General features: G+C 50.3%; 112 protein-coding genes, 9 tRNA genes, 1 rRNA gene and 1 other RNA gene (1 of these 123 only partly in view). 20 read left to right on the top strand and 103 right to left on the bottom strand.

Annotation, left to right across the window (positions count from 1 at the left end; genetic code table 11):
- The 3 genes in view from AC3G2T_RS13920 to AC3G2T_RS13910 are tightly spaced (at most 37 nt apart) and all read right to left on the bottom strand, a layout consistent with a single transcriptional unit that may run on beyond the window.
- On the bottom strand, positions 1–1,246 hold the 5' portion of the coding sequence (locus AC3G2T_RS13920; protein ID WP_488435827.1) for an efflux RND transporter periplasmic adaptor subunit. The gene continues 29 nt to the left of window position 1, outside the view; only the first 1,246 of its 1,275 coding nucleotides appear in the window; its start codon is at positions 1,244–1,246; its stop codon lies beyond the left edge, outside the window.
- A 37-nt stretch (positions 1,247–1,283) separates the two neighbouring features.
- Positions 1,284–1,943: a CpsD/CapB family tyrosine-protein kinase gene (locus AC3G2T_RS13915; RefSeq protein WP_488435826.1), complete on the bottom strand. Its 660-nt coding sequence runs from the start codon at positions 1,941–1,943 to the stop codon at positions 1,284–1,286.
- A gap of 1 nt (position 1,944) precedes the next feature.
- Positions 1,945–2,691, bottom strand: coding sequence for a YveK family protein (locus AC3G2T_RS13910; RefSeq protein WP_488435825.1), 747 nt, complete (start codon positions 2,689–2,691; stop codon positions 1,945–1,947).
- Positions 2,692–3,237: 546 nt separating this feature from the next.
- On the opposite strand from AC3G2T_RS13910, the gene AC3G2T_RS13905 reads away from it, so the two are divergent.
- Together AC3G2T_RS13905 and AC3G2T_RS13900 are read left to right on the top strand one after the other, a co-directional pair.
- Positions 3,238–3,567, top strand: a complete 330-nt coding sequence (locus AC3G2T_RS13905) for a TM2 domain-containing protein (RefSeq protein WP_474682689.1) — start codon at positions 3,238–3,240, stop codon at positions 3,565–3,567.
- Positions 3,568–3,572: 5 nt separating this feature from the next.
- Complete coding sequence (locus AC3G2T_RS13900; RefSeq protein WP_474682690.1) at positions 3,573–3,980, top strand: NINE protein; 408 nt, start codon at positions 3,573–3,575, stop codon at positions 3,978–3,980.
- A gap of 552 nt (positions 3,981–4,532) precedes the next feature.
- On the opposite strand, the gene AC3G2T_RS13895 is transcribed toward AC3G2T_RS13900, so the two are convergent.
- The 8 genes from AC3G2T_RS13895 to AC3G2T_RS13860 all read right to left on the bottom strand — a co-directional run bounded on the left by AC3G2T_RS13895 (position 4,533) and on the right by AC3G2T_RS13860 (position 14,031).
- Positions 4,533–6,323: an Ig-like domain repeat protein gene (locus AC3G2T_RS13895; RefSeq protein WP_488435824.1), complete on the bottom strand. Its 1,791-nt coding sequence runs from the start codon at positions 6,321–6,323 to the stop codon at positions 4,533–4,535.
- 103 nt (positions 6,324–6,426) lie between these two features.
- Entirely contained in the window at positions 6,427–7,527 is a 1,101-nt protein-coding gene (locus AC3G2T_RS13890) for a GIY-YIG nuclease family protein (RefSeq protein WP_474682693.1), read from the bottom strand.
- Between the two features lie 31 nt (positions 7,528–7,558).
- A complete protein-coding gene (locus AC3G2T_RS13885) occupies positions 7,559–9,061 on the bottom strand; it encodes a PH domain-containing protein (RefSeq protein ID WP_488435823.1) in 1,503 nt (500 codons plus the stop codon).
- Complete coding sequence (locus tag AC3G2T_RS13880; protein ID WP_474682695.1) at positions 9,048–9,527, bottom strand: PH domain-containing protein; 480 nt, start codon at positions 9,525–9,527, stop codon at positions 9,048–9,050. Before AC3G2T_RS13880 ends, AC3G2T_RS13885 begins: the two co-directional genes overlap by 14 nt.
- Before the next feature lie 147 nt (positions 9,528–9,674).
- The gene (locus AC3G2T_RS13875) at positions 9,675–10,532 is read right to left on the bottom strand and encodes a protein-glutamine gamma-glutamyltransferase (protein WP_474682696.1); all 858 of its coding nucleotides are present in this window, start codon (positions 10,530–10,532) and stop codon (positions 9,675–9,677) included.
- A gap of 180 nt (positions 10,533–10,712) precedes the next feature.
- Positions 10,713–11,039 (bottom strand): DMT family transporter, encoded by a 327-nt coding sequence (locus tag AC3G2T_RS13870; RefSeq protein ID WP_488435822.1) that lies wholly within the window; start codon positions 11,037–11,039, stop codon positions 10,713–10,715.
- 177 nt (positions 11,040–11,216) lie between these two features.
- The gene (locus tag AC3G2T_RS13865; RefSeq protein WP_488435821.1) at positions 11,217–12,824 is read right to left on the bottom strand and encodes a stalk domain-containing protein; all 1,608 of its coding nucleotides are present in this window, start codon (positions 12,822–12,824) and stop codon (positions 11,217–11,219) included.
- Positions 12,825–13,278: 454 nt separating this feature from the next.
- Entirely contained in the window at positions 13,279–14,031 is a 753-nt protein-coding gene (locus AC3G2T_RS13860) for a GTP pyrophosphokinase (protein WP_474682811.1), read from the bottom strand.
- Between the two features lie 264 nt (positions 14,032–14,295).
- Here AC3G2T_RS13860 and AC3G2T_RS13855 point away from each other — a divergent pair, with 264 nt between their 5' ends.
- On the top strand, positions 14,296–15,111 hold the full coding sequence (locus AC3G2T_RS13855; RefSeq protein ID WP_488435820.1) for a hypothetical protein: 816 nt from the start codon (positions 14,296–14,298) through the stop codon (positions 15,109–15,111).
- A 48-nt stretch (positions 15,112–15,159) separates the two neighbouring features.
- On the opposite strand, the gene AC3G2T_RS13850 is transcribed toward AC3G2T_RS13855, so the two are convergent.
- The 3 genes from AC3G2T_RS13850 to AC3G2T_RS13840 form a co-directional block, all read right to left on the bottom strand.
- A complete protein-coding gene (locus tag AC3G2T_RS13850) occupies positions 15,160–16,419 on the bottom strand; it encodes an MFS transporter (protein WP_474682700.1) in 1,260 nt (419 codons plus the stop codon).
- Positions 16,420–16,584: 165 nt separating this feature from the next.
- Positions 16,585–17,223, bottom strand: a complete 639-nt coding sequence (locus tag AC3G2T_RS13845) for a bifunctional 2-keto-4-hydroxyglutarate aldolase/2-keto-3-deoxy-6-phosphogluconate aldolase (RefSeq protein WP_474682701.1) — start codon at positions 17,221–17,223, stop codon at positions 16,585–16,587.
- 29 nt (positions 17,224–17,252) lie between these two features.
- Positions 17,253–18,047 (bottom strand): IclR family transcriptional regulator, encoded by a 795-nt coding sequence (locus tag AC3G2T_RS13840; RefSeq protein WP_474682702.1) that lies wholly within the window; start codon positions 18,045–18,047, stop codon positions 17,253–17,255.
- A gap of 318 nt (positions 18,048–18,365) precedes the next feature.
- Between AC3G2T_RS13840 and AC3G2T_RS13835 the strand changes: the two genes are divergently transcribed.
- Positions 18,366–18,935 (top strand): P-loop nucleotide/nucleoside kinase family protein, encoded by a 570-nt coding sequence (locus AC3G2T_RS13835; protein ID WP_488435819.1) that lies wholly within the window; start codon positions 18,366–18,368, stop codon positions 18,933–18,935.
- Between the two features lie 327 nt (positions 18,936–19,262).
- Here the strand turns inward: AC3G2T_RS13835 and AC3G2T_RS13830 are convergent, their stop codons facing one another.
- The 15 genes from AC3G2T_RS13830 to AC3G2T_RS13760 form a co-directional block, all read right to left on the bottom strand.
- Positions 19,263–19,571 (bottom strand): helix-turn-helix domain-containing protein, encoded by a 309-nt coding sequence (locus AC3G2T_RS13830; protein ID WP_474682704.1) that lies wholly within the window; start codon positions 19,569–19,571, stop codon positions 19,263–19,265.
- Positions 19,572–19,576: 5 nt separating this feature from the next.
- Positions 19,577–19,984, bottom strand: a complete 408-nt coding sequence (locus AC3G2T_RS13825) for a type II toxin-antitoxin system RelE/ParE family toxin (protein WP_474682705.1) — start codon at positions 19,982–19,984, stop codon at positions 19,577–19,579.
- Between the two features lie 183 nt (positions 19,985–20,167).
- The gene (locus AC3G2T_RS13820; RefSeq protein ID WP_488435818.1) at positions 20,168–20,527 is read right to left on the bottom strand and encodes a TfoX/Sxy family protein; all 360 of its coding nucleotides are present in this window, start codon (positions 20,525–20,527) and stop codon (positions 20,168–20,170) included.
- A gap of 59 nt (positions 20,528–20,586) precedes the next feature.
- Positions 20,587–21,009 (bottom strand): DUF6526 family protein, encoded by a 423-nt coding sequence (locus AC3G2T_RS13815; RefSeq protein ID WP_474682707.1) that lies wholly within the window; start codon positions 21,007–21,009, stop codon positions 20,587–20,589.
- Positions 21,010–21,038: 29 nt separating this feature from the next.
- Positions 21,039–21,497 (bottom strand): SRPBCC family protein, encoded by a 459-nt coding sequence (locus AC3G2T_RS13810; protein ID WP_488435817.1) that lies wholly within the window; start codon positions 21,495–21,497, stop codon positions 21,039–21,041.
- Between the two features lie 13 nt (positions 21,498–21,510).
- Positions 21,511–21,927 carry an ArsR/SmtB family transcription factor gene (locus tag AC3G2T_RS13805; protein ID WP_488435816.1) on the bottom strand — a complete coding sequence of 139 codons (417 nt, stop codon included), beginning with the start codon at positions 21,925–21,927 and terminating at the stop codon, positions 21,511–21,513.
- Between the two features lie 64 nt (positions 21,928–21,991).
- Entirely contained in the window at positions 21,992–23,365 is a 1,374-nt protein-coding gene (locus AC3G2T_RS13800) for an MATE family efflux transporter (protein ID WP_488435815.1), read from the bottom strand.
- Between the two features lie 11 nt (positions 23,366–23,376).
- Positions 23,377–24,423 carry a LacI family DNA-binding transcriptional regulator gene (locus AC3G2T_RS13795; protein ID WP_488435814.1) on the bottom strand — a complete coding sequence of 349 codons (1,047 nt, stop codon included), beginning with the start codon at positions 24,421–24,423 and terminating at the stop codon, positions 23,377–23,379.
- 30 nt (positions 24,424–24,453) lie between these two features.
- Complete coding sequence (locus tag AC3G2T_RS13790; protein ID WP_488435813.1) at positions 24,454–25,176, bottom strand: glycerophosphodiester phosphodiesterase; 723 nt, start codon at positions 25,174–25,176, stop codon at positions 24,454–24,456.
- Positions 25,177–25,252: 76 nt separating this feature from the next.
- Positions 25,253–26,239 carry a CehA/McbA family metallohydrolase gene (locus AC3G2T_RS13785; RefSeq protein WP_488435812.1) on the bottom strand — a complete coding sequence of 329 codons (987 nt, stop codon included), beginning with the start codon at positions 26,237–26,239 and terminating at the stop codon, positions 25,253–25,255.
- Complete coding sequence (locus tag AC3G2T_RS13780; protein WP_488435811.1) at positions 26,236–26,703, bottom strand: hypothetical protein; 468 nt, start codon at positions 26,701–26,703, stop codon at positions 26,236–26,238. Before AC3G2T_RS13780 ends, AC3G2T_RS13785 begins: the two co-directional genes overlap by 4 nt.
- A gap of 30 nt (positions 26,704–26,733) precedes the next feature.
- A complete protein-coding gene (locus AC3G2T_RS13775) occupies positions 26,734–27,627 on the bottom strand; it encodes an ABC transporter permease (protein WP_488435810.1) in 894 nt (297 codons plus the stop codon).
- On the bottom strand, positions 27,624–28,844 hold the full coding sequence (locus tag AC3G2T_RS13770) for an extracellular solute-binding protein (RefSeq protein ID WP_488435809.1): 1,221 nt from the start codon (positions 28,842–28,844) through the stop codon (positions 27,624–27,626). The genes AC3G2T_RS13775 and AC3G2T_RS13770 overlap by 4 nt, the downstream gene beginning before the upstream one ends.
- Before the next feature lie 33 nt (positions 28,845–28,877).
- The gene (locus AC3G2T_RS13765) at positions 28,878–29,918 is read right to left on the bottom strand and encodes an ABC transporter ATP-binding protein (protein ID WP_488435808.1); all 1,041 of its coding nucleotides are present in this window, start codon (positions 29,916–29,918) and stop codon (positions 28,878–28,880) included.
- Between the two features lie 14 nt (positions 29,919–29,932).
- A complete protein-coding gene (locus AC3G2T_RS13760; RefSeq protein ID WP_474682718.1) occupies positions 29,933–30,757 on the bottom strand; it encodes an ABC transporter permease in 825 nt (274 codons plus the stop codon).
- Positions 30,758–31,065: 308 nt separating this feature from the next.
- Between AC3G2T_RS13760 and AC3G2T_RS13755 the strand changes: the two genes are divergently transcribed.
- The gene (locus AC3G2T_RS13755) at positions 31,066–31,851 is read left to right on the top strand and encodes a Fic family protein (RefSeq protein ID WP_488435807.1); all 786 of its coding nucleotides are present in this window, start codon (positions 31,066–31,068) and stop codon (positions 31,849–31,851) included.
- A 267-nt stretch (positions 31,852–32,118) separates the two neighbouring features.
- Here AC3G2T_RS13755 and AC3G2T_RS13750 read toward each other — a convergent pair whose 3' ends face one another.
- The 8 genes from AC3G2T_RS13750 to AC3G2T_RS13715 all read right to left on the bottom strand — a co-directional run bounded on the left by AC3G2T_RS13750 (position 32,119) and on the right by AC3G2T_RS13715 (position 40,263).
- The gene (locus tag AC3G2T_RS13750; protein ID WP_474682720.1) at positions 32,119–33,135 is read right to left on the bottom strand and encodes a substrate-binding domain-containing protein; all 1,017 of its coding nucleotides are present in this window, start codon (positions 33,133–33,135) and stop codon (positions 32,119–32,121) included.
- Positions 33,136–33,206: 71 nt separating this feature from the next.
- Positions 33,207–34,844, bottom strand: a complete 1,638-nt coding sequence (locus AC3G2T_RS13745) for a hypothetical protein (RefSeq protein WP_488435806.1) — start codon at positions 34,842–34,844, stop codon at positions 33,207–33,209.
- Between the two features lie 43 nt (positions 34,845–34,887).
- A complete protein-coding gene (gene hxlB / locus AC3G2T_RS13740; protein WP_488435805.1) occupies positions 34,888–35,442 on the bottom strand; it encodes a 6-phospho-3-hexuloisomerase in 555 nt (184 codons plus the stop codon).
- Complete coding sequence (gene hxlA, locus AC3G2T_RS13735) at positions 35,439–36,074, bottom strand: 3-hexulose-6-phosphate synthase (RefSeq protein WP_488435804.1); 636 nt, start codon at positions 36,072–36,074, stop codon at positions 35,439–35,441. Before hxlA ends, hxlB begins: the two co-directional genes overlap by 4 nt.
- 12 nt (positions 36,075–36,086) lie before the next feature.
- Positions 36,087–37,046: a sugar kinase gene (locus AC3G2T_RS13730; protein WP_474682724.1), complete on the bottom strand. Its 960-nt coding sequence runs from the start codon at positions 37,044–37,046 to the stop codon at positions 36,087–36,089.
- A 50-nt stretch (positions 37,047–37,096) separates the two neighbouring features.
- Positions 37,097–37,939, bottom strand: a complete 843-nt coding sequence (locus AC3G2T_RS13725; protein WP_488435803.1) for a carbohydrate ABC transporter permease — start codon at positions 37,937–37,939, stop codon at positions 37,097–37,099.
- Positions 37,939–38,823: a carbohydrate ABC transporter permease gene (locus tag AC3G2T_RS13720; RefSeq protein ID WP_488435802.1), complete on the bottom strand. Its 885-nt coding sequence runs from the start codon at positions 38,821–38,823 to the stop codon at positions 37,939–37,941. Before AC3G2T_RS13720 ends, AC3G2T_RS13725 begins: the two co-directional genes overlap by 1 nt.
- A 117-nt stretch (positions 38,824–38,940) precedes the next feature.
- A complete protein-coding gene (locus AC3G2T_RS13715; RefSeq protein WP_474682727.1) occupies positions 38,941–40,263 on the bottom strand; it encodes an ABC transporter substrate-binding protein in 1,323 nt (440 codons plus the stop codon).
- A gap of 337 nt (positions 40,264–40,600) precedes the next feature.
- Between AC3G2T_RS13715 and AC3G2T_RS13710 the strand changes: the two genes are divergently transcribed.
- The gene (locus AC3G2T_RS13710) at positions 40,601–41,365 is read left to right on the top strand and encodes an SDR family oxidoreductase (protein WP_488435801.1); all 765 of its coding nucleotides are present in this window, start codon (positions 40,601–40,603) and stop codon (positions 41,363–41,365) included.
- 71 nt (positions 41,366–41,436) lie between these two features.
- Here AC3G2T_RS13710 and AC3G2T_RS13705 read toward each other — a convergent pair whose 3' ends face one another.
- From AC3G2T_RS13705 to AC3G2T_RS13685, 5 genes are all read right to left on the bottom strand, one after another.
- The gene (locus tag AC3G2T_RS13705; protein WP_488435800.1) at positions 41,437–42,525 is read right to left on the bottom strand and encodes a low temperature requirement protein A; all 1,089 of its coding nucleotides are present in this window, start codon (positions 42,523–42,525) and stop codon (positions 41,437–41,439) included.
- Positions 42,526–42,597: 72 nt separating this feature from the next.
- Positions 42,598–43,209: a flavin reductase family protein gene (locus tag AC3G2T_RS13700; RefSeq protein WP_474682730.1), complete on the bottom strand. Its 612-nt coding sequence runs from the start codon at positions 43,207–43,209 to the stop codon at positions 42,598–42,600.
- Positions 43,210–43,250: 41 nt separating this feature from the next.
- Positions 43,251–44,201 (bottom strand): ring-cleaving dioxygenase, encoded by a 951-nt coding sequence (locus AC3G2T_RS13695; RefSeq protein ID WP_488435799.1) that lies wholly within the window; start codon positions 44,199–44,201, stop codon positions 43,251–43,253.
- Positions 44,202–44,283: 82 nt separating this feature from the next.
- Positions 44,284–44,511 (bottom strand): DUF896 domain-containing protein, encoded by a 228-nt coding sequence (locus AC3G2T_RS13690; protein ID WP_474682732.1) that lies wholly within the window; start codon positions 44,509–44,511, stop codon positions 44,284–44,286.
- Between the two features lie 154 nt (positions 44,512–44,665).
- Positions 44,666–45,130 (bottom strand): MarR family winged helix-turn-helix transcriptional regulator, encoded by a 465-nt coding sequence (locus AC3G2T_RS13685; RefSeq protein WP_474682733.1) that lies wholly within the window; start codon positions 45,128–45,130, stop codon positions 44,666–44,668.
- A 131-nt stretch (positions 45,131–45,261) separates the two neighbouring features.
- Between AC3G2T_RS13685 and AC3G2T_RS13680 the strand changes: the two genes are divergently transcribed.
- On the top strand, positions 45,262–46,128 hold the full coding sequence (locus tag AC3G2T_RS13680; RefSeq protein WP_474682734.1) for an SDR family NAD(P)-dependent oxidoreductase: 867 nt from the start codon (positions 45,262–45,264) through the stop codon (positions 46,126–46,128).
- Here AC3G2T_RS13680 and AC3G2T_RS13675 read toward each other — a convergent pair.
- From AC3G2T_RS13675 to AC3G2T_RS13625, 11 genes are all read right to left on the bottom strand, one after another.
- A complete protein-coding gene (locus tag AC3G2T_RS13675) occupies positions 46,119–48,029 on the bottom strand; it encodes an APC family permease (RefSeq protein ID WP_474682735.1) in 1,911 nt (636 codons plus the stop codon). The genes AC3G2T_RS13680 and AC3G2T_RS13675 overlap by 10 nt on opposite strands.
- A gap of 252 nt (positions 48,030–48,281) precedes the next feature.
- The gene (locus AC3G2T_RS13670; protein ID WP_488435798.1) at positions 48,282–48,734 is read right to left on the bottom strand and encodes a fibronectin type III domain-containing protein; all 453 of its coding nucleotides are present in this window, start codon (positions 48,732–48,734) and stop codon (positions 48,282–48,284) included.
- Positions 48,735–49,220: 486 nt separating this feature from the next.
- Positions 49,221–49,613 (bottom strand): type II toxin-antitoxin system death-on-curing family toxin, encoded by a 393-nt coding sequence (locus AC3G2T_RS13665; protein WP_474682737.1) that lies wholly within the window; start codon positions 49,611–49,613, stop codon positions 49,221–49,223.
- Position 49,614: 1 nt separating this feature from the next.
- On the bottom strand, positions 49,615–49,890 hold the full coding sequence (locus AC3G2T_RS13660; RefSeq protein WP_488435947.1) for an AbrB/MazE/SpoVT family DNA-binding domain-containing protein: 276 nt from the start codon (positions 49,888–49,890) through the stop codon (positions 49,615–49,617).
- 214 nt (positions 49,891–50,104) lie between these two features.
- The gene (locus AC3G2T_RS13655; protein WP_488435797.1) at positions 50,105–50,434 is read right to left on the bottom strand and encodes a hypothetical protein; all 330 of its coding nucleotides are present in this window, start codon (positions 50,432–50,434) and stop codon (positions 50,105–50,107) included.
- Positions 50,431–50,688 (bottom strand): hypothetical protein, encoded by a 258-nt coding sequence (locus tag AC3G2T_RS13650; RefSeq protein ID WP_474682740.1) that lies wholly within the window; start codon positions 50,686–50,688, stop codon positions 50,431–50,433. Before AC3G2T_RS13650 ends, AC3G2T_RS13655 begins: the two co-directional genes overlap by 4 nt.
- Positions 50,689–50,986: 298 nt before the next feature.
- Positions 50,987–51,721 (bottom strand): RNA polymerase sigma-I factor, encoded by a 735-nt coding sequence (gene sigI / locus AC3G2T_RS13645; RefSeq protein WP_488435796.1) that lies wholly within the window; start codon positions 51,719–51,721, stop codon positions 50,987–50,989.
- Between the two features lie 33 nt (positions 51,722–51,754).
- Positions 51,755–55,810 (bottom strand): glycosyl hydrolase, encoded by a 4,056-nt coding sequence (locus AC3G2T_RS13640; RefSeq protein WP_488435795.1) that lies wholly within the window; start codon positions 55,808–55,810, stop codon positions 51,755–51,757.
- A gap of 62 nt (positions 55,811–55,872) precedes the next feature.
- On the bottom strand, positions 55,873–59,172 hold the full coding sequence (locus tag AC3G2T_RS13635; RefSeq protein ID WP_488435794.1) for a glycoside hydrolase family 48 protein: 3,300 nt from the start codon (positions 59,170–59,172) through the stop codon (positions 55,873–55,875).
- A gap of 535 nt (positions 59,173–59,707) precedes the next feature.
- Positions 59,708–60,574: an AraC family transcriptional regulator gene (locus tag AC3G2T_RS13630; protein ID WP_488435793.1), complete on the bottom strand. Its 867-nt coding sequence runs from the start codon at positions 60,572–60,574 to the stop codon at positions 59,708–59,710.
- A 121-nt stretch (positions 60,575–60,695) separates the two neighbouring features.
- Entirely contained in the window at positions 60,696–61,466 is a 771-nt protein-coding gene (locus tag AC3G2T_RS13625; RefSeq protein ID WP_488435792.1) for an RQC-minor-1 family DNA-binding protein, read from the bottom strand.
- 263 nt (positions 61,467–61,729) lie between these two features.
- Here AC3G2T_RS13625 and AC3G2T_RS13620 point away from each other — a divergent pair, with 263 nt between their 5' ends.
- Positions 61,730–62,383, top strand: coding sequence for a hypothetical protein (locus tag AC3G2T_RS13620; RefSeq protein ID WP_488435791.1), 654 nt, complete (start codon positions 61,730–61,732; stop codon positions 62,381–62,383).
- A 147-nt stretch (positions 62,384–62,530) separates the two neighbouring features.
- Positions 62,531–62,926: a VOC family protein gene (locus AC3G2T_RS13615; protein WP_488435790.1), complete on the top strand. Its 396-nt coding sequence runs from the start codon at positions 62,531–62,533 to the stop codon at positions 62,924–62,926.
- Between the two features lie 66 nt (positions 62,927–62,992).
- Here the strand turns inward: AC3G2T_RS13615 and AC3G2T_RS13610 are convergent, their stop codons facing one another.
- Positions 62,993–63,718 carry a MerR family transcriptional regulator gene (locus tag AC3G2T_RS13610; protein ID WP_474682759.1) on the bottom strand — a complete coding sequence of 242 codons (726 nt, stop codon included), beginning with the start codon at positions 63,716–63,718 and terminating at the stop codon, positions 62,993–62,995.
- A 154-nt stretch (positions 63,719–63,872) separates the two neighbouring features.
- Here AC3G2T_RS13610 and AC3G2T_RS13605 point away from each other — a divergent pair, with 154 nt between their 5' ends.
- Positions 63,873–64,361: a DUF6022 family protein gene (locus tag AC3G2T_RS13605; protein ID WP_474682760.1), complete on the top strand. Its 489-nt coding sequence runs from the start codon at positions 63,873–63,875 to the stop codon at positions 64,359–64,361.
- Positions 64,362–64,551: 190 nt separating this feature from the next.
- Here AC3G2T_RS13605 and AC3G2T_RS13600 read toward each other — a convergent pair whose 3' ends face one another.
- Both AC3G2T_RS13600 and AC3G2T_RS13595 read right to left on the bottom strand, forming a co-directional pair.
- Complete coding sequence (locus tag AC3G2T_RS13600; RefSeq protein WP_474682761.1) at positions 64,552–64,686, bottom strand: hypothetical protein; 135 nt, start codon at positions 64,684–64,686, stop codon at positions 64,552–64,554.
- Between the two features lie 101 nt (positions 64,687–64,787).
- Positions 64,788–65,642, bottom strand: coding sequence for a helix-turn-helix domain-containing protein (locus AC3G2T_RS13595; RefSeq protein ID WP_488435789.1), 855 nt, complete (start codon positions 65,640–65,642; stop codon positions 64,788–64,790).
- A 105-nt stretch (positions 65,643–65,747) separates the two neighbouring features.
- Between AC3G2T_RS13595 and gap (AC3G2T_RS13590) the strand changes: the two genes are divergently transcribed.
- Complete coding sequence (gap, locus tag AC3G2T_RS13590) at positions 65,748–66,749, top strand: type I glyceraldehyde-3-phosphate dehydrogenase (RefSeq protein ID WP_488435788.1); 1,002 nt, start codon at positions 65,748–65,750, stop codon at positions 66,747–66,749.
- 360 nt (positions 66,750–67,109) lie between these two features.
- Here the strand turns inward: gap (AC3G2T_RS13590) and AC3G2T_RS13585 are convergent, their stop codons facing one another.
- Positions 67,110–67,706 carry a TetR/AcrR family transcriptional regulator gene (locus AC3G2T_RS13585; protein WP_088832127.1) on the bottom strand — a complete coding sequence of 199 codons (597 nt, stop codon included), beginning with the start codon at positions 67,704–67,706 and terminating at the stop codon, positions 67,110–67,112.
- A gap of 262 nt (positions 67,707–67,968) precedes the next feature.
- Between AC3G2T_RS13585 and AC3G2T_RS13580 the strand changes: the two genes are divergently transcribed.
- Positions 67,969–68,373 (top strand): VOC family protein, encoded by a 405-nt coding sequence (locus AC3G2T_RS13580; RefSeq protein ID WP_474682765.1) that lies wholly within the window; start codon positions 67,969–67,971, stop codon positions 68,371–68,373.
- 172 nt (positions 68,374–68,545) lie between these two features.
- Here AC3G2T_RS13580 and AC3G2T_RS13575 read toward each other — a convergent pair whose 3' ends face one another.
- The 13 genes from AC3G2T_RS13575 to AC3G2T_RS13515 form a co-directional block, all read right to left on the bottom strand.
- Positions 68,546–68,764 (bottom strand): helix-turn-helix domain-containing protein, encoded by a 219-nt coding sequence (locus AC3G2T_RS13575; RefSeq protein WP_474682766.1) that lies wholly within the window; start codon positions 68,762–68,764, stop codon positions 68,546–68,548.
- Between the two features lie 295 nt (positions 68,765–69,059).
- Positions 69,060–69,424, bottom strand: a transfer-messenger RNA (tmRNA) gene (gene ssrA, locus AC3G2T_RS13570).
- Between the two features lie 159 nt (positions 69,425–69,583).
- Positions 69,584–70,066 (bottom strand): SsrA-binding protein SmpB, encoded by a 483-nt coding sequence (gene smpB, locus AC3G2T_RS13565; protein ID WP_474682767.1) that lies wholly within the window; start codon positions 70,064–70,066, stop codon positions 69,584–69,586.
- A 106-nt stretch (positions 70,067–70,172) separates the two neighbouring features.
- Positions 70,173–72,698, bottom strand: coding sequence for a ribonuclease R (rnr, locus tag AC3G2T_RS13560; RefSeq protein WP_488435787.1), 2,526 nt, complete (start codon positions 72,696–72,698; stop codon positions 70,173–70,175).
- Between the two features lie 24 nt (positions 72,699–72,722).
- Positions 72,723–73,511: an alpha/beta hydrolase gene (locus AC3G2T_RS13555; protein ID WP_474682769.1), complete on the bottom strand. Its 789-nt coding sequence runs from the start codon at positions 73,509–73,511 to the stop codon at positions 72,723–72,725.
- Positions 73,512–73,605: 94 nt separating this feature from the next.
- Positions 73,606–73,842: a preprotein translocase subunit SecG gene (gene secG, locus AC3G2T_RS13550; RefSeq protein ID WP_474682770.1), complete on the bottom strand. Its 237-nt coding sequence runs from the start codon at positions 73,840–73,842 to the stop codon at positions 73,606–73,608.
- Between the two features lie 84 nt (positions 73,843–73,926).
- The gene (locus AC3G2T_RS13545; RefSeq protein ID WP_474682771.1) at positions 73,927–74,634 is read right to left on the bottom strand and encodes a M50 family metallopeptidase; all 708 of its coding nucleotides are present in this window, start codon (positions 74,632–74,634) and stop codon (positions 73,927–73,929) included.
- A gap of 45 nt (positions 74,635–74,679) precedes the next feature.
- Positions 74,680–75,972, bottom strand: coding sequence for a phosphopyruvate hydratase (eno, locus tag AC3G2T_RS13540; protein WP_488435786.1), 1,293 nt, complete (start codon positions 75,970–75,972; stop codon positions 74,680–74,682).
- Positions 75,973–76,007: 35 nt separating this feature from the next.
- Complete coding sequence (gene gpmI / locus AC3G2T_RS13535) at positions 76,008–77,546, bottom strand: 2,3-bisphosphoglycerate-independent phosphoglycerate mutase (protein ID WP_488435785.1); 1,539 nt, start codon at positions 77,544–77,546, stop codon at positions 76,008–76,010.
- A gap of 1 nt (position 77,547) precedes the next feature.
- Positions 77,548–78,300, bottom strand: a complete 753-nt coding sequence (gene tpiA, locus AC3G2T_RS13530; RefSeq protein WP_474682774.1) for a triose-phosphate isomerase — start codon at positions 78,298–78,300, stop codon at positions 77,548–77,550.
- Positions 78,301–78,314: 14 nt separating this feature from the next.
- Positions 78,315–79,496 (bottom strand): phosphoglycerate kinase, encoded by a 1,182-nt coding sequence (locus AC3G2T_RS13525; RefSeq protein WP_474682775.1) that lies wholly within the window; start codon positions 79,494–79,496, stop codon positions 78,315–78,317.
- Positions 79,497–79,592: 96 nt separating this feature from the next.
- Positions 79,593–80,597, bottom strand: coding sequence for a type I glyceraldehyde-3-phosphate dehydrogenase (gap, locus tag AC3G2T_RS13520; RefSeq protein WP_488435784.1), 1,005 nt, complete (start codon positions 80,595–80,597; stop codon positions 79,593–79,595).
- A 56-nt stretch (positions 80,598–80,653) separates the two neighbouring features.
- The gene (locus AC3G2T_RS13515) at positions 80,654–81,691 is read right to left on the bottom strand and encodes a sugar-binding transcriptional regulator (RefSeq protein WP_488435783.1); all 1,038 of its coding nucleotides are present in this window, start codon (positions 81,689–81,691) and stop codon (positions 80,654–80,656) included.
- Positions 81,692–81,993: 302 nt separating this feature from the next.
- Here AC3G2T_RS13515 and AC3G2T_RS13510 point away from each other — a divergent pair.
- A tRNA-Arg gene (locus tag AC3G2T_RS13510) sits at positions 81,994–82,068 on the top strand.
- A 224-nt stretch (positions 82,069–82,292) separates the two neighbouring features.
- Positions 82,293–82,874 carry an ATP-dependent Clp endopeptidase proteolytic subunit ClpP gene (clpP, locus tag AC3G2T_RS13505; RefSeq protein ID WP_235119401.1) on the top strand — a complete coding sequence of 194 codons (582 nt, stop codon included), beginning with the start codon at positions 82,293–82,295 and terminating at the stop codon, positions 82,872–82,874.
- A gap of 75 nt (positions 82,875–82,949) precedes the next feature.
- Here clpP and AC3G2T_RS13500 read toward each other — a convergent pair whose 3' ends face one another.
- The gene (locus AC3G2T_RS13500) at positions 82,950–84,710 is read right to left on the bottom strand and encodes a copper amine oxidase N-terminal domain-containing protein (protein WP_488435782.1); all 1,761 of its coding nucleotides are present in this window, start codon (positions 84,708–84,710) and stop codon (positions 82,950–82,952) included.
- A gap of 246 nt (positions 84,711–84,956) precedes the next feature.
- Here AC3G2T_RS13500 and AC3G2T_RS13495 point away from each other — a divergent pair, with 246 nt between their 5' ends.
- Positions 84,957–85,295, top strand: a complete 339-nt coding sequence (locus tag AC3G2T_RS13495; RefSeq protein ID WP_488435781.1) for a hypothetical protein — start codon at positions 84,957–84,959, stop codon at positions 85,293–85,295.
- A gap of 46 nt (positions 85,296–85,341) precedes the next feature.
- Here the strand turns inward: AC3G2T_RS13495 and AC3G2T_RS13490 are convergent, their stop codons facing one another.
- From AC3G2T_RS13490 to AC3G2T_RS13380, 23 genes are all read right to left on the bottom strand, one after another.
- Positions 85,342–85,611, bottom strand: coding sequence for an HPr family phosphocarrier protein (locus AC3G2T_RS13490; RefSeq protein WP_028555561.1), 270 nt, complete (start codon positions 85,609–85,611; stop codon positions 85,342–85,344).
- A 146-nt stretch (positions 85,612–85,757) separates the two neighbouring features.
- The gene (gene whiA / locus AC3G2T_RS13485; RefSeq protein ID WP_474682779.1) at positions 85,758–86,687 is read right to left on the bottom strand and encodes a DNA-binding protein WhiA; all 930 of its coding nucleotides are present in this window, start codon (positions 86,685–86,687) and stop codon (positions 85,758–85,760) included.
- A gap of 5 nt (positions 86,688–86,692) precedes the next feature.
- On the bottom strand, positions 86,693–87,676 hold the full coding sequence (locus tag AC3G2T_RS13480) for a gluconeogenesis factor YvcK family protein (RefSeq protein ID WP_474682780.1): 984 nt from the start codon (positions 87,674–87,676) through the stop codon (positions 86,693–86,695).
- Between the two features lie 31 nt (positions 87,677–87,707).
- Positions 87,708–88,595 carry an RNase adapter RapZ gene (rapZ, locus tag AC3G2T_RS13475; RefSeq protein ID WP_474682781.1) on the bottom strand — a complete coding sequence of 296 codons (888 nt, stop codon included), beginning with the start codon at positions 88,593–88,595 and terminating at the stop codon, positions 87,708–87,710.
- Positions 88,596–88,825: 230 nt separating this feature from the next.
- Complete coding sequence (locus tag AC3G2T_RS13470; protein ID WP_474682782.1) at positions 88,826–89,773, bottom strand: ROK family glucokinase; 948 nt, start codon at positions 89,771–89,773, stop codon at positions 88,826–88,828.
- Positions 89,774–89,945: 172 nt separating this feature from the next.
- A complete protein-coding gene (trxB, locus tag AC3G2T_RS13465; protein ID WP_488435780.1) occupies positions 89,946–90,893 on the bottom strand; it encodes a thioredoxin-disulfide reductase in 948 nt (315 codons plus the stop codon).
- Between the two features lie 109 nt (positions 90,894–91,002).
- On the bottom strand, positions 91,003–92,739 hold the full coding sequence (locus tag AC3G2T_RS13460; protein WP_488435779.1) for a tetratricopeptide repeat protein: 1,737 nt from the start codon (positions 92,737–92,739) through the stop codon (positions 91,003–91,005).
- A gap of 269 nt (positions 92,740–93,008) precedes the next feature.
- On the bottom strand, positions 93,009–93,959 hold the full coding sequence (locus AC3G2T_RS13455) for a ribose-phosphate diphosphokinase (RefSeq protein WP_474682785.1): 951 nt from the start codon (positions 93,957–93,959) through the stop codon (positions 93,009–93,011).
- Between the two features lie 77 nt (positions 93,960–94,036).
- A complete protein-coding gene (gene hisJ / locus AC3G2T_RS13450) occupies positions 94,037–94,843 on the bottom strand; it encodes a histidinol-phosphatase HisJ (RefSeq protein ID WP_488435778.1) in 807 nt (268 codons plus the stop codon).
- 27 nt (positions 94,844–94,870) lie between these two features.
- The gene (gene hisIE, locus AC3G2T_RS13445) at positions 94,871–95,530 is read right to left on the bottom strand and encodes a bifunctional phosphoribosyl-AMP cyclohydrolase/phosphoribosyl-ATP diphosphatase HisIE (RefSeq protein WP_474682787.1); all 660 of its coding nucleotides are present in this window, start codon (positions 95,528–95,530) and stop codon (positions 94,871–94,873) included.
- A complete protein-coding gene (gene hisF / locus AC3G2T_RS13440) occupies positions 95,527–96,285 on the bottom strand; it encodes an imidazole glycerol phosphate synthase subunit HisF (RefSeq protein WP_488435777.1) in 759 nt (252 codons plus the stop codon). Before hisF ends, hisIE begins: the two co-directional genes overlap by 4 nt.
- A 34-nt stretch (positions 96,286–96,319) precedes the next feature.
- Positions 96,320–97,054: a 1-(5-phosphoribosyl)-5-[(5-phosphoribosylamino)methylideneamino]imidazole-4-carboxamide isomerase gene (hisA, locus tag AC3G2T_RS13435; RefSeq protein WP_488435776.1), complete on the bottom strand. Its 735-nt coding sequence runs from the start codon at positions 97,052–97,054 to the stop codon at positions 96,320–96,322.
- Positions 97,055–97,071: 17 nt separating this feature from the next.
- On the bottom strand, positions 97,072–97,674 hold the full coding sequence (hisH, locus tag AC3G2T_RS13430) for an imidazole glycerol phosphate synthase subunit HisH (protein ID WP_488435775.1): 603 nt from the start codon (positions 97,672–97,674) through the stop codon (positions 97,072–97,074).
- A 1-nt stretch (position 97,675) separates the two neighbouring features.
- Positions 97,676–98,281: an imidazoleglycerol-phosphate dehydratase HisB gene (hisB, locus tag AC3G2T_RS13425; protein WP_474682791.1), complete on the bottom strand. Its 606-nt coding sequence runs from the start codon at positions 98,279–98,281 to the stop codon at positions 97,676–97,678.
- Between the two features lie 2 nt (positions 98,282–98,283).
- Positions 98,284–99,570 carry a histidinol dehydrogenase gene (gene hisD / locus AC3G2T_RS13420; RefSeq protein WP_474682792.1) on the bottom strand — a complete coding sequence of 429 codons (1,287 nt, stop codon included), beginning with the start codon at positions 99,568–99,570 and terminating at the stop codon, positions 98,284–98,286.
- 173 nt (positions 99,571–99,743) lie between these two features.
- Positions 99,744–100,382 carry an ATP phosphoribosyltransferase gene (gene hisG / locus AC3G2T_RS13415; protein ID WP_474682793.1) on the bottom strand — a complete coding sequence of 213 codons (639 nt, stop codon included), beginning with the start codon at positions 100,380–100,382 and terminating at the stop codon, positions 99,744–99,746.
- A gap of 71 nt (positions 100,383–100,453) precedes the next feature.
- Complete coding sequence (locus tag AC3G2T_RS13410) at positions 100,454–101,656, bottom strand: ATP phosphoribosyltransferase regulatory subunit (protein WP_488435774.1); 1,203 nt, start codon at positions 101,654–101,656, stop codon at positions 100,454–100,456.
- 804 nt (positions 101,657–102,460) lie between these two features.
- The gene (locus tag AC3G2T_RS13405; protein WP_474682795.1) at positions 102,461–102,955 is read right to left on the bottom strand and encodes an acyltransferase; all 495 of its coding nucleotides are present in this window, start codon (positions 102,953–102,955) and stop codon (positions 102,461–102,463) included.
- Complete coding sequence (gene ppaX / locus AC3G2T_RS13400; RefSeq protein WP_488435773.1) at positions 102,952–103,611, bottom strand: pyrophosphatase PpaX; 660 nt, start codon at positions 103,609–103,611, stop codon at positions 102,952–102,954. Before ppaX ends, AC3G2T_RS13405 begins: the two co-directional genes overlap by 4 nt.
- Positions 103,589–104,566 (bottom strand): prolipoprotein diacylglyceryl transferase, encoded by a 978-nt coding sequence (gene lgt, locus AC3G2T_RS13395; RefSeq protein ID WP_488435772.1) that lies wholly within the window; start codon positions 104,564–104,566, stop codon positions 103,589–103,591. The genes ppaX and lgt overlap by 23 nt, the downstream gene beginning before the upstream one ends.
- Before the next feature lie 57 nt (positions 104,567–104,623).
- A complete protein-coding gene (hprK, locus tag AC3G2T_RS13390; RefSeq protein ID WP_474682798.1) occupies positions 104,624–105,565 on the bottom strand; it encodes an HPr(Ser) kinase/phosphatase in 942 nt (313 codons plus the stop codon).
- A gap of 186 nt (positions 105,566–105,751) precedes the next feature.
- Positions 105,752–106,873 carry an ABC transporter ATP-binding protein gene (locus AC3G2T_RS13385; protein WP_474682799.1) on the bottom strand — a complete coding sequence of 374 codons (1,122 nt, stop codon included), beginning with the start codon at positions 106,871–106,873 and terminating at the stop codon, positions 105,752–105,754.
- 90 nt (positions 106,874–106,963) lie between these two features.
- A complete protein-coding gene (locus AC3G2T_RS13380) occupies positions 106,964–108,079 on the bottom strand; it encodes a PucR family transcriptional regulator (protein WP_474682800.1) in 1,116 nt (371 codons plus the stop codon).
- Between the two features lie 150 nt (positions 108,080–108,229).
- Between AC3G2T_RS13380 and AC3G2T_RS13375 the strand changes: the two genes are divergently transcribed.
- The 5 genes from AC3G2T_RS13375 to AC3G2T_RS13355 all read left to right on the top strand — a co-directional run bounded on the left by AC3G2T_RS13375 (position 108,230) and on the right by AC3G2T_RS13355 (position 112,453).
- Positions 108,230–109,471 carry a nickel-dependent lactate racemase family protein gene (locus AC3G2T_RS13375; RefSeq protein WP_474682813.1) on the top strand — a complete coding sequence of 414 codons (1,242 nt, stop codon included), beginning with the start codon at positions 108,230–108,232 and terminating at the stop codon, positions 109,469–109,471.
- A gap of 34 nt (positions 109,472–109,505) precedes the next feature.
- A complete protein-coding gene (locus AC3G2T_RS13370; protein ID WP_474682801.1) occupies positions 109,506–109,898 on the top strand; it encodes a hypothetical protein in 393 nt (130 codons plus the stop codon).
- 6 nt (positions 109,899–109,904) lie between these two features.
- A complete protein-coding gene (locus tag AC3G2T_RS13365) occupies positions 109,905–110,501 on the top strand; it encodes a gluconate 2-dehydrogenase subunit 3 family protein (RefSeq protein ID WP_474682802.1) in 597 nt (198 codons plus the stop codon).
- Entirely contained in the window at positions 110,498–112,069 is a 1,572-nt protein-coding gene (locus tag AC3G2T_RS13360; RefSeq protein WP_474682803.1) for a GMC family oxidoreductase, read from the top strand. The genes AC3G2T_RS13365 and AC3G2T_RS13360 overlap by 4 nt, the downstream gene beginning before the upstream one ends.
- Positions 112,070–112,150: 81 nt before the next feature.
- Positions 112,151–112,453, top strand: coding sequence for an MTH1187 family thiamine-binding protein (locus AC3G2T_RS13355; RefSeq protein ID WP_474682804.1), 303 nt, complete (start codon positions 112,151–112,153; stop codon positions 112,451–112,453).
- 725 nt (positions 112,454–113,178) lie between these two features.
- On the opposite strand, the gene AC3G2T_RS13350 is transcribed toward AC3G2T_RS13355, so the two are convergent.
- The 9 genes from AC3G2T_RS13350 to AC3G2T_RS13310 all read right to left on the bottom strand — a co-directional run.
- Positions 113,179–113,251, bottom strand: a tRNA-Lys gene (locus AC3G2T_RS13350).
- A gap of 12 nt (positions 113,252–113,263) precedes the next feature.
- Positions 113,264–113,349: transfer RNA gene (locus AC3G2T_RS13345), tRNA-Tyr, on the bottom strand.
- A gap of 49 nt (positions 113,350–113,398) precedes the next feature.
- A tRNA-Phe gene (locus tag AC3G2T_RS13340) sits at positions 113,399–113,471 on the bottom strand.
- A gap of 49 nt (positions 113,472–113,520) precedes the next feature.
- Positions 113,521–113,597 (bottom strand) — tRNA-Asp (locus AC3G2T_RS13335).
- 73 nt (positions 113,598–113,670) lie between these two features.
- A tRNA-Thr gene (locus tag AC3G2T_RS13330) sits at positions 113,671–113,746 on the bottom strand.
- A gap of 9 nt (positions 113,747–113,755) precedes the next feature.
- Positions 113,756–113,831: transfer RNA gene (locus AC3G2T_RS13325), tRNA-Val, on the bottom strand.
- A gap of 14 nt (positions 113,832–113,845) precedes the next feature.
- Positions 113,846–113,922: transfer RNA gene (locus tag AC3G2T_RS13320), tRNA-Met, on the bottom strand.
- 24 nt (positions 113,923–113,946) lie between these two features.
- Positions 113,947–114,038, bottom strand: a tRNA-Ser gene (locus AC3G2T_RS13315).
- A 77-nt stretch (positions 114,039–114,115) separates the two neighbouring features.
- Positions 114,116–114,279, bottom strand: a 23S ribosomal RNA gene (locus tag AC3G2T_RS13310); the annotation flags it as partial.

Genomic DNA, 114,279 nt, shown 5'->3' with positions numbered 1-114,279 from the left:
CCAACGACTGTTGACCGGATGTAACGACTTCCTCGCCTTCTTTTACGCCCGACAGCACTTCCTGGTAGGGTTCGCTTATACGGCCGAGCTGTACCTTCCGTTTTTCGACGGTATCGCCATTGAGCACAAAAACGTAACTGTCGTCACCGTCTTTTACAACACTGTATGTCGGCACAGTCGTTGCAACCAGTTCATCGGCGCTGGTTAATTGAACTTGCACCTTCATTCCCGGTTTCAAATTCATATCCGGATTGGGAACTTGCAGGATAAGCTCGTAACCCTTGGTCTGCGGATCGATGATATCGGCGAAATAGCTGATTTGACCTTTTACATAGGTCTTCGTCTCGGCGCGATAATAGTTTAGCTCCTTTTTTCCGCGGACAAGCTTAGCCTCTTCTTCAGGCAGATGCGCTTTTATCATGATCGGATCGAGCTTCTGGATTTGACCCAGTTGGACTCCCTGCTGTACGGCAAATCCCGGCTGTATCGGCTGCTCTCCGGTCAATAGGCCGCTGATCGGCGCTTTGATTTGAAGTGCCGCCGACGCTTGATCGGCTTGCGCCTGAGTAAGCTCAGCATCGCGAAGCTCCTTGTCCATCTCCGAGAGAGGGTCCTCCGCACTCAGCGTGCTTCGTTTATGTTTGAGCTCCTCTAAATCCAGCGTAACGCTCTTCCAATCTTTTTCCGCTTGCTCCAGTTGGGCTCTTGTCGTCATTCGATCGTCGTAGTCATTTCTCGCTTTATTGTATTTTTTTGTCGCTTCGTCAACCTTCTCTTCCATTTTGCGAATCGAAAAATCCATCTCGCTCTGACTGTTTGCCAAGTCTTTGGCCGCTTTCGCTTTCGCTTTAGCCATAGCATTCCGGACATTTTGCACGGCAAGCGCAGCCTTTTGGCTTTGCAGTTCGATTTCCTGCGAATGGAGGGTCAGGATGACCTCGCCTTCCTGCACGAATTCTCCGCGGTTCTTCATCACTTCCTGAATGGTCCCGGAAGCCTCGGCCAGAAGATTGAATTGAACGGAAGCCTGAACTTCGGCCGTACGTTCCAGCGGGTCGGCAATTTTTTGCTTGGACGACTTTTCCACTTTTACTTGTTTAAGCCCGGGCGTGGCTTCGCCGCCGTATGATTCGGGGTTAGCGTTCGAATTCAGGCATCCTGCAAGGAACAAGAAGCTCAGAACCACAATACCGGCAGTTCTTATCCCTCGCAGAGCGGACCCCCGCTTCCCTCTATGTTGATCCATAATCGTTAGTCCTCTCTCTCGCTTTATCTCCAAACGGCTATGCTTCCTTGCCGCTCGTTCTGTTCATTACAATACCGAGCAAATTGGCATTCACCTGGTTAAGCTCTTCCTTTACTTTCAAACCGATTTCCCGCTTAAGCTTGCCCTGATCGACGACAAGGAGCACGCCGTCACATTTGGCCGCCATAATCTTCGCATCGGTGAGCCTGAGCACATGCGGGGCGTCAACAAGCACGATGTCAAAGCGATCCTTCATCTCGGCCAACAGCACATTCATTCTTTCCGATGACAACAATTCCGAGGGATTCTGCGATGCGCTGCCTGACGGCAGGGCGAACAGGTTGTCGATGTCCGACGTGCGGATCGTCTCGGCCGCCGCACTTTCCCCAGCGAGGACATTTGCCAATCCTGCGCCCTGATCACTTTGAAGCGCAAGCGCCTCGCGGATTGCCGGATTTCTCAAGTTCGCATCGACCAGCAGCACTTGCTTGCCTGCCTTGGCGAATGCGACTGCCAAGTTGAGCGCCGTCGTAGTTTTGCCCTCCCCCCGGTTAGCCGAAGTTATCACAATCGTCTTAACCTCGCGTTCATTCGAGAGCGCTTCGATATTCAGACGTAAGTTCCGGTACGTTTCGGAAATAAACGAGTCGGGATTCGACAGCATCATGATATTGGGCCTGGCGGCTGTTTGCGGCATACTAGGCATCCCCCGTTTTTTGTATAGACATGCTTCTTCCCGGCTTCGACAGCTTCGAATTCTTTTCCTTGATTTTGGGGATCATCGCAAGCGTCGGAGCTTCAAAGATAGCCCGCACATCCTTGGCCGTCCTCACGGAATCATCCAAAGTATCCAGAAAAAGAATGAGCCCGATGGCGGCAACGAACGATGCGGCAGCGGCCAATATGATGTTTCTGCTCGATTTTTGATTAACGGGTCTCGGATATTCGGCCTCTTTCGCTTTATTCAAAATCGCGATATTATCAATCTTCATAATCTTGGGCACTTCCGTCTGGAACACTTCAGTAACATAGTTGGCAATTCTTACGGCCCGCTCATGCGAGGAATCGGTAGCTACAATAGCCATTAATTGCGTGTCGTTTACGGCGGTCACGTTGATTTTCGAAATGATTTGTTCGGGGGTCATGTTCAAATCCGGGTGCCGCTGCACAACCTTCTCCATAATCGACGGAGTTTTAATAATTTCTTTATAGGTATTGATCAGCATGATGTTCACCCCAATAGCCCCGAAGTCGATCTGCTCTTTACCGATTTGATCGTCCCGGATCGTATTGTTGATAATAAGCTTGGTGGATGCTTGATACATCGGCTGATAATTGTAATTGCTGTAAAGCGCCATCCCGGTGGTGCATATAAATACGAATAAAACAATAATCCATAAACGTTTCTTAATCATGTTGTAGTAAACCTTCAAATCTATTTCCATTCGTATCCTCCAATTTCATATTTTTCAAAATAAACTTTTAAAAACAAAGGGGCCCTTACCAGATCGCACGGAACTGGAATGACCCAAAACATTTCCGCCGGCAAAGTGATGCCGGGAAGTTCATTTTGAAAAACAGGCTCGCATAAAAATAGGTCTAAATACCCATATATTTAGATGAACTATTTCCACTGTTCGTTTATTTCCGCGAATTTCAAGTTAACCGGCTTATATTTAAATGGCAGGTAGTTCCATTATGACATGAGACTATTGAACCAGTCCAGATAATATTTCTTTTTTGTGCCATAAAAAACCATCGTTTATCGTAAAAAAGCGCCGAAAATCAAGCAGAGACGACATCCGCACTAAATTTTACTCATATGAATACCATAATTAACAATTCGGCATGTGTCGGTGCGCGGATGTGTGGTCGACCGACCGCCGTCATGCAGCGCAGCACCGCTCAAATAAATATGTATAGATTCCATGGCGAAATTTTGATATCATCGCTTTGATTGTAATTTTGTATATTTTGGGAGGTTTTGTCGAATGAATCATACGATAGCAAGAAAAAGCCAGTTGGACACGAGGGAATTGCTGCTGCTGGACTCGGAGTTGAAAAACCGCGGGAAAAACATGGTCGTCGCCTACGTACTCTGGTATTTTTTGGGCATGTTTGGAGGGCACCGTTTTTATATGGGGAAGACAGGCTCGGCGATAGCGCAGTTGATTCTTACACTTACGGTTATCGGCACGATCATTACTACAATCTGGTGGATTGTCGACGCATTCCTGCTCCACACTTGGGTTAAAGAGCACAACCAGGTCATTGAAGATCAACTGCTCGATCAATTCCTATCTCAAAAACATGTGTTTTAATTCCTATGAACATTAGCAAACATGAACTGACCACCAATGAGCTGCTCATTTTGAATTCCGCACTGCGGGACGCGGAAAAATCGCTGGCGATCGGATATTTGATGCTAATAGGCGGCCATCTCGGCGTCCACCGCTTCTATTTAAAACGCATCGGAACTGCAATTGTTCAACTTGTTTTGTTTGTCATTTCCGTGGTGAGCTATTTTCTTTTCTCTCTATTTCTCGGCTTTGAGCACACGCCGCTGTTCGTCGTCTTTTTGATTGTTTTGTGTATCGCTGGAGGTACTTTATTTGTATGGGTGATTGTCGATCTGTTCCTTTTGCCGGGAATGGTTAGGGAGTGGAACGCTCGTGCGGAGCAAGAGATCGTCCATGAAATTTATAAACACCGCCAACGTCAACAGCATTTATGAGATAAACCTCTATCCAGGTCTTTTCGAAGATGTGAGGGCCTCTCGGCACTCAGAATATCGAGAAATTCGGCCCACGGGGAGATAGCGCAGTTGCTTGCCGCCGCGAATGTCCCCCTGCGTTAGAGAAGATAACCATAAACCGTCCGCCTGCACAAAGAAAACCTGCAAAAATACATGAATTTGCGTCCTTCATCGCTGACCGCGAACAATTCCTGCAAAAGTGCAGGTTTTTCGCCAAACACATAGACTCATGCCCACTTTCAGCGAAAATTCCTGCACTTTTGCAGGTTTTTCACGAAAATAGGCCGCTTTCTCGAAAAAAACTGCACTTTTGCAGGTTTTTTCATTATCACGCTGCCTTCTGCCCATTTTGTTCTGTTCCGCAACCTCACAAGGAGAGGTGCGCGCCCAGAAAAAGCGACTGGGACTCACTGTTTCCCACAGCACTAACCGCGTATCGAGACTTTTTCAACAGTCTGAACGCTTCTCAGCGCTGTAAATGTTCAAAAAGCTCAGGACACCGCACGGTATCTTGAGCTTTTTGCTTTGCATCTATCCCTTTGGGGTTACGTATAGCGGCGGAATTTGCGAAAGGATGCGCCGCACGTCCGCCTCGTCAAACACCCCGTCCCCATTTATGTCAAACTGGGACGCAATTTGCCGCACGACGTCGGACATGTTCGCGCTGCGCTCGGGATGCCTGTAGACCGTCAGCGTATAAACGGAAGAGGTCTGACGGTCTCCGGACGTGACCTTTATATGAACGACGTTCATTCCTTCCCGAAGCGGAATGGGCGAGCTCGCCTGATTGGCGGATGCAGGCTGACCGTTGATTTCGAGCGCAGCGGCGCTGCTTTCTATGACCGGAATGAGCGTGATGCCGGCTGTGTCGTGACTGACGACCGCCGTGTAGTTCATAACGCTCCCGTCAAACGGCCGGCTAAGCTCCGCTCCGAGCACGCCGAGTCCGCTCATACGGGCCTCGCTCCAGGACACAACCGGAACCGTCAGCGCACTGGAGACGCTGCCTTCAAAAACAGAAGATCCCGTATAGGAGGCCTTGATCGTATGATTCCCCACGGACAACGAGGTTAGCGTAAACACCGCGCTTCCTTCCGCGTCCAGATGCTCCGTCCGCACGATCTGATCGTTGTCGCTGATCTCCACAACGCCATCAGGCACATACGCGCTGCCGGCCGCCCCTTTTACATATACGGCAAGCGTCACCGAATCCATCGCAGGAGGCGCGCCCGACGTTTCGATAGTTGTCGTTGTCGGCTGCTTCGAGACGTTCTGATTCAGCACGAGCGAAACGCTTTCCAGGTAGTTGGCATCCCCCGAATAAACCGCATGAATCGCATGCGCCCCCGGCTGCAGGGAAGAGGTCGTGTAAGTAGCCGCCGCAACCGTATTGGCCTGATTCGCGGATATTGCCCCTGCGCCTATCGGCTTATCGTCATCGTAAAAAATAACTCCGCCCGACGGCACCGCCCCCGCCGTCGGAGCGAATTGGGCGGTAAACGTAACCGGCTGTCCGAATACCGTCGATGCCGAACTGCTGGCTACGGTCAAGCTGCTGCCGATTTTGTTCACGTTGATATCAAGCCCGCCGGACATACCGTCCGCATGGACATTATCATTAGGCACATATACGGCCTTAAATGTATGCCGGCCGGGAGTCAGATTGGACACGATAATATCCGCGTTGCTGTTGGCCGCCTTAAGTTCGCCCCATTCGATCGTGACGCTCGCGCTGCTCTGTCCTATAAAAGTTGCCGTTTGCGCGTTAGGGTTCACGGCGATTTGGTACAAATACCGCGCTCCGGCCTTCTCCAACTGGTTGACGAATTGACCTTTGCCGTCATATTGGACAATTCCAAACGAAGTTCTGTTGTCATTGTAGCTCAGCGCCCAGAAGGTGTAGTCTCCCCATTCCAGGACCGGGCATGAGGAAGCACTATCGAGGGCATCCGGTTTAGCCAGACAAACGGCGCGAAGCCCGAGCTCGGGCGGAGTTTGCGGAGGATATCCCGTTCTGGAAGATACGGACGGACTCCCCGGGGTTAAAACCGCTTCATTAACAACCCGTTCGTTATCCAGCAAAAGAACGCTTCCCCCCGGAGCAATCGTCGATCCCGTAGAATCGGTGACGGTCACATGAAAAGAAACGGTGTCGCCGTAATTCGCAGTCGCCTTATCGGCCCGCAACGAAACGGCAACAGGCTGCGTGCCGTTCGCATAACCAAGCCCCGGAAACCCCGCAATGCCAAGAAACACGATCAAAAAGACCGGCAAACCCAACCGGCTTCCTCTTAACAAGGAAAGCAATAATCTGCTGCGCATATGAAATCCCTTCCTGTAGCCTTAATAGTCCGCTTTCCTTAATTATACTACAAATTCGTATAATTCCCCGGCAAAAAATACAGGTAACCGAAAACATTCATGTTCAAGTGCCCCGGTTCAACCGGTATTCAAAATTGCTTTTGCACAGCTGAAGCAGATCGTATTTCACGCCCCGTTTGGGCACCGTGATGGCAGGGGCCTTCGCCCCTCTCCGGCGCAGAAAAGCGCGCACTTTCCGGATATCGCCGATCGTGTTGACGATGATTTCGTCGGGCCGCTCCCCCGCATACCGCGCAGCGAGAAAGCGGTCGCAGACCATTCCCCCGCCGGCCGCATCAAGCTCAAACATTTGAAAGTGCCGCAGCATGCCCTCTTGAACTTTGGCTACCATGGCTCTGTTTTCCCCGAAGTAGACGACATCCTGGTCGACGGCGGCATCCCTGTCTACGATTTGCTTGTCGGGCACTTGCTCCAGATTGCGGATATGGCCGAGCATGTTCTGTGCTTTTTCAAATTCGAGCCGCTCCGCATACGCATGCATTTTGGCCGACATCGCTTCTATTAAAGCTTGTCCTTCATTAGCCAGCATGGCCGCCGCCTGGCGGGCCCGGTCCCTGTAATCCTCTTCGCCGATCCGGCCTTCGCAAACGCCGCTGCATTTGCCGATATGATAGAGCAGGCATACTTGCTTCGGCATAGTCAGACATGAGCGCAGCCCGTAATGATCCGTCACGAACTCAAGCAGCGCCTCCAGAAACCGCCTGCTGCGGAACGGCCCGAGCCGATGCCCCGGCGCCAGCTCCTGCTCTCCGTTCTGATAAGCCGGCGCTTCCGGAGCGGCGCCGCGTTGATTCCGGTAAAACACTTCGAGCCTCGGCACCCGCTCCCCTGTCAGCTGCAGATAAGCGTAGCCGCTCTTGTCTTTTTTCAGGGCCCGATTGTACGGCGGCTTGTGAAGCTTGATCAGATTGTTTTCGAGCAGCAGGCTTTCCGTCTCGTTATTCACCAGCACGACATCGATTTGAGCGATTTCGCGTACCAATTGAACGATTTTTTTGCGCGTGTGCGTTTGTTGAAAATAGGAGCGCAGGCGGCTGCGCAAGTTTTTCGCTTTGCCGATGTAAATAATGTGCCCCGCGCCGTTCAGCATCAAATAGCAGCCCGGGCTTTCGGGATATTCGCAAGCTTTGAATTCAAAAGACACGCAGGCTCCCCCTCCCGCACAGATCTTCAGCTTATTTGCGCTGCGGGCGATACCAGTCCATAACGGCGCAGCACTGCGATTCGCGCATTCCCCGCAGATGAAAGTGAACGCCCAGCGAACGCGAAGCTACGCTAATGCCGAGCGTCGCCAAGCCTCTGCGGCGCTGCAGCGGATTGCTCACGCTCCGGCACGACTGGATTCTGCCGCGCGGCACGATGACGGTGATAAGCGCAAGCCGGCGAAACCGCAAAATCAGCAGGTCGTTCGCAAGCAGCCAGCCCGCATCTTTCAACTGTTGGCGGCCAAGCACGGCCGCGGCCAGGCAGAGCGGTGCGCCCAGCCAGCCCCATGGCGTAAACGTGACCGCCACCGCCGTCGCTATCCCGAGGAACAGCGTCCATGGCACAACGTAGCCTATCCACGCTCTGCTCGGCAAGGTTTCGACCGGCGCAGGCCGCACGTGGAACCCGGGGGCCATCTGCTCCAGGAAGCCGCCGATTTCACTGCGCCGCAGCAGCGGAAACAGCAGGCTGGTTTCCCCTTTGTCGCTGCCGTATCCGGCGCTTTCGACATGTACGGCGGCAAAACCGAACGGCTGCCACAGCAGATCCTCCACGATGCGGATAGCTTGTATGCGGGCAAGCGGCAGCGTAACCTGCCTGCGCTCCAGCAGCCCCCGCGAGATCACCAATTCGTCCCCGGAACGAACGACGGTGAAATTCGCGAATTTAACAGCCGTGATGCCGACGCCCAGCAGCCAGGCAAGCGCAACCACGATCACAATGATGACGGGCACGGCGGCCGATTCGAAGATTTTGCCCGTATTCCGGTATACATGCAGGTTCGGAAAAATTTCATCCAATTTGGACATCAGTGCAAAAATGAACGAAATCGACAAGCCCATGCTGCCCGAACTCATGCCCGCCACCAGCAAGCGGCCGAAAGAGATAGAGAAAGCGGGCCTCCGCTGCTGCGGCGTTCCTTCTTCCATGGGTTCCATCGCCCGATTCGCCGCCTGCTCTTCGGCGCCAAGCGCTTCCCCGGCTTCCGCATACGGCTCGCCCTGGTTGTGGCCGCGCAGCTGTTTTTGCAGCAGCAGCGCCTCGTCCCTCGTTACCGCTGTAAAAACCGCCTCCGGTTTGCCGCCTCCCGCCGTCTGCACCTGCATACGGGCAAGCCCGAGCAGCCGGTGCAGCGGCCCTTCGGTCAAATCGATCGTTTGAATGCGCTCCAGCGGAATGAACTGCCTTTTCACTACGAAGATGCCGTGCTCCACTTTCAGCATGCCTTCGGCAACTTCGTAGCGGTAACGCAGCCACGACAAGATGCCACAGCCGATCGCGCCGGCGATAATCGTCGCGCTTGCCGCCATTCTCCACCCCCCTGCTCCCGAATGGCCGCCGCCGTTGAAAACAGCCGTCGCCAAAAAGATCAACAACGGGAGCAGCATATCCTTGATCAGCTTGAGCGAAGAGAGCACGGCGGCAAGCGGGTGCAGCCTCTTGCCGTTCTGAATGGGCTTAGACATCATCATTCGCCACCCTCGCCAGCACGGCAATCCGGCTGCGCACCCGATCGGCGGTTTCTTCGGCCAGAGCCGGGATGTGATGCTTGCCTGCCGCCGTCGAGAACGATACGCTCGACAGCCCGTATCGGCGCAGCAGCGGTCCCTGGTGCGTATCGACATGCTGGATGCGGACCATCGGAACAACCGTTCTTTTCACGAATACAATGCCCTGCAGCAGTTCGATTTCTTCGTCGCGGATTTCGTAGCGCCACCGTCTCCACCTGATCGCCGGAACGACCAGCACACTAACGGCTGCTTCCAATACAGCCAGAACCCATGCGAGTACCGGAATCCATAGAGGCCAGCCGAATCGATGAGCGGCGAACGCGATCCCCACCGCAACGGCTATGAAAAACAGGCTGGAAAGCGCTTCGCTCCACCGCCAAACGGCGATCGCGCGCTTGTCTATCCTGTGACTTGGTTGCGAGTGCAATATTAACAGCCCTCCTTAAGCTAACCATGAACTAGAGTTTCGAAATGTTCCCTTCCCCTAGCATAACTCATCTTCATGCAGCCCGCTATCTAATACTAAATAACGCATAAAAGGACACCCCCCTTCGGTGTCCTCGCCGGCCGCGGTTCATAGGATGTAACCCCCCACAGCCTCCAAACCCGGCAGCTCCCTGTACAGGTAAACACTCGTGCCTATCTTCGCAAACACCGGCACTTCCAGTCGATCCGGTCTTACCGTCGGCTCCAGTCTCGCCGGCAGCTCCCGCAAATGCTCGAAATCCGGGTGCGCCACCAGCTCCGACAGGAATGCCGGTATGGTGCTTCCCGATCTCCTTTTCGTGTTCAAAGCCGCTATCATTTGCTCCCCGTTTTTAATGCCTATGCCATGCCCGTAATACAGATTTCTATCGAGCAAAATGACGTTCTCCCCCTGCCACTGCGGCTTTTTGGGATCGTGATCGGGGTTTTTAAAATATTGAATATCCCCGGGCAAAGCTTCGCTGACGTGATTTTTGCCAATTAACCGCATATCGTTGTCCAGATTCCAGTCATACAAAAGTAAATCCCGGAAATGCCGGTTAAACGCATCCTTGCCGATCATATCAAGCGTAGCCTTGTACAGAACTACTGTCATTGCCGTAGCGCATTCAAATGCATAACGGCTGCCGTTTTGAAAAATGTCCAATATCCCTTCGGACGGCGAAACGCCTTCTCTCAGCCGCAATCCTCCGTTTGGCATCCGCAACCACAATTTGTCGTTACCGTGGGAATCCTTGAATGTAGCGAACGATATGCGGCTGGCGTTTAAGGCTTTGGCTGCATCCACAATCCTGCTTCTCATCTTCAACTCGAACTCCAAAGCTTCGGGAGTCTGGAACCGGTACTCTACCGGGCTGTGTTTCATGTGCTGCAGCATTTCTCTTTCCATCCCCGAAAGCATGAGTCTGTCTACTTGCGCCGGATCACCGTTTGAAATGAAGATCACGATCATTTCCTCCATTTTTCAGAGTATAGGTTATTGTACGTGTATGCGCTCAAATGGTGCGGTCCAAAAAAATCGGTTGAATATAAACGGGCATAACGGGCAAAAAGCAGCCGCCACAGGAGGAAAGGAATCCTGCGACACCCGCTTTTTTCAAATCAAATCTTTGCTCCGGGGAAACGATCAATGCGCTCCGCCTTTAAGGTTAAGTATGACTACGCCGGCGATGATAAGCGCGATACCCAGAACCGTTGTTGCGCTCACCGTTTCTTTCCAGATCATAACGCCTATAACCGCCGTGATGGCCGTCCCTACCCCCGACCAAATCGCATAGGCAACGCCCAAAGGAATTTGCTGCAAGGAAAGCGACAGCGAGTAAAAAGCTACGCCGAAACAAATCACCGTGCCGATGCTCGGGAACAATTTCGAAAAGCCCTCCGAAGCTTTAAGCAAAGATGTGCCGAAAAGCTCGCTCACGATCGCAATGGTCAAAAACAAATAGGCTTTCAAGATCATCCCTCCCTTTCAACCATATTCGATATAGTTTGTTCAAAATGATCACCCCGTAATGGCGTGCGAAAAAGCGTTAAAAAAAGAATGCCTCTTAGCGAGACACTCTTTTTGGCAATTCCTGCTCCCGTATTTAGCGGCAAATTGATTCCTCGCCGGACCGGCCGGCGAAAGCATTTATTTCAAACTCTTCAATTGTGCGACGATGGTCGAATGCTGATTGTTCTCTTGCTCCAGCTCGGTTGTGTAGCTGGTTCGCAGCGTCGTCAATTGATTTTTCAAAACTTCGATACGCTGCTGGGCCGTTCCCTTGGCATTGATTTGCCCGACCAGCGTCTGAACGTCGGTGAGCTGCTTGTTCAGCTCGGCCTTGGCCGCTGTCGCCGCCTGGGAAGTGTCCCCGGCCAAGGAGTTTATTCGACTGGTGAGATTCGTTTGCTGGGTAGTCGCTTCCTGCAGCGCTTTGTTATAGTCCGCTTGGCTGGCGTAAACGCCCGGATTGTCCTTACGGATTTGGGCGATTTGATCGTCCAACTGCTTCTTGTTTTGATCGTAGCGGTCTTTGATCGCAGCCAGCGCCTTGTTGTGGCGGTCGTTTTCAACGCCTAATGCATTCGACTGCGGAGTGGTATTCGTATTCGGCAGCGTGCTGGTTCCATCCCCCATATCCACCTTGCGCACCAACACATCGTTGACATATTCGCTTACAGATAAAAGCTTGCCCTTCTTATCGTAATGATAAATGATTCCGTTCATCAGATTGTTTTTAAAATCCCCAACGACCTTCTCGCCTTTCGAAGTCGTGTACGTCCCTTTTCCTTCGCGGTTGCCGTTTACGAAATCCCCTTGGAAAACGTCGCCGTTTTTATAGGCGATTTTGCCGGTGCCGCTCGGTTTGTCGCCGTCGAAAGCCCCTGTATATTTATCGCCGTTGTCGTAATATAACGTTCCGCTGCTCCTCTCGTCGTCCACGAAAGTGCCGTCGAAAATCAGCTTGCCCCCGGAGGAGTACTGCTTCCCCGCCCCGTTGTTCACGCCGTTTTTCAAAATCCCGTCAAATTCGAGCTTACCGTCGGCGTAGTAGCTTTTATAACGCCCGTCGCTCGGATTCCCGCTCGCTAGCGTTCCGTCGAACACCAGCTTGCCGCTTGCGTTCACGATTTTCCCCTTGCCTTCCGGGACGCCGTTCTGCATTTGGCCTGTGTATTTGTTGCCGTTAGGGTACGCGTAGTCCCCTCTGTCCGGTTTCGTACCTCCTGTGGTGCTGCCGCCAGACTGCGTTCCTCCTGCACTGCCGCCTGTCTGCGTGCCCCCTCCGGTAGTCCCTCCCGAATTGGCGGGCTGCTGGCTGGCGGCCGGACTTTTCAAGTAGATCGATGAGGTGTTCCCATCCCACGTCACTTCTTTGCCGCTTGCCTCGCCGACGAGCCGGAGCGGCACCAGCGTATTGCCGTCCACCAGGCGCGGCGCAAGCTCAAGCTTGTTCGGGCGATTGTTGATATAAGCGTCATCGCTGTCAATCGTCAGTTCGATTTGCAAGTCGTCCTTCGTGCCCGTTACGGTTTGCGTAGCCTCGTCCCACTGAACGGAAAGCCCCAGCTTTTCGAAAATAGGCCGGAACTGGACCAAAGTCGTCCCGTTCTCAAGAATCGGCTGCACCGCAAATTGTACAGGTTTGCCATCTATGTAGACACGTATCTGCTTGTCAGCCGCAGCTGCAAAGTCCGGTACTGCAAGAGCCGTCCACAATAAACAGGCGGGCAGTAAGGTATACCATTTTTTCATGCGCGTTCCTCCTCAGGCTTCCTCTTCACCACTATTTTACAATATTCTACATAAACTGTCGAAACTTAAAACTTTACAAACCGACTTTCCGCCTAATAAAGAGGAAAAAGCCCCCCGTTAACGAGCCGCTGGAACTGGCATTGCGTGCTAAAAGCCTGCAAAAGTGCATCTTTTGGTCCGTCGATACGCTTGCAACGAAATATTCCTGCAAATCTGCAGGTTTTTCAGCGAATGCGCAGGGCTCAGGCCGTCTTGACCGGGAATTCCTGCACAATTGCAGGCTTTTCCCCTAAACGAGCCGTTTCCATCCGAAAAGCCTGCACATTCGCAGGCTTTGCAGGTTTCGCACGCTTTGCAAGCGCCAGGCCGCTTAACGAACTGCCGCGCGCAAGCACGTAAAAAGAGCGCCGAATCGGCGCCCTCGCGTGAAGCAATATAGGGACGCGGACGTTCCCTATTCATTTTTGTCGCCCAAAAGCCCCAGCAGCGCCTGCGGCAAAGCAAACTGCTGATTGTTAATGATAATTCGATTCAGCTGGTCTACGGATATTTCCGATTGCTCTTCCTTGATCATTTCGATCTCTTTATGGATGCGTTCCATTTGCCGGTCCAGGGCGGACGCGGCGGACGCGGCTTGTTTCAGTTCCTCAAGCAGCCGTTCCGGTACGGCTCGGTTGTCTTCGTTATATTTGTAATAAATTTTGTGCTCCAGGCTTGCCCAGAAATCCATCGCGATAGTACGAATCTGCACCTCGATGCACACGCTCTCCTGCCGATCCGACATGTACACCGGCACTTCGATCAAAAGATGCAGACTTTGGTAACCGTTTTGCTTCGGATACTTGATGTAGTCCTTTTCTTCAATTACTTTCAAATCGCTCTGATTTTTCAACATTTCGCTGATCAAATAAATATCCGAAATGAAAGAGCAGGTTATGCGCAATCCGGCGATATCTTTAATCTTGTCCTTCATGCTGGCAAACGAAATGTCGCAGGCTTTTCTGTACATCTTGTTCAAAATGCTTTCGGGCGATTTCAAGCGCGATTTGGTATGCTCGATAGGGTTATATTCGTGAAGCATCTCAAATTCCTGTACCAGAATATCAATTCTTGTTTCCATTTCGTCCAATGCGAATTTATACATCATCATGAATCGGGTTAACTCGTTTTTAAATTGTTTCAATTGATGGATGGAAAGTTGGTTCATCATCGATTCGTTCCTTCCTTTATTTATCCGCTCCTCGTTAGTTTAATGCACTTGTGCGGCATTGTGCAAACTTGACGTCCGTAAACAGCGTGCAGCTTTCTTGCTTGACACCCGCCAAGCCTTCTTGTATAGTATCACATATATCTTCAAAAATTGATCGCTTACGACGGAAGCACCCGTAAGAGAAGGCTGAATGCCTTTCTTACAGGTGCTTTTTTTGTTGCGGTCCGCTTCTCATTCTAACGATTCAAGGGAGGATTTACGTTGAACATCACTGGCAAATTTTTCGCAGTTCTACTCGCCGCTCTTTTGTTTGTTTCCGCCTTTCCGGCGGCCGCGGCAGCCGCTTCGCTCGATATCACCGCCTCCATCCGGACATCGCTCGACCAAACGATCACGAATGCGGACCGCACGCAGGCAGCCAAGATCAAATCCCTGTACGACGAACTGCTGACGCTGCAGAAACAGACCGGGGAATGGGATGAAAAAACCAGTGCGCTGCATACAGCGAACGGGGAAGCTTTGGCCGCGCTGCAGAAACAAATCAAGCAAATCGACGCCGCCAAACTTGAAAAACTGGAAGCCGACGCCGTTCAAACGCGAGAACGATACAAACCGTTATTAGACCAGTACAGCTCATTAAATAAACAGCTTGATGCAGCGCGTTTGATTAATAACAAGGACCTCGTCGGCATGGTTCGTTTTCAGATCAACGTTTTGAAAATCCCGGTTCAGGTGGCGCGCGCCAACATAAAAACAAAAGAAGAAGCATTGCGAACGGCCAAAGAGACCGCCTCCAAGACTGCGAAAAAAATTCGCGCCACCCTGTCGGATGCGGACCCTGTCAATGTGCAGCTCAAAGCCAAGAAAAAGGCGATCAATACGATCGAAACGAACGTAACTCCAGTATGGACAGCGTTCAAAAAAGCGGCAAAAAAAGGAGACGCCGGCAGTGTGCTTGGCACGCTCACATCCGTAGTCTCCCTTTCACGCCAAATCTGTGAAGAACAGCAAAAAGTTTATAAGCTTGAAACCAAGATCAGCGATATTCTTTCCGCCGCGAAGGCACGAATACCATAGAATAACGACGATCGCCGTTCAATATCCGGCTTCCCCGGACGGAATCGCTTATTGAGCCGTTATCGGCTTTTTCAGGAAAATTCCGTAGCTGATCGCCGAAACTACAAGCAAGACCGCGCCGACGAGAAATACGTATTCAAATGAACCTGTCGCCTGAACGATCGCGCCCGTAACAATCGGCGCAAGCGATGCGCCCACAAATCCGCCGAAGTTTTGGATGGAGCCAAGCGAAGCTACCATGTTTTTCGGCGCTACGTCCGTTGCCAGCGTCCAAATAACGCCTGTCGGCACGGAGGAAGCGAAGTAAGCTACCGCCAGCAAAGTTACGCAAGCGCCAATGCTCGAAACATAAGGGATCGGAATAACCGCAGCCGCTGCCACAATCGCACCGCAAACGAGAGGAATTTTGCGCGCCTTGATCGGTTGATAGCCTTTACGGATAAAGTAGTCGGAAATAATGCCGCCCAGCGGTACGCCAATAATGCCCACCATGAAAGGGATTGAAGCGATCCATCCGGTTTTCAAAATACTTAAGCCGCGATCGTGCACCAGGTAACCCGGCAGCCAGGTTAAAAACGTCCACATCGTATATACGAGACCGAAGTTGCCGATAATCATGAACCAGGTTGATTTGTATTTAAACAGATCGCCCCAGCTTATTTTTGCCGCAGCTTGTTGTTCGGCCGGTTGTTCATCCTCTTGAATGACTTCTCCATTCTTCGGATCTCTATACGTGAACAGCCATATAGCCATAACAACCAAACCGGCAGCGCCAATGATGATGAACATGATTTTCCAGGAAAAAGACAGCATTAACGCGGTCAGCAGCGGGGGCGCTATACCGTTGGCAATCTGCGAACCGGTGTTGATCACGGCGAGCGGCGTCCCGCGGTCTTTTTTGGAAAACCAGTTGTTAATCGCTTTTACAGCCGAAGGAAAGAAGGGCGATTCGGAAATGCCCAGCAATACGCGAAGCGTATAAAATATAGAGTAGCTGCTCGTGAAGGCGCTCAATACCGAGACGACGGACCACGAGCCGCTTGCCCAGGCAAACATTTTCCGCGGCCCCACCCGGTCGACGAGCCAGCCTGCCGGAAGATTGGCCAAGGCATACGGCCACAAAAATGCAGACAGCAATACGCCCATTTGCAGCGGAGACAAGTTGAACTCTTTGGAAATAAGCGGATTGGCAACGCTTAAATTGGAACGGTCCAAATAGTTGACGATTGCCCCAATCAAAATCAGAATGACAAAAAACCAACGTTTTTTGCTTACAGCCGGAGCTGGTTGTAATGCTGCTTTAGCCATGACGACTAAACACTCCCTTGTTAAAATAATATTTGTCTATTTGAACGCGCTTGCATGTATCGGCTAAAAGCGCCGACTGCCTGCGCCTATAAAAACCGGCGGCGCCGGGAAAACTTGATACCAACCGCCATAGCGGCATCAAGTCCCGGCGAGCCTCACCGGAAATTAGCGTGCCGCGGCAACCGCTTGAAGAAACTCTTTTGCCGCAGCGGTCACTTTTCGATAATCGCCGTCTTTTTGCGCCGCTTTCGTAATGTAGCTGCCCACGCCAACCCCTACGCAGCCTGCTTGCAGCCATTCGTGCACATTTTGCGGGGTAACGCCGCCTGTCGGTGCAATCGGAGCTTGCGACATCGGCGCTTTGATCGCTTTTACATATTGCGGCCCAACGACTTCAGCCGGGAACAGCTTCACAATATCCGCGCCGGCTTCCAAGCTTTCCAAAACTTCTTTTGGAGTGAATGCCCCGCTGATCGTAATCGCTTGGTACCGGTTGGCCATCTTGATCATTTCCGGATTCAACTGCGGGCTTACCAGAAGTTCGGCACCGGCCAAAATAGCCGCTCTGGCGGTTTCGCCATCCAAAATCGTGCCCGCGCCGATTAATACTTGGCTATATTTGTTAGACAAGGTTTTGATCACTTGCAGCGCATTCGGCACGCTCATTGTAATTTCCAGCACTTTAATTCCGCCTTCAATCGCTGCTTCAGCGACTGCCAGCGCTTCTTGCTCACTATCGGAACGAATGATGAGAACAATTCCGCTTTCCGAAATTTTGTTTAGATTGTCCAATTTTCTCCACATATAGGTTATCCCTCCGGTTGAGTTTTCATTTATTCGTAATGCATGTATAACTTTTCGCCGCTGTATCCCAATTGACGGGAAAGCTTCAGAGCCGTGTTGGTAACCAACTTGACAATCAATTCCTCGCGCTCGGGCGTCATTCCGGCATACATGCTTGCAACGCTGATCGCCGCAACCGGTTGATTCGATTGGTCATACACAGCCGAGCCGATACAGTACATTTCCAGGTTATCTTCACGGTCGTCAATCGAGTAACCCCGTTCGCGTATCTCTTTCATATCCTGCAAAATATGGGGCAAAGTCACTTTCGAATAAGACGTCTTTCCGGGAATATCGCCGTCGCCCACAATGTACTGAATCTTTTCGTCAGGCAATGCGGCCAGCAGCGCTTTTCCAAGACCGGTTGTGTGCATAAATCTTCGCGAGCCTAGTTTGGCCGTCGGCCGCACAACCGAGTAATTTTCCGCTTTGTCCAGGTAAACAATTTTTCCTTTATCTTCTATTCCCAGAAAAGCCGTGCTGCCCGTCTGTTTATTCAACTCCTGCAGCAAAGGTCTGGCAAGATGAGGAATTCCCATATTGGACAGGTAAGCCATTCCGGTTTCAAAAGCTCCAAGGCCCAGACGATACGTTTTCAGCCGCTCGTCATCGAATTCGATAAAGCCTTTGTACAGCAGCGTTTGAACCAATTCAAACCCGCTGCTCCTCGGCAAGCCCATCTCTTTGCAAATTTCATTTAAAGTCAGGGCAGAGCCGCTCTTGGAAAGCAGGACCAAAAGATCCAGTGCCCGTTCCGCCGATTTATTTACGCGAAATTTTTCCATAGATTCTCCTTTAAATAAATTGCGCTTATAATTCGCATATGTGAATTCGTTTCGTGGATACGAATATTGATTCAAGTATATTACACGTGGTTAAATAATTTCAATATCCCCGGCCAAAAAATTATCTTGCCCCAGTGGGAGAGGAAAATAATTAATGGCAAATATTATTTTGCGAATCAATATTGAATTGCGGTAAAGAATCGGATAATCTAAATATAATGATTCGCTATTTAGAATCAAATTCACATATGTGAATTTACAGTCCATTTTGGTAATGCGCTTACATGATAACATCAGTTTTTTCGGGAGGTACGTGTTTTGGAGCCTACAGTTATTTTTTTAATCGGTGCGGCAGCATCCGGAAAATCAACGATCGGTAAACGGATCGCATCGGACTATAACTTTTGCTATCTCGATAAAGACGTCGTTTGCAACAAATTTACCGGCCTTTTGCTGGAATCCAAGGGATACTCCCCGCATGAGCGCGACGGCAACGCTTTTTACAGCAACGTGGTCATGGGGCTTGAATATCAAACCTTGCTGGACATCGCTAACGACAACTTGCAGATCGGCAGGTCTGTAGTTCTGGATGCGCCTTTCCTCGGTTATTTTGCAAATAAAGATTACATCCGCCAATTAAAAGAAAAATATGACTGGCGGAACGTAAGAACGCTGGTTCTGCAAGTCACGATCGATTTTGCGGTGCTTAAAGAAAGAATGTTGGCCCGGGCGCTGGAACGGGATGCCTGGAAATTTGCCAACTGGGATACTTATGTGCAAAGCCTGCAAAACAAGCAATGTTTATGGGAAGATATCGAAATCAAACGGTATGACAATAGCCACACTGAAGTAGACATCGAAAAGCTCAATCAAGCGATATCGCTTTAATGGGCGGCAGCCTTTCCGAAAGCTCGGCCAGGCAGCTGCGGGCTGGCCATTCCATTTTGACGTCGGTTGGTTGATTCCGGGGATTTGCGGTTTTGGATCGGCAGCGGCACAGGCGCAAAACATCAAATCCGGCTAACATTAGCCGATTTGTCAAACAAGCTGGCCTACTCCTGTTCAACCGCACCCGATCGACTATACGCCGACCTGCAAACCAACTCGTTCAAGGGTGAATGATTGCGGGGGAACGGCAAGACTTTATAGGCAAAATAAAGGCGAACAGTGGCTTGGAAATCCACGGTTCGCCTTTGTGGGTAATGCATATCAAGATTATACCCAGGATGCTGCCGCTGCTTGGTGGTGACCTGAATGATCTGAAGGCACTAAGGCGAGATCCACATCAAGAGCCATAGCCACTCTAATAATTGTATCAATACGAGGCGCTGTTGTGTCACCCTCAAACCGAGCTATTGCTGATTGTTTCATGCCTGCTCTTTTCGCCAACTCAGCTTGTGTCCATCCTTTGCTTTCCCTTAATTCGATCAGCATAACAACCATTGCTGTCCGCTTGCGAATAACTTCAATCTCCTTTTGACTCTCAGAGCTCATTTCGTTGACCATGTTGTCCCAAGTTTTCATAAGTATCATCTCCTTTTCTTGCCGTTCTTCATTTTTTCCTTGATATTTTCAACCGGATGTTCTCTCATATATTTGTCTCTTAACCGTCTTGCCTTTGCCAATTCAAGCTCATCAGTTTCATCAGCATCTTTCTTATAATGTGACAACATGATAAAGTGATTTCCATTCCAAAGGCACATAAATATTCTTTCATCAAGCGGTCTCAATTCATACAAATTGTCATTTTCTTTGCCCTTTAGGTCCTTAATTATTTTTGTTCCGGCACGAAGTCCTTGCATACGAACGCGTTCTATACAATAAACTATCTTTTCGAAAATAATTCTTGCGTTTTTGTCACCGCTGTTTTTCTTAGCTTCAAGGTCCTTAATGAATTCATCGACTTCGGGCAAACTAGCGAATTCATACTTGTACACCGGAGCGACCCCTTATATTTTATCTTATGCAGAATTAACAAAAAATATAACTAATTTGTTATAATTATAACACAAACGTTATAAGCTGACTAATTTCGTCACTCCCAAACTAAACAAAATGGACACATCCTTTATACGGAAGTGCCCACTTTGTTTAATTGGCAAATCGCCTTACTGCCCCGCCTACTTCTTGCTTTTCTTCTTTGCCGGTACTTTCTCGGGCAAGGTTTCCGCCCATGACAGCGACTCGGCCATCAATCCGCTAATTTTGTCCGGATCGTTCCGCCATTGTCCGGGAATCGCAACGTATTCCTTCATGGGCCTATTCGGCATTGGAGCGAACTCGGTCGCGCCTTCTTGGAGCAGTTGCAAGCGCCGTTCTTCCGGCAGACGGACGAAGAGTTCCTGTCCATACAGGCCAGTAAACATATTGCCGTTAATAAAGCCGGCCAAAGAGCCGAACATCGGTTTGATCTTAACCCGCGGGTCACCCGGCACAACAGCTGCGAATAAAGCTTTGGATTCATCGTCAGGACGTAACATGGAGTGTGCATGCCTCTTTTCAACAACTGTAAGTTAAGATTTGAGCCGCGGCCCCGCCGCTATATTCTATCATTGTCGCTTTTCCAGTTCTTGATTCCTTTTTTAATGTCCGTGGGGCTCAGATTTTGCGAAGCCGCCTTCTGGCATAATTCCGGAAATTCCCCATCGCCTGCAAAACGCAAAGCGGCAATTTGAGCAAAAGTAAGCCTGGAATCCAGCAGTTTTCCTGTAAGAACGTAATGACGCAAGTTTTCCTCGGCTCTGATGGCTCTGTCTTGCGCTTTTAACGGGTAAGCCCTCATTAAGAAGAAACTTACTGCTATATAGATGAAAATCAGCAGACTGAGCAGCGAAGAGAGGCTTAGACCTTCTCGGACGACAAGGGTGACAGTTACGATCAATATAACCAGTAAAAGCAATGATAAAAAATAATGATAAATCGGGTGGAATCTTTTGTGATTCTGAAAATTTTGATTAGACACCAAGGAACCTCCTCGTTTTATTTATCGGATCATTGTTCCAAATAAGTTTTGAAGCTGGCTTCCAAGGTACTGCTCCAGCCTTTGTTGTGATTTTCCGCTTCAGCCTGTGTGGAGAAATTGTCATGCGTAACTAGAAGCTCAGTTCCTGTACCCTGCTCCACAAACTCAATGGTAACCACCGTATCCTCTTGATCTCCGCCGGAGCCTTCGTGCTCCCATTTCCAAGTAAAAACCAGCTTTTCGTTCGGAATAATCGCTACATACTTGCCGCCAAGAATATGATCGGCTCCATTGGGAGCATGCATGATGAAGCGGTAGCTTCCTCCTTCAACAACATCCATGCGATCAACGGTCGTCGTAAAACCTTCCGGTCCCCACCATTGCTGCAGCTGCTCTTGTTGCGTCCATGCTTGAAACACTTTGTCTCTGCCGGCTTTGTAGTTATAAGTAAGTTGTAGTGTAAATTTACCTGCTTGCATATTGATCATTAATATAGCTCCTTTAATTGTTGTTTGTATTTTGGTCCAAAAAGCGTTCCAGTCTGGATAATTGCGACGTCCAGAATTGCCGCAGGTCCGATAACCACTGATTCGCACAGTCAATTGACGCCGGATTTAGATAATAATAGCGATACCTCCCTTCTTTGCGCACAGAAACTAGCCCAGCCTTTTCCAGAACCTTCAGGTGTTTGGACACCGCAGGCAATGACATTTTAAAAGGCTCGGCTAATTTCATGACCGTCATCTCGCCTTTGGCAAGCTGCGTAATCATCTCTCGTCTCGTCGGATCGGAAAGAACGGAAAAAACGTCGTTTAAAACATTCTCGTCATGATACTTAACCATATGGTTAAATATAATGTTGTTCATGCGCATTGTCAAGTTGATAACCTTACCAATTGCAAAAAGCGCCAGTACCATCAGCAACGCCACTCAATAGACGCAACTGACATTAACTGACGAAATGGGCGGGAAAACGCCCGGTTCACCCGTTTACTTTGCTTTTGGTGCCGCTCACAATCGCGAAGCGGATGTGCTGCCATTTCCGGGAACGCCAGCGCAGCAGCATGCCGATACCGCGCAGCCCTTCGTCGGCGATAAAAGCCAGCCATATGCCCGGCATCCCCAGGTGGCATACGATACCGAGCAGATAGGCGAGCGGGATGCTGATGCCCCACATGGAAATCAGCCCCATATACACCGGGAATTTGACTTCCCCGGCAGCATTTAGCGCTCCGATGACAATCACGTTGCATGCGCGCGCCGCTTCAAGCACGAGCGACAGCAGCATCAAGGTTTTCCCGAGGCTAATGACTTCCGGATCGTTCGTAAATATACCGAGGAGGGTATCGGAAAAAGCCACCAGCAAGCAGCCTACGCCAAAATTAATCAGCAGGCCGATCCGCAAATTGCGGTAACAAACGCGATAAGCGGTTTCATGCTTGCCCGCTCCAACCAGGCGACCGATCAAAATCGACGTCGCTTGTCCGATGGAAACCGAAAACAGAAACACGAAAGTCGTCATGTTCTGGGTATATATTTTTGTAGTCAAAGCCGAAACGCCCAGCATGGAAACAAAATACGTAATAAAAACTTGTGAAGCGCTGTAAGAAATATTTTCTCCCGCGGACGGAATCCCTATCCTGATAATTTCCTTGACGTAGCTTATCGGCAGGCGAAACATATCCCGGTAGGAAAGAGGATACCGCAAAAATTTGATAAGCATCCATAAGGCAATCCCTACTCCGATCACCCGGCTCACATTTGTCGCAATGGCAACCCCCTGCACGCCTAGCACCGGAATGCCGAAAGGTCCGTACAAGAACAAGTAATTTCCAAGTATATTTATAGTAATGACAAAAAAAGATAACAAAAGCGTAGGCTTCACAAAACCATGCATCCGCAAAACCGCAGCTGCCGTACCGATTATAGCTACCGTAACCAAGCAACTTCCTATCATTGACAAAAATGCGCTTCCATCATTCATTAATTCCGCAGGCAGCTTCATCATGTTCAACAGCGGGTCGGCAAAAATAACGAGTACGATGCTTACGATCACGCCCAAGATGATGTTCAACCCCATCGAAATCGAGGTCACTTTGGCAGCCTCCCGCTCTTTCCCTGCGCCGATCAGTTGAGCGATAAGCACGCTGAGTCCGAAGGTCACGAATCCGAACAGAAGCTGGGCGACGGTCAAAATTTGGTTAGCCACGCCTACGGCGGCTACCGCGTGATCCGAGTATTTGCTGAGCATGAGCGTGTCGATGTTCAAAATAACCGTTTGCAAAAATTGTTCCAAAAAAATGGGACCCATTAATCCGAATAAAGTTAATTGCCGCTCTTGTTGTTGTACTGCCATAAATCCTCCTTTTATTTGTTCAAGGAGCCGATCTGTTCATTGATTCTGCGGCAGGTGGCTTTCTCCACCAGTTCGTGTTTCAGCACGATTGTCCTTCCCGTCGGCGGACTTTGCGAATGGCCGTTGTTGCGCTCGATAAGTTCCATAAGCAGCTCAACGGTAACCTGGCCTATTTGATCCACGGGCTGCTGGATCGTCGTGAGCTTGGGCCTTACCACGTCGGAAATTTGGATGCCGTCGAAGCCCACAACGGAAATATGATCAGGCACGCGCAATTGGCGATCATACATACAGTTCATGGCGCCAACCGCCATATCGTCGCTCGCGGCAAATACGGACGTAAACGTCCCGCCGGCTTCGTTAAGCAGCTCGTTCATTAACCGGTAGCCGGCAGCAAGCTTGTAGTCGCCGAACCGGACAATCGACTCGTCCGCCTCTATTCCATTATCTTTGAAAGCAGCCAGGTACCCGTCGTAACGCTTTCTGCCCGCGCATAGATCCCGCATATCTCCCGCTATCATGGCAATGCGCCGATGGCCAAGGCGGATGAGATACGTTGTCGCATCGTAAGCAGCTTTGAAGTCGTCGATCATGACCGTCGGCAAATTCATGCCCAGATCGGCATGGACGACGAGCGGGATTTGGTTTTTTTGCAAAAAAAGCCGGATATGCTCATTCAGCTTTTCATGCATAAGCACAATGCCGTCGACGCGCATCTCTTGAAAAACATTCAAATATTTCACGACTTTGTCGGTATCTTCAACGATGTTGGAAACGAGCAGGTTATAGCCTTTGCGCCCTACCGTCTCCTCGATGTTGCTCAGAATAGACGCCTGAAAATTGCCCGTTATGTCAGGGATAATAACCCCGATCAGATTCGTCTTATTCCGCTTCAGACTTTTCGCAATCAGACTGGGCGAGTAGTTCAACTGCTCGATCGCTTGACGCACTTTCTTTTCAAGCTTCTCGCTCACATGATCGCCTTTGTTCAAAACTCTGGAAACGCTCGTGACGGAGACGCCTGCCGCTTTGGCTACGTCCTTGATTTTCACACCCATTATGCTGCTGTCCTCATTTCCGATCTAAGTTCAGGAAGGAGAAGATGCCTGCATCCGAACCCGCAAAGCCGTCAGCCCGCTCACATCGAGAGTGGAAACGGCATCCACCTTCATTTCGGCATATGCTGTAAACAACCGGCTGTCCTGCAGCGTATAGATCCAAACCCGCAAGCCGTGTTCGTGGGCGCACTGTACCAAGCCTGGACGGCACGAAGGATAGTCCGCATTGACGCCCGCAAGCCCTGCCTGTTTGGCCATGCCGCATATTTGCCGTACAGCGGTTTCATAATCCGCGCTGCTCATGTCTTTCAACTGTGCCGGTGTATTCCATACTACTCTACCATGATATGGAGATTTTGTAATTAAACTTGTGTCGCCCGTAAAATAGATTTGGTCCCACATATCCAAAGTTTCAAGCAGACCGATGGTGGGAAGCGCCGCCTCATCGTTTTTGATATCCAAATTAAAAGAGACCGGCTGTCCCTTAAATTCCCGCAGCACCGTTTCCAGCCTTTCCAATTCTTTGCCCGGCTGCAGCTGTAAAGGGTTCTGCGCATGCAATTCCTCGTAAGTAAGCTCGGAGAAACAAGGATGATCGTTGTGATACAGCACGCAAATCCCGTCCTTGGTCGCCCTCACGTCCACCTCAAGCACTTCCGCTCCGGCGTTTCTTCCGGCAATACACGACTCCAGAGTGTTATCCGGCGTGCCTTCGCATCCGGTATGCGCAATAATCAGGGGCATGGTGTCCATCGCATTCGCTCCTCGTACGTTATTCAAATTTTGCTGACAACTGACATCGCTTCGCGCATGTAACAGTTGCAGCGTGTTATCGGGCTTCAAAATAGACCGGATTCGTAAAAGCAAGGTTCGCTAATGTCCCGCCCAGCAAGCCATGCAGGCGAACCCGCAGCCACATGAGCCCTTCCGCCGGAATCGCGCAGCGGAACTCCGCCGCATTTGCCGATAGGCTGCCTCGGCATAGCTCTCCCAGGTTGGATTCCACAATGACCGTATGGGCCTGCGTCTCCGCCGGGCTTTGCCGTTGATGGATCCGGACCACAAGGTCTACAGCTTCGCCTTGCGCCAACCGGTCCGATGGAACTGCGTCGCCGATACCGTAAATTCGTCCGCCCGCCTGAACTTCAAGCGTCACGAGCGGCCCCATGCTTACGCAAATGCGGCCCGAGCGGATCGCTTCGACGGCCGACGACGCCGATACGGCATGCTCACCGGATATCCCCAGATATGTAAATGCCGGAGGATCGCTTTCCCCGCTCGAATGATGCCAGTCCCGTCCGGCCGTAGCGGCGATGCGGACTCCTTGATTCAATAAGCCCGTCCATAGCTCGAAAGCGGGTTCGTTATGATTGCGAATAGGAGGCAGCGTTTCATGCCATACTTCCATATAGTCGATTTGATGCCAATCCTGTATATCGTATTCCCAATGGCACCCCGTACAAATGGGACTCCCCAGGGCGAACGGATGAGCGATACCGACGACCCCGCCCTGCCGGTGGACTCGCTCGATGCCTTTGCCGATATCCTTCGGCCCAAGATCGCGCCACTCGCAGTACGGAGCGCCCAGCGTCAGCATGTGCCCGTAGAACGTCGTCCATTCCATGCCCGGGACGATGCATATCCCGGTTTCTTCGGTGACTTGAGCCGCATCGGCGAGCCCGGATACCGTGTTGTGATCCGTCAATGCGATCCCTCTCAAGCCCAGTTCCGCCGCCTTCCGGCACATGTCCGCGAGCGTATGAATACCGTCGCTGTGAGGCGTGTGAGTGTGCAGTTCAAATGGAAGCCAATTCATGATTGTTGTTCTCCTTCGCGAATGCTTAATTGATAACGGCATTCCGGCGTAATCACACAATGCACGCTAATCGTCACCCGCCATACGCCCTCGTGGATCGGGCCGGCCAAGAAGCCCGGCGAACTTTCCCGGGGCGACAGCACATGATGCTGGTCGTTCGGGTGGCGGTGCGCCGATCCCCGGAAGCCCTGCGGGTCGTCTACCGATAGCGTCAGCAAATTTTTCAGCGGAGCGAACTTTTCCCATTGCTCCATGTAGACGGACTTTTGAGACGGGCGAACATATCGGTCAATAGCATCCTCAATCAATACGCGGGACATGTCCGTGTCGTCGAGTGTTTTGGGGCTGTAGCTGAAATCGATATGCAGGCTTTCCACAGCTTCAGGTATATACAATTGATACGCAATATGCGTTTTTGAGCTGAGCGGAGTCAACTTCCCTTCTACGATCAGAAGATCTTTCATTGAACGGGTTCCCCTTTTACCGTGATGGCCTTACTTGTCATCCTGCATCATGCTGCGAATATAGAAATAACCGACCAAGGAGCAGATGGCAAACATGAACACAGCGCAAGCGCTGGAAATACCGGTTTCAAAATAAACCGAAAACTGCTGCTGCATCGCCACCCCGAGCACTTGCGGCGCATTCGGGCCGATAAGAAACGGAGCGGTAAAGCTTCCGATAATGCCCATAACGACAAATGTGGCGGCTACCAGCATCGATTTAAACGATAACGGGAAAATAATCCGCGTAAAAATTTGAATTTTCCCGGCCCCCACGTCCTTCGCGCTTTCAATCAGAGCGTTCGGAATCCCCGAAAGAGCGGAACTAAGCAGCATGGTCGCAAACGGGATATTGAACCACAAATTGGCCAGCAGCAGCCCTTTGAAGTCGAACAGCACCTTCATAAACGGCGCACTCGTAAAAAGCAGCATAATTCGGGCCAGCCAGCCATGATTGCCGTACATATTAATAATGCCGTACGTGGCGATAACCGATGGAATGAACATCGGAATATAATAAAGCCGTTCGATCCACTTCGCCATCCGGCCTGTGCTGAACCGTAAAAAAACGGCCAGCAAGTAAGCGATGAAGAGCACGAGCACCGCCGAAACGATCGTCAGTTGAAGCGTAAACCGGATGTTGTTCAACATCGCAGGATCGGTAAACAAAAACTTGTAGTTATCCCAAGTGAATTGACCTTCGTGCCCGCGCAAGCTTTCCTGAATGGAGGTGACGATCGGCACCACGATCATAAAAAGCAGCAGCAAAAAGGAGGGCAGCACCATGAAAAGCCCGAGCGCGGAGCGTTTCGCTCCGCGGTCGAACCATGCCGGCTTGGACGATTTCCCGACGTTCATCGGCCGGGTCAGGCTATGCTCGCTCATTGACCGGCGACTTCCCTTTGCCAGCGTTTCATAGCGTCAGCTTCCAGTTCTCCCAGGTTGAAGGAGCGGTAGTTGACGGACACGCCTTCGAATTTTTTTTGCAGGTCCCCTGGCATATGAGACCATTCGATACCCGGGAAGCCGTAAATTTTATTGACGACTTCAGCTTGCGCATCCGGGCTCAAAACAAAGTTGATGAAGTCGTATGCCGCTTCTTTGTGCTGGGACATGTTCGGCACTGTCAGCCTTCCGGGACCGCCGGTAAATGCAGGTTCAAGTTGCGCCAGCTTCGTCGTTTCCGGCAGCAGCTTTTTGTTGATTTGCTCAAGCGCCATATCCGACCAAGCCGGAATCATATCCACTTCGCCGTTCGCGAGCAAATCGAGCGTACCTTGGTTTTTCTTCGGGTACACGCCTTTTTGGTACATGTCTTTGGACAAGCTCTTGAGCAGTTCGAATCCTTTATCCCACTGCTGCTCGATGTTTTTGTCCTGATTGTGGATCGCATCTTCAGGCAAAGATTTGTAAAGCGCCGTGAGTACGAACGATCCGCCGGAACCGCCGGTTGCCGGGTCATTGTACGCAAAGCGGCCCGGATGCTCGTGAATCCATGTGTACAGCTCGTCCAGCGTTTTCGGCGGACTCGACACTTTAGCGCTGTTGTAGGCGAGAAGGACTGATGAAGAGCGGTAAGGAATCGCTTTATTGCCCATATCTTTCATATTCGCCGGGTTGATCAAGCTGATGTTCGGGATTTTTTTGACGTCCAGCTCTTCGAAAAGATTTTCTTTTTTGTCGGTGGCCATATCCGGCCCTCCGTTGGCTTCGTAAAGATCGACATCGATCGTGCTGTTGCCCGCTTTCTTGGCCGCTACAATCCGGTTCATCGTTGCTTGCTCGCCTTGTCCGGACGGAATGTAAACGAGCTTAACCTTCACTTTGTCCTGCTTTTTCTCATACAATTCTTTCAAATGCGTCCACAGTTCTTGCACGTTTTGCGATCCGCTGAAATAAAACGCAATTTCCGTCGGGCCGCTTGTGCTTGCGCCGGCAGTGCTTGCCGCGCTTGTTCCGCTTGGCGTGCTTGCCGCGCCGGATTTTGCTCCGTTGCCCGCGCCTGTTGAACAGCCCGCCAGCAGCGTTACCGCAGAAAGAGAAGTAAGAAGCAGCACTTTACCTGTGTGTTTGAATCCGCCAAAGCCAAAATGGATACTCATTTTTGTCATCCTCCTTGTATGTGAAAAGCGTTGTTAAACCGATGATTTAGGATAAGCGGCATGTTTGGAAAAAGTAAGCGAAACCGATTGCCCGCCGGTCAGCTCCTGCGCTTGTTCCCGCGGAAGGAACATGCGCACGATGCCCGCTTCAGTCAGCAGTGTTATTTCGGCATAATGTCCGAGAACCATTACTTGCTTCACAGTAGCGGCAAGGCCGGGCAGCGAGGCGTCATTCCATTTGACATCCTCCGGTCGGACAGCGACGACGACATCTCCGCTCAAGTTGCCCGGGTCGGCAAGCTGCAGGTTTTGCAGCGCAATGCTTCCGTTCTGCGCGACCCCGTCCATCATGTTCATGCGCCCGATAAAGTTGGCGACGAACAGCGTTTGCGGGGCGTCGTAAATAGCTTGAGGCGAATCGGATTGCTCGATGCGGCCGCGGTTCATGACGATGATCCGGTCAGACAGCGATAGCGCCTCTTCCTGATCATGCGTGACGAACATCATCGTCAGCTTTGTCGCCGACTGAATTTCCCGGAGCTCCTCGCGCAGCTCTCCGCGCAATTTCGCGTCGAGCGCCGAGAACGGCTCGTCCAGCAGCAGAACCGCCGGCTCCAGCAGCAGCGCCCTGGCTACGGCGACGCGCTGCTGCTGGCCGCCCGACAGCTCGGTCGGCCGTTTTTTCTCCGCGCCGGGCAGGCGGACGAGCTTCAGCGCCCGGTCGACCGCTTCTTGAATCTGCTCCTTCTTCATCTTGCGAATTTTCAAGCCGAAGGCGAGATTCTCGAAGACGTTCATGTGCGGCCACAGATTGTAGCTTTGAAACACCATGGCGGTCGGACGCTTCTCCGGCGGCAGGTGCAGCACGCTTTTGCCCGCGATCAGGATATCTCCCGAATCAGGTTCCAAAAACCCGCCGACCGAGCGGAGCACCGTCGTTTTCCCGCAGCCGGACGGGCCCAGCAAAGTAACGAGCTCTCCGCGATGGATATCGAAGGAGATCCCCGTCACGCCATCGCCTGTTTTGTAGCGTTTGGACAAATTTTGAATCGATAATTGAACTTGAGCAGTCATTGCCTGCCTCCTTGCTATTTCATGGTGAAGCCGCTGGACATCACATCCGCGCTGACAAAACGCCGCGATACCAGCAGCAAAATGATAGTCGGCAGCGTCAAGATGATGGAAAACACGGCACCGGCCGTTGCCGGATAGTCTTGAACCGCTCCGTACATGATCAGCGGCATCGTTTTGAAGTCGGGCATTCCTACCATAAACGTTCCCTGCGCTTCATCCAGAGAGGACAGGAACGTAAAGATCGAAGCCACGATAATTCCCGGCAGAGCCATCGGCAGCGTAATATTCCAGAAGACGCGAAACGGCCCGGCCCCTGCATCTCTTGCGGCTTCTTCCTGCGCTTTGTGCACGCTTTTGAAAGAAGCGGCCGGAATCCATGTCATATACATCAACGTATTGATAACATGAATGAGAACAACGCCCAAAAAAGTATTCATCAAACCGATTTTGAAAAAGAGCACCGCGATGGCCACGTATAACCCCATTTTCGGAAAAGCGTTGGTCAGCAGGAACGAGAACAGGAACCACCTGCTCAGCGGAAATTGAATGCGCGCGAAAGCATAAGCTGCAGGAATGCAGATGGCGATCGACAGTAACGTCACTACGAAGGCAATCAGGAAAGACAAGCTAATCGACTTCAAAATTTCCGGTTGGGACAGCACGAATGTCCACCAGTCCAGCGACCAGCTTTGCGGCAGCGCAGCCGGGTACTGCCATTTTCCCGAGAATGCAAGCAGCGCCAGATTGATAAGCGGACCCAGGAAAAAGAAGACGAACACTGCGAAAATAATAAACTCAACAATTTTTCTTTTACCCAAGCTTTTGAAATACCAGCTCATCGTAAATCACCTCCTTTTGCATTGGTATCGATACCAATTTGAAAAGCAATTGATTTTGCATTGGCCCCCAAAATTGGTATCGATACCAATTTCGACCAAAAACGATTCATATCCGTATTTTTGTGCCTCCTTGTTTCTCGAACTCTATTACAGCTTAATCGTCGATTGTAAAATATAATCGCTTAAAATATTAAGAACTGTTCAAGATACTTTAATGAATTTGTTAAGAGCAGAAAGGGACATTTTTCACAACATGCTTGTGGTCTGGTTTAATAGCAAGTAAATATGTACACAAGGTGGTGTAAACATTGACTTATTTCTTTGCATATGAACATTTCGAAACTGCAGCAGACCGGCTAGTGTTCCATCCGAATTTAAATCCCTTTGATTATGAGATACATCAACTCATTCTGGAAGCAGAGAGAAATATAGGGGCGTTAGCTAGACTTGGCTTAAAAAACCATCCCTTAACACCCACCATCTTACGTAACTCTCTAGTTAAAACAGCACATTTCACAACCAAAATTGAACAGAATAAGCTGGAGTTCAGAGAGGTTGAGCAGCTTTATCAGAGCTACAAAAAAAATCCAATGACCATTAAACAAAAAGCACAAATTGAAGTAAAAAACGTCTTTGAAGCTTACGAGTTTATTTATAGTTTAAATCCAAACAAAGATTTTTCGGATATGGATGAACCTGTACTAAAAAAAATACAACATACTTTAATGAGTAATTTAACCGGTTATCCTGAAGGATATAGGCATATTCCAGCAGCCCTTCATGATGGCGATGGGCAAATCAGTTACCAGCCTCCGGCATTTAACGAAGTTCCGCGTCTCATGCGGGCATACTTCTCTTGGCTTTACACTAGCGTGACCGGATATGCAAACCCGTATGAGACGACCCATGTTGACCATGAAAAAAAAATCCATCCCCTGATCATTGCTGGAATCACCCATCATATCTGGAGTGTGTCAACGCATCGCTTACCAAGGTTCTCAAAGAACTTCAACGTTACGATAGAATTAAACATATTCGTGAATTACTGGGCAAAGGGCATGCCAAAACAATGTTCGAATGGATCAGTAGAATGAATGACGGAGAAATATTTCATAGACAATTGTTCGACAACACTTTAGAAGCTTCATCCTCAAGCATTGCCAAGAACATTTCAAGGCTTAAAGACCTGGGCGTTATCAAGTCAGGAAGCGGTCGCGGAGAAATCGTTTGTATCGTAGATTAGCCAAGAAAGCGAGCACTGGCCTCCGGAACAATTGGGGACACAGTGCTCACTTGCCTTTCAGGGGGTATTTCGCAGTTGTAACATAGCGAATTGCGATGAGGAACGTCGCATTTGCGCTCTAAGCGCCGCACGATTTTCTTACTTGTAATTTACCGGTAAAGGAAATGACATTTGAGCCTATATCCGGCAGTTCTCTTGATTTGATTTGGCCGAGCATTAATTCGGCGGCTTTATTCGCCATTTCCACCGACGGATGCTTGAAAGTGGTCAATGGAGGGCTGACAAAATCGGCAAAATTGACATCATCGATCACGGCTAATGCCAAATCATCCGGAACACGGATATTTTTTTCAAGCAAATAAGGCAAAATTTCCATGAGAACCAAATCGTTACCGGCTAACAAAGCCGTCGGAGGCTTTTCCAATTGAAACAATTCATCCAACTGCCGGGTGACCTCATTGATATTCACGCTTCTGGCATAGTTTTTGTCGAACGTAATCCCATGGTCTTGAAGCGCGGCCTTATATCCTTGAATCCGTTCGGACCGCGTGCTGATATTGAGCGGAGGCGTGATGATGGCAATCTGCTTATGGCCTCTGCTTATTAAATGAGAAGTGCAAGTGTAGGCGGAATGAATGTTATCCATCACGACCATATTGATCGGCAGTTCTTCAACTTTTCGATCCAAAAAAACGACCGGAAAATGTTCATTCACGAGCTGCTCGTAAACTTCATTGTTTTGGCAGGTAGGTATGATAATCAATCCGTCTACTTGTTTAGCTTTTAACATGTCGATGTACTTCTTTTCCTTGGACGGATCTTCATCCGTATTACAAACAATAACATGGTAATCATGTGCATGGCAGTAGTCTTCTATCGCTCGAGTGATCTCAGTCGAAAACCGATGCAGCAGATTCGCTACGATAACCCCTATCGTCGAGGTTGTTTTTTGTTTCAGACTTCTGGCAAGAACATTGGGCTGGTACCCCAGTGCTTCTATGGTCTGTTGAATTCTCATTTTTGTCTCGGCCGACATATATTCGTATCTTTGATTTAGATACTGCGAGACGGTGCTTTTCGATACTTTGGCCGTTTCCGCAACGTCGAAGAGCGTAGCTTTCTTACCTTTAATCATGTTGGTCACCCCCTCACTCAGAGCCAATATCCATTCGTTTTTTAGACCTATATTAACATTACGTTAATTTCTTAATCAACCTTTGTATCGACGCCATGCCGGAAAGAAGGTCCGCCGGCAGCCATATATCCGTTGCTGTGTCCTTCAAGATCCGCAGAAATCCAGAAAGCGTAGAATTGCGAATTCTCCAAATAAAAACGTACCCGTATGATGCTGTGATTCAACTCTTCCAGCGCCCGATCTCTCCATTTGATTTGTACACTCGTACTATCCGTTGTAACCGGGATGCAATCCGACTTGGAATACCCGTCTATGACGTTGGACTCCTCATCCAGGAGCTCGGCATAGATTGCACCTTCGGTTGAGTCGACATTCACGAACAAATATTTACCATTGAACTCCATTTTTTTGGTTGTGACATACCCGCCTTTTCCTTCATCGGTCAATGAGGCGAAACCGTCTCTTCGCAGCTTGGCCAGTCCCACACTGCCTCCCGAATATTCATGGGTACCGAAATTAGGAGATTGACCGGAGAAAAAAGACACGTAAAAATATAATTCATCCCCTACAACGAGGCACACGCCATTAGGCGAATGCGCATATCCGTAATTCCATGTACCCGCTTCACGCGAAGACGAAATAAAATTGTCATAAGTAGGCCGGTCCCAATGAAAGCCGTCTCTGCTGTAAGCCAATTTCAGGTCATTGATTTTGGGCATTTTGGTAAGCTCGCAAATAGGGTTAGGCGGTCCCATAAATACGCTGTAAACACCTAGCATCATACTTTCATAAGGGGTTGCATCCAAATTATATAACTGCGTATAGTAACCCAGCTTCGGATCCGGAGAATCATAAATATCTGTTCTTGACCAAAAGCGGACTTCCTCGCTCTTCCACTTCGAACCCCTGAAAAAATCATCCGTTTCATAATAGCCTCTTGTCCTTACCCGGCTATCTAATGTAGAGAATGTTCGCAAACTGAAAGCCCATTTTTTCGTAAACGGGTTATGAAAAAATGTGGAATTGTCTCCGGCAAGGGTCGTTTCCCCCATCTCGGTCCAATCGATGCCGTTTGCCGACTTATACAATTTGATGACCTCAATAGGCGGGACAGAGCCGGGAATATCATGAAAATGCTTCGGCATCCTGTGATAATATTTCACTTCAAAATCATATTTCCGGAAAAATACTAGCATCTTGTATTTCTCGCTTGGATCTGAAGCCTCGTAATCGATCCATACGGCCGACCCGTCGCGGAGCGCTCCGGATTCATACGGGATCACTCTGTCGCCCTGCCTGTCCGGGTAAAGTTCCGACAATCGCTTCCAATGGATTCCGTCATCGCTTTCCGCGTAACCGACCCCGTCGAACCAGCCCGCCTGGTACCACATTTTAAACTTCTTATCGGTGTCATCATAAAAAATGCCGTCATTGAAAGGGCATGCGCACGAGCAGTACCCATCGTTCATTTCAAGTGGAGTTTCCGGTTCAAATACAGGCCGGTCCATAAGAACAGGCTGATGATATTGGGTCGTCAAGTCCGTGGCCTCAATGACAAAATTATCGACGAACAATTGCCTTCCGATCGATATATTTACGATCTCCGGCCAATACGCCTTATAATCCGACGGCAGCGGTTTATCCAGAGCGACCTCTTCGTATTTGGGCGGCCATTCGTCCGGCAGAATGATATTATTATACAATTTCATTGGATAACTTCCTTTCGCATGCCGATAACCGTCAGCCTCATCCTCATTGCAAATTCGAATGGCGCCGCGCCATCTCTTTGTAACTTGCATCGCCCGTTTCATCCAAAATGTCGATAACCACGGCATCAAGCAGCATGTGCAAACTTTGGTCGAACTGATTGCCGAGCGGCTGAATCGTAGGCGGCTCATCTTCCAGCCTTAATTTGGTCGCAGCCGGAATTCTTAAGACAAGATCGCTGTACTCCGCAATTTTCGAGTTCCGATTGGTCGTGATGAGCAAGACGGATGCTCCGGTCTTTTTCGCTTGACTTGCGTATAAATGAACGGCTTCCGTAGTTCCTGAACCGGAGATCGCCACCAGCACATCCTCCGGGCGAATACTCGGTGTAATCGTTTCGCCAACCACAAATGCGTTGAAACCTGCATGCATAAGACGCATGGCAAAAGCTTTCCCCATTAATCCGGACCGGCCCTCGCCCGCAACGAAAATTCTGGAAGCCCCTTTCATTCTTTTGCCAAAAGCTGCAAACTCCGTTTCGCTCACTCGATCTAATACCGCGGCAACTTCGCTATTCATTTGGACAAGCAAATTTTTCATAATCGGATCATCTTCTTTCTGATGGTTTCGGCTATCTCTCTTCGATGAGCGGATCCCGTAATGGCACTTCCGACAATAACGATAGCCGGTTTATATTGGACTATTCGATCTATGGAATCAGCCGTTATTCCCCCTGCATACGCAAAATCGATCCCCTCCAGAGTATGCAGGAACGAAATCATTTCCGCTTCCCGTAACCCTGCTCCCTGTTGTCCTTGCATGTCTTTTCCTATATGTACGGAGAAGAGGCGGGCTCCCTGTTCATACAATCGGGCGATTGAACCCGTGTCCTGTATCCCCAACAAATCGATCATGACTTGTCCGCCCGATAAACGGGCTGCTTCCAACGCATCCTTGATTGTTTGTTCGGCTGAGAATGCCATCACCGTCGAAATGTCGGCTCCAGCGGACAAAGCTTGCACCGTCTCGTGCTTTCCCGCATCGCAAGTCTTCATGTCGGCCAACATTGTCTTATCGGGGTATCTCCGCTTCAAATCTGAAATGATGTCTACTCCATATTGCTTGATAACCCCGGTTCCAATCTCGATGATATCGATCAGATCCTTCACTTCTTCGACGATTTCCAGACATTCCTGCCGCGTCAACCGATCCAATGCCAATTGCAGCTTCAAGCTAACACCCTCTTATCGTTCAATAAACTCTCTTACCCCAAGTTTTTGCAAAACCTCTTCATAATACGGAAGCCCCTCATTATCTCCCGATACGCTTACAACCATGGATCCCACTGTATTCGCAAAAGTCAGCGTTCTTTCAAGCGGCCACCCTCTTACGATTCCCAACAGGAACCCCGCGTCAAATCCGTCGCCGGCCCCGACAGTATCTGCGATCGTATTTACTTTTACGGCAGGCATGTTAATCTTTAGCCCCTCATAATAACCTACACTGCCGGCAGATCCTTGTTTGATTGCAATACGGCCGATTCCGTACTCCGTAAATTTCCGTATCATCTCATCCAGATCACTGATGCCAAGCAAAAATTCGGCTTCTTCTTCGCCCGTAAGCAAAATGTCGACGTAGGGAAGCAATTGTGTGAGACATTGTCTCGCCTCTTCTTTCGACCACAGTTTCAAACGGATATTCGGATCGAATGCCACTAAGACATTATTGTTTTTCGCTGTCTCTATCGCCTTGTGAATGACGGACATATCGTTTTGGCGGATTGCCGAGAATACGCCGGTTATGTGAAGAATTCTGGAGTTTTTGATGTCTTCCAGCGGCAAATCTTCAGCTTTCATCGTAAGCGTAGGCGAATTCGTCCTGTAGTAAAATGTGCGCCCGGCACCGTCTTCCCATATCTCTTTGAAATTTACCGATGTGGTGAATCCTTCCATCAACCTGACATTGGACACATCGATGCCTTCGCCTCTTGCAAAATTATAAATGTACCTGCCGAATTCATCATCGCCAAGCCGGCTAATCCACCCTGCTTTCATGCCTAATCGGGCGCAACCGATCGCCAGATTCAATTCGGCCCCGCCAACTTTGCGTTCGAAATCAGCGACATAGCGCAGCGGCCCTTTGCTCTTAGGGTTCATTGTCACCATGCCGTCTCCTATTGTAATGACATCCAGACTCTTATCCAAAATGATCTCTCTTTTCTGTGCAAAATTGTTGTTTGTCAAACTTCTTAGCTTTACTTAACAGCTCCTTGCATAACGCCTTGAATGATGTATCGTTGAGCAAAAAGATAGATGAGTAAGACAGGCAAAGTAATCAATAAAATACCCGGCAAAAATTTGGCATAATCCGTGGAATAAATATCCTTGAACACTTGTATCGCCAGCGGCAATGTACGGTTCTCTTTGCCCGCATTTTGAAGAACAATTAACGGCAATAAGAAATCGTTCCAGATCCATAAAATATGCAAAATCGCGATCGTTACGGAAGTAGGACGCAAGATCGGGAACACAACCTTGAAAAATGTTTGATGACGATTGCATCCATCTATTTGGGCTGCTTGTTCCAACTCAAGCGGAACGCTTTTGATAAATCCATGATAGATGAACACGGCCAGCGGAGTGCCGAATCCGATATACATGAAAATCAAAGTTGGCTGCGGCATTGCGGTTATCCAGCCAAACATCTTTCCATAAATACTGACCAGCGGGATCATAATCGCTTGAAACGGAATAATCATCGCTGACACCATCAACAAGAACAGGGTGCTGTTCAACTTCGATTTATTTCTTACAAAATAATGAGCCGTCATGGACGAGAACAGCAATATGATCAGTACGCTGCTGAATGTAATGATGACTGTATTGATAAAACTCCTAAAATAATTCATTTGCTGGATGGCCATTTTAAAATTTATGAAATCTATGGTTGCAGGCAGACTAAAGGGTGAAGCCAAAATTTGCGCATTCGTTTTGAAGGAGTTAATCAAAAGCAGAGCAAATGGAAGCATGCTAAAAATCAGCGCCGCTGCTACTATCAAATAAATCGACACCTGCCGGGCAAGGAGGCGGGTCTCCATTATATTTCGACCTCCTTTTTCTTGCTGAAATATACCTGCATAATCGTTACAGCTGCAACAATGAAGAACAGCACAAATGCCTCCGCTTGTCCCATGCCGTAATCGTAGCTTCTAAACGCTTTGTCGAATACATGCATAGAAACAAACACCGTACTTCCAAAGGGACCGCCTTCGGTTAAAGAATAATTCAAATCATAAACCATGAACCCTCTCTGCAAAGAAAGGAAGATCGTCACAATGAACGAAGGAACCATCAAGGGTAGTGTCATATGGATAAGCTGCTGCCATCTGCTTGTACCGTCGATCGTCGATGCCTCCAGAATATCTTTGGGGACATTCATAAGGCCGGCGATAAAAATAACCATCATATAACCCGCATAATGCCATACGGTTACGATGACCAAAGCCCAGAACGCTTTATCCGCGCTGCCCAACCAAGATTTGCTTAATAGAGCGAGCCCGTATTTAGTGCCGATATTTACGAAGAAGTTATTGAATAGAAATTGCCACAGAAATCCTAGAACCAAACCGCCAATTAAGCTTGGTGTGAAAAATGCCGCACGAAAGAAACTTTGACTTTTGATCCCTGACACTACCAAGTAAGCTAATAAAAACCCTACTGCATTTATTAGAAAAACCGTGGCGATGACATATTTAATGGTAATCCACATCGATTTCCAAAATTTTGCATCATGAAAAACCCCGATATAGTTTTCAAATCCCACAAACGGCATATTGGGCGAAATGCCATCCCACTTAAAAAATGTCAAATAAATACCATAAAGAAATGGAACGATCATCACCATGAAAAAGATCAATGTCGCCGGTCCGGTATAAAAAAGTTGGTTGCCTATCTTTTTAGTTAGACTTTTTTCTGAGATCAATTGGGATCTACTCCGCTCTCATTGATTTAACTTCGGAAAGCCGACGGATGGAAGCGAACCGCTTCTCATCCATCGCCTTTCGCTGCTTATCGCAGTGGACTTGCCTGAAAAAGATAACTACTTTTTATCCTTCCAGTACCCTTCGATTTCTTTGATTAATCCAGCGCGGTCGGACTCGCCGGCAAGATATTTTTGCATGGATGCGCCAATCACTTTGGAGTGATCGCCAGGTACATAATTGGCACCGAATTGAAGCGTATTGCCGGCATTCATATATGTTTTGATTGATTTGGCAAGTGAATCTTTAGGTTCCAGCTTAATATTTTTGAAAGCGGGAAGAATGTTTGCTTTATTGACCAAGAAATCTTGACCTGCTCCTTCATATACGATCCAATTCAAAAATTTCTTGGCCGCTTCCTGTTGAGCTGGCGTAGCTGCCGTTTTATCTATAAATATTTGTTTCGTGGCGCCCACCGGGATCGAAGCGTTCTTTTTATCGGCTGCGTCATTGCTGGTCGGAACCGGTATGAAGCCGTACTCCCCGTTCGGTTGCACGCTATCCAATTGGCTGATCATCCAGTTTCCGTTGAATGTAATTCCTGCCTCGCCTTTTGCTACGGCGGCAGCAATATCATCAGCGGTTACAACGAGCGGATCGCCTTTCCGTTTGTTATACTTTTTCATCATATCGAAAGTATCAAGCAAACCGTTGAACACAGCATTGTCGGCCAGCTTTGCATTACCGGCTCTTAAATCGTTCAAGACCGCGTTAACATCGCCTTTCGGTTGAGAAGCATACGTAATCGGGATAAAATGATTGCCCAAAGACCATGGCATGGCGCCGATGATCAATGGCGCAGTTCCGGAAGCCTCAATCTTTTTAAAGAGCGCTTCCAGTGCAGAGGCGGAGTTAATTGTGGAGGGATCGAATGTGCCGCCGACTGCCTTATCCAGAACTTTTTTGTTGTAGACAAGCCCGTAGCCTTCTACTGCAAACGGGAAAGCTAACGTTTTTCCGTCGAGCTGATTAGGCTGCGCGAGGTCTTTCACCCATTGTTCTCCGGATAAATCGAGAGCCTTGTCTTGAAATTTAACAATGTCGCCTGCATCCAGCATATTCAGTGTTGCAGGATTGCCTGATGCATACAACACAGATGCCCTCTCGAACGGAGACTGGCCGCTTGCCACTGTCAATACTTCCACTGTAATATTAGGATTTGCTTTGGTGAACTCTTTCGCAGCTTCCTCGGCTGCCGCCTGGATCTGCCCTTTCGAATTCAGGAACGAAATTTTAACAGGTTTACTTGAGTCGCTGGCGTTAGTATTGCCACCGGTTCCTTTGCTCTCCGAACCGCTTGAACTATTGCCGCCGCATGCGGCAAGAACCATAGATAATGCTGTCACTAAAACTAACGGTTTTGCGTAAGTGAACGTTTTCACTTTTTGTCCTCCCTTTTGATTAACATGTCAAATCTCCTCAACAACCGGGATGTTAACTAAGATGCACAGCTCTTAATCACCTCCTAAGATTCGTCTGCCGGGAAATCGCTTCCAGATACGATACTGCAGTAGCGCCGAATTGGACGACTTGTTATGTACTATCGATTCATAAACCGATTTACTAAATCGGTTTATGAATCGATAGTACTATATGTTTCGCTATTTTACAACAAAAATCTTTATTTTCCGACTGTTCTAATTCCCGAATGAGAAAGCAACATTGCAAATGTCGCCTCGTGATATAACTAACATGAATTACAAACAAGGAGATGAGAGCATGAGTAAGTTGAATGGCAAAATCGCTTTAGTAACCGGTGCAAGCAGGGGGATCGGTCGCGGCATTGCGCTGCGTCTGGCACAGGACGGCGTATTAGTCGCAGTGCATTATGGAAAGAGACAGCATGAAGCAGAGGAAGTGGTTCTTCAAATTGAACAAAATGGAGGTTCCGCATTCACGATCGGCGCTGACTTAAGTACGCTTAACGGCATTCACAATTTATATGCGGCATTGGATGGCGCCCTTCGGAATCGCACAGGCGATAATCGGTTTGATATTCTTGTGAATAACGCCGGAATCGGGCAAATTATAAGCATTGAAGAGACGACGGGAGCATCTTTTGACGAAGTCATGAACATGAATGTCAAAGCGCCGCTTTTTGTTATCCAGCAAGCTTTGCCGCGTCTGAAAGATGAGGGCCGCATTATCAACATCTCATCGTTTGTTACACGGGTGGCCTCCCCTAGCGTTTTCGCCTATAGCATGTCGAAGGGCGCAATCGACACACTTACGCTTGCCCTGGCTCGCAATCTTGGGAGCCGTAATATTACGGTAAACGCCATCCAGCCTGGTATTATTAATACAGAAATGAATGCCGGGACGCTGCAAGATCCCAATGGACAGAAATATGCCGCCGGTCTTTCAACCTTCAACAGGTGGGGGGAGCCTGAAGATGTGGCGGATATTGCCGCTTTCCTCGCCTCATCGGACAGCCGTTGGGTAACCGGTCAACTCATTGATGCAAGCGGCGGATCTCACTTATAAAAAAACGGGTTCGAAAGCCTGGCCGATGCCAGGTTTTTGAACCCGTTTTTTTACCAGGGCTTTGCATCCGCTCATGTCGTTAATTTCGCATATACGATAAAGAACACCATCATTTCTCCGGCGATTGCATAATTAGGCACATGATAGAGCAAGTCTAGCGCTATAAAACTTCCAATAACCCCTAGTAATATCGCCAAATGATAGGGCTTCAACCGCAGATGTTGATGTCTGTACCGGTGAAAAACCAGAGACGTAGATAAAAAATAAAGCAGCACAGACCCAAATACGAAACCCAGCATGAACGAATAATTTAGTTGTTCCAGATACAACAGCTGGATCGAAGCAGCCAACGTGCTCATGGATAAATAGATGAATAAATGGCCATAAATAATCGTTTGGCCGGCTGTCTGCATCTCTTTGCTTACTTTCTTCTCCACATTCTCGAAATACTGCCACCACATTGCGATAACTAATACACATGTAAAACTGACAAATAAAATAGATGGCAAATTCCAGTTACTAAACTGCAAAACAGCAATGATACTGATCACGGATTCACCAAGCAGAATGAGGGTAAACAAGGCAAAACGTTCCAATAAGTGATGGGTGTGTATGGGTGCTTTTACCAGGTGCCGCCGCCCGATTAAAGGCAGTATCGTATCTACAACGATTCCGGCATACAAAATGACGTATCGGATCCATGAGTCAAAGAACAGCGAACAAGCAGATATCAATATTCCTATCAAAAAGCAAATTCCCAAATATTTAGCGGTCCGCTGCTGATGCGCGCTTTTTGCTTTGTGTACCGTAAGATATTGAATGGCTGTCAATGCCCTCGAACCTATATAACCAATAAAAAAAGGAATGTAATATTGATCAAAATTAACGGATAGGCTTGCTGTCATGATTAAAACAAAAAACAGCTGAAGGATGAGGAATATCCTGTGACTGGCGATATCTTGGCCGAACCGATTTATAAAGAGAGTTTGACCCACCCATCCCCACCAGATCGGAATAAAAATCAATACGAATTTACTTAAATATTCAATAGGGATGGCCCCGTGGTCGGCGTGCAGCAAGACATGATTTGCTTTTGAAACGGCTGCTACAAAAAGCAGATCATAAAAAAGCTCCAGCCAGGTAACCTTTTTCTCAACCATAACCGTCAAAACTCCCTCGGGATCTTATTTACTGAAAAAGCAAGCTGCTTCGCCGCGGCCTATGAGAACTGCTCACTTAGGACGCTCCATGGAAAACAGGGAGCCTAGTTTGGCATAATAACTGCCTGCCATCCGACTGACAGGAGCCAATTTGCCCGGATCGATATGTCCGTTCTCATAAATTTCATCCGCGATATGGAAGCGAACAACTCGCCCAATAAGCAAATCGCAAGCGGGCTGTTCGCCGGTACCGCCGATTGGTATCGCTTGTTCCAGCAGGCATTCCATGCGAATTTTGGCCTCTTTCAAACCCGGCACAACAATCGCTTCACTCGCTATCGGCGTGAAACCTGCTCTCGCAACCTCGCTTTCGTCCGGGGGCAAGTTAGCAGCCGTTTCGTTCACTTTATCTATAATCGATTCGTCCGTGATATGGATGACGAAAGCTCCGGTCTCCGTCGCATTCCTTGACGTATCCTTCATTACCCCTTGTTTTCGTTGAACAGACACCGAAATTAGGGGCGGCGCACTGGATACAATCGAAAAGAAACTGAAAGGAGCGGCATTGAGCACCCCTTCCTTGGAAAGCGTAGTCACCAAAGCGATCGGTCTGGGTACGATACTGCCAATCAGCAGCTTATAATTTTCCTGATCGCTTTGAGTGGTTGGATCAATAGATGCCATTAGTTATCCACCGTCACTTTCTATTCTTTTAAAAGATTTGTTCACTCTTGTTTTGCCGTTAATGTTCTCACTTCGATGGGATGCAGGTTCGCTTCGATCTCAGCGCGATGCGGTTCAAACCAGTTTGGCAGCATGAGTTTTTGTCCTAGAGTCTCTGCAGGCTCATCGTTAGCAAATCCAGGTGGATCCGTAGCGATTTCAAATAGTATGCCGCCTGCTTCTCTAAAGTATATCGCATTAAAATATTGGCGGTCTATGACCCGAGTCGGCTGATAGCCGTAATTTTGAACTGTACTTCTCCATTCTTCATGCTGTTCGAAATCTTTCGCACGCCATGCAATATGGTGTACCGTGCCCGCTCCGCCCACGCCGAATTCCATTTTGGCGAGCGGAACATCGACGATGTTGCCGATTTCTCCTGTGGACCGATAACGGGCATATTCGGCATCCTCATCGACTTTCGTAAATCCGAGCATGTTTTCCAGCGCATCCATCGTTTTGGGCGGGTTGACGCTGAACAGCACGGCGCCTCCAAACCCCTTGATGGCTTTATCGGCCGGAACGCCGCCGAAAGACCAGGTGCTGTTCGCCCCCTCTTCACGTTCGACAAGCTCAAGGCGCAAACCTTCATTATCCTCGAATTGAAGATATTGTTCGGAGAACCGGCTCGTTCTCGTAACCTGAATGCCAAAGCTTTGCAAACGATTGTGCCAAAAATCAAGCGAGTCCGGCGGTATCACATACGAGGTAATGCCCACCTGGCCGCCTCCGATTCGCCCTTTGGGCGAGCCCTGCGCAGGGAAGAAAGTAATGATGGTGCCGGGGCTTCCCGCCTCGTTGCCGAAGTACAAATGGTAAACTTCCGGGGCATCGAAGTTGATCGTTTTTTTCACTAACCGGAGTCCGAGGATACCGGCATAGAAATCGACGTTTTCCTGCGGATTACCGGCAAAAGCAGTGATATGATGGATACCTGTAGTTTGAAGTGACATATAAAATCCTCCTCTAAAAATCATTATTTAAATTATTTTCAATCGAAGATTCTTAAAATTAAGATATTTTGCAAAATGGAGTTCATTGTTGAACTATTTTGGCCTGTTCTTTTTTTAGTCTTTCAGGAGTCACATCATCTCCATTTGGATCATAAACGGTGACCTGCAAGAGCGTGCTTTTTATAGTACCCCGAAATATTTGGAGGTATTCCTTGCGAAGATCGGTTTGTTCCGTTTTTTCAATTTCAGTTAATCCGACTTCTTTTGCCTTTTTTGAAAGCTGATTAATTCTTTCTAATATTGTAAGCATATTTTTACCTCCTTATTCAAAAATGTCTTTGGTTGAGATATCTTCAAATCGAATATCTTAATATTAAGATAAAACATTTTCTTATCCATGTCAATACTTAATGCAAAAAAAGAAAAAGTCTGCGGTCCGCCACCAATCTTAATAACTAATCTCGTTATCCGCGACCATGACCGTTGAAGTGCCTGAGCATCTCAATAAAATTTTCAAGTTGGCCGTCATTCCATTCTGAAACGCATTCATAGAACACGGATTCTTTCTCTTTTAGAGCATCCACAGTCTTTTGTCGTCCAAGCTCAGTCAAAGATAATAGTACTCCTCTACGGTCTTCGGGAGAGGGTTCGCTTTTCACATAACCCAAGCGCTTGAGATGATTGACGAGTCGGCTAACCGAACTGCGGTCCATAGCCGTCGATTCCGCTAAAGCTGTGGCACTTGTCGGGCCGAATGAATACAACCAACGGACAATAAGGAAAGCCGCGGGTTGCAGTGATGAATCGAAACGTGCTGCAGCTCTGACATTGAGTGCATGCGCGGCGCTAATAAGTGCACTTAGCTGTTCACCGAGCTTCAGTTCCAACTGCACTCTCGCAGTATTTTTATCTTTAGTATGTTCCGCCATAGTTTCCCCCAACAAATATAATTGACATATGTCAAACAAATGAATATAGTTGATATATATCAATTATAAATCTTTTAACTGCTGCCTGTCAAAAAGCTTCGATTCACTATCCAAGCATAAGGAGAATCATTATGACGACTAACCAAATTATTGTAATTACCGGCGCGACCAGCGGTATTGGACAACTCGCTGCAATTGAATTGGCTAAGCGCGGTGCTCATCTTGTACTAACAGCCAGGAACAAGAATCGGGCCGAGACGACTAGGAACATGCTGAAAGATCTTGCGCCAAAAACAGAAGTGGACTTTTTTTTCGGAGATCTTTCCTTAATGGAGGATGTCAGGCGCATCGGAAATGAGATTAAAGCCGCATACCCCAAGATTGATGTACTAGTGAATAATGCAGGACTGCATGCATTCGAGCAGCGGATAACCTCTGAGGGCTTTGCTGAAATGATAGCCGTAAACTATTTGGCGCAATGGCTATTAACGCAAACATTACAGCAATCTTTGGTGAGGTCCGGAATTGCCAGAATTGTAAATGTTGCTTCTGAAGCATCGCGCAACCATGGTGAACTTAAACTGCCTGAGGATTTGGTCGATACATCTGCTTTTACCATGAGGGAATCGTCAGCGCTTTACGGCAAAACCAAGCTATTTAATATCCTATTTACTGGGGAACTGGCCCGTCAATTATCCGGAACCGGAGTTACTGTTAACGCGCTAAATCCGGGTTTTAATGTAACAGGTCTCGGGCGCGAGCTCCGGTTTGCCGCTATGCTTGAACGCATTTTGAATTTTTTACGTATCGGAGATCCGCGTAGAGGAGCTGACATCATTACACGCTTAGTTGTTGAGTCCAAATACGATGGGGTGACCGGCGGGTATTTCAACGTTGGAAACGGCAGTCCTATTACACCTGTCCACCCCGGCGGAGATACCGCTATGCAAAATAAGCTTTGGAACGATACGAAACAATTGCTGCGACACTATTTTTGAAGATGATACGGTACGGTCGTAATAATCACATCCTTATTCCTAAAAAACCAGGCGCGGAGCAGCAGCGCATTTTGGTTGTGCAGCACATGGTGCCACCATTTCTTGGGGATAAATTGTGGAACAACAATATGAATATGGTCGGGTTTCCCACCCTCCATTTTCTCCATTGTCTGGATGAATCTTGATATTGGTTCGAGAATGGATCGGTACGAGCTTCTCAGAACGACCAATCTGCACGGCTCCCCCCATTCTCCCCATTTTTGTTCCATTTTTTCGATGGATTCATCGTCAAAGCCTACATATACGGCAATGATTTCTGTACCCAGACTTGTCGCAAAAGATAGCGTGTTGTTGACCACGCGATGCACTCCGGAAACGAGTACAATAGTAATAACGCGATGCATAACCGGACGGGTTTCATTTGGATCTATCTTGAGTTCCGCCGCCACTTGATTATAGTGTCGTTTGATCAATATGGATATAGCAACAATTACGGGCAGTACGATCAATACAACCCATGCCCCGCTCACAAATTTGGTGACGGCAAAAATCAACGCAACGAGAACCGTTATTACGGAACCGATTAGATTAATAACAAATTTCACACGCCACTTGGCGCCCTTTACCCTTTTCCAGCGGCGCAATAATCCGATCTGAGCTACAGAGAACGAAATAAAAACGCCAATTGCATATAACGGAATAAGAGCGTTAGTATGGGCACGGAAAGCAACAATGAGCAGAATCGCGAAACCGGCTAAAACTAAAATGCCGTTCGAATAACCTAATCGGTCGCCGCGATTGGTTAGTGCACGTGGTAAATAACCATCAGCTGCAACAATAGCCGCTAACTGTGAAAATCCCGTGAATGTCGAATTCGCAGCTAATATTAACACGACAAATGTAGACCAAATCAGGATTTGGTAAAGAACCCCCCGTCCATAATATACCTCCGCCAACTGGGACAGCATGGTGTTATGCGGATTCGGCGCAATCCCTTGCACATATAAATGATACGCAAAACCGAGCAACGTAACCGCCGTGATAGCGCCTAGGGCAATGTAAGTTTTAATGGCGCTTTTTTGCCGAGGCTCCCGAAAAACCGGCACCGCATTGGAAATCGTTTCAATACCGGTCAATGCCGAGCAGGCAGAGCTGAAAGCTTTTAAAATAAGCAGCGTCGTCAACCCTTGAGGAAACGTGCCAAAGGAAGGCGTAACATCCTGAATAAATCCATGCCGCGCTTCATTCAATAAACCTGAAACAATCAAAAAAAGCATGCAAGCCATGAATACAAATGTAGGCCAGGCAAAAATCTTAGCGGACTCTGCGACTCCGCGTAAATTAATGACAACAAGCACGCATATGCAGATGATGGCAAGTATCGTTTCATAAGGCCCCACCGCCGGATACGCAGAAGAAACCGCTTCTACAGCCGCCGAAACCGAGACGGCAACCGTCAACACATAATCAACGAGCAAAGAGCTCGAAGCAATTAGAGAAGGCACACGATTTTTAAAATTGTCCTTTGCAATAGCATAAGCGCCACCACCGCTCGGATACGCAATGACTCCCATAATATAAGACGTAATGAGAATTGCAAGCAAAACGACCGTTGAAGCCGTGATGGGCAAAATGAACCATCTTGCGGAAGCGCCCAACCCGATCAGTTCCGTTATTCCCGCTTCAGGACCGTAAGCTACCGAAGAGTAAAGGTCCGCGGATAAAATGGGAAGAGCGATCATCCAGAAAAGCTTGGTATGCTGTGCATGAAGTTCTTTCGTTCGCAAAGGCCGACCGATGAAAATTCTCTTCACGCTTGCGAAATTTGAAAACGAATACCACATGGCAATGAAAGCGAGCAAGATAAACACGATTTCAAGCCAAAACACATGATGATGCATAGCAGTAGTACTCCTTTAGTAAGGGATTATTTCCAGAAAATCAGAAAAGTGACATCTTGGCCGAGGATCAAAAGCATTACACATATTGTTTTCCGAGGGATCGATTTACATACACAGGAAAGCTTCAATAAACAAAAAAAGGAAATCAAGACTTAAAGTCCTGAGTTCCTTTTTTTATTTTATGGATTATTTACGGGCTAATGTCCGTCATCTAAAGATCTGCATCTTCGTGAGCGTCAAATCAATCGTTTATCAGTTAGCAGTAAAATAGAAATCGTAACCGGATGTGCTGACAGTACCGGTTGCCGAATAGATTCGGAAAGTGATTTTCTCACCCGGCTTGAGATTCGTAAGAATAAAAGAGTCCTTTTTTCCGACTCCATTATCGTTAACGGCCAACTTGGTTCGGTCTTTGTCTGATCCGTTTATGTACCAGAATGCATCCAAGTTATAGTTTTGCCCGCTAGGAGGAGTCATAGAGGCATTTATAGTTACACTGCTAGAAGTGTTATTGGTATAAACGAACCAATCTACGTCGTCAGCGGATTTTTGGAGCGCCCACGTATAGTGCGTCTTAGGGGCGGCAGAAACCGGTGACGATTCACTGTCGCCAAGTCCTTTAATCGCGAATGCGGACTGAGCGGATACGAGTAAGCTTAATGCAACAACAGCGACTGACAAAGACTTTTTGAATTTAAAATTCATGATTAATAATCACTCCTAGTCTATAATTGTGAACTGGCCAAGAATCACATTCAATAATATACCTTAAATTCATTTTTTTGTAAACTATTATCCTCTTTGTTGTAATATATCCTAAAAATTGTTATATTAATTAACACAATTTGGATCCCTTAAATGAATCTGCCTAAACCTAGAAAGATATCCTTGAAGCTCCATAAAAGGCATTTCACGCGTGCGGACGCTCGCCGTACGGCTAGAAAAGAAGCACTCCCTTCTTACCGGCGATGAAGACGATAAGAAGCAAGTGCTTCAAGAATACGTGGATCGTGTCATAATCCAGCCGTCCCGCGAAATTGACGCATTTGACACGGAAATCACTTACATGGGTTCCATGTATAGAGACGAAGGGAGTCGAACCCCTGTCCGAAATATCGCCGCTCAGGCATCTACGGGTGGTTGTTACACGTAGTCATAATTTTGATGTCGACATAACAATGTTCCGAAGAATCAACTTTCATCCGAATGTTCTTCTAGAATACGAGAGATAGTTTCCAATGTATGCAATCCTGTTGCAATATCGACTATAAACTCCACCGCATACTTGCGTTCCATTTGCAAATGGTGTCCATTCAACAGCAAAAACGACTTGGTAACAAGATAGGCTGTCCGCTTATTCCCATTATGAAAACAATGATTTTTGACAAGGGACTCCAGTAAGGCCGCGGCCTTATCAAATAAGGATGGATAAGCATCTTCTCCAAAAATACTTTGCTGGGGCCTATGTACCGCAGATTCCTGTAGACCGTGGTTTTTTACTCCCGCTTGCTCTGCGTCGTTCATTCTTTTCATCATGAAATAGTGTGCCGAGATAACCTCTTCTTTTGTCAGAAATTCCGTCATATCATCTGTCCCTTAAGTCCTCAAGAATACCCTCGTCTTCTTCAAAAACATCAAGGAAAGCTTCTAAAACTTCAGGACGGACATTTTCAGGCAATTTACCTTGCCTTGCTTTTTTCAGCACAATTTCACCATGTTCATTCTCGATGAATTCGATTTCGTCTCCTTGTAAGACATTTAATTTTTCAACAAGGCTTTTAGGCAGGCTTATACCCAAGCTGTTTCCCATTCGTCCTATTTTGCGAATCACCCTTCGTTTATCGCTCGTCAACTTGACCACACCTTTTATCAAAATCTTGCTCAAGACATAAAGCAAAAACCCACAAACATCATGCGGTTGTGGATTTACATGGTGTATGTGAGGGGGTTAATTCCCGTGCTCCGTCTCTCTCCACACGTCTCCTAAATGCAAACAAACCGTGGTGTGATAAATCCACAACTCATCGCCGCGCGATGGTTCGGATGTTTGAGGAATTGGCGTGAAGGGAGAGACCTTATTTTGCAGCTGAATAGACCTGCATTTTTACTGCATCAATAACCAAACCGGCCGTTCGGATAAAGTCAAAACCGATGATCCCTTCGATATCTAACCCGTATTCCATATTCCCAATCTCAACCTGAAAATTGTTTATAGAAACACCATCGAAGTGAATCGCATCGAAGTTCTTCGTATATACGTACTCGATTACGCCAACAGCATCTGCTTTAAAGATCGTTCCTGCAGATCCCGTATCTAGTAAGACTTTTTCCAATGTCAGTTTCTGTCCGCGAAATTGGACCGTAACTGTAACAAATGGCAAACCAAAACTCTCGTTTAGTTTCATCTTGGCCCCCGTACGCCGACATAACGTTCACGGGCCACTAAAGAGGGACGAGACGTATGAAAGAAGCAGTATTCACGTTGAGGGTCCTGCTTATGCAACTCGTAGTATCGGCGCATCGCTGACGTTGAATCATCAAATCTATCAACGACAACCACTTCTTCAATGTAACGATTGCCATCCATAGAGTGTGCTTTTGTTGCTTCAAGAACTACCCATTCATTCGGAAATCGGTCCTGCACTTCTTCCCAGCGCATCCCATCACCCCCAGGCTTTCATAGATAATTAAATTATAACATAAACAAAACTCGACTGGACAAGATGCCCAAATCGAGTCGTTTCACAGGCTTTGCGCGATTTGAATCGTATTCATGTTAACGAGTTCCTCTGTAAATCGAAGTTCCTCCACCATAACAAAGAGTTACCGACACCTTTACGTCAGTAACTCTTCATTGTAATCCTATACTGTCACACCGTGATACAACTCATCGGGATGTTTCGTCCGGCAAGGCGTTCCGCTTTAGTGGGCAAGGAAAGTGGCGCCGCGGGATCTCGTTACAACTGCTCTACGCGCCGCGTTTCCTCCTCCACGCTTGTAAAAGAGATGCTCTCGCGGATTCTCGTAAAATCCTCGCAGCCGAAAATCAGGATCAGCGATATCAGATACTTCCGGTTGCGTTCCAGCGTCTTTTTACTGACGTTGATCTCTTTGGTCATTGCCTTCAAGGGAAGCTTCTTTTTTTGAAAAAGATCGTTCAGCCACTCCCGGTTGTTGCAAAAATAGCGGGCAATCCGCACCAGCATTTGCCGGGTATCCCGGTGGCTTGGCATGATATTTTCCAGTTCCCGAAGACAAATGCCGAATTCCTGGAGCCTTTCATCGTAGCTGACCAATTCCTCCGACAGCGCCGCGGCTCGTTCCTGCCTTTCAAAAGCATCCAGCGAGCTTACCTTATCTGCAATGTGCAGCATTTCCTCTTCGTCTTTCCAGTCGGCTTCGTTTTGGGAAATTTTGATTTTTTTCCGAAAATCATCGATCAATCGTCTGCGAATCATAAGAAAAGCGAAATTATTAAATGTTTTTCCATACTCCGTACGGTATCGATCGACAGCTTCATTGAAAGCGATCAAACCTATACTTGCTTCATCATCATTCCATCCAATTCGGCGCCTGCAGACGTGTTTGACAACCTTCAATATAAAGGGCCGGTATTGACCGATCAGAGCCGACCGTGCCTGCTCATCGCCGCTGCGAATCTGCGGCAAGCATTTTTCAGATAAGTTGTTCATCTGGCAACCACTTTCCAATTTGTAATCACTTCATTAATTAGCTGTCGGCTCGGTTCCCCAGACAAGTACGCCATTTTGATACAACGTAACTTTCGTATGATCGGCATATGAATTTTGCGTGCCTTTATACGAGTAATCGTTACTTTCGTTATAGTTCGACCAGTCTGTTTTGTTAATACGGGTTTGAATTTCACCCGTGCTGCCTCCAGGTGCTAACACGCCTGCATTCGAATTGAAGCTGACTTCCAAATAATAATCAGCGCCGGCTACAGCTTTGTCCATTTTAACCAGCTTACCGTTCAGCTTCGAGCAGCTCAGCGTCGCATAGTCGCAGTTGAATGTCTGCGCGCGGTCGCCGTCGATCGTATAGTAATAGCGAATCGTCAACTCACTGATCGGTACGGAAGTTGTCCCTTTGTTTAAAATTTGGAAGTGCGGCTTGAAGTGATTGTCGTTCACACTTGTATCCAGTGTGCGATACTGGAGCACCAGTCCGGTTGTCGGCTGCTGAACATCCGGTTTCGGCGCTGCGCTGGCCGTGTTCGAAAGCGTTTGGCCTGCATCGTTTTTCGCTACGACTTGGTAATAGTATGTCGTGCCTGCCGTCACCGCCGTATCTGTGTAGGTGATTCCGGTTACTCCGCTCGCTACCATCGTGAACGTGCCGTTTGCAGCCGTCGAACGCTTCACTTCATAGTTTGCCGCATTCGCCGATGCTGTCCAGCTCAGGTTTACTTTCGCCGTTTCGCCCGCTGCGCTCAGCGTGAAGCTGCCCGGTACCGGCGGCTGCTCGGAGATGCCATACGTTTTTAAGTTGGTCGGGAGCTTCTCCAACGTAATAACGTTCGGATGATTATATACTTTTTTCAGATGCTCAAGACTGTTTTGTTTGCCGTCTCTCAGGAAATCCCCGTACCATGTAGCGAACCAGCTCCAATGAGCTTGATACGCCTTCATCAGATCAGGGTCCGGGATAGGTCCGTTTTCGCTCATGGCAACTAACTTTTTGTCCTTGCCCAATGTAACCAGGTCTTCATATTTTGCAATTTGCGGACTGTAGTCGCCTGCTTGCGGATAAGAGTCAAAGCTCAAAACATCCACATAGGCGTCTCCCGGATACCAGTCGGGGGAAACAGAATTCCAGACCCAGATCAGATTGTTCAATTTGTGCACATTTGTCAAACGATCGTGAAGCAAAATATACAATTTTTTGACAGGCTCAGGACCTTTAGCGCCCCACCAGAACCATTTGCCTTCCGCTTCGTGCAAAGGACGGAACAGGACAGGTACTTTCGCATCCTGCAATTTCTTCAACTGCTCCGCAATCACATCGATGTCGCGAATAAGCAGTTTATAATCTTCAGACTCCGGATTATTCATCGCATATTCGATATCGAATGTAGTCGAATCGGTATAGAAGCCTCTCCACCATTCTTTTCCCGGCGTATCGATAAGACCTTTCGGCGCGTTCCAGTGCCATGCAAAGGTAACAATGCCCCCTTGCTTATCCCACTCAATCGCTTTTTCCGTCTCTGTGGAACGAAGACCGTGTTCCGCTCTGCTTGGCGAATAGTCGATCAGGTCAAGCGCCGCAATAGCCGGCTTTTTACCTACATTTGCTTGAAGCCAGTCGATCTCAGTCATTTCCTCTTGACCGGAAATGATGTTCTTGCCGTATTGATCAACGAGGTAGTTCATCAATGCTCTTGCTTCCACCGTCGCGTTCGGATTAGTGAGCGATTTGGTTACCGCATGCGGCGGACGGTCGGTGGCAGGCTCCAGCTTGACGTAGTCGATGTCATACCATCCCCAGCCCGTTTCAAAACCGATCGTATTCGCCCCCGCATTCAGCAGCAGCTTACCTCCGGAAGTTTCTTTGAAATCAGCCGTTTTCCAAAGCACCAACTCTCCTGACGCATTGCCGTTTAAGGAGAAATTCGTGCGTTTGTCATCATAAGGAGAACGGTAGCCGATTGTAAGATTGTACAAACCTGCCGCCTCAGCCTGGATAGTCATCGTCAGCGAATCCCCTGGGTTATGGAAATTAGTTACGTAACCGGTACCGGAGAAGCCGGTCCCGCTGGATGACACAATAGTTCCCTTCAGTGTGCCGTTTTCGGCTTCATAGCGAACCGGGCCGTTTACAGGCGCCTGCGGAACCGCATTCACGGCATTGGAATCGCTCGTTCCCGCACTGTTGCTTGCGGTTACTTTGTAATAGTAAGAAGTGCCGTTCGTTACGTTGGTATCCGTATAAGACGTTGCGATCAAGTTGGACGCTACAGCAGTAAACGGACCGCTTGCAGCCGTTGCCCGCTGTACGCTGTAACCTGCAGCTCCGCTGGAAACGCCCCAGGACAAAGCGACTTTCCCATCGCCGGCCTCGGCTTTCAGCGTGAAGCTTCCAGGAACTTGCACAGGCGTATCATTGCCGGCAGTCAACACAATGTGATAAGCCGTCAAAGGCGGCACTGTATAGGTAAAGCGGTTGCCTGCAATTTGCGCGATCGGCGCCGCTTCCTTCAATTGCGAGCTTGTTCCGTCGAAGCCCCAAACTTTACCGGAGCCGTAAGTCGTTCCGCCGGAAAGATTGAATTGGGCGTCTAATGCGCTGTCCATGCTTTTATTCATGACAACGAGGTGCAGCTCTTTGTTGGATGCATCCGTTACGGAAGCATGCACCGAACTGTTGACAATATCCGACGTTTGCGCGTTAACGCTGATATCGCCGAAAGCAGAACGATTTCCGTCATAGTTGCGGTAAAGTTTGTAAGCGGCGCTAACGTAGTTGTTGGCATCCTTTAACTTCCAGAAGTTTGCCATATAGACGCCGTTTTTGCCGAAAATGCCCAACACATCGGCCATAGCGATACCGCCGGAAATATCGGCTTCGCCGCCGTAGTTAAACTCGGTCAAAGCCAGTTTCGTTCCGGGGTAATACTTGTCCACCGACTGCTTCAATCGAGGCAGCAAAGGCAAAAATTCGCTATTCCATTGAGCGATCCAGCTATCTTCCTTGTAGGTCGGATCCCACAAAGTACGAGGCGCCTGCATTCTGGCTTTCTTCGTCTCGTCGTTGCCTACCTCATTCGTAATTCGTATGCCTCCGCCCATCGCTTCGGGATACCAGTGCACATCGAAGACATCCAGCAATCTCTTGCCTTCGGCTGCCGAACTGAGGCGCATTTGATCCAGGTAATAGTCCACGAACCAGCTGTAGCTGCCTTTTACAGAGTCCCAGTCAGGTGCGGTTTGAAGATCTTTATAGGCGCCAAAACCGTAAAGAACCGGGCCAAAAATTTCCGCGCCTGCATCGACCGCTTTAACAGCTTTGGATAAGCTTACCGCCCGGTCTACCAACTCTTTCGCCCCGACCTTGTCGCCGTGAATGCGCGGATGCGTATGCGACCAAAGGGCAGGCTCATTGTCGAGTGAATACCCTTTCACGCCCGTCGTTGTTGAAGAAGCGCCGTATTTCTTCACCAAAAAGTTGACGAATTCATCCGCATAAACCTTATTGTCATTCAAATCGGGCTGCAGCTGGAACGGCGCATTTTTGGCGTTTACAACCTGATCCCAACGAGCGGAAGGGGCCTTTTCGCTTTCCTGCACACTTCCGTTTCCATCCTTGGCCACATAACCGGCCATCGGCAGCGTAACTAAAGAATAGGCGCCAAGCTTCAGCGATTGGTCATGAAACGAAGTCGTCACCGCTCCAGGCTTGTCGCAGTCGGCTTTTGTCAAGCCGCTAACGGTGCATAAATAGTTATCGCTGGATTGCTGCCAATCGCTTCCCGCATTGGACATATTGTTTTCCCAGTTGTAGCCGGTCAGCCGATTTCCGCCAAGCCGTCTAGCGGCCATATTTTCATCCCCTGCCAAATCCTGATTCGTACCGTATATGTAAGGGCTAATAGGATTCCGATCCTTGGACGTATCGACTTGAATGGTGACATTTTTTGCCGTTTGGCCGTAAACGACAGTTTGAGCCGGTAGTGCGCCCCCTACTGTAACCGCACATGCCATGACGACAGGCAGCCATTTGGAACGTTTGGACAAAATAACACTATTACTATTTCTTTCCTTCATGTTACTTTCCTCCCTTCAATTTGAAAAGAGCGACACCCATACGGGTGCCGCTCCGTCAGGCTTTAAGGCTCCTGACCCCAAACGAGCTTATCGTTCTGGTACAGCGTCACCTTACTCCAATCCGCAAATTGGTTCTTTGTAGGATCATAGGAGTAGTCATCTGCCACATTGTAGTTCGTCCAGTCGTTTTTGTTGATGCGCGTTTGAATTTCGCCGGTCGAAGCTCCGGCAGCCAACGTGCCTGCATCCGAATTGAATGTAACCTCCAGGTAGGAGTCCGCACCGGCTTTAGGGCTGCCCAGCTTCGTAAAGCTGCCTGAAAGCTTCGAGCATCCGACTTGTGCATAGTCGCAGTTGAATGTTTGAGCGCGGTCGCCGTCAACTGTGAAGTAGTAGCGGAGTTTCAAACCGCTCAGCGATACAGGCGTCGTGCCTTTATTAACAACTTGGAAAAGAGGTCTAAATTGGTTCGTGTTTGCATTCGTATCAGCCGTACGGTACTGAACCACAAGATTGCTGTTCGTGTTTCCTGGGTCCGTAGGCTGCAGCGCCGCGCTGATCGCGTTGGAATCTTTGCTTCCGGCACTGTTTTTAGCCGTTACTTGGTAGTAATAAGTGGTTCCCGCAGTTGCTGTCGTATCCGTGAAAGCATTGCCCGTCACATTGGCGATCGCTGCGAAAGGACCATTCGCGGATGTTCCGCGCTTCACTTCATACTGTGTCGCGTTAGCCGATGGCGTCCAGCTCAAATCGATTTTCGCAGTATCACTTGTGCCGCTAAGCGTAAAGCTTCCAGGCGCTTGAACGACCGGTCCGGGGTCGGTAGAGCCCCCGCCTTGCGGAATTACAGACACTGGAGCCGAATTTGCGCTTTCGCCTGCCGCATTCACGGAACTGATCACATAGTAATAAGCAACTCCGCTAACTACATTCGTATCGATATAGCTAGTCGTTTTCAAATCACCGGCAATTGTCGTGTAAGGACCCGCTTCGCTTAAAGCGCGTTTAACATTATAGCTGGTCGCGCCAGGAATCGAATTCCAGCTCAGTTTAACTTCGAGTTTGGCTTCTACGCCGGTAGGAACGCCTGGCTTCTCGCCTGGCTGCGGATTCGGAGTTTCAGCGTTTACGATCAAACGGTCGAATTCCGCATAGGCAGTTGCGATATCAACTTGCGACCAGAAACGGTGGTACGTGTAAGTTGGCACGCCATTTTCCCATTTTTTAGTCGTTTGGTTGTACGATTTGTTGTAAAGATCGACAAGGCTCGACCATTGCGGGTCGTTTTTAATTTTCGGATACAGATCGGAGTAGCTGATGTATACGCCGTTTCCGCCTTTAGAAGAATCGGAAGGTACGCCTGCGTTGCCCGGAATTGTGTTTCCTTGGCCGTATTTACCGCTCCAGCCGTTAGGAACATAAATCTCTTTGGTAAAGAAACGAGCGTAGTCTTCACGTTTTTCCGGAAGGACAATTCCCTTGCCGTCGTTAAACTTCCAAGAAACATCCAGCAGTTGTTGAGCCAGATCTTTAGCTTTAGTACCGAGATCGCTGTAAGCGCCTTTTTCCGCTTTCGTTCCCGCCGCGAAGAACGTCAACGCTTTGGCATAGCTTCCAAGTACGCCAACGTCTTGGCCCGGATCTTTTGCAATTGCACGGAAATTCGGGTTGTTCGTGTAAGAAGAGAAGCCTTTCCAAGTGTCCGGCTGACCTGCCCACTCTTCTCCGCCCGGAATCCAGAATTGACCTGGATCGTCAACCGTCGCAACAGCCGGATTGGCACCGCCCATGATGCGTTTGCCGGTTGCGTCGAGGTAGTATCCTTCGCTGTCCGTTACCGGCTTCTTGTTCACAAACGTGTAATCAATGGCCCAATCGATCCATTTTTCAACAATCGTTTTGGCCATTTTGAAGTTCTCGGAGTTCGTCTCTCCATTGGAGGCCATGATGTAGTACAGCTCTGCTATACGTTCAACCGGCCAAGCCTGCATACCGAACCATTTGTTGGACGGAGGGTCCATATACACAGGGGCTTCCTGATAAGCCATATCGTAGAACGTGCTTACGCCGCTCGGATATTTGCTGTAGTCGCCGTTCCAACTGTTCGTTGCGCCGCCGCCGATCGCGCCGTCAGCCGAGGACAGCCATGTATAGAACTCAAGCTGGCGTTTCAGGGACGTATCCCAGTCTTGCTTGCCTGTTGCCGATTTCGGATTCAATCCGCCCTCAGGCTGCGATAATGCGTAAGCCGCTACTACGTTCTGGTAGCCTTGGTGCGCATGGCTCGCGCCAATCCGCCAAGCCCAGTTGCCGCCTTCCAGGCCGCCGCCCCAAGCTGTGTACCAAGACATCAGATAGTGGCTGGCTTCCTTGCCGTTTCCAGGCGTAGGATTGCCGTTAGCTCCGCTGCCGATTTTTTGGAAGTACTTATCGTACATGCCGTAACGAAGGTAGTCGCCCATCTTCTTGGCTTTATCCAAATATTTGGTATTGTTATAACCTAATTCCTTAGCCCAGAACATTGCTTGAACGGCGCGCGCATCGGCGTCCGTAGCGTTCGTATAGCGCCACTGCTTGGCAGGAGCCTTATTTTCGTTCGTGAACAAGGACATGAAGCCTTCTCCCTGCTTACCGAACGTTTGGTTGTCTTGGGATGGATGAGTAATCGCTTCCCATACGGACTCCTGCTCGCCCCGTTGGAACGTATTGACGTACGAAGCCGTATGGGACGGATTCAGCAGGTTGCCGAAGCCGGTCCAGTTGTCAACGTCAACCAGCCAATGCATCAAATAAGTTTCGTTGTTTCCGTAAGCCGCCTTCAACTCGGCATCCAGCGGATCGCGGCCCGCTTGATAACGGCCGTTCAAATCGCTCGGATATTGGTCAGGCTGTTTTTTCTCCGCCGCGTAAGTCGCAGGGCTGTTCGGATTGTAGTTCGATATCGTCGGCTGCTCTTTGCTGCTTGGCAAAATATATGTCTCCATGTTATCCCAAGCCGCTTCGAGCTTCGACCAGTCTCCTGTGTAATGACCGTACAAAGTTTCCAGCCAGAACCAGTAGCTGTAAGTCTCGGAAGTCGTCATATGCCCGTAAGCAGGCGCCTCGCTCATCAGGGTTTCAACGGAATGATAAGGAACCCCTTCGGCGGAAAAGTAACCGCTTTTCGGATCTTTGATCTGGTTGTACAATTGCAGGAAACGCTCTTTATTCATAGAATCGGATGCTGCCTGGACGGAAACATCCGTAGCGGCTGCGGCGTGCAGCGTTTCCGGCGCTACGCCCGTCACGCCTGCAAACATGGATACGGCCAGCGTTGCGATCATAGAGATCGAGCCGTATTTTTTCTTCAAATCGGAATACATTAATTTCTCATCCTCCCAGATAGTTTAACGAAGTAAGATAGGAAACCGGCCATCCCTCCTTTTGATTTCTGCATCATTAAGTTCAACGAATACAACTAAGACTTACGGCTTTTGAAAAGAGTTAATGGCTCTTCTCTCTGGCCCAGCCTCGCCTTGGCCCCTTGCTTCGGCGGACTGCGCCGTTTTATCCGGACAAGTCTTCTAAACCGCATCTGCCTGAACCCAAAAATATGGCAGGAATAGCAGTTCACCTGCACATCTTTCTGCAAAGTTGTTCCAGTAATTCACCACCTTTCTCTGAAACCGGACAAATTTCGACAGGGTATTTATTTATACGAAGGAAAATAACGCTTTCTGTCCGTCCCGCTTCATATTTTTACATAATATTACTTATTTATCATTCTTTCACCGCTAGATACAGAGCTTAAGAACGAATATTTGTCTGAAATAGACCCTTACAAAAAAATAAAGCTTAGCCACATTAAGTGACCAAGCTTTATTAGTATTTATTTGCGTACCCGCAGCAAAAGCTGATTCAATTCTGGTTCCGAATATGAGAAGGCGGTATATTCCGGTATTTTTTAAACATGCGGCTGAAGTAGTAAATATCCCGGAAACCGACGGAAAGGGCGATTTCGGAAATCGTATGCTGTGTATTGTACAGCAAGTATTCCGCATGTCGGATGCGAATGTCAGTCATATATTCAGTAACGCACTTATCAGTAAGCATCTTGAACCGTCTGCTGAAATGAAAGCGGCTTAAACCGACCTTGGCGGCTAGCAGCTCGATAGAAAGCTCCTCGTGATAATGGTCTTCGATATAAGCGAGCACAGGGGTAAATTGCTCAAGCTGCCGCATACGAACTCTTTGATCCTTAGTTGGTTGATCTTGCGCAGCACCGCTTCGTACGAGACGCACCAGCAAACGATATAAGTGAGCTTTGATGGACAGCTCGTATCCTTCATCGCGCCCGTCCAGTTCCCGAACAATGGCCATGAGGTCGTCCGCAACGTCGCCGGGCTGCTCAATACGGTTGCGAAAAAGAATAAGATTCCGAATGATAGGCAGCATGTACTTCGTTTCTACGGCGTCTATAGTATGGCTTTGCAGAACAGCAGGGTCAAAAATAAGCGCATAATAGAACAAATTATTGGAAAGGCTTACACCCGCGTGCAAATCGTTGCTATTCACGAAGACAAGGTCGCCGGGCTGTACATGGATAGTTTCCGAATTGCAGTTGATCACTGCCTTCCCTGATATGAAGTACAGCAGTTCAATATGTTTATGCCAATGGTTTGTGAATAGGGTCGTACCATATTCATCTGCCTTACAACGATGAACCTTCACCGGGAAGTTCGGTTCGGGCATATCCATGGGTTCGAGTAGCGCTGCAGGCTTCATAGCCATCCTCCACCTTCATTATCGCACAAAAATACAAACTCTTAGGAGTCTGTCCGAAGTAACTCCGTCGGACAGACTCCTAGCATACCCGGTTCACGGGTGCGCATCTGCCGGAAAAAGGCTATGCCTTCTGATGCCGATCGTCGTAGTTCAAACAATCCGGACACTTTTCCGGAAACCGCAGCCCTTCACTTGTGTAGTTTTCAGGATTTGCCTCATCGAATATGTAAGGATCTCCGCAGTGCTTGCACGCCATAATAATCGGATCATCCAAGCGAATCAGCAGCGATTGGGCTCGTTCACGCTTCAGCTGCTCCCAAGCCGAATCATCCATTTGATCGCGTCGCTTTAATACCTCGATCACGTTGCGTATTTCCTCCCGCACTTTCTTGAAATCGATGCCTTCCCACAAAGTCAAAAACGGAATGTACTTTGTATTCCCGGTACATAAAATTTTGTACAGGAACAAAAACATCATGCCCCGGTTGCGTTCCTTTAAATACTCCATGCTAATCGGAGTGACGTTTTGCTCGATCCAGCGATCCCACTCCTGCAATAATTCTTCTGCGCACCGCTCTCTTTCGATCACCCATCCGAACGGAGAAAATACGATCATAGGCAGCTTGCCCTGCTTCTCGATCCTTAAATAGCCGGTGCGAATCATATGATCTACTTTATCCATAATCTGCTCCAAAGTGAGATCTTTGTAGAATCCATAAGAAGGATTTCGATCCAGCCCCAGTTCCAGCAGCTTTCGATCCCTTGAGCCCTTCAATATTTTAGCTAGCAGCGATCGTCCGCCTTCTGCAATGATATCGTCGGCAGCCCGCAGTATCGCCCGCAATTCAGGCTCCGGCAATGGCCGGTTCTCTCGTTTCATAGGTTTGCTCAATTCCATCCCTCGTTCCCACTACAATCTCTTCAAGTAATTCCCGCCATTCGTATATTTTACACCATAGGCGCAAGTAAACGGGGGAGGGGGGGTCCCCAGATTTCGTGCTGTTTTCCGTTACATTCATTCAGGCTTCATCTATTTTATCATAACCGGAATAACCTCTGGAAAGGGATCTGGCCGCCCGTCTGAAGAAACTCCTTTCGCTCGCTTATCCCAATAGTTATAATTAACATAATAAAAGATATTGAAAGGTGATCTACATGGGCAAAACAAGCAAAGGAAGTTGTACATGCTGCCGGAAAGAACTCAGCAAGGCAACCGTTACGAAGCATTTGCAAAACTGTCCCGAACGAGCGCTGGACGATGGGGTCGTACGATATTTCCTGATCAGTGTACAGGGCCGCTACTCGCCGGAGTACTGGCTCTTCCTCGAGGCAAGCGCTGACTTGACGTTAACAAGGCTGGATGATTACCTGAGAAATATTTGGCTGGAATGCTGCGGACATTTGAGTCTGTTCACGATCGAAAATCAAATCTATTCCCCCCAACCCGACAAATCTTACGGTGAGAAAAGCACGCAGGTCAAACTGGGTAACTTGCTGTATAAAGGCCTTTCCTTCAGGCACGAGTACGATATGGGATCGACAACGGAACTGACGCTGAAGGTAGTCGGGGAACGGTTCGGGGCCAAACGCGCTTCCTCTGACGTAGAGCTCCTTGCCCGCAACAATGCTCCTGTTATCCAATGTACCGAATGCGGAAACGCCGCGGCGGAAAACGTCTGCTCGGAATGCCAATACAACGAGTCCGGATGGTTATGCGAAACTTGTTCGGAAAATCACGAATGCGGAGAGGAAATGCTTCTTCCTGTTGTCAATTCTCCGCGTGTGGGCGTATGCGGATATACGGGGTGAAAGTATTCCATCCTGTGCAGTCACAGTTTTGGTGTCACCCGGGCCTCCCACAGACTACAAAAATTTCCACTTGAATTTTATATATTTAGCGAAATAGGAAAGTATAATAATATAAAAATGTAGGAAGTCAAAACATAGGAGGAAGTCATGGGCCGATTAGTTCATTTCGAAATTCATGTAGATGACATGGAACGTGCTAAGAAGTTTTATGGAGAGGTATTTGGATGGAAATTTGAGGATTGGAGTAATTATGCCGGAATGCCTTATTGGGGAGCTGTGACAGGCGATGCAAATGAACTTGGAATCAACGGGGCTTTAATGCAACGTCAAGGCGCTTCCCCGCAACCCGGTCAGGCTATGAATGGTTATGCATGTACGATGGGAGTCGGAGATTACGATTCTACCGAAACAAAAATTCTTAATCTTGGAGGCAAGCTCGCATTGCCCAAGTATGCACTGCCTGGAATGGCATGGCAAGGGTATTACATTGACACAGAAGGAAATACTTTTGGTATTCATCAGCCAGATGAGCATGCAAAATAGAGTTATACGATCACATGGACAAAAGCCCGACCTTACACGGTCGGGTTTTTCATTGTGCCGTCGGTACTATTGATGGCCTTCGTTTATTTCCGAAAAGCCTAACGATCTAATCAAGCGATATAGGTAGTAGAGACCTCGGATCTGGGATTTGATCGTTTTATGCAGGTAGGTTCGGATACTTTCCGCTAGCTTTATCTCACGTTCGATGTTATGAGAATCTAAAAGTGCAATCGATTGCTTCAAGTTCACGGTGTCTTCGGAATATACAGAACTTTGCAGCACCTGAATCATCCTAATTTTAAGTAGAAGTGCTTCATTATATAGTCGGTAGCCGTTATCAGGGTCACGCTCTGTAGTGAACAGGCCGCTTTTCTCCCAGTAACGGATCGCTGATTTAGGAACCCCTGTCCGTCTTGAGACCTCGTGGATGCTGATGCGTTGGTTCAAATCGTAAGCTTGACTTCCATTGGCATACGATTTCAACTCCCTTATCAATTGATCCAAATCTGCTTTTTGCCGATGTAACATGACTTCCCTTTCCCTAACGATCCACAATGCATCGTCCAACTCATCTCTTTGGAGACTATGCAGCACCTCGGTCGTCACTTCCATCCCAAATGCTGGGGCCATGGCTTGAATACATGCCAGATAGGCATCATGCCGTTCAGTATACATACGGTATCCGGTGGCGGATCGCTCCGCAGGAGGGATTAACCCCTTCGCTTCATAGTTCCGCAAAGTGCTGGCGCTTATCTTAAATTTCCCCGCCAATTTTTTAGGTCGCGAGCCCATGCTAATCACACCTTTATAATTAATGCACGAACATTAAAACCATTGTAATGTTATTCTGATCTTTTTGTTGATTTCCTTCAAACATTTTCGCAAAACCTTCTAATTGGCTTACATGTTATATGATGGAAATAAACCAATTCAAGGAGGAGTAAGTATGACCGTAAAACCAATATTCCATTATGACATGACAATCGAGGAGCTTGGCGTGGCAGGCAATCGGTATATTGAATCGGTATGGAAGCCCTTGTACGATTCGATGCATGCTCAATTAACGGTCGCTTTTCGCGAAATCGAGGATGCTGCCTACGGGCTGTATTTGGACCAGTTAATGCCTGCACTATTTGATTGCCTTGAGGACGCCGGTTTCGAAGCAACGGAACCCCTCGTGGAACATGATTTCGTTATCGGCAAATGTTTGCTATTTCGAAATTCGCTTGAAAAATGGGGAACCGAAGAAAATAGATCCAGGATATTTTGGAATGTTGTCCGTCATAAAAAAAGCCAACAACCTATTGGATCTTTATTGACAGAAATTCCACATTCTCATCTGAAATTTGAGATTCCTACGGCACCTGTACTCTATTCGTTGAGAGATTGCGAGAGGGAACAGATCGTGCAAGGAATTCGGCGTATCAAGGGATAAGAAAAATGGTGTGCAAATTATGGGTAATAACATCGGTAGAAACGAATGGGGATCTTTGTGCAAGATTAGCGGTCTCGTTAAACGATTGGACACAATAGTAATATGGATAAAGGACTAGTTAAGGGAGTCCAAATCTAAATGCAATGGCTTCGCTAAAACCATTTCCTTGCCGTCGGTACAGATCATAGAACTAGGGGCGGCAGCACAGTCTTGAACCCGAGCCGCTCATAAAGAAAAACATCGAAGTCATGCCGTTTCGCATGGCTTCGATGTTTCGGAAATTCGTTTCGATGTCAACCGTCTTTAAGCTTATTGTCGTTTTCATCTTCATCATCTCCCCGATGACAAAGAGCAAACCTGGACTCCTGAGTGGATGAGTGCCGAACGGCGCAGGCGACACATGAATTGAAGAGTCATTGGAAAGCCTTATTGAGCAGTAGCGAACTGGCGGGAGATATTCCGGTATACGGTTGGAGATATCCCTCTCTTAGTCGTAAATTGTTTGATGAAGTAGGTGTCGTACTCAAACCCGGTGGCACGCGCAATTTCGTTCAAGCTCATACCTGTATGGGTGAGGAGATCTCCCGCAACTTTCAAGCGGTGCGACAGCAAATATCTCATTGCTGTACACCCGCATCTTTCCTGAAACATTTTATTAAGCGACACACGATTCAAGTGTGCGCATTTCGTTAAATCTTCCAAGGTGACTTTATTAGCATAATTGGTGTGTATATATTCCAGCACTAAATCAACAGGGGATTGTTCGCTTTGGCGGTTTAAATCCTCAAGCAAGCCCAATATCTGGATGAGATATTTTTTGATTCTGCACGCCCAGTTTGCATCGCTTTGCGCATACACTTCAGTCCCAAGCACAAAAAACCACTCAAATAATTGCGGAAAGGCTTTCTCGGTAACAAAAGGTACTCCGGTGCGTGTTTGATTGCCCTGAAAAAGCGAAAGCCCTGTTTGTATTTTCAGATGGCTAGGAAAGTAGTCTTTCGTTTCAGAATTCGGTACGGTAATAAGAAAATCGGGATGATAACTGAATGATTGCGCAGAGGCGTTATGCTTTTCAAGCATTTGTATCGTATCATCTTCGGATAAACAGAGAACGCCGGGGGCTGAAATCGCTATCGGTCGTTCGTTGAGTACCCCGTTGATGCTGCCGGATGTAATCAAGATTAAAGTAAGCCGCTCCGGATAGGGAAGACAGTTCAAGTCCTCGGCGGCAACAAATTCAATATTTACCGTTCTGTCTTTGTGGCGGTCAACTTGCGGCATGGTCCTCTCCTGACAAATAGTATAGTCAATTGCTTCACTTATAACAGTGTACCACAAAGATTCGAGGAGTATAATTAACACAGACGAAGAAAGGTGGTTATTATTATGGCAATCAACATTGCGATAAATGGTTTCGGCAGAATTGGCAGGCTTGCCTTTCGGCAGCTTTTTGATGCAGAAGGTTATCAGATTGTCGCTATCAATGACCTAACAAGTCCGAAGATGCTTGCGCATTTGCTAAAGCACGACACAACGCAGCGACGTTATGATGAAAAGATTGATTACAGTGATAACAGCTTAACCGTAAACGGCGTGGATATTCCGATTTATGCCGAAAGAGATCCCGGCAAACTCCCGTGGAAAGAATTGCAAGTTGATGTAGTCCTGGAGTGTACAGGCTTTTTCGCCTCAAAAAAAGCATCTACAGCCCATATTGAGGCAGGTGCAAAAAAAGTAGTCATCTCAACCGTTGCTGGGAAAGATATTCCTACTATTGTATATGGTGTTAATGAACACACGCTAACTAAAGAAGATACTATTGTTTCGGCCGCATCTTGCACCACGAACTGCCTGGCTCCAATGGTCTATTACTTGAACGAGCTTGCGCCGATTAAAAAAGGTTTTATGACGACGATACATGCTTATACAAACGACCAGAATACCCTTGATGGCCCTCACGCCAAAGGTGACTTGCGCCGGGCGCGCTCTGCAGCCGGCAACATCATCCCAACGTCAACCGGGGCAGCAAAAGCAATAGGACTCGTAATCCCTTCCTTGGATGGCAAACTGGATGGTGTATCCCAAAGAGTGCCGGTTATGGCCGGCTCCCTAACAGAATTGACAGTAGTCGTGGGCGGTTCCGTAACCGCGGAGCAGGTCAACGAGAAGATGGAGCAGTCCCAGTCGGAGCAATATGGATATACAGAGGAAGAGCTTGTCTCGTCCGATATTATCGGTATGACTTACGGCAGCTTATTCGACGCTACGCAAACAAAGGTAACGGAACTAGGAACAGATACCCTGGTGAAAATAGCGGCATGGTATGATAACGAAAACTCCTTTACCAGCCAAATGATTCGCACCGCCAAATATCTCGCGGAATTGTGATAGTAAGCGAACTATAAATGACGCACACCTATCGACGGTAAATAAACTGTGTCTTATATATATTAAATAGTGGTAAACTAACGGACAGGTTGGAATAGCGACACTACAACCAGATCGGGTAGGGGACTGCCAACATCGAAAACATACGCTAATTAGAGCAGGAATTTGGACTCTAAGAACGCCTCGAAATACGAAGAAACACCGTTCATGTATCTAATCTGTTTTCGAACCCTCGCTCTCCAGGTCGAAGGTTCGATCGCGTTGCATCAGGATGCCGAAGCCTTTGGGCGCGCAAAACAGATATTTGCTGTTTGCTGGTCCGCCATCGATGTTCGGCCAAGCAGTGGTAGGCGTCTCGTACTAAAGTGAAGCGAGTACGCGTTTGATGATCGCCTTTACGAACTGGTCGTCGATCGGTTCACGTGAGAACCAGCGGCGGTAGAAGAGTGGCCCCAGCAGGGCTGCGACGATAGTTGACACGTCGGCGTGTGCCGACAGCTCGCCTCTGCCTACCGCGCGCTGTAGGACCTCTCGCAGGGGGGCGGCGTGTCCGCGCTGAATCCGACTGTGGATTTCCGCGAACTCCGGATTGCGCTCGGCTGTGTCGACGATTGACGGCAGGACGAAGGACCAATTCGCCGTCGGTAGCAGGTGCGCGATTTCCACCAGGATAGCCGTGACGTCACCTTCGAGTGAGCCGGTGTCGGGCGTTTCCTGCTCGGCAATCATCCGTGAACAGGCGTCGATCACCAGTGCTTCACGCGTCGGCCAGTGGCGGTAGATGGTCGTCTTCGCGACCCCGGAACGACGCGCCACCTCGTCGACGGAGAAGCTAGCCACACCGCCTTCGCTGAGCAGTTCAAACGCAGTGGTCAGGACGGCATGTCGTGAACGCTCGACGCGTCTATTCAAATTGGCCGACGGCACACGTTCAGATTTCTTAGACGTAGTCACCATCTTCCCTCCAACATAAAAGTACTTTAGACTCGGATTCGTTGCCTTAAAATAAAAAGTCCTTCACATTATACCATGAAAGCATCCTTGGCGCCGGGGATTTCGGCTTGCCATTTAGAGCACTCCTTGTTTGTGCTTCAGTGAGGCAACGAAGCATTTTCGAGCACCATTTTTGTTAGTCGTACGGTAACTTGTATTATCCAGGTCAATATGATACGATACGATACGGTATCGTATCGTTAAATTATTGAAAGGATGATGTCTCGTGAATTTCGCTTCTGTACGCATAATTACTGACGACTTGGATCGACTCGTCGTGTTCTATGAGAAAGTCACAGGTGTTTTGGCGAAGCGCCCCGCGCCTGTCTTCGCTGAGTTCGTTCTGCCATCGTGTACCCTTGCGATCGGCCACTCCCAGACGGTGCAACTGTTCGGCGCCGGTTCCGCGCGCGCGGCCGACAACCACACCGTCATCATCGAGTTTCGCGTCCACGACGTCGATGCCGAGTACAACCGCTTGAAGCCGCTTGTCGACGAGTGGGTACAGGAACCGACCACGATGCCATGGGGGAACCGCTCAGCACTGTTTCGCGACCCCGACGGCAACCTCGTCAACCTCTTCGCTCCGGTTACCGAGGAAGCGCTCGAGCGGTTCAGCGGTAGGCCTTAACGGGCAGCGTTCCTACGCTAAGAGTAATGGAGGGAGTTCGCGCCTGAAACTCTCCTGCCCGACGCGCGGCGTGTCCATGTTGGTAGTATTCTCGGGTCGGAAGCTCGCGGTTGCAGAAGTTCTCGGGAACATTAGTTGAATGACAACAACGGCAGGTCTAAGACTTTATTTTCTAGTCTTGATCCGCCGCTGTTTCTTTTAACGGATCAAATCTAAAACCTTTATTCGCTAACACAACTAAGACATCGAAAGAAGGCTTAGCATTTCCAGATTCTATCTCACTAAGCGTACCTTGTGATATTTCTAAGCTTTGGGCAAATTCAATTTGCGTCAATTTATGTTGTTTTCTTATAGACTTTATTCTTTCTCCGATAGAAGGTAAATTATCCAATTTGATCCACCCTATATTTTGGCAAGTAAGTTTATAAAACAAAAGCATATTTCCGTCCAATTTCGGACAAAAATATGCTTTTAATTGGCTTTAGCGTTGATGAAGTGGACGCGTCCCCACTACTCGCTACTCATGCTCGAACTATCCCCGTCGAATCCATAAACGGCCCCGAGGTAAAATAGTCTTAAACTTATTAAAGCAAATGTTTGCCGCGAGTTTATTAAAGCAATCGATTGCCGCAGCGGCAAAGTTTTGGTTTAACTCTCAAAAAACCCGCTCTATGAGCGGGTTTTAAGTATGGAGGCGAGGGGAGTCGAACCCCTGTCCGAAAATATCGCCACACAGGCATCTACGGGTGTAGTCACAGTTTTGATGTCACCCGAGCAGCGCGCCGTAACCCGCTCTGCGTTGGGTCAGCCTGATTGTCTTCTTCCGTCGACCCCAGGCGGAGACCGAAGCGGCGTATCCCACTAAAGTTGGGCCCCTATCCCGGCACATGGGCGATGCAGGGTAGAAGCTAGCTCACAGGTTATTAAGCTGCGAAAGCTAATTTAGGTTGTTGTTTGCCATTTAATAGGCTTTAGCGTTGATGAAGTGGACGCGTCCCCACTACCCGCAACCCGCGCTCGAACTATCCCCGTCGAATCCAAAAACGCCCCCGGATTGCCTTCCGCTTCGTTCATTCGAACCAAGGAAGGTGAAAGGTATAGCTTGATGCTCTTTCGTTGCTGCTTACTTAGTATAACACAATCGGACGAGAAACGAACGTCCATGTTCATGGAAGCTCAGGCAGCTATGTGGCAAAACTGCCACTCGCCATTATCTCGCGATCTTCTGCTTCTCGCGAAGCGCGCGCTGAATGTCGCGCTGTGCGTCCCGCTTTGCCGCGGTTTCGCGCTTGTCGTACTGCTTCTTCCCTTTGCCCAGTCCCAGCAGCAGCTTGGCGTAGCCGTTGCGGATGTACACCTTGAGCGGCACCAGCGTGTAGCCTTCCTGCTTGGCATGACCCAGCAGCTTGGCAATTTCGGCCTTCTTCATGAGCAGCTTGCGCGCTCTGGTCGGGTCGGACGGATTGCTCCGGTTCCCCTGTTCGAACGGGCTGATGTGCATGTTATGGACAAAAGCTTCGCCATTACGAATCGTCGAAAAGCTGTCGGACAAGTTCGCTTTGCCTGCACGCAAGGATTTGATCTCCGTTCCGGTCAAAACGATGCCGCACTCATACGTATCTTCAATAAAGTAGTCATGTGACGCCTTCTTGTTCTGGGCGAGCACTTTGCCATCGGCCTTCTTCGTTGCCACCGCGGGATCCTCCTTCCGCAACGCACGCGGAAAAAAGCATGCGTGAACTTGCTACAATGTGCAACCTATTGTAGCAAGTTCACGGCGGAAATGCAAGAAGCGGCGACTATTTCCGCCGCTTCTTGCCACCGCCGCTCCCGCCGCCCGTTCCACGGCGGCGGCCGCTCTTGGCGAGCGCGTTCACGCCGCTCGCCCAATCGCCCGCGCTGCCCGCCGCGGGCGAGGCGCCAACACCCGCCAGGGCTTCGCCCCCCAGCGAAATGCCACTGCGGCGGCCACCGCCTTTACCGGCTTTGCCGCCCTTCGCGGTCTCGGCGCCGCCAGCTCGCGCGCCGCCGCCCTTGCCGGGCTTGCCTGCGGCCCGGGCCCCAGCTTTCCCGCCGCCGCCGGCAAAGCTGCCTGCCTTGCCGCCTTTGCCGCCTTTGCCGGCTTTGCCACCGCGGGCAAAGCCCGCCTTGTCCCCGCCGCGCACAAAATTCGCCTTGCCGCTGCCGCGCGGCTTCATGTCGACCATCTCAAAATCGACGGTCCGCTCGTCCATGTTCACCCGCGCTACGCGCACCTTGGCGCCGTCGCCGATGCGGTAAATTCGCGACGTACGCTCACCAATGAGAGCGTGCTGCATTTCATGATAGTGGTAATAATCGTCCGTCAAATCGCTTAAACGGATCAAACCTTCGACGGTATTATCCAGCTCGACGAAAATGCCGAAATTGGTAACGGACGAGATAATACCTTCGAATTCCTCGCCGATTTTGTCCAGCATGTACTCGGCTTTTTTCAACGCTTCCGTTTCCCGTTCGGCTTCGACAGCTACCCGCTCGCGTTCGGACGATTGCCGCGCGATGTCGTCCATGCGCCCGGCCAGCGATTCGTGGCGCTGATCCGGCAGCACTCCGACTGCCAGCACTTCCCGAATGACCCGATGAATGATGAGGTCCGGGTACCGCCGAATCGGCGAGGTGAAGTGCGAGTAAAACTCGGCCGCCAGCCCAAAATGCCCCAAGCTCTGGGCATCGTAGCGCGCCTGCTTCATCGAACGAAGCATCACTTTGCTGATCACGGTTTCTTCCGCAGAGCCGCGAATTTCTTCCAGCAGGGATTGCAGCGCCCGCGGGTGTACCGTGTTACCTTTCCCTCTAACCACATAGCCGAAATTCGTAATGAATTCCATAAAATGCATCAGCTTCTCCGCGTCCGGATCTTCATGAATCCGATACAGGAACGGCACTTTCAGCCAATGAAAATGCTCCGCTACCGTTTCATTCGCGGCAAGCATGAATTCCTCGATCATCATCTCGGCAATCGATCGTTCGCGTTTGACGATGTCGGTCGGCTTGCCCTCGGCATCGACCAAAATTTTCGACTCCTCAAAATCGAAATCGATCGCCCCGCGCTTCATCCTTCTGCTGCGCAGCTTCATGGCCAGCTCTTCCATCAGCTTGAAATCTTCCAGCAAGTACTCGTAACGCTCCAGAAGCTCAGGCTCGACTTCCTCATCCGTCAAAAGCTTGCGCACGTTGGTATACGTCATTCGTTCGCTTGTACGAATCACACTGGTAAAAATATCGTGCCTAACCACCTGCAAATTCTCGTCGAATTCCATCTCACAGGACATCGTCAGCCGGTCTACACGCGGGTTCAGCGAGCAGATGCCGTTGGACAGCCGGTGAGGCAGCATCGGAATGACACGGTCCGTCAAATAAACCGAGCAGCCGCGGTTATACGCTTCCCGATCGAGTGCTGAGCCTTCTCTGACATAGTAGCTGACGTCGGCAATGTGCACGCCCAGCAAGTAGTTGCCGTTATCCAACCGTTCGACGTTCACCGCATCGTCCAAATCTTTGGCATCTTCCCCGTCGATGGTCACAATGCGCTTGCCGCGCAGATCCCTGCGGCCTTGAAGCTCCTCTTCGCTGATCGCATCCGGGGCGGCATCCGCCTCCAGAATCACTTCTTCAGGAAAAGCCTCCGGCAGCTGAAATTTGCGGACAATCGCCAAAATATCGACGCCCGGATCGTCTTTATGGCCGAGAATCTCAATGACTTCCCCTTCAGCCGCGGCCCGGCCTTCCGGATAGCTGACGAGCTTGACGACTACCTTTTGCCCTGTAACCGCCCCCATGAACGCATGCTGAGGTATAAAAACATCCCGTGTCATCCGTTTATCGTCCGGCACTACGAACGCATACGTTTCCTGACTCTGAAAAGTTCCGACGATCTGCGTATTCGCACGGGATACTACCCGCACGACCTCGCCTTCCATCCGGCCGCCTCCCTGGCTTTTGGATGTAACCCGGACAAGAATCATATCCCCGTTCATCGCCGTATTCATATCGTTGGCGTGTATGTACACGTCAGGGTGATCCCGGTCGTCGGGAATGAGAAAGCCGAAGCCTTTCGCATGCGCTTGCAGCTTGCCACGAATTAAATTCATTCGCTCCGGCACGCCATAACGGTCGTTGCGGGTCCTCAAAATCAATCCTTCCTGCTCCAAATGGTTTAAAATTTTCAAAAACTCTTTAAATTCGTTGGCATTCCCAACGCCAAAATGCTTTTCGAGCTCCTGATAAGTCATCGGTTTATAGGCCGTTTCCTGCATAAAGCTCAAAATTTCTTTTTCTGTTATCATGTATTGTTCACCTTCTTGTAATTTTCACGGATAAGCTTCCTGCTTGCCGGGCTGCAGCTTCAAAGACCGGATAAATGAAGAAATGTCCTCATAGATCTTGTCTCTTTCTTGATCCAGCAGCATTCCGTGGGACGACTGCGGATAGTAATGCACTTCTTTGATTGCCGAATTTATTTTCTTATACAAAAATGCGGCGCTTCGGTGCAGGACGACGGCGTCCATGGCTCCTTGTCCGATCCATACCGGCGCAGCTACCCGGGGGAGCAGCTTTTTCGCCTGCTTCATTAGTTTACGCAAACTGACTATGGAACGAATCGGCGTTTTGGTATACGCACATGACTCATCCAGCAGCGTAGGGATGTTCTTGGGCTTCTTTTCCACATAGGTGATAAAATGCTGCAGCATGACCGCAAGCGCTGTCTTCCGTGTTGCCAGATATACCGGAGCAGCCAGCGATACGATGCCTGCGGCATTCCGCTCTGCGGCCAGCATGAATGCGAGCAGCCCGCCCATCGAATGGCCTACGACTACAACATGGCTGCACTGCGAGGCCAGCTCGTCATAGCTTGCTTGCACGTGCCCATACCAATCCGTCCATTCGGTTCGCAGCATCTCTTCCGGCGAAGTGCCGTGGCCCGGCAGCCGAATCGCATGAATCGTGTACCCCTGATCCTGCAAATAATAGCCGATTCTTCGAAACTCCGACGGCGTTCCCGTAAAGCCGTGAATCATTAAAATTCCGGTTTGCCCGTTCGCCCCGCTGCCCTGCCAGAGGAAGGGCTCCGTCGATTTATATATTCTATTCTCGCCCATTTTTCTCCGTTGCACTCCTGCACACATAGACTTTCGTTGTAAAATGAAAAAACAGCAGGAGTAATGTTCCCCTGCTGTTATCGTTTTATGTGTGCTAAGCTTTCACTACGTAAGCTACGACAATGGAGAGAATGAAAAATGCGGCAGCAAGCCCCATCGTGAAACGGGACAAGAACAGCTCTAAACCGCGCGCTTTTTGCTTGCCGAACAAATGCTCCGCACCGCCGGAAATAGCGCCGGACAACCCCGCACTTTTACCCTTTTGCAGCAATACGATGCAAATTAATCCGATTGAAGCTATGATCAACAAAACCTTGAATAAGATTACCATGTTAGCACCCCAATAGCCTGATCTTTGCCTATACATTCAGCATGAGTATTTTAACATAGTTCGTCCAAGATTACAATTCCTTTCCTAATTCCGGTAGGAAGCTGCCGGCGATTGCGGGTGATTCGCTCTGTTTCCCCTGCGGCCCAAAAATGCCTGAACGGCCTGTTTTGCGCACCATAAGGAAAACAACAAGAAAAACGCGGCCCATACGATAGCAGGCACACCCGTATAAAGGGCCAGGTTTGTAGCATCGCCTGCCGCACGCGCATTTCTCCATGCATACAGCACCAGCGATAACGGCCCGAACACCGATTCCTCCAGGCAAAGGAAAGCGAGCAGCAAATAATAGATGTCCCGCAGCCATTTGGGAGCTAACGCCAGGGCAAGTACGGTTATGGCGATCAAGCCGATAATAAACGTAATGCCGAACGCGTTCCGCACGAACAGCACTAAAGAAATCACGGCCAACACTGTCATCACTTGAAGTCCCAATCGCTGCTTCCCTCTGGCATAAGCCGAGAATAAAAACCAGGTGAACAAGGATGCCGTCGTATAACCGGCGAGCGCAACCGGAACAATCGACCACGACTTCGTGATTAAAGAGTGCGTAACCCCGCTGTGGTTGGCGTAAAGCTCGATATACTGCACTTTCCCTGAAAGCGCAAGCGTGACGGCGGCATGGCCGAACTCATGAACCATCGTATCCAAATTGCGAAAAAAAGAAGAGGGGATCCAATGAGTCAGCAAAGCGGAACCTATCAAAAATAAAATAGTCTTCACCCAATTGCTCATCGTGCAACCCCCTCCCGGTATTAAATTATGTGAAGCGAAGCGAAATTATTTGAAGTTTTTCAGGTTGTAGAATGCTTTCTTCCCTGCGTATTGAGCTACGGAGTGCAGCTCGTCTTCGATGCGAAGCAGTTGGTTGTACTTCGCTACGCGGTCCGTACGGGAAGGAGCGCCTGTTTTGATTTGGCCGGCGTTGGTAGCAACGGCGATGTCAGCGATTGTGCTGTCTTCGCTCTCACCGGAACGGTGGGAGATAACCGCTGTGTAACCTGCGCGTTTTGCCATTTCGATAGCGTCGAAAGTTTCGGTCAGCGTACCGATTTGGTTTACTTTAACCAAGATGGAGTTGCCGATGTTTTGCTCGATGCCTGTAGACAAACGGCTTGTGTTCGTTACGAACAGATCGTCGCCGACGAGTTGTACTTTGCCGCCCAGTTTCTCAGTCAGCAATTTCCAGCCTTCCCAATCGTCTTCGGAGCAGCCGTCTTCGATTGTGATGATCGGATATTTGTCGACCCATGCAGCAAGGAAGTCTACGAACTCAGCAGGAGTGTAGGATTTGCCTTCGCCTTCAAGGTGGTATTTACCGTCTTTGAAGAACTCTGTGGACGCAACGTCCATACCCAGGAACACGTCAACGCCCGGTTTGTAGCCTGCGCGCTCGATAGCGGCGATGATGGTCAGGATGGCGTCTTCGTTGGAGCTCAGGTTCGGAGCGAATCCGCCTTCGTCGCCAACTGCCGTGTTCAGGCCTTTTTCTTTCAGAACGGATTTCAGGTTGTGGAAAATTTCCGCGCCGATGCGAAGCGCTTCTTTGAAGTTGGCTGCGCCTACTGGCAGAACCATGAACTCTTGAACGTCGACGTTGTTGTCGGCATGCGCGCCGCCGTTGATGATGTTCATCATCGGAACAGGCAAAGTTTTCGCGTTGAATCCGCCCAGGTATGTGTACAGAGGCACGTCCAAAGCGTCGGCAGCCGCGCGGGCTACAGCCATGGAAACGGCCAGAATTGCGTTAGCGCCCAATTTCGCTTTGTTCGGAGTTCCGTCCAGCTCGATCATTTTGCTGTCGATGCCGACTTGGTCCAGAGCGTCCAATCCGATAATTTCCGGAGCGATGATTTCGTTCACGTTCTCAACGGCTTTCAGAACGCCTTTGCCGAGGTAACGGGCTTTGTCTCCGTCGCGAAGCTCAACGGCTTCGTATGCGCCTGTGGAAGCGCCTGAAGGCACAATTGCGCGGCCGAAAGCGCCGGATTCGAGGTATACTTCCACCTCAACAGTCGGATTGCCGCGGGAGTCAAGCACTTCGCGAGCGTAAACGTCAGAAATAATAGTCATCGTTGATAACACTCCTTTTATGTTGGTTAGTATGATTATCGCTTGATGATGGTGGAACCCGTCATCTGCTCAGGCTGCTGTACTTGCAGGAAGTCCAGCATCGTCGGGGCGATATCCGCCAAAATTCCGCCATCTCTTAGTGTAACAGATTTGTCCGTAACAATAAAAGGCACCGGATTTGTCGTATGCGCCGTGTTCCGCGTTCCGTCCGGATTCGTCACAACGTCCGCATTGCCGTGGTCGGCGGTGATGCACACGACGCCGCCTTTGGCCAAGATCGCTTCGACGACTTTGCCCAGGCACTCGTCTGTAGCTTCGATAGCTTTCACCGTAGGCTCCAGAAGCCCGGAGTGGCCGACCATGTCAGGGTTGGCAAAGTTCAGGATAATGACATCCTGGCGCTCCGCTTCAATTTCCTTCACAGCCGCTTCCGCTACTTCGTATGCGCTCATTTCAGGCTGCAGGTCGTAAGTAGCGACCTTCGGCGACGGAATGAGAATGCGGGTCTCGCCCGGCAGTTCCACATCGCGCCCGCCGCTGAAAAAGAACGTCACGTGCGGATATTTTTCCGTCTCAGCGATGCGCAGCTGCTTCAGATTGTTCTGGGCCAGCACTTCGCCGAGCGTGTTGTCGAGATCTTTAGGTTTATACGCGACAAAGCCGTCTACGGATTCGCTGAACAAAGTCAGGCACACGTAGTAAAGATTACGGGGAGCTTTGTCCCCGCGGTCAAACCCGCGGAAATCCTCGTTCGTAAACACTTGCGAAAGCTGGATGGCCCGGTCGGGACGGAAGTTGAAGAAGACGACCGCGTCGCCGGACTCCACGAGCCCTACCGGTTTGCCGTCAGCGCCTACGATGACGGTCGGCATGACGAACTCGTCGAAGACCGACTTTTCATACGAATCGATGATCGCTTGCATCGGATCGGTATAAGTCGGGCCTTCGCCGTAAACCATCGCGCGGTACGATTTCTCCGTACGTTCCCAGCGCTTGTCGCGGTCCATCGCGTAGTAGCGGCCTTGCACGGTGGCAACTTTGCCTACGCCGACTTCCGCGATTTTGTGCTGCAAGCTTTCCATGTACTTTTTCGCCGAATCCGGAGCCACGTCGCGGCCGTCTAGGAAAGCGTGAATGTACACTTCTTCAAGCTGCTCTTTTTTCGCGAGATCGAGCAGTGCGAACAAATGCTGAATGTGGCTGTGCACGCCGCCGTCGGAGAGCAGTCCGTACAGGTGCAGCTTCTTCCCGGTCGATTTGGCGTGGCGAACGGCGCCGAGCAGCGTCTCGTTATCGAAAAATTCGCCGTCGCGAATCGATTTGGAAATCCGGGTCAGGTCCTGATACACGGTACGTCCCGCTCCGATATTCAGGTGCCCTACCTCGGAATTCCCCATCTGTCCTTCCGGCAAACCTACGGCTTCGCCGCTTGCGATTAAGGTCGTATGCGGATAAGTCGACCAGTAACGGTCGTAGTTGGGCTTTTTCGCGTGTGCGACCGCATTGCCCTGCTCCTCCGAACGAAGCCCGAAGCCGTCGAGAATAATCAGCGCTACCGGTTTCGGTCTGGACATCTTACTTCGCCCCCTCGACGAGCTGGATGTAGGAAGCAGGCTCCAGGCTCGCTCCGCCTACAAGCGCGCCGTCAATGTCAGGCTGTGCCATGTACTCGGCAATGTTGTTCGGTTTCACGCTGCCGCCGTACTGAATGCGAACCGCATCCGCCACGGAAGCCCCGTACAAACCGCTCACCAGCTGGCGAATATAGCCGATTACGTCTTGAGCGTCTTCCGCTGTGGAAGATTTGCCGGTACCGATCGCCCAGATCGGCTCGTAAGCGATAACGACTTTAGCCGCTTGCTCCGCGCTAAGGCCTTGGAAAGCCGCCTCTGTCTGCACTTTGCAAACTTCTTTGGTTTGACCCGCTTCGCGCTCTTCCAGCTTCTCGCCTACGCACAGAATCGGCGTCAAGCCGTGTTTGAATGCCGCTTGAACCTTTTTGTTCACGATCTCGTCGGTTTCGGCAAAATACGCTCTGCGCTCGGAGTGTCCGATAATGACATATTCTACGCCCAGCTCTTTCAGCATAACGCCGCTGATTTCGCCGGTGAATGCGCCGTTATCTTCGAAGTGCAGGTTTTGCGCGCCGATATGGAGGGTTGTGCCTTTAACGGCTTCAACCAGAGCGGGAAGGTTTGTGAACGGGGAGCAGATTACGCTCTCTACGCCGTCTACTTCCGCCCCGCCTTTCACTTCGTTTACAAAACTGACCGCTTCGGAAACGGTCTTGAACATTTTCCAGTTGCCTGCGATAATCGGTTTTCTCATCGAAAGATCCTCCCTTATTTATCGTTCAGAGCCACAACGCCCGGCAGTGCTTTGCCTTCCATGAACTCCAGGGAAGCTCCGCCGCCTGTCGAGATGTGGTCCATTTTGTCAGCCAGATGGAATTTCTCAGCAGCCGCCGCGGAATCTCCACCGCCGATAACCGTGTAGCCGGAAGTGGCAGCGCAAGCTTCAGCTACAGCGCGGGTGCCGTGGGAGAAAGGCTCGATTTCGAACACGCCCATCGGTCCGTTCCAAACGATCAGTTTGGATTTTGCAATGACGTCCGCATAAATTTCACGGGTTTTCGGCCCGATGTCGATGCCTTCCCATTCAGCAGGGATGCCATCCACCGGAACGATTTGCGTGTTCGCGTCGGGTCCGAATTTGTCGGCGACTACGATATCGACCGGAAGCAGGAAGTTCACGCCTTTTTCTTTCGCTTTGGCAATAAAACCGAGCGCCAGGTCAAGCTTCTCGTTGTCCACGAGAGATTTGCCGATCTCGTTCCCTTGCGCTTTCAGGAATGTATAGGACAAGCCTCCGCCGATGATCACGTTGTCTGCAATGTTCAGCAAGTTGTTGATCACGTCGATTTTATCCTTCACTTTCGCTCCGCCGACAATCGCGGTAAAAGGACGCTCCGGATTGTTCAGCGCTTTGCCGAGCACATCCAGTTCTTTTTCCATCAAAAGACCGGATACGGCCGGCAGATGATGTGCGATGCCTTCCGTGGAGGCGTGAGCGCGATGAGCCGCACCGAACGCGTCGTTCACGTACAGATCGGCCAATTCGGCAAAAGCTTTCGCCAGAGCGGGATCGTTCTTCTCTTCGCCTTCGTAGAAACGAACGTTTTCAAGCAGCAGCACATCGCCGTCTTTCAGCGCAGCGACTTGCGCTTTAACTGCTTCACCGATCGCCTCGTCGGCTTTCGCTACCGGCTTGCCAAGCAATTCAGCCAGTCTTGCGGCAACCGGAGTCAGACGAAGCTCTTCGGCCACTTGACCCTTCGGACGTCCAAGGTGGCTCGCCAAAATGACTTTTGCGCCTTTTTCAATCAGGAATTTGATTGTAGGCAGCGTTTCTCTGATCCGGGTATCGTCTGTGATTTGACCGTTTTCCAGAGGTACGTTGAAATCTACGCGAACAAACACTTTTTTGCCGGATACTTCAACATCACGGACACTTTTTTTATTCATGGAACAGGCCTCCCGAGCGGTTTTTTGGTAACAATCACACACAAAGAGGAGAATCGCTTCTCCTCTTCAAGTGTCTACAAGTGTGCTGATTATGAATTACAGACCTTTGCTTGCGATGTAAGCGGCAAGGTCAACGACACGGTTGGAGTAGCCCCACTCGTTGTCATACCAGGAAACCACTTTCAGCATGTTGTCGCCAACTACCATTGTGGACAGGGCATCGATCGTGGAGGAAGCAGGATCTCCGTTGTAGTCGCTGGATACCAGAGGCTCGTCGGAGTAGTTCAGGATGCCTTTCAGAGCGCCTTGAGCCGCTGCTTTCAGAGCTGCGTTCACTTCGTCTACAGTTACGTTGACTTTTGTTTCTACAACCAGGTCCGTAACGGATACGTTAGGCGTAGGAACGCGCATAGCCATACCGTTCAGTTTGCCTTTCAGTTCAGGCAGAACAAGGCCGATCGCTTTAGCTGCGCCAGTGCTGGAAGGAATGATGTTCTCAGCGGCTGCGCGGGCACGGCGAAGGTCTTTGTGCGGCAGGTCAAGCACGGATTGGTCGTTCGTGTAGGAGTGAACAGTAGTCATCATACCTTTAACGATACCGAATTGGTCGTTGATCACTTTCGCGAACGGAGCCAAGCAGTTAGTCGTACAAGAAGCGTTGGAGATTACAGTGTGCGCAGCAGGATCGTATTTATCTTCGTTAACGCCAAGAACGATTGTAATATCTTCGTCAGTTGCAGGAGCGGAGATGATTACTTTCTTAGCGCCGCCTTTCAGGTGAAGGGAAGCTTTTTCTTTCGCTGTGAAAATACCGGTAGATTCAACAACGATTTCAGCGCCTACGGAAGCCCAAGGCAGGTTTCCAGGGTCGCGCTCAGCGAATACTTTGATGGAACGGCCGTTCACGATCAGTTCGCCTTCGCCAGCTTCTACAGTAGCGTTAAGTTTGCCGTGAGTTGTGTCGTACTTGAGCAAGTGAGCCAATGTTTTTACGTCTGTCAGATCGTTTACTGCCACGATTTGAACTTCAGTGCTGTTCAGAGCTGCGCGGAACACGTTGCGTCCAATACGTCCGAAACCGTTAATACCTACTTTTACCATAGCGAATTCCTCCTAAGATTTAAAAATTATATGGTCAAGACGGTCAAAAAGACACGTCATGATGGCATTTGTGGGGCATGCTTCATAATTTCCAGCGCGGCGGCTTCATCCGTCACGAGCACGTCTTCCTGGCCGTGAAGCAGTACGGAAGCGATCGCTTCCCCCTTGCTCTTGCCGCCTGCGACGCCGATGACGACTTCAACGCGCTGAATGTCTTCCAGCCTGAGGCCGACTGTAGCCATCTTGTGGACGACATTTCCTTGCCGGTCAAAATAATAGCCGAACGCTTCGGCCAAAGCTCCTTCTTCCTGCAAGCTTTGCGTCGTCTGGGCATCCACCTTGCGCCTGCGGGCCATGACCATAGCTTCTCCGATTCCGTGTACGACGATGCGGCAGCTGCGCACGACGTCGACAACCTCCTGGATCTGCGGGTCCTGGATCAAAGTCTGATAAGCTTCTTCGCCCAAATGGTCGGGCACATGCAAAAGCCTGTATTTGCCGCCTGTCTTTTTGGCCATAATGGATGCGATGGTGTTCGCCTGCATATCCACGCTCTCGCCGAGTCCGCCCCGGGCCGGTACGAACCAACTGCCCTTCATGCGCGACGAGATCGTCAAATGGTTCGCAACCTGCGCCATCGTCGATCCGCCTGTTACAGCAATGACATCGTCTTTGGCGACGTGTTTGCGCAAAGCGGCTGCTCCTGCCCGTCCAAGCTCCTTCTTCGTGAAGGCGGAGACGTCCGAATCGCCGGGCACGACGATGACCTGGGCGATTTGAAACGCCCGGCTGATGCTCTCTTCCAGGTCCGTCAGGCCGAAAGCGGCTTTAATGATCGGCTCCATCTTCTCCAGAAGCCGGTGGCCGGATTCGCTGACCTTCATGCCGGTGGCATCCGTCTCCAGCAGGCCCAGCTCCTTGAGGAACTCAACCTCGCCGCGCAGGACGCGCTCCGTCATATCGAGCGAGCTGGCCAGCGTTCTTCTCCCTACGACACCGGAAACAAGGATGTGGCGCAGAATCGAGTAACGTTTTTTCATAACATCCATGAGGTCCGGCAAGAGCTGCTTTTGAATGTCAAGGATTTCTCTCATATGACGATCACAACGCTCCTGCTCCATTGATTGGACGTTTTATGTCCCGGGTATGCATTTTTCGTCCCACCCGAGCAAAAAAAATTGAGTACTGCCAGTACTTCAAATTCGGTAAGTCTTCAACTTGAATCGCACATTGTCGAGATATATCGTTCCGTGCATTATTATTATAACCAATTGCTTTGTCAGATTCAACAATTGTTCAAATATTTTTGCCTTTTTTTACTGAAAGCATTTTCAGTCTTGCTTTTTTTTATTCGGTGTCATATAATAACCCTTGCTTCACTAAATTTCAATTGCATGCGCCCGTGGTCCAATGGATATGACGTAGGCCTCCGGAGCCTGAGATAGGGGTTCGATTCCCTTCGGGCGCGCCAACACGAACGAAGATCAGTTGCGAAACTGATTTTTTTTGATTATAAGTTTGACCTTTCTTGACCTTTGTTTGTTTTTTCGGTATCATACTAGTTAACAACGAGTTCGTTTGAAAATGTTCCCTTTCGTATTAAGAAAGGCGCAGACTTTTTAAACATTCTCTTGGCCATACTGTAAGTAGTATTTCCATTTGAAACCATTGTACCCATCGAAGGAGGTAATTCTCATGAGTTTTATCCCTATGGTCGTTGAACAGGACGCCCGCGGCGAAAGAGGCTATGATATCTATTCCCGTTTGCTGAAGGACCGCATCATTTTCCTCGGTACCGGCGTAAACGATGTCGTCGCGAACTCCATTATTGCCCAGCTTCTTTTCCTGGCCGCACAAGACCCTGACAAAGATATCAGCCTTTACATCAATAGCCCAGGCGGTTCCATTACAGCAGGGATGGCCATCTACGATACGATGCAGTTCATCAAGCCGGACGTTTCCACGATCTGCGTGGGCATGGCCGCTTCCATGGGCGCATTCTTGCTGACGGCCGGCGCCAAAGGCAAGCGCTACGCGCTTCCTAACAGCGAAGTGATGATCCATCAGCCGCTCGGCGGTGCGGAAGGTCAAGCTTCCGATATCGAGATCCGCGCGAAACGCATCCTCAAAATGCGCGACAACCTGAACAAAATTCTTGCCGAGCGCAGCGGCCAGCCGCTGGAGCGCATCGAGAAGGATACGGACCGCGACTACTTCATGAGCGCTGCGGAAGCGGCGGAATACGGACTTATTGACAAAGTCATCGAGCGCGTGTAACGCCATCCGCTCAAAACAACAAAAAACCAGCCTTCCCGAACGCTTCCGGGCGCTCAGGGGCTGGTTTTTTTATGCTTACTTTTTATCTTCCATAGGGTAGAAAATCAGATCGATCGGGAACGCCGATCCCGCCGGAGGCGTGAACTCGATATCCAGGGAATCTTCGCTTCCCGTGGTCCGGGCCAGCAGCGTCAAACCGTCGAACGCCGTGACTACGCCGGAATACGGAACGGGAATCATTTCTCCGTTCACCTTGAACGGGCCTTTGAACACTCCGCCTTTGGCCATCATCATGACCGCCATTTTGCGCGGCTTATTGATATGCATTTTGTACACGACGCCGTAGTTGCCGCCGTTATCCACGTTTTCCTTGCGCATCACATCGTAGCCTTTGACGAACGGGTCGGTTTTGTTGTCTCCGATCGATACCACCGATGTTTTGGTAAAGGATGAAGCATCTATATCCCAATTAATCTGGGAGACCGGGAACGTTCCCCGCACATGGCCGGTGTAAGGCAGCAGCGGAAGATCTTTCAACGAGTTCGTGGACAGCTTCTCGGTAACGGCAAAAGACATTTGCAGTTCCCCGTCCGTTTCCACGTCGTAGAACAGGTTCACGCCTTGACCCGGATAAAAATCGGGAAGCTTCGCATAAACATACGTTTGATGCGGCGGAATGGTCAGCTTTTGGTCATACACATTGTTTAGCAAAAAGTCCACGGAAGCTTCGCTTCCAATCAAATTCGCATATACGGAAGGATATACTTCGCCTTTGTTCGTCGTTTTGATCGTAACGGCTTGGTCCGTATTGTTGGTGGCGAAAATCGCCATCGTCATCTTTTGCTTCGTGCCGTTAATGTGATCGGCATACAAGCGCGCTTTTCCGTTGATGTTATCCTGATACAAAATCCCTCTCTCGGTAAACTCTTCGGGACTGTCGCTAACCAGAAGCTTGCGGTCGGTCTCTTGCGTCACCTTCTTGGTCAAAGCCGGCATTTGGTTAAAATGCGCCCAGATGATGCCCCAGTCCGCTTTGATCGAGCTGCCGATCGGCTTGGTGTAAATCGGATACTCGAACTCGCTCAAATACTGCTGGTCGACGACTGTGACGTAGCTTTTGAACTCCTTGCTCACATGTCCATGGGCATCGGCCACCGTCAAGGAGACCGGATACTTGCCCGGTTGGAAAAAGGCTTCCTGCTTCCCTTTCCAGTTGTAAGATACAAGGCCTTCCGCGTCCGGATCGTAACTCAGGTCGACGTATTTGACAGGCTCTCCGAGCCGGTACGAAGCCTTCGCTGTTGTAAACTTGGCGACAGGTGTGGAGTTGCTGTCCCGATCTACATAAACACCCTCAGCCGCAGGAAACGAAATGATTTCCACCCGGCGGAGCTCGCCGTTGTACGTATATTTGGCCCCCATATAGTCCGCTACCCATGTCAGCTTCACTAGCAGCTTGCCATTCACGATTGAAGCAACTTTATCAAAAGGGGTATCGACGCCGTTGATCGTCACTTTCTTGTTGTCGACATCCAGTACGATATCGTAACCCGATGGTGTCATATGAATCGTCCGGGTCGCGTCGCTCCACTCGACTTTGAATCCCATCGAATCGCCGAGGAATTTGGCGGGAACGAACGTGCTGCCGTCAATAATTGTGGCCGGGGCGTCCAATTGCACCTGCTCGCTGTTCACAAATGCATCCGTCTTGTCCAAATACAGCAGGATCATGGAGGCGCTTGCGGAAACCGCACCGGCTACAGGCGCTATTGCAATGCTCGACACAAACATAACCAGCGCCAGCAGCAGGGTAAGCTCTTTCTTGAACTGTTTCATCTTCTGACTCCTTTTGTCCGATAAGTAAGTGAAAATGGCAAAAAGCCTTTTCCTTCTTTAGTCACGTTAATTAGACGCGCGCATCAAGAGAAAGGTTTCTCACATTCACAAGTTGTTAACAATTTTGCCACGAAATTAGCTGATAAAGGAAATTGGGCGAACGGCCCGGCGGAAAACACATATTCCTTCGAAATGATAGGCTGCCGATTGTGGCCGGCCGCTTGCGCAACCGGGAAGGAGACAGCTTTGCGTGAAAAAACCTGCGAAAGTGCAGGTTTTCCCTGTGGAATTGACTTATTTTGGACAAAAACCTGCAAAAGTACAGGAATTATCACCGAAAGTGAATCTGAGCCCACGTATTCGGTGAAAAGCCTGCACTTTTGCAGGAATTCTTCGCGGCCAGCGATCAAGGACGCAAATTCATGTATTTTTGCAGGTTTTCTTCGTGCAGCCTGGCAGATTGCGGCTATCGCCTCTGACGCGGCGGGGGGTCTTGGGCAGCCTGATTTTTGCAGGCTTTCTACGCAGCACGGCCAGGCGGATTATGCAATCGACTCCGACCCCCTCGCATCTTTGAGCAACTAAGGCAAAAACGCAAAAAAGCTTCCCCGAAAGGAAGCCTTCGTTCGAATTATTGGTTCTCCAATTCTTCTTTGCTGACCAATGTGACTAAAGCGTTTACAGCCTGCTCGGCGTCCGAACCTTCCGCACTTATGAAAACTTCGGTCCCTGTGCTGATGGCGAGGCTCATAATACCCATGATGCTCTTCGCATTTACTTTCTTTTCATCTTTTTCAACAAAGATTTCCGATGAAAATTTATTCGCCTCTTGAACAAACAATGCCGCAGGTCTGGCATGAAGTCCCGTTCTCAACTTCACAACGACTGGCCGTCTGGACATGGAACTAATTCCCCCTACTCAAGCTTATATGAAATACTGTCGAATACATCTCATTACCCTATGTTAAAACATTATAGCATTTTTCGCGGAAGTACACTAGAAAAATTGAGAAAAACTTGCGAATTAGCTGTTTGGTTGTGTCGTACTTACGAATTTCGCAGTTTTTCGGCTAATTCATCTATTTTTCGAAGGCGATGATTCACGCCCGACTTGCTGACGCTGCCTTTTAGCATATCGCCGACTTCCTTCAGGTTCATATCCGGATGCTGCAGCCTGATTTCGGCGACTTCCCGCAGCTTCTCCGGCAAGTTCTCGAGGCCGACTTCCCTTTGCAGCAGTCGGATGTTGTCGATCTGCCTGACGGCCGCGCCGATCGTCTTGTTCAGGTTTGCCGTTTCGCAATTCACGATACGGTTCACCGAATTGCGCATATCTTTCATAATGCGCACGTCCTCGAACCGCAGCAGCGCTTGATGAGCGCCGATGATGCTCAGGAATTCGATGATTTTCTCGCCTTCCTTGATGTAAAAGACGAACCCTTTTTTGCGCTCGATGAAGCGCGCATTGAGATCGAACTTGTTCGCCAACTGGCACAGCGCTTTGCAATGCTCTTCATAGATCGAGGCGATCTCCAGATGGTACGAGGAGCCCTCGGGGTTGTTAACCGAGCCGCCGGCCATAAATGCACCGCGCAAATACGCCCGTTTGCAGCAGTTGCCGCGGATAATTTCCCTTTCGATATCGGGCGTGAACAGAAAGCCCTCGGAGACGATTTTCAGGTCGCTCAGAAGCTCCTGCACTTGTCCGGGCACTCTGACGATGTACACGTTGTTCTTCTTGAGGCGCATTTTTTTGCGCACAAGCAGCTCCGTATGGAGGTGGTACGTCTTTTTCAGGAGGGTATAGATTCTCCTTGCGATGGCGGCGTTTTCGGTTGAAATGTCCAGGATGACGCGTTGATTAGACAACTGCACGGTGCCGTTCATACGGATCAGCGCCGACAGTTCCGCTTTTTCGCAGCACGCATCCGTTTCGATTAAAGTCAGTTCTTTTTTGGTTTGTGCCGCAAAGGACAAAGGTCTCACCTCTTCCTTAACATCCAGCTTTCGACGAGCTGATAAATATGGTCACTCAGCTTTTCAGCATCGTGGCGCAGGTAGGTACGGAACAGCACGAGCCGGTCGGCAATGACCTGGTACCCTCTCTTCGTCACTTCATCCAAATCGAGGTGGACGGCCTTGGAGCCCTGCTCCGCGTACTTGGCCTGAACCTGAGGCGGAATCTCGCCATTGTTGACGATGACATAGTCGAACAAATGGTGGCCCAAATGGCTGTGAATCGCGTCCAAATGGTCGCCGACCGAGTAATCGTCCGTTTCGCCCGGCTGCGTCATCACATTGCAGATGAACATTTTCACGGCGTCCGAGCTCATGATTTCCTGAGCGATTTGGGGAACCAGCAGATTGGGGAGTATGCTCGTATATAAACTTCCCGGACCGCACAGAATCGCATCCGCCTGGCGAATGGCCTGCAGCGCCTCCTCCAGAGGAGCGACATCGGGAGGTTCGATCAATACGCGCTTGATCCGGCCCTGCGCCTTGGGGATTTTGGACTCGCCCTCGACCGTTGAGCCGTCTTCCATGACAGCTTTCAGCACAATCGCATGGCTGGATGCCGGCAGCACTCTGCCCTTGACCGCGAACACCCGGTTCATCTCTTTGACAGCGGTGACAAAGTCGCCTGTAATGTCCGTGAGAGCAGCCAGTATCAAATTCCCGAGACTGTGTCCGGCAAGCCCGGTTCCCGTCTGAAACCGGTACTGCAGCATTAAAGAAAGCAGAGGCTCCACATCGGCCAAAGCCGTCAGCACGTTGCGAATGTCGCCGGGTGGCGGCATCTGCATTTCCGCTCGGAGAATCCCAGAGCTCCCCCCGTCATCGGCGACTGTCACAATAGCCGTAATATCAACGGGCTTCTCTTTCAATCCTCTAAGCATAACCGAAAGCCCGGTGCCACCGCCGATAACAACGATCTTGGGAACGCTCTGCAAGCTATCTCTTTTCATCTATACACCCTCTTAAATAATGAACAGCTTCTTATACGCGGTCCCGTTCGGCGTCCCGGTGGCTTACACGCACGACTTCCGTCTCGCTGGTCCCCATTACTTTGCCCAAATATTCCGAAATGGCGACAGACCTGTGTTTGCCTCCCGTACAACCGATTCCGACGACGACCTGGCTCTTGCCTTCTTTCTTATACTGCGGCATCAGGAAGTGCAGCATATCCAGCAGTTTGGCAAGAAATTCCTGCGTTTCGTTCCATTTCATGACGTAATCGTACACATCCGGGTCCTGACCGGTCTGCGGACGCAGTTGATCGACATAATGCGGATTCGGCAAAAAGCGCACGTCAAAAATCAAATCGGCATCAATCGGGATTCCGTACTTAAATCCAAAAGAGATTACATTTATAGATATGCGATTCGTTTCCAAATTGGTAAACCTGGAAATAATTCTTTCCTTGAGCTGGGTCGGCTTAAGCGCACTCGTATCGATGACTTGCGTCGCCAAGCCTTTCAGCTCTTCAAGCAGCTTGCGCTCCAGGCCGATACCGTCCAGCGGTACGCCCTGCGGAGCGAGCGGATGGCGGCGGCGGCTTTCCTTATAACGCTGCACCAGGGCAGCATCCGTAGCGTCAAGGAACAGAATCTCGTAGGTCAGGGTATAATTCTCTCGAATGCTGCGCAGCGACTCCTGAAGCGCCGTAAAAAACTCACGCCCCCGCAAATCAATCACCAGCGCGACTTTGCCGATTTTGCCCGCCGACTGTTCGATCAGTTCGGCAAATTTGGGTATGAGCACCGGAGGCAAATTATCGACGCAAAAAAATCCGAGATCCTCCAGACTCTGTACAGCGATCGTCTTCCCTGCGCCCGACATTCCTGTGATGATGACCAGCTTCGCTAAAGGGTGGATTTCTTCCATGGTTACACACCTTCCTTTGGAGTGCGTTTCGAGGACGGGTGTTGAGGCTTGGGAAAGGATTTCCGTTCCGAATATCGGATGTCGGATGCACGTTTGCAAAGACGAACGCTTCGCAATTTCCGTGAACGGCCGAGCCTTTCGCTAGCCTTCGCGATAAAGACGCATTGCTTTTCAGGCACCCGGAGATCCTTTCTCCAAAGCTGCAGCCCGTCTGCGAAACATGGCTGACACTAACGCAAGCTCAAACCGGCGGCGCCAACGACGCCCGCATCGTTGCCGAGTGTGGCAGGAACGATCTCAACGCCCTCGGCCGCCACTTCAGTCGTATATTTCTTAAACGTCTCCCGAATCGGGGCGAACAGGATTTCTCCCGCCTTGGATACGCCGCCGCCGATAACAAAGCGCTTCGGATTCAGTATGATGGAAACGGTCGCCATCGAACGGCCAAGGTAATAAGCGGCGCGGTTCACGATACGCAGCGCCACTTCGTCCCCGCTTTTCGCCGCATCGAACACGTGTTTAGCTTCGATATTGTCGTGCAGAGCAAGTGACGTGCGCTCGCCGCGCTCTACGGCTTCTTTGGCCATGCGGATAATTCCCGTCGCGGAAGAAACCGTCTCCAGGCAGCCCACTTGACCGCAGCCGCAATTGATCGCTTCGATATCGGGAACGATGCTAATATGTCCGAGCTCGCCGGCCATACCGTTGGACCCTTGATAAATTTTCCCGTTAATGATAATGCCTCCGCCAACACCCGTTCCCAGCGTATAGCATACGCTGTTATCGATGCCTGCAGCCGCTCCCGCCCATGCTTCACCAAGAGCGGCGACGTTCGCGTCGTTGTCTATTTTTACCGTTTTGCCAAGCAAAGCTTCAAGCGTGCTTTTTGCGTGGACATCGCGCCATTGCAAGTTCGGCGAAAATTTGACAATGCCCTCCGGAATATTCAGAAATCCCGCAAGACCTGCACCAATACCGGCCACTTGCTCCCACTCGAAAGGAGAATCGTCAACAATTTTGCGCACATATTCGGCAATCCGGTTCAAAACCGCCTCAGGCCCCTGATCCGCGCCCGTAGGCCCCTCATAAGTGTGCAGCAGCTTTCCGTGCTCGTCGCAAATGCCGACCTTAATACTGGTACCGCCTAAATCTACACCGATATAAATCTGATTTGACATTGCAAGGTCACCTCAACGAATAATCATAAAATTTTCAGATATAAGCTCCTGATCCAACTATATGACAAGCCCGAATGCAGGTCAAGGTTGAACAGAATTTAGCAGCTCCCCATACAGTAAGAAAAACGTGGAAAGCATTGCCCTCCACGTTTTCGTAACAGATCCGGTCGAATTACAGCGACTGGCTCCAATCGTGCACGATATGTCCTTCAAGGAACTTCTCGCATTCAAGCGCCGCTGCGCAACCGCTGCCTGCAGCCGTAATCGCCTGGCGATACTTCGTATCCTGAACGTCTCCACACGCGAATACGCCGGGAATGTTCGTTTCTGTCGTACCCGGCTTGACCAGGATGTAACCCTGCTCGTCAGTCGTAATTTGACCGCCGAGGAATTTCGTGTTCGGCGTGTGGCCGATCGCTACGAAAATGCCGTCCGTTTCGATAATCTCTTCATTGCCGGTTTCGTTGTTTTTCACTTTCAAACCGGTAACGCCTTTGTCGCCGGCAACGACCTCAAGCGGCGTATTGTTGAGCGCCCATTTGATTTTCTCATTGCCGCGTGCGCGGTCCTGCATGATTTTGGAGGCGCGCAGCTCATCGCGGCGGTGTACTAGGCGAACTTCGGAGGCGAAGCGAGTCAGGAAGTTCGCTTCTTCCATCGCGGAGTCCCCGCCGCCGACTACGATAATTTTTTTGCCGCGGAAGAAAAATCCGTCGCATGTAGCGCAAGTGCTGACGCCGCGTCCGATGCTGTCTTTTTCGTTGGTGATACCCAGCAGTTTGGCGGAAGCTCCCGTAGAAATAATCAGCGTCTCGGTTTCGATCTCGCCCAGACCTTCAACCTGCAGCTTGAAAGGACGATTCGTCAGTTCAACGGAGTTGACCCAGCCTGTTTTAAACTCGGCGCCGAAACGCTCCGCTTGTTTGCGCATATTTTCCATGAGCTCCGGCCCCATAATTCCTTCAGGGAATCCCGGAAAGTTCTCTACTTCAGTTGTGGTCGTTAATTGGCCTCCCGGTTCCGGACCTTCAATGACAAGCGGACTAAGGTTGGCACGAGCTAAATAAATGGCTGCTGTCAGACCGGATGGCCCTGTTCCTACAACGACTGTTTTATACATATGGTTTCCCTCCTATTTGAGAAGCTTATATATGCAAGCAGAAATGAGTTCCGCCTACTGGATTTGGAAAAGAAAGCCGGGGTTCGCCGCAAGCGGCGGTCACAACCGGTCAAATACTGGTGAATTTCGGGAAAATGGCTTCCATTTTTTCACGCAGCCCGCAAGCTTCGTCGATCAATTTCACGTTTTTGCTTACGGTAGAGACGGTGACGCCGTAACGAACCGACACTTCCTGATATGAAATGGCGCGGCGGTGCATTTTGGCGATCAAATATTCCAAAGCTGCGGCCCAGCCTTCCGACTTGTTGATTTTGGGCACACCCGGATAAATCTTGGTCAAATATTCGACCCAGAGAATTTCCAGATCGTACTGCTGAATCATATCATACCGCTTATGCATATGCGCAAGCGCGGTTTCCATCACTCCCTGCCACTTGGAATCCCATACAGGCAAGTGCGGGGAGTACGGTGAAGCCTGCACGACGACGTCGCGCTGTTCGAGAACCGCCGGCAGCGGATCGCGGACGCCGATGCTGCGGAGTACGAATATGGCGACCTTTTTCAAATAATCGTCCTCTTCGCGCTCCAGAATAAAATCTTTCAGGGCATCCTTCACTTCATTGTCGGCAATGAGGCCGAACGCCTGAATGACCTGCAGCTTGGTATCGATATCCCCGTGCCGAAGCGCCCAAAAGAACGAAGAGCGAACCAGCGGGTCTTTCTTCAACTGCTCCGGTATGCCTTGAGTCGATTTTTCCAGCACGCGGAATTGTTCCTCGAAAGGCAGATGGTAATGGTAGCTCCACGTCGGCGCAGCGGCATCGTCCTTGAGGTTTCGCAGCTGATCCAAATAAAATTTGGAAATCTCCGTCCCCGGGTCGAGCTTCTCCACTTGCTTCCAGTGACGCTGCGCCTCCGCGAACCGGCCGATATGGCACGCAGCTACCGCGGTATAATGATACAGGCAAGGATCGGCCGCGCCTTCGCCCGCCTTAATCAGACGCTTGAACAGATGGTACGCCTTCTCGTGCTCGGCCAAAATCCCCATCGTCGTAGCAAGCTTGAATACATGATCCTGCTGAAACGGATACGTTTTGCACAGCAGCTCCACCAGTTCCGCAAGCTCTTTCTTATTGCCGAAATGCTGGTGGAAAATGGCCAGATTGCACAGCGCGTGCAAATTGCCGGAATCGATTTCGAGAACGCTGTGGATCGTCGACATCGATTTCTCGAACTGGCCCATGTAATAGTAGGCCAACGCCAAATTGTTCCGGGCCGCCAGGAAATCCGGATGCTTCTTGATCAGCTTCTCCAGCTGGCGAACCGCCTCGGCAAATTTGCCTTCTTCCAGAAGGGCCCTCGCCTTATCATGCTCGAAGAGCCCTTCTCGACTCTTGATGCTAGTGAGAGGGGCAGGACGTTCAAGCTCATAGCTGAGGAGCTCCATCATTTCTTCCGATTCTTCGAGGAACTGCCCGCTCGGGTCGTTCTCCAAATATTGGACCAACGCTTGCTCCGCCAGCTCAAAATTTTCCATGTTGGCGTAGTTGTTGGCCATATAAAAATGACATTCCGTCATCGTCGGATCGATTGTATCAAGAATTTGCTGCAAAATAAGGTTCGACTCGTCGTAATTGCCCGTCTCGGAGAGAACCCCTGCAAGATTGCAGTGATTCACCGGGTTATCCGGTTCGTACTCTACAGCACGCCGGAAATATTTTAATGCCTTATCGTAATGAAATCGATCCAGGGATTGAACCGCTCTCTCGAAAAAGAATGCGGCATCCATGTTGATTGAAATGACTTTGGGCTTCAGCGCTTTGGACACACGCTTCTTCTTTTCCATAGCAAGGCACCTCCGGTAAATTGATTTCCATCAAATTATACCATAGATCACCCGGAAGCCAAAAACTTTATCCAAAAGGAGGAAAAATTTAGATCAGGTTTAAAAAGCCGGCTTTCAGAACCGAGAAGGTTGGACGATATTCGGAGAAGGAGGAACGGAGCGTAGAGGGGTTCTACGTGAGTACCGGACTTCCCGGATTCGTTCAAGATTCGATGCCGATTAAGCTTCATGACTCAGCTTCGTTATCAAAGCCGGCTTTTTAAACTTCCTTACACGCCGCCGTATTTGAAGAGGGAGGATAGGGATCCTCCTTCAGTAATAATGCGAATAGCGTCCGATAGCAGCGGAGCTACGGACAGCACGCGGAATTTCTCGGAGTGGCCGTCCGGAATTGCGATGGAATCGGTAATAATAACTTCCTTGATGTTCGGATGGTCGAGACGCTGGAGCGCAGGACCGGAGAAAACAGGGTGAGTCGCGCAAATATATACGTCGTGAGCGCCTCTCTCCTTGAGCCCTTCCACAACATTGACGATCGTCGTTCCGGTATCGATCAAATCCTCGATAATGATCGGCGTGCGGCCCGCGACATCGCCGATCACATGCGTGATCACGGCTTCGTTGTGAGCAGGACGTTTTTTGATCATCATGGCAAAAGGCGCATCGAGAATGTTAGCCATTTTCTCGGCGGTCGTCGCGCGCCCGGCATCCGGGGATACGATAATCGGATCGACAAGATTTTTCTTGCGGACGCAATCGCTGATTAAATCAAGTGCGGTCAAGTGATCCACAGGAATATTGAAAAAGCCCTGGATCGCAGGAGCGTGCAGGTCGATTGTCACCACGCGGTGTGCGCCCGCGGCACTGAACAGGTCAGCGACCAATTTGGCGGAAATCGGCTCGCGGGGAGCAGCTTTACGTTCTTGACGGGAGTAGCCATAGTAAGGAATGACAAGGTTGATTGTTCTTGCGGAGGCTCTTTTCGCCGCATCCATCATGACCAGAAGTTCCATCATATGCTCATTGATCGGATGGGAAAACGTTTGTACCAGAAATACGTCGCAGTTACGAATCGATTCTTCGTAAAGACAGTAAATTTCTCCGCTTTTAAAACGGGACAGTTTGATTTGCCCAAGCGGCTGGCCGAGCTCATTGCAAATACGTTCCGCAAGCTTCGGATTCGACGATCCGGAAAATATTTTAACATTGTCGCTATACATGGTTAATGGCTACCTCCGAAGGTTTCATTAAATAGGATTATTCATGCCTATATCATTATACATGAAAGTTGTCGAATTTAAAAAGTAACAAGATGCCGCTTTCTCGCGGAAAATGTGGCTATTTCGTTAAATCCTAGCTCTTTCAGCAGCGCTCTGGCCTGGTCCAAATATTGGGACAACCGCTCCGGCTGGTGCGCGTCCGAACCGATGGTTAAAGGAATTCCCACCTTGTGGCAATATTCCAGCATCCGCCTGCTCGGAAACATCTCTTCGCACGGCATGCGCAGGCCGGATGCGTTCAGCTCGATCGCAAGCCCGCACTCCTTGACCGTGTCCAGCGCAGCTTTTTCCAGCTCCCACGGATCGCGTTCCGGCTTATACCCGAATCGTTTGATGACATCGATATGGCCGATATAATCGTAAAATCCCGTTCGCGCCGCTTTCATCACCGCATCGTAATATTGCGCGTACACTTCATAGACATTCTTGCCGTCCCAGCCCGCTACCTGGCGAAAATCGGAAATATCCCACTCGCCCAAAAAATGCACCGAGCCGATCACGTAATCCCACGGGTATGCCTTGACGATCCGCTCGATCTCGGCCTCGAAGCCTTCGATATAATCGCCTTCAAGCCCGACGCGGATGTCGATCCGGTCCTTGTACTTTTCTTTCAGATGCAGGCATTCCTCCACGTAGCGCGGCAGCTCATCCATAGGCATCGCCATCTCGGGCCAATAGGCCGCCGGGTCCACGTGCAAAAGCGGCATATGATCCGACAGCCCCAACTGCGTGAGCCCGATCTCGATGCCGCGTTTGACATAATCCTCCAGTTCCCCGGAGGCGTGACCGCAGCGCACATGATGTGTATGATAATCAATCAACATCCGTATCACTCCAGGTCTGCAAAATATTTATTTTTTGACGTGCCGGCGCTCCAGCTCTTTCATGACTTCGTCAAGCGGAAGCTTGTTGTTGCGCAGCAGCACCATCAAGTGGAAAATCAAATCGCTCGCTTCGTAGCGAAGCTCGTCGTTGTCCTGATTTTTCGCGGCGATGATCACTTCCGCGGTTTCCTCGCCGACTTTTTTCAAAATTTTATCGACGCCTTTTTCAAACAGGTAGGTCGTATAAGCTCCCTCCGGGCGTTCGGCTTCCCGCGATGCGATCACGGCTTCCAGCTCGGATAGAATCGCGAAGCGGCCTGCCGGCGCAGCTTCGATAGCTTCCGCCGCGGCGCCTTCCGTTTCCAGCGGAATGCTGTTGTAGAAGCAGCTGTACTTGCCGGTATGGCAAGCCGGACCCGTCTGCTCGACCAGAACGAGCAGCGTATCGGCGTCGCAATCATAGCGCAGCGCCTTAACCTTTTGCGTGTGGCCGGAAGTGGCCCCTTTATTCCAAAGCTCCCCGCGGGAACGGCTCCAGAACCACGTCTGGCCGGTGGAAATCGTGCGCTGCAGTGACTCGCTGTTCATATAAGCCAGCATGAGCACTTCTTTGCTGACGGCGTCCTGCACGACGGCAGGCACAAGTCCGTGAGCGTCGAATTTGATCGTATCTATCGCAAATGTCATCGGATTTCAACTCCTTTGTCCTTAAGGTCGTTCTTGACCTCTTGGATCGTCAGCTCTTTATAGTGAAAAATGGTGGCGGCCAAGCCCGCATCGGCCTTGCCTTCGGTGAATACGTCGTAAAAGTGTCCGACCCGGCCCGCTCCGCCGGATGCGATGACAGGGATGCCAACCAACCCGGATACCGCGCTGGTTAGCTTCAAATCGAAGCCGTCCTTCGTTCCGTCCGCATCCATGCTTGTCAGCAAAATCTCACCGGCTCCCAGCTCTTCGACGCGGCGGGCCCACTCCAGCGCCTTGATGCCCGTACCGTTGCGCCCGCCGTGCGTGAACACTTCCCATTCCCCCCACTCTGCGTTATACTTCGCATCGATGGCGACGACCACGCACTGCGAACCGAACTTGCGCGCCCCGTCGGAAACAAGCTGCGGATTGCGGATCGCCGCAGTGTTGATGCCGATCTTGTCCGCTCCTGCCCGCAGCAGACGCTTCATGTCGTCCACACTGGCAATGCCTCCGCCCACGGTAAAAGGAATCGTAATCTCCCCCGCCGTCTGGCGAACGACTTCAACCATCGTAGCCCTGCCTTCGTGCGAAGCCGAAATATCGAGGAATACAAGCTCATCCGCGCCTTCGCGGTCATAAATCGCAGCAAGCTCCACCGGATCGCCCGCATCGCGCAAATTGACGAAATTAACGCCTTTGACGACCCGACCGTCCTTCACATCGAGGCAAGGGATAATTCTTTTTGCCAACATAAGGGCACCTCCTTCGTCATTAATGCCGGAACAATCAGCGGGAAATCAGCTTGACCGCTTCTTCCAGCTTGATGCTGCCCGTGTACAGCGCCTTGCCGACAATCGCGCCGCCGACGCCTTGATCCGCATGCTCGGCGAGACGAATGAGATCGTCCATTTTGCTGACGCCGCCGGAAGCGATGACCGTCTGTCCCGACACTTTGGCCAAATGGGCGATCGCCTGCGTATTCGGGCCTTCCATCATGCCGTCGCGGGAAATATCGGTGAAAATAAACGTCTTGGCGCCCCGCTCCGCAAGCTCGACCGCGAGATCCTCCGCTTTCACCTGCGACGTTTCCAGCCATCCGCGGGTCGCCACAAAGCCGTCGCGCGCGTCGATGCCGATCGCCACTTTTTCACCGTGCTTCGCAAGCAAATTATAAACAAACTGGCGGTCCTCAATCGCCGCCGTTCCGATAATGACCCGCGATACGCCGAGCGAGAGCAGTCGGTCCACATCCTGCTCCGTGCGCAGTCCGCCGCCGATTTGCACGGGAACTTTGACGCTTTGCGCGATTTGCCCGATCAGCTTGTCATTCACGGGATGGCCCGCTTTGGCTCCGTCCAGATCGACCAGATGAATCCATGCCGCGCCCTGGGCCGCCCAGTCTTGAGCCACTTCCAGCGGATTTGTATTGTAAACCGTCTCTTGGTTGTAATCGCCCTGCACAAGACGGACGCATTTGCCATCGCGAATATCGATAGCCGGGTAAATGATGAATGAAGACATGAATTCCCGCACCTCGCTTAACACATTTTCAAAAAATTATCGAGCAGGCGCATGCCGATATCGCCGCTCTTTTCCGGGTGAAACTGCATGCCGTAGACGTTGTCTCTGCCGACAATAGCCGTCACAGGCTGATAATAATCCGTCACGGCGAGCAAATCGGACTCCCGCTCCGGCTTCGCATGATAAGAATGCACGAAATATACGTGGCCTTCTTCGATGCCAGTGAACAGCGGGCTGCCGCTTTGCTTGAAGCTCAGCCGGTTCCATCCCATGTGCGGCACCTTGTAATCGCCCCGGAAGCGCACAACCTGGCCGGGCAGCAGATTCAGCCCCTCGTGATCGCCGTGCTCCTCGCTGCTTGAGAACAGCAGCTGCATGCCCAGGCAAATGCCCAGCAGCGGCTTGCCTGACTCCGCATAGCGGACGACGACATCGCGCAGCTCCGATTCGCGCAGATGCTCCATCGCGTCGCCGAAAGCCCCTACGCCCGGCAGGATCGCGCCGTCTGCGGCCATAATCCGCTCCGCGTCGCCGGTCACGACAGCCTCATGCCCGAGCCGTTCCACGGCTTTGCTGACGCTATGCAAATTGCCCATTCCATAGTCGATAATTGCAATCATGCTACAGCACTCCCTTCGTCGAAGGAACCCCCTGCACGCGAGGATCGATTGAAGTCGCCTCATCCAGCGCGCGGCCCAATGCTTTGAACACCGCTTCGATCATATGGTGCGTGTTCTGGCCGTAATGAACGATAACGTGCAAAGTAATCCGCGCTTCGAGCGCCAGCTTCCACAGAAACTCCTGCACGAGCTCCGTCGAGAAGCTGCCTACGTTCTGCGAAGGATACTGGGCGCGGTATTCAAAATGCGGACGGTTGCTGATGTCGATGACGACCTGTGCCAGCGCCTCATCCATCGGAACGAATACGCTCGCGTAGCGCTTGATGCCTTTTTTGTCGCCGAGCGCTTCGCGCAGCGTCTGGCCGAGGCAGATGCCGATATCCTCCACCGTGTGGTGATCGTCGATCTCGATATCGCCTTTCGCAACCACGTTCAGGTTGAACTGCCCGTGCTTCGTGAACAAATCGAGCATATGGTTGAGAAAAGGCACATCCGTCTCAAGCTCGGAAATTCCCGTGCCGTCCACCTCGAACGTTAACTGAATGTCGGTTTCGTTCGTCTTGCGAGAAACGCTCGCCCTGCGGGAAAGCTGTTCTTGTTCCGCCATCGCTACTTCAACTTCCCTTCCTTTTTGAGTCTGACCTCCACCGCTCTGGCGTGGCCTTCCAGCCCTTCATTGCGGGCCAATATCATAATCTGTTCGCCGTTCGCCAACAGCGCTTCCTTGCTGTAGTGAATGACGCTTGATTTTTTTATAAAATCGTCCACGTTCAGCGGAGACGAAAAACGCGCCGTACCGTTCGTCGGCAGCACATGGTTCGGACCGGCGAAATAATCGCCTACCGGTTCGGTGCTGTATGGGCCGAGGAAAATAGCCCCCGCGTTCTCAATGCGCGGCAGCAGCGCAAAAGGCTCCTGCACCAGCAGCTCGCAATGCTCCGGCGCGAGCCTGTTGACGACACCGATGCCTTCGTCCAAGCTCTCCACAAGCAGGATCGCGCCCCTGGTCGCTGTGGACACGGCGGCGATCGCTTTTTTCGGCAGCACGTCCAGCTGCCTCCACAGCTCCTGCTTCACCTCTTCGGCCAGCTCCCGCGACGGCGTCACCAGAATGGCCGGCGACATTTCGTCGTGCTCCGCCTGCGCGAGCAGATCCGCGGCGACATATTCAGGGTCGGCCGAGCCGTCGGCCAGCACGACGATGTCGGTAGGGCCGGCGATCATGTCGATATCGACGACGCCGAACACATAGCGCTTCGCCAGCGCTACGTAAATGTTGCCCGGCCCGACGATTTTGTCGACCGCCGGGATCGATTCCGTGCCGTAGGCCAGCGCGGCGATCCCCTGGGCGCCGCCTGCGCGGTAGATCTCCCGCACGCCCGCTTCGGCAGCCGCCACGAGGATGTGCGGGTTGATGCCTTCCTCGCCCGCGGTGGCCGGAGGCGTCACCATCGCGATCTCCGGCACCCCCGCCACGAGCGCGGGGATGGCGTTCATGAGCACGGAGGAAGGGTAAGCCGCCTTCCCTCCGGGCACGTACAATCCGACCCGCTTCAGCGGTCGGATGATTTGGCCCAGCAGGCTGCCGTCCGCCTGCAGGTCCATCCACGACGCGCGTTTCTGTTTCTCATGAAACGCGCGAATGTTGGCGGCGGCCTGCCGCAGCGCCGCCACGAAACCGGCGTCGACCTGCGCGTACGCCGCCTGGACCTCCTCGTCGCTCACGCGAAGCTCGGCGACGTCTACGCCATCGAACTGCCGCGCGAAGCGCCGCAGTGCCGCATCCCCCTCCTGCCGCACCGCTTCGATGATGCGGCGGACGCTCTCATTTTGCTCGGGCGAGCCGTACTCGACCTCCCGCTTTAAATCAAATTCCGAGGCAGGTACTATCCGCATGTCTATTCATCCTTTCCATGGAGGTCCGCTCTTTTGCCTGTTTCTATCGCACAGGAGTCTGTCCGACGGAGTTACTTTTGTGCATACCGGGTGAATCATGACTGCATATTTGCTGTCATTTTGTATATACCTTCTACTTGGTTCATCGGACAGACTCCTAGCTTCCGAACCCGTTATACCTGCGCCGGCACAGGCAGCACCGCTTGCAAAAGATCGCACAGCCGCTGAATCTGCTCGTTCTTCATCCGGTAGCTGACCCGGTTGGCGATCAGCCGGCTCGTGATCTGAAAAATCTCTTCCTGCTCGACAAGCCCGTTCTCCTTGAGCGTCTGCCCGGTTTCGACCATGTCGACGATCCGGTCGGCAAGACCGATCAGCGGCGCGAGCTCAATCGAGCCGTTCAGTTTGATGACCTCGACCTGCTGCCCCTGCTCGCGAAAATATTGCGAGGCGACGTTCGGATACTTCGTCGCCACCCGCGGATGGATCACCGGCTTCCAATCCGGCAGCCCGATCACCGACATGCGGCAGCGCGCGATGCCGAGATCCAAGAGCTCGTAGACGTTGCGGTTCTCTTCCATCAGCACGTCTTTGCCGACCACGCCGATATCCGCCACTCCGTACTCCACGTACGTTGGAACGTCGACCGGCTTGGCAAGAATGAATTCCATTCCGGCTTCGGGAACCGGAATGATCAGTCTGCGGCCTTCCTCCAGATCCTCCGGAATCGGCAGTCCCGCCTTAAGCAGCAGTTTGGCTGCCTGTTTATAGATGCGGCCTTTCGGCATCGCTACTTTTAAAATCTCTTCCATGATGCAAAGCCTCCTTCGGGCCTCCGGACAGGACGCCCGTCTCGTGAGCAAAACTGTAAGCCTGATCCGGCTTAAGGAATCATTTTGATAATATCGTGATACACCGTTCCACGCAGTTCGTATTGTCCGTTCGGGAGCGTCCGTACCTCGTCAGCCCAATCCTCGCCGCCGACAAGCTGCGTCACGACGATCAGCCCATCCCGGCTGCGCATCTCCCGGGCAAGCTGCAGCGCCTCTTCCCGGTGCTCCGCGTCGTAGGCGATCAACGTGCGTCCCGGCTGCTCGGCCGGCTCTTTTCCGATGACCTCCAGAATCCGGTTGGTCTTGAGGGCAAAACCGGTGGCCGGCGCCGGACGCCCGAACTGGCTGAGCAGGTTGTCGTAACGGCCGCCGCTGCAAACCGGAAAACCGAGTTCCGCGGCATAGCCTTCGAACGTCATGCCCGTATAGTAGGAAAAATCCCCGATCATCGTCAAATCAATGACCACATGCTCGCTGACCCCGTAAGCTTTCAGCACATCCCAGACTTCGCACAGATGGCGAATCGCTTCCTGCGCGACCGGGTCTTTGGAGACGTGGCGCGCCTGCTCGCAAATTTCATCTCCGCCTCTGAGCCGGAGTACGCCTTGAAGCTCGCGTTCCACCTCAGGAGGAAGTGACAGTGATTTGATCGCTTCCCGGTAACCGACGTAGTCCCGGTTCAGCAAGCATTCCTTTAGCAGCGTCTGGGCGTCTGCGCGACCTGCCAGCGTTTCCTGAAACAGCCCGTTCAGGAAGCCGACGTGGCCGAGTGCGATTTTAAACTTATCCACCCCTGCCGCCTGCAGCGACGCGATAGCGAGCGCTACAACCTCCGCATCAGCCTCGGAGGAAGCATCTCCCACGAGCTCTACGCCGGTTTGAAAAAACTCGGAGTCTCTTCCAGCTTCCTCTTCAATCGCGCGGAACACGTTGGAGTGGTAGGACAATCTCAGCGGAAAGGCATTTTCCTTCAGCAGCGACGAAACGACCCGCGCAATCGGCGCCGTTAATTCCGAACGCAAAACAAGCGTCTTGCCCTTCCGGTCCAGCAGCTTGAACAGCTTCCTGTCTTCCGTAGAGCTCGCTGCTCCTACCGTATCATAGTATTCCAAAGTAGGCGTCATAATCTGACTGTATCCCCAGCGCTCCATGCACGCCAGCACCCGGAACTCAATATTGCGCAGCTTTGCTACCGCTTCGGGCAAATAATCCTTAACCCCAATCGGCTTCTCAAACACTTTTGGCTTAGACACCGTCTCACCTCTACCCTATATCCGTCATCATGCCTCAGGCATGTGCATTGCTTCGCTCGATGCTTTAGTGCGATAACGTGCTACCATACTACCAAAATAAAGAATGTACGGTAATTTTAACACGTTACCTTTTGGGCGTCAATCGCCAGATGCAGGAACCCGTCCTTTGCAGCTATCGGTCTTCACCGCGCGCAGCTCCCAGCGCACGGTGTTGCGCTGCATGACGGCGGTCGGTCGACCACGCTTGGTAAAAAAAGAGCCGTACTGCAAGCAGTACAGCTCAGATTGTTCATAAAGTGACGGGCAGCCCACGCCTCTCCTACACGGGTGCAGCGCTGAAGTGGGGAGCATACGTCGGCTTGGCAGGGGAAAACCTGCGAAAGTGCAGGTTTTTCTCAGAAAAATGCTTCATTTTGGCGAAAAGCCTGCAATTGTGCAGGAATTTTCGATGAAAATGAATCTGAGCCCATGTTCGCGGCAAAAAGCCTGCACATTTGCAGGAATTTGTCGTAGCCAGCGCATCCATCGGGCAAAAACTGTACTTTTGCAGGTTTTCCTCACGCAACCAGGCAGATCGTTCGACTGGTCCTGGCACGCGGGGTTCTGGGCAGTCTGACTTTTGCAGGTTTTCTTCGCGCAACCAGATAGATAGTGCAACTAGTTTCTGGCATGCGGGTTTCCAGATAGCCTGACTTTTGCAGGTAACTTCACGTTGCCATGTTGGATGTGCTATCTTCTAACGCGTGAGTTTTTCGACAGTCTTTCTCTTGCAGGTTTTCTTCGCACACTGCTCGCAGTACAATCTTACTCTTCCCCATGTCCTTCGCGAATGACCCGGATCGGATTGCCTGCGACAAAGCTGTGGGGAGCCACATCTTTATGCACGACCGAGCCCGCCCCGATCACCGCGTAATCCCCGATCGTCACTCCCGGAAGAATCGTCGAATTCGCTCCTACCATCACGTTGGAACCGATGCACACCTCGCCGAGCCTGTACTCTTTCGTTAAATATTCATGAGCCAGAATCGTGGTGTTGTACCCGATGATCGTATTGCTGCCGATATGAATTTTTTCCGGAAAAAACACGTCGACCATCACCATAAGGGCAAACGCCGTATGTTCGCCGACTTTCATCCCCAGCACGCTGCGGTAAATCCAGTTCTTGACCCGCAAAGACGGCGAATACCGGCTTATTTGTATAAAAATAAAGTTGCGAATCGCCTTCCATTTGCTGACCGTATGATAAATTTGCCACAGCGCATTCGGGCCTTCGACCGGAAATTTCTCCGTTCGTCTCAAGTCGTTTCCACTTCCGGAGCAGCTCCCGCAATCGCCAGCAGCTCGCGCATATCGTCAATGATATGATCCGGCTTGTATTCCTGCAGGTAGGTCCGCCCTTTCCAGGACCACGATACACCGACCGAAGTGACGCCCGCGTTTTGCGCCGCCTGAATGTCGTAATGGCTGTCGCCGACCATGATCGCTTCGTCCACTTTGCTGCCGAGCTGTTCCAGCGCCATGCGAATCCCTTCCGGATTCGGTTTCGGCTGCTTGACGTCGTCGACCGTGACGATCGCGCTGACAAAGTCGTACAAGCCGCACAGCTTCAGACCCATCAAAGTCGTCTGGCGGATTTTGCTTGTTACGATGCCGAGCTTATATCCTTTGGCATGCAGTTGCGACATCACCTCGCGGACGTGCGGAAATTCCCGAACCAATTCGTCGTGCTTGGACAAGTTGAACTCGCGGTATTTGCGAATCACGTCTTCCACTTCTTTTCTTCCTGTAAAAAACTCCATTTGCTCCACCAGAGGGCGCCCCATGTTCGGAATAATCAACTCTTTGGTAACCGGCTCCGGCGTTTCCCCTTCAAGGCTGTGAAGAAACGATTGCACGATCAGCTCATTCGTATCAACAATCGTTCCATCCAAATCAAACAGTACGGTTCGAATCATAATCGGCTCCTTTGGTATTCAACTCTTGATCCTTCTCGTTAGTATTTTCCGATGATGCTTTGGAGGAAATAATCGGATCGGCATAACGCACGGTTGCGTACCCTTTTTTCCTTCTTACAATGATAGTCGTAACCGCCGCGATAATAATAAGCAGCGAAAGCAGCTGCGAAATCCTTACATTGCCGCCGTAAGTCAAGGCACCCTGTTCAAATACGATGCTCATTGGCGACCAAAGAGCGTTCATGAGCGACGCCAGCCAGGCCGGACCTGTAAAGTCCAGACTGTCCGTACGAAGCGCTTCGATAAAGAAACGGCCGATGGAATACCAGATCAAATAGCTGAAAAACAGCTCTCCCGCCCGCAAAAAAGGTCTCCGGCGCAGCCAGAACAACAGCAGCAATCCGACAAGGTTCCACAACGACTCGTACAAAAACGTAGGATGATAAAACGTGCCCTCGATGTTCATCTGATTGACTATAAAATCAGGCAGGTGCAGCGTGTTTCTGAGGAACGATTCCGCAACGGGTCCGCCATGCGCTTCCTGGTTCATAAAGTTGCCCCAGCGGCCGATCATTTGCCCGACAATTAATCCCGGTGCGCAAATATCGACGATTCTCCAAAACGAATACCCTTTAGCCCGAGTATAAAAGTAACCGCCTATGATAGCGCCAATCAAAGCGCCGTAAATAGCGATGCCGCCGTGCCAGATCATAAAAATTTCGGCCAGATTGTTTTTGTAGTCATCCCACTGAAACGCCACATAGTAGATTCTCGCGCCCACAATAGCGGAAGGAACGCCGATCAATAATAAATCCATGAAAAAATCCTGCGGAATGCGGAATCGTTTTCCTTCCCTAATAGCCAGCAACAGTCCTACCAAAGCAGCGGTTCCCAGTATGATCCCGTACCAATGCACCTTCAAGGGACCTATTGCAAATGCGATTGGATCCAACATCGCTCTCTCGTTGCCTCCTTTTTTTGTAAGCACTCCCTACAGCCGCGCATTCGCGAATCAATCAAAATCTTCAAAATCCTCCGACAGCGACTCCGTCAGCTTGTTCGTAAATTGCAGCGCGGCATTGTAACCCATCCGCTTAAGTCGATAGTTCATCGCCGCCACCTCGACGATAACCGCCAAGTTCCGGCCCGGACGCACGGGAATCGTAACGAGCGGCAGGTCGGTTTCAATAATCCGCGTCAGTTCCTCGTCCAGTCCCAGACGGTCGTATTGTTTGTCTTGCTGCCAATTTTCCAGCTTGACGACGAGCGATATTTTCTTGATATTGCGGATCGCTCCGGCCCCGAACAGCGTCATCACATTAATGATGCCCACGCCGCGGATTTCGAGCAAATGGCGAATCAGCTCAGGCGCGTTGCCGGTTAGAACGTGGTCGGCGGTTTGACGAATCTCTACGGCGTCATCGGCAATGAGCCTGTGGCCCCTTTTGACGAGTTCGAGCGCCGTCTCGCTTTTTCCGATCCCGCTGCTTCCCGTAATCAGCATGCCGATTCCATAGACGTCTACAAGTACGCCGTGGATGGTCGTGCTCGGAGCCAGCTTGTTTTCCAAAAATCCGGTCAACCGGCTGGAAAAAATCGTTGTCGACACCTGGGTTCTAACAACGGGAAGATCCCGTTTCGCCGCTTCCTCCAGAAGCTCGGACGGAACTTCGAGCCCTCTTGTTATCACTATGCACGGCGTCTCCTCGGGTGCGCAGAGCTGTTCGGACCTGTTGCGGCGGACGCCGGTAGTCAGCATTTCAAGAAACGTAATTTCCGTTTTGCCCAGCAATTGTATTCGTTCCCGCGGGTGATAATTGAAATATCCAGCCATCTCCAAACCGGGGCGATACAAATCGGCCGTAGTAATCGGCCTTTTCAGCCCGGATTCACCTGCAAGCACTTCCATATGAAATTGTTCGACCATGTCGGAAACTTTAACCTTTTTCGCCATCCACCTTGTCTCCTTCGAGTTATGCCTCGGCCAAATGAGCTTCGCCAGCACAAACTAAATGTTCCCAATAGTTTCATCGTAAAGGAATCCCTATCCGAAATCAACTAAAGTGTTGATTAAACGGCCCAAACATGAATAAAAAGACCAGCCGATAACGGCTGGCCTATCTTTTTACAACATTATTGATTAGTTAACCAAGATGGACTTAGTCGATTCTTTATCGAAGAAGTGCACTTTGTTCATGTCAAGAGCGAGCTTGGTGTTCATGCCTTCTTTGATACCTGCGCGGCCGTCTACACGAGCGATAACGGTGTTAACGCCGATGCCGTTCAGGTACAAGTACATTTCATGACCAAGGTTCTCTGTCAGTTCCACGTTGACATTCAATACGGAGTTAGGGGAAGCCTCCAGGAACACCGGCTCATCGTGAATGTCTTCAGGACGAACACCCAGAATCACTTCTTTGCCTGAGAAACCTTTGTCGCGAAGCGTTTGAGCTTTGCCCGCAGGAACTTCTACGCTGATATTGTTTGATTTGAAGTACAGAGAGCTGCCTTCTTGTGTCAATGTGCCGTTCAGGAAGTTCATGGATGGGGATCCGATGAAGCCCGCAACGAACATGTTTACCGGATGGTTGTAAATTTCTTCAGGTGTAGCGGCTTGTTGAATAATGCCTTTATCCATAACGACGATACGATCGCCCATTGTCATCGCTTCTGTTTGGTCATGCGTTACGTAGATGGTTGTAACGCCGAGACGTTTAGTCAATTTTGTAATTTCAGCGCGCATTTGTACGCGGAGTTTCGCATCCAAGTTGGAAAGCGGTTCGTCCATCAGGAACACTTGCGGTTCGCGGACGATCGCGCGGCCCAAGGCGACACGCTGACGTTGTCCACCGGACAGAGCCTTCGGTTTGCGGTCGAGCAAATGTACGATATCAAGGATTTTCGCAGCTTCGCGAACGCGAGCGTCGATATCCGCTTTTTTGAATTTGCGAAGTTTCAAGCCGAATGCCATGTTTTGATACACGGTCATATGCGGATAAAGCGCGTAAGATTGGAACACCATCGCGATGTCGCGGTCTTTAGGAGCTACGTCATTCACCAGACGGTCGCCGATGTACAGTTCGCCTTCCGTAATTTCTTCCAAACCTGCGATCATACGAAGAGTTGTCGATTTTCCGCAACCGGAAGCGCCTACAAGTACAACGAACTCTTTATCTTCAACTTCGAGATGGAAATCTTTTACAGTGGACTCTTCTGCACCGGAATATCTTTTCACGATATGATTTAAACGTACGCCTGCCATGGTTTCATTCCCCCTACGGTTTATCGGACTTCATGTATTCATCTTAACGCACATGCCACGGACTGACTATGCACAACTCTTACAAAAAAATCACTTTCTTTTCGTTACTTTGTACAATAGCAAAGCCAGCCTGACCAACACAGCATGGTTGAACGTCCTCACATCGAGACCTGTCTCGTTTTTAAATTTATCGAGCCGATAGAGCAGCGTGTTTCTATGAATGTACAGTTTCTTGGCGGTTTCGCTTACATTGCAGTCAAGTTCGAAAAACTGCTCCAGCGACATCACGGTCTCCGCATCCAAGACATGATCGGTGCCGCGGAGAACCTGCTCCAGAAACTCGGCCTTCTCCTCCTCCCGGATCAAATGAAGCAGCTTTTCCAGGCGCAGCTCCCACGGGAGATGGATGTTGCTGCCGACATGAAAGGAGCGCCCGAGCATGATCGTCTCGCGCAGTTGAAGTATTGTGCCGGGCAGCACTTTGGCGGGCTTCACCGGATAGTGGATGGCCAGATGGCACTCGCCGACCCATTCGTTCGCCAGCATTTCGTAAAGACCGGAGCCGATGGCGTCAAGAATTTGCTCCGCGCTTTCCTCTTCGTCTCCATCCCGGTCCTCCGCTCCGCTCGTCAGCAAGCTTTCCGAAGCGAGGATCAGCCACTCTTTTTCAAGCAGCGGGATCAGGGTGATCTCGGACTCGAAGAACGACTCAAGCAGCTTTTTCAGTTCCGTATAAGACACCCGCTGGTTCTGCGAATAGTCGCCGTATATGAGCAGCGGAATCCGGGTAGAGTACAGTGAGGACTGAGAGGCCAGCGCATCGGGCAGCTCGGCGTGAGCGGCGCCGCGCTCTATTTGATGCATCAGCCACTCCCTGATCTGGTAGGCTTTGCGCTCATCTTCGGAAACGTAGGCATTTTTTTGCTTTTTCTCTTGCGATTGCTTCGATTCCATCATTAATTCGACAAGGCGGCGCTCCGAATCGGTCAGCGCAGCTCTGGAAGCTTGCAAAATTCGAATATCGCCCTGCTCCCTGCCAAGATAAAAAAGCACATCATGATCGCGAACAACGCTTCGGGCAAAATCGCGCCCCTCCTGCCGCTGTCTATCCATCAACCGATTCCATTCCGCCTCGGGCAGCAAACCAATCTGCATAGGTGCATGTAAAACCGCTTCCAATTGTTCCTTCATGCGTTCCCAATCCATCTGTCCCTCTCCCTGCGATCAAAATCTCTCTATATTGAATTCATTGTAACATATGTTGGGAAAAGGATGCGAAAAGCCGCCTGCCTCGCTCATAAACTTCCCGTTTATGGAAACAATTAGAACATGGTTTGAACGAGAGGAGGGTTCCACATCCATTACGTCCCATATGGGAATACTACTGTTCCTTTGCATTTCCCGCAAGGCGCGAAACCCGATTGGATCAGCTATCAACGGCCTGCCTCAGCAGATTCAAAAGATAGCATCGCAGGCGCCCTTCAGCACCCCATCGCCGCGCCGCGGCTGCACGAAGCTGTCAAAGGCCGCCGCAACGCCGTCATTCTGATCAGCGACATATCGCGCCTATGTCCAAGCTATTTGTTTCTGCCGCAGCTGCTTGACGAGATAAATCAAGGCGGCATTCCCGACAAGCGGATACGCATTGTCGTTGCTCTCGGCATGCATCGCAAACAAACCGTGCAAGAGATGATCCGGTTGGTCGGAGAATCCGTCTATCGCCGCATCGAAGTAGTGAACCATTCGCCTCTACCCGAGGACTGTATACGGCTCGGAGTCACCCGGATGGGTACGCCGGTGGAAATCAACAAGCATGTCGCCGAAGCCGATTTCCGCATCGTCACCGGCAATTTGGAGCCGCATGCTTTGGCGGGTGTTTCCGGAGGGGTCAAGGCGCTTTTCCCGGGCACCGCTTCAGCCGCTGCAATCGAGCATAACCACGGCTTGTCGCAGACGTATGCCTCCACGCCCGGAAATGCGGACAATCCTGTCCGCGCGGATATGGAAGAAATGCTGCAGTTCGTTCCGGTTCATTATCTGCTGAATGTCGTCGTAGACCATGAGCGCAATCTGCTCGGCGCGGTCGCCGGGGATGTCATTGCCGCCCATCGCGCAGGGCTGGACCTGATGCGGCAAGCTTTTCTCGTTGAGGTTCCCCATCTGTACGATGTGGTTATCGTTTCCCCCGGGGGTTATCCCAAAGACACGCAGCTGTATCAATCCGTAAAATCATTAAAAAACGCCTCCGAAATCACTCGGCCAGGGGGCCAAATCGTGCTCATCGCCCGCTGCGAGGAGCTGTTCGGCAACGGCATTTTCCAATTTTGGGTGGAAACGATCCAGGACCGCCGCATCATGGTGCAAAAGTTGAACGATAAATTTGTGCTCGGAGCCCATAAAATCGAACATATCGACCGGATTTTGAGCAAACATGAAGTTTTTATGTATTCGCAAATGCCCGATGCAACGACTGAACTGCTTGGCTTCCGGCCCGTTTCGGATCTCGATTCGACGCTTGCCCGCTTAACGGGGGCTCCCGATTTGAAAATTGCAGTCATTCCTTACGGAGGTATTACATTCCCGCAGGTGCGCTCGTAGCCGCGAGAATCATCATTTTTGGAGGGGTTTCATTATGGTATGGGATAAATGGGCCTTGGACCGGGTAATCATCCTTGTCATCGGCCTCGGTTATTTACTGCTGTGGATTCAAGTAACGATGCTGCATTACAGGCAAAATTTCCACAACAAAGCGATGTGGGAGCCCGTCCTGCTGGCGCCGATCATTTGTTTAGCTTCCGTCGTCTCAACGCTAGCGAACAGCAGCGGATGGTACGTGCTGAGTCAGATTTTGTTTTGGCTTGGCGCTATCTCCGGCTTGATCGGTTTTTATTTCCATTTCAGGGGAGTGGGCCTGAGAGTCGGCGGATACGCTCTGCGCAATTTTCTGACCGGTCCTCCGGTCGTCCTGCCTCTGCTCTTTTCCGCCTTAAGCATACTTGGCCTGATCGCCGTATATGGAGGGTAGACGCTGATGAACAACCATACGCATTATCCGTTCTACGATGTGATGTCGCAGCAGGATGAGTGGGATGCACATACGCAAACGATCGTTCAATCCAGACTTGTGCGCGAACATAGCTATCGGTTTCTAACGTTGACTGAAGCGGAGATGCTGCGGTCATGGTGCTCTCTGCTTGTGGATGACGACCGGGGCGAAATTATCGGGTATGTGCTCAGCCACATCGACGAAAGTCTCGCCGGCAGCAAAGGCGAAGGTCAGCGAAAAACCGGCGTGCCGCCCGCCCAGGTATTGATCCGTCAAGGGCTGAAAGCCATCGATGAGGCATCGGACATGGCGGACAGCAAGCCGTTCTTTCAACTGGAGGAAAACCGCCAAAGGCAAATCATGACAGACATCAGCGGCGGTCTCCTCGGTCATAGCAAGCTGTGGGAAGGAATATCCCAAAAACATTTGTTTCAAAAGCTCCTGACCCTGACCGTCGAAGCCTACTACTCGCATCCGCAAATCTGGTCCGAGATCGGCTATGGAGGCCCCGCTTACCCGCGCGGCTACGTCAGAACCCAGCTCGGGCATCTGGACCCGTGGGAGGCGGTTAAAAACCAATGAAATGGAGACACGAGCACGAAGAGGCGGATGTTGTCATTATCGGGGCCGGCGCAGCCGGAGGCGTACTAGCCAAGGAGCTCAGCGAAGCCGGAATGAGCGTCGTTATTCTGGAGGCGGGGCCGATGCGCGATCCGCAAAAAGATTTTGCCAGCGATGAACTCGCTATGAAATCGTTGGGTTGGCAGGACACCCGGCTTGTCGACGGCGCCGACCCGTTAACGATGGGCCATAACAATTCCGGTTGGGGCGTCGGAGGCGGCACTCAGCATTTTACCGGCGTCTTTTTGCGATTTCACGAATCCGATTTCAAAACGAAATCCATTGACGGAGTCGGTGAGGACTGGCCGATTCATTACAAAGACCTGGAGCCTTATTACAGCAAAATCGAAAAAGAAATCGCCGTTTCCGGCCCCCATTATTTCCCTTGGGGCAATTTCCATGGTCCCTATCCATATCCGGAGCGCGAACCTCTCAGCCCGAACGCCTACCTGTTCCAAAAAGGGTGTGAGGCGCTCGGCTACCAGTCCGTCGTCACGCCGCTGGCCATACTCTCCGCCCCGTTCGAAGGGCGTCCCCCGTGCATCAACCGCGGCTTCTGCAACCAGGGATGCATGCCGAACGCCAAGTTCAGCACGCTGATCGTTCATATTCCCAAAGCGATCAAAGCCGGAGCCGAGCTGCTGACCGATTGCATGGCGACGCACATCGAAACGAACGGGGACGGCAAAGTTTCTGCCGTTATTTTTGTTCGTAACGGCCATACTTACCGGCAGCGGGCTAAAATAGTCATCGTATCCGCTTATGTCGTCGAGACGCCGCGCCTGCTGCTTAATTCGGCTACGCCGCAGTACCCTGACGGTCTCGGCAACAGCAGCGGCTGGGTCGGCCGCGGATTTATGCCTCACAGCAGCCATGACGTATACGCCAAATTCGATCAGGAAATCCGGCTGTATAAAGGTACTCCCGTGCTGGCTTCCACCCAGGATTTCTATGAGACCGACAGAAGCAGAGGCTTTGCCCGCGGCTATACGATTCATGCTCACGGCGCCAGACCTGTCGGCATGGCAAATGGCATCAGTTCCGCACAAGGCGGCCCTGTTTGGGGCGAGAAATTGCGGCGGACGATGAACGATTACAACCAATACGGCCGTTTGACCATGGTTGGCGAGGTGCTCCCGCATTGGGACAACCATATCGCCTTATCGGACGAAAAAGACGCTCATGGCATGCCCCGGGCCAAAGTTACTTTCAGCTACGGAGACAACGATCTGAAGCTGATCGACCATGCGGTGGAAAGCATGAGCACAATCCTGAAGGCTGCCGGCGGCCAAATCGAATATGTTGTGCCGGACTCCGCGCATCTTATGGGCGGATGCCGAATGGGAAATAACCCCGCCACCTCCGTCGTCAATTCCTACGGCCAAAGCCACGATATTCCCAATCTGTTCATTTGCGACGCCAGCATATTCGTCACGTCAAGCGGTGGGAACCCGACGAATACCGTCATGGCGCTGGCAGCCAGAACAGCCGATTACATCATCGGGCTCGCCGGCTCCCAGGAGATTTGAACCTCTCGGACTGTTTGCACGCCTTCCTTCCTTCATCTACAATAAAAAATATACAGACTTGCTAAGGAGGAAGACAAGCGTATGGCCATTGCTGAGTTTACGGTTATTCCTATAGGCACGGCAACTACCAGCCTAAGCGGCTATGTTGCCGATCTTCATAAGGAGCTTGCCAAACAAAGCGGCATCAAGTTCGAAATGACCTCAATGGGAACCATTATAGAAGGACCGTTGGACCGGCTCTTCGAAGTAATCCGTACCATACACGAGATCCCTTTCCAAAACGGCGCACAGCGGGTATCCACCTCCATCAAAATCGACGACCGCCGCGACAAACACGCCTCTATGGAACAAAAAATGCAATCCGTCGCCGAGAAGTTGAAATAACAAACCTCATAGGAGAGGATTCAAAAACGAGCGATGGTTTGTTCACGCATCAGACGATCTGGCTGACACAATCATATGTTAGCCAGACTCCCCCTGCGCTGCCCAACGAGGGAAAGAGGCGACCAATCAGCCTGCCGAGAAAGTCGCGATACTTTGCTAGGGTTAGAGACTTGAAGAAGCGCTAATTTGGGGAAAGCCACTTTTTCACCATGCGCGCCTTTCCCGTCGTAGGTCTTGTGACTGCGCAGCTGGGCTGGAAGCAGCTTGGTGGGGAGAAAACCTGCAAAAGTGCAGGTTTTCCCTTCGAAATTGGATTGATTTGACGAAATACCTGCAAAAGTACAGGAAATTTCGCTGAAAGTGAATCTGTGTCCATGTGTTCGGTGAAAAACCTGCACTTTTGCAGGAATTCTTTGTGGCCAGTGATCAAAGGACGCAAATTCATGTATTTTTGCAGGTTTTCTTCGTTCTCAAGAAAAATGAACCTCAACCCCTATGCTCGGTGAAAAGCCTGCCACAATAGCAGGAATGTTGCGCTACCGGCATATCAAACGAGCTAAAAAGCTGCACGTTTAGGTTTTCATACGGAAAAGTCAGAGTCGGGTAGTTGTGCGGTCACTCTGACCTTTCCCTTGTCTCTTGTAATGACAAAAAGCACCCCCTTTACAGGCAGATGCTTTTTGTAATAAAAAAAGACCCCGAGGGTCAGCTTGATTGTTGAAAAGTGAGCCATGTAGGACTCGAACCTACGACACCCTGATTAAAAGTCAGGTGCTCTACCAACTGAGCTAATGGCTCTTATTAAGGTAATGGTGGAGGCTGATGGATTCGAACCACCGAACTCGTCAGAGAACAGATTTACAGTCTGCTGCGTTTGGCCACTTCGCTAAGCCTCCAGATTAGAGATACCTGCGCCGCATACCATTGCAGCGCAACCATCTCAAATGGCTCGGGACGGAATCGAACCGCCGACACGAGGATTTTCAGTCCTCTGCTCTACCGACTGAGCTACCGAGCCTTATGTATGCAACTATAGTTTGTCCCATTTGGGCAAAAAAAATAATAGGTGGCGGAGCCGACGGGATTCGAACCCGCGGTCTCCTGCGTGACAGGCAGGCATGTTAGGCCTCTACACCACGGCTCCGCATTAAGAAATAACTAGATCTCCGAAAATCAAATGGAAGCTCAGTCGTTGACTTTCACTCTTTGAAGTGAAATGGTGCCGTCGAGAGGACTTGAACCCCCAACCTACTGATTACAAGTCAGTTGCTCTACCAATTGAGCTACAACGGCATATAATGATGGTGGAGGCTGACGGGATCGAACCGCCGACCCTCTGCTTGTAAGGCAGATGCTCTCCCAGCTGAGCTAAGCCTCCTACTGGGTTGTGTATGGTAGCGGCGGAGGGGCTCGAACCCCCGACCTTACGGGTATGAACCGTACGCTCTAGCCAGCTGAGCTACGCCGCCATACAAGATATATATAGTTGGAACTGGCGGAGAGAGAGGGATTCGAACCCTCGCACCACTTACGCAGTCTAACCCCTTAGCAGAGGGTCCCCTTATAGCCACTTGGGTATCTCTCCAAGCTATATATCTCTAGGAATTTATCATTCCCTGAAAACTAGATACGAAACTTGCGTAAAGTGTGAGTTAAATTGTATAGGTTAAGCCCTCGACCGATTAGTATTCGTCAGCTCCACACGTTGCCGCGCTTCCACCTCGAACCTATCTACCTCGTCGTCTACAAGGGGTCTTACATACTGGGAAATCTCATCTTGAGGGGGGCTTCACGCTTAGATGCTTTCAGCGCTTATCCCCTCCGTA

It is taken from the genome of Paenibacillus sp. sgz302191 (assembly GCF_057749925.1).
Note: the sequence above shows the minus strand (reverse complement) of the source record. Positions and strands in the feature narration are given on the sequence as shown.

What these genes read in the sequence shown, in the direction of transcription:
- AC3G2T_RS13915 (WP_488435826.1), bottom strand. Translation starts at nt 1,943, where the DNA reads ATGCCGCAAACAGCCGCCAGGCCCAATATCATGATGCTGTCGAATCCC.
- AC3G2T_RS13910 (WP_488435825.1), bottom strand. Translation starts at nt 2,691, where the DNA reads ATGGAAATAGATTTGAAGGTTTACTACAACATGATTAAGAAACGTTTA.
- AC3G2T_RS13905 (WP_474682689.1), top strand. Translation starts at nt 3,238, where the DNA reads ATGAATCATACGATAGCAAGAAAAAGCCAGTTGGACACGAGGGAATTG.
- AC3G2T_RS13900 (WP_474682690.1), top strand. Translation starts at nt 3,573, where the DNA reads ATGAACATTAGCAAACATGAACTGACCACCAATGAGCTGCTCATTTTG.
- AC3G2T_RS13895 (WP_488435824.1), bottom strand. Translation starts at nt 6,323, where the DNA reads ATGCGCAGCAGATTATTGCTTTCCTTGTTAAGAGGAAGCCGGTTGGGT.
- AC3G2T_RS13885 (WP_488435823.1), bottom strand. Translation starts at nt 9,061, where the DNA reads ATGATGATGTCTAAGCCCATTCAGAACGGCAAGAGGCTGCACCCGCTT.
- AC3G2T_RS13865 (WP_488435821.1), bottom strand. Translation starts at nt 12,824, where the DNA reads ATGAAAAAATGGTATACCTTACTGCCCGCCTGTTTATTGTGGACGGCT.
- AC3G2T_RS13860 (WP_474682811.1), bottom strand. Translation starts at nt 14,031, where the DNA reads ATGAACCAACTTTCCATCCATCAATTGAAACAATTTAAAAACGAGTTA.
- AC3G2T_RS13850 (WP_474682700.1), bottom strand. Translation starts at nt 16,419, where the DNA reads ATGGCTAAAGCAGCATTACAACCAGCTCCGGCTGTAAGCAAAAAACGT.
- AC3G2T_RS13845 (WP_474682701.1), bottom strand. Translation starts at nt 17,223, where the DNA reads ATGTGGAGAAAATTGGACAATCTAAACAAAATTTCGGAAAGCGGAATT.
- AC3G2T_RS13840 (WP_474682702.1), bottom strand. Translation starts at nt 18,047, where the DNA reads ATGGAAAAATTTCGCGTAAATAAATCGGCGGAACGGGCACTGGATCTT.
- AC3G2T_RS13830 (WP_474682704.1), bottom strand. Translation starts at nt 19,571, where the DNA reads ATGAAAACTTGGGACAACATGGTCAACGAAATGAGCTCTGAGAGTCAA.
- AC3G2T_RS13820 (WP_488435818.1), bottom strand. Translation starts at nt 20,527, where the DNA reads ATGTTACGTCCTGACGATGAATCCAAAGCTTTATTCGCAGCTGTTGTG.
- AC3G2T_RS13810 (WP_488435817.1), bottom strand. Translation starts at nt 21,497, where the DNA reads ATGATCAATATGCAAGCAGGTAAATTTACACTACAACTTACTTATAAC.
- AC3G2T_RS13805 (WP_488435816.1), bottom strand. Translation starts at nt 21,927, where the DNA reads ATGGTACTGGCGCTTTTTGCAATTGGTAAGGTTATCAACTTGACAATG.
- AC3G2T_RS13800 (WP_488435815.1), bottom strand. Translation starts at nt 23,365, where the DNA reads ATGGCAGTACAACAACAAGAGCGGCAATTAACTTTATTCGGATTAATG.
- AC3G2T_RS13795 (WP_488435814.1), bottom strand. Translation starts at nt 24,423, where the DNA reads ATGGGTGTGAAAATCAAGGACGTAGCCAAAGCGGCAGGCGTCTCCGTC.
- AC3G2T_RS13790 (WP_488435813.1), bottom strand. Translation starts at nt 25,176, where the DNA reads ATGGACACCATGCCCCTGATTATTGCGCATACCGGATGCGAAGGCACG.
- AC3G2T_RS13785 (WP_488435812.1), bottom strand. Translation starts at nt 26,239, where the DNA reads ATGAATTGGCTTCCATTTGAACTGCACACTCACACGCCTCACAGCGAC.
- AC3G2T_RS13780 (WP_488435811.1), bottom strand. Translation starts at nt 26,703, where the DNA reads ATGAAAGATCTTCTGATCGTAGAAGGGAAGTTGACTCCGCTCAGCTCA.
- AC3G2T_RS13775 (WP_488435810.1), bottom strand. Translation starts at nt 27,627, where the DNA reads ATGAGCGAGCATAGCCTGACCCGGCCGATGAACGTCGGGAAATCGTCC.
- AC3G2T_RS13770 (WP_488435809.1), bottom strand. Translation starts at nt 28,844, where the DNA reads ATGAGTATCCATTTTGGCTTTGGCGGATTCAAACACACAGGTAAAGTG.
- AC3G2T_RS13765 (WP_488435808.1), bottom strand. Translation starts at nt 29,918, where the DNA reads ATGACTGCTCAAGTTCAATTATCGATTCAAAATTTGTCCAAACGCTAC.
- AC3G2T_RS13760 (WP_474682718.1), bottom strand. Translation starts at nt 30,757, where the DNA reads ATGAGCTGGTATTTCAAAAGCTTGGGTAAAAGAAAAATTGTTGAGTTT.
- AC3G2T_RS13750 (WP_474682720.1), bottom strand. Translation starts at nt 33,135, where the DNA reads ATGATTAAAGGTAAGAAAGCTACGCTCTTCGACGTTGCGGAAACGGCC.
- AC3G2T_RS13745 (WP_488435806.1), bottom strand. Translation starts at nt 34,844, where the DNA reads ATGAAATTGTATAATAATATCATTCTGCCGGACGAATGGCCGCCCAAA.
- hxlB (WP_488435805.1), bottom strand. Translation starts at nt 35,442, where the DNA reads ATGAAAAATTTGCTTGTCCAAATGAATAGCGAAGTTGCCGCGGTATTA.
- AC3G2T_RS13725 (WP_488435803.1), bottom strand. Translation starts at nt 37,939, where the DNA reads ATGGAGACCCGCCTCCTTGCCCGGCAGGTGTCGATTTATTTGATAGTA.
- AC3G2T_RS13710 (WP_488435801.1), top strand. Translation starts at nt 40,601, where the DNA reads ATGAGTAAGTTGAATGGCAAAATCGCTTTAGTAACCGGTGCAAGCAGG.
- AC3G2T_RS13705 (WP_488435800.1), bottom strand. Translation starts at nt 42,525, where the DNA reads ATGGTTGAGAAAAAGGTTACCTGGCTGGAGCTTTTTTATGATCTGCTT.
- AC3G2T_RS13700 (WP_474682730.1), bottom strand. Translation starts at nt 43,209, where the DNA reads ATGGCATCTATTGATCCAACCACTCAAAGCGATCAGGAAAATTATAAG.
- AC3G2T_RS13695 (WP_488435799.1), bottom strand. Translation starts at nt 44,201, where the DNA reads ATGTCACTTCAAACTACAGGTATCCATCATATCACTGCTTTTGCCGGT.
- AC3G2T_RS13690 (WP_474682732.1), bottom strand. Translation starts at nt 44,511, where the DNA reads ATGCTTACAATATTAGAAAGAATTAATCAGCTTTCAAAAAAGGCAAAA.
- AC3G2T_RS13685 (WP_474682733.1), bottom strand. Translation starts at nt 45,130, where the DNA reads ATGGCGGAACATACTAAAGATAAAAATACTGCGAGAGTGCAGTTGGAA.
- AC3G2T_RS13680 (WP_474682734.1), top strand. Translation starts at nt 45,262, where the DNA reads ATGACGACTAACCAAATTATTGTAATTACCGGCGCGACCAGCGGTATT.
- AC3G2T_RS13675 (WP_474682735.1), bottom strand. Translation starts at nt 48,029, where the DNA reads ATGCATCATCATGTGTTTTGGCTTGAAATCGTGTTTATCTTGCTCGCT.
- AC3G2T_RS13670 (WP_488435798.1), bottom strand. Translation starts at nt 48,734, where the DNA reads ATGAATTTTAAATTCAAAAAGTCTTTGTCAGTCGCTGTTGTTGCATTA.
- AC3G2T_RS13665 (WP_474682737.1), bottom strand. Translation starts at nt 49,613, where the DNA reads ATGACGGAATTTCTGACAAAAGAAGAGGTTATCTCGGCACACTATTTC.
- AC3G2T_RS13655 (WP_488435797.1), bottom strand. Translation starts at nt 50,434, where the DNA reads ATGAAACTAAACGAGAGTTTTGGTTTGCCATTTGTTACAGTTACGGTC.
- AC3G2T_RS13650 (WP_474682740.1), bottom strand. Translation starts at nt 50,688, where the DNA reads ATGCGCTGGGAAGAAGTGCAGGACCGATTTCCGAATGAATGGGTAGTT.
- sigI (WP_488435796.1), bottom strand. Translation starts at nt 51,721, where the DNA reads ATGAACAACTTATCTGAAAAATGCTTGCCGCAGATTCGCAGCGGCGAT.
- AC3G2T_RS13640 (WP_488435795.1), bottom strand. Translation starts at nt 55,810, where the DNA reads ATGAAGGAAAGAAATAGTAATAGTGTTATTTTGTCCAAACGTTCCAAA.
- AC3G2T_RS13635 (WP_488435794.1), bottom strand. Translation starts at nt 59,172, where the DNA reads ATGTATTCCGATTTGAAGAAAAAATACGGCTCGATCTCTATGATCGCA.
- AC3G2T_RS13630 (WP_488435793.1), bottom strand. Translation starts at nt 60,574, where the DNA reads ATGAAGCCTGCAGCGCTACTCGAACCCATGGATATGCCCGAACCGAAC.
- AC3G2T_RS13620 (WP_488435791.1), top strand. Translation starts at nt 61,730, where the DNA reads ATGGGCAAAACAAGCAAAGGAAGTTGTACATGCTGCCGGAAAGAACTC.
- AC3G2T_RS13615 (WP_488435790.1), top strand. Translation starts at nt 62,531, where the DNA reads ATGGGCCGATTAGTTCATTTCGAAATTCATGTAGATGACATGGAACGT.
- AC3G2T_RS13610 (WP_474682759.1), bottom strand. Translation starts at nt 63,718, where the DNA reads ATGGGCTCGCGACCTAAAAAATTGGCGGGGAAATTTAAGATAAGCGCC.
- AC3G2T_RS13605 (WP_474682760.1), top strand. Translation starts at nt 63,873, where the DNA reads ATGACCGTAAAACCAATATTCCATTATGACATGACAATCGAGGAGCTT.
- AC3G2T_RS13600 (WP_474682761.1), bottom strand. Translation starts at nt 64,686, where the DNA reads ATGAAAACGACAATAAGCTTAAAGACGGTTGACATCGAAACGAATTTC.
- AC3G2T_RS13595 (WP_488435789.1), bottom strand. Translation starts at nt 65,642, where the DNA reads ATGCCGCAAGTTGACCGCCACAAAGACAGAACGGTAAATATTGAATTT.
- gap (WP_488435788.1), top strand. Translation starts at nt 65,748, where the DNA reads ATGGCAATCAACATTGCGATAAATGGTTTCGGCAGAATTGGCAGGCTT.
- AC3G2T_RS13585 (WP_088832127.1), bottom strand. Translation starts at nt 67,706, where the DNA reads ATGGTGACTACGTCTAAGAAATCTGAACGTGTGCCGTCGGCCAATTTG.
- rnr (WP_488435787.1), bottom strand. Translation starts at nt 72,698, where the DNA reads ATGATAACAGAAAAAGAAATTTTGAGCTTTATGCAGGAAACGGCCTAT.
- AC3G2T_RS13555 (WP_474682769.1), bottom strand. Translation starts at nt 73,511, where the DNA reads ATGGGCGAGAATAGAATATATAAATCGACGGAGCCCTTCCTCTGGCAG.
- secG (WP_474682770.1), bottom strand. Translation starts at nt 73,842, where the DNA reads ATGGTAATCTTATTCAAGGTTTTGTTGATCATAGCTTCAATCGGATTA.
- AC3G2T_RS13545 (WP_474682771.1), bottom strand. Translation starts at nt 74,634, where the DNA reads ATGAGCAATTGGGTGAAGACTATTTTATTTTTGATAGGTTCCGCTTTG.
- eno (WP_488435786.1), bottom strand. Translation starts at nt 75,972, where the DNA reads ATGACTATTATTTCTGACGTTTACGCTCGCGAAGTGCTTGACTCCCGC.
- gpmI (WP_488435785.1), bottom strand. Translation starts at nt 77,546, where the DNA reads ATGTCCAGACCGAAACCGGTAGCGCTGATTATTCTCGACGGCTTCGGG.
- tpiA (WP_474682774.1), bottom strand. Translation starts at nt 78,300, where the DNA reads ATGAGAAAACCGATTATCGCAGGCAACTGGAAAATGTTCAAGACCGTT.
- AC3G2T_RS13525 (WP_474682775.1), bottom strand. Translation starts at nt 79,496, where the DNA reads ATGAATAAAAAAAGTGTCCGTGATGTTGAAGTATCCGGCAAAAAAGTG.
- gap (WP_488435784.1), bottom strand. Translation starts at nt 80,597, where the DNA reads ATGGTAAAAGTAGGTATTAACGGTTTCGGACGTATTGGACGCAACGTG.
- AC3G2T_RS13515 (WP_488435783.1), bottom strand. Translation starts at nt 81,691, where the DNA reads ATGAGAGAAATCCTTGACATTCAAAAGCAGCTCTTGCCGGACCTCATG.
- clpP (WP_235119401.1), top strand. Translation starts at nt 82,293, where the DNA reads ATGAGTTTTATCCCTATGGTCGTTGAACAGGACGCCCGCGGCGAAAGA.
- AC3G2T_RS13500 (WP_488435782.1), bottom strand. Translation starts at nt 84,710, where the DNA reads ATGAAACAGTTCAAGAAAGAGCTTACCCTGCTGCTGGCGCTGGTTATG.
- AC3G2T_RS13490 (WP_028555561.1), bottom strand. Translation starts at nt 85,611, where the DNA reads ATGTCCAGACGGCCAGTCGTTGTGAAGTTGAGAACGGGACTTCATGCC.
- AC3G2T_RS13480 (WP_474682780.1), bottom strand. Translation starts at nt 87,676, where the DNA reads ATGAAAAGAGATAGCTTGCAGAGCGTTCCCAAGATCGTTGTTATCGGC.
- rapZ (WP_474682781.1), bottom strand. Translation starts at nt 88,595, where the DNA reads ATGGAAGAAATCCACCCTTTAGCGAAGCTGGTCATCATCACAGGAATG.
- AC3G2T_RS13470 (WP_474682782.1), bottom strand. Translation starts at nt 89,773, where the DNA reads ATGTCAAATCAGATTTATATCGGTGTAGATTTAGGCGGTACCAGTATT.
- trxB (WP_488435780.1), bottom strand. Translation starts at nt 90,893, where the DNA reads ATGTATAAAACAGTCGTTGTAGGAACAGGGCCATCCGGTCTGACAGCA.
- AC3G2T_RS13460 (WP_488435779.1), bottom strand. Translation starts at nt 92,739, where the DNA reads ATGGAAAAGAAGAAGCGTGTGTCCAAAGCGCTGAAGCCCAAAGTCATT.
- AC3G2T_RS13455 (WP_474682785.1), bottom strand. Translation starts at nt 93,959, where the DNA reads ATGTATAGCGACAATGTTAAAATATTTTCCGGATCGTCGAATCCGAAG.
- hisJ (WP_488435778.1), bottom strand. Translation starts at nt 94,843, where the DNA reads ATGTTGATTGATTATCATACACATCATGTGCGCTGCGGTCACGCCTCC.
- hisIE (WP_474682787.1), bottom strand. Translation starts at nt 95,530, where the DNA reads ATGACATTTGCGATAGATACGATCAAATTCGACGCTCACGGACTTGTG.
- hisF (WP_488435777.1), bottom strand. Translation starts at nt 96,285, where the DNA reads ATGTTGGCAAAAAGAATTATCCCTTGCCTCGATGTGAAGGACGGTCGG.
- hisA (WP_488435776.1), bottom strand. Translation starts at nt 97,054, where the DNA reads ATGTCTTCATTCATCATTTACCCGGCTATCGATATTCGCGATGGCAAA.
- hisH (WP_488435775.1), bottom strand. Translation starts at nt 97,674, where the DNA reads ATGATTGCAATTATCGACTATGGAATGGGCAATTTGCATAGCGTCAGC.
- hisB (WP_474682791.1), bottom strand. Translation starts at nt 98,281, where the DNA reads ATGGCGGAACAAGAACAGCTTTCCCGCAGGGCGAGCGTTTCTCGCAAG.
- hisD (WP_474682792.1), bottom strand. Translation starts at nt 99,570, where the DNA reads ATGCGGATAGTACCTGCCTCGGAATTTGATTTAAAGCGGGAGGTCGAG.
- hisG (WP_474682793.1), bottom strand. Translation starts at nt 100,382, where the DNA reads ATGGAAGAGATTTTAAAAGTAGCGATGCCGAAAGGCCGCATCTATAAA.
- ppaX (WP_488435773.1), bottom strand. Translation starts at nt 103,611, where the DNA reads ATGATTCGAACCGTACTGTTTGATTTGGATGGAACGATTGTTGATACG.
- lgt (WP_488435772.1), bottom strand. Translation starts at nt 104,566, where the DNA reads ATGTTGGATCCAATCGCATTTGCAATAGGTCCCTTGAAGGTGCATTGG.
- hprK (WP_474682798.1), bottom strand. Translation starts at nt 105,565, where the DNA reads ATGGCGAAAAAGGTTAAAGTTTCCGACATGGTCGAACAATTTCATATG.
- AC3G2T_RS13385 (WP_474682799.1), bottom strand. Translation starts at nt 106,873, where the DNA reads ATGGCAGGCGTACGTTTAAATCATATCGTGAAAAGATATTCCGGTGCA.
- AC3G2T_RS13380 (WP_474682800.1), bottom strand. Translation starts at nt 108,079, where the DNA reads ATGGATTGGGAACGCATGAAGGAACAATTGGAAGCGGTTTTACATGCA.
- AC3G2T_RS13370 (WP_474682801.1), top strand. Translation starts at nt 109,506, where the DNA reads ATGGTATGGGATAAATGGGCCTTGGACCGGGTAATCATCCTTGTCATC.
- AC3G2T_RS13365 (WP_474682802.1), top strand. Translation starts at nt 109,905, where the DNA reads ATGAACAACCATACGCATTATCCGTTCTACGATGTGATGTCGCAGCAG.
- AC3G2T_RS13360 (WP_474682803.1), top strand. Translation starts at nt 110,498, where the DNA reads ATGAAATGGAGACACGAGCACGAAGAGGCGGATGTTGTCATTATCGGG.
- AC3G2T_RS13355 (WP_474682804.1), top strand. Translation starts at nt 112,151, where the DNA reads ATGGCCATTGCTGAGTTTACGGTTATTCCTATAGGCACGGCAACTACC.